Annotated in this window: 98 protein-coding genes and 1 riboswitch (1 of these 99 running past the window's edge); of the genes, 14 read left to right on the top strand and 84 right to left on the bottom strand. The window is 54.2% G+C overall.

The annotated features are described in order from the left end of the window. The 28 genes from DW724_RS15905 to DW724_RS00355 form a co-directional block, all read right to left on the bottom strand. On the bottom strand, positions 1–416 hold the 5' portion of the coding sequence (locus DW724_RS15905; RefSeq protein WP_227595908.1) for an ABC transporter permease. Its footprint begins 373 nt before the window's first position; only the first 416 of its 789 coding nucleotides appear in the window; it begins with the start codon at positions 414–416; its stop codon lies off the left edge, out of view. Next, the gene (locus tag DW724_RS00485; protein ID WP_227595910.1) at positions 401–2,284 is read right to left on the bottom strand and encodes an ABC transporter permease; all 1,884 of its coding nucleotides are present in this window, start codon (positions 2,282–2,284) and stop codon (positions 401–403) included. Before DW724_RS00485 ends, DW724_RS15905 begins: the two co-directional genes overlap by 16 nt. Positions 2,285–2,393: 109 nt before the next feature. Next, entirely contained in the window at positions 2,394–4,814 is a 2,421-nt protein-coding gene (locus DW724_RS00480) for an ABC transporter permease (protein ID WP_118555901.1), read from the bottom strand. A 101-nt stretch (positions 4,815–4,915) separates the two neighbouring features. Beyond that, a complete protein-coding gene (locus tag DW724_RS00475) occupies positions 4,916–5,176 on the bottom strand; it encodes a hypothetical protein (RefSeq protein ID WP_003501938.1) in 261 nt (86 codons plus the stop codon). A gap of 128 nt (positions 5,177–5,304) precedes the next feature. Continuing rightward, positions 5,305–6,336, bottom strand: coding sequence for a sensor histidine kinase (locus DW724_RS00470; protein ID WP_118560414.1), 1,032 nt, complete (start codon positions 6,334–6,336; stop codon positions 5,305–5,307). After that, entirely contained in the window at positions 6,333–7,022 is a 690-nt protein-coding gene (locus tag DW724_RS00465; protein WP_039959333.1) for a response regulator transcription factor, read from the bottom strand. Before DW724_RS00465 ends, DW724_RS00470 begins: the two co-directional genes overlap by 4 nt. 271 nt (positions 7,023–7,293) lie before the next feature. Next, on the bottom strand, positions 7,294–7,728 hold the full coding sequence (locus tag DW724_RS00460) for a winged helix-turn-helix domain-containing protein (RefSeq protein ID WP_080908641.1): 435 nt from the start codon (positions 7,726–7,728) through the stop codon (positions 7,294–7,296). A 59-nt stretch (positions 7,729–7,787) separates the two neighbouring features. After that, positions 7,788–8,249 carry a hypothetical protein gene (locus DW724_RS00455; protein WP_118560416.1) on the bottom strand — a complete coding sequence of 154 codons (462 nt, stop codon included), beginning with the start codon at positions 8,247–8,249 and terminating at the stop codon, positions 7,788–7,790. A gap of 5 nt (positions 8,250–8,254) precedes the next feature. Next, positions 8,255–9,070 carry an ABC transporter permease gene (locus DW724_RS00450; RefSeq protein WP_118760320.1) on the bottom strand — a complete coding sequence of 272 codons (816 nt, stop codon included), beginning with the start codon at positions 9,068–9,070 and terminating at the stop codon, positions 8,255–8,257. A gap of 12 nt (positions 9,071–9,082) precedes the next feature. Next, a complete protein-coding gene (locus tag DW724_RS00445) occupies positions 9,083–9,877 on the bottom strand; it encodes an ABC transporter permease (RefSeq protein WP_118760319.1) in 795 nt (264 codons plus the stop codon). Further along, positions 9,870–10,796 (bottom strand): ABC transporter ATP-binding protein, encoded by a 927-nt coding sequence (locus tag DW724_RS00440; RefSeq protein WP_118560418.1) that lies wholly within the window; start codon positions 10,794–10,796, stop codon positions 9,870–9,872. The genes DW724_RS00445 and DW724_RS00440 overlap by 8 nt, the downstream gene beginning before the upstream one ends. Positions 10,797–10,930: 134 nt before the next feature. Then, positions 10,931–11,848, bottom strand: coding sequence for a sensor histidine kinase (locus DW724_RS00435; protein ID WP_118560424.1), 918 nt, complete (start codon positions 11,846–11,848; stop codon positions 10,931–10,933). Between the two features lie 5 nt (positions 11,849–11,853). Then, the gene (locus tag DW724_RS00430) at positions 11,854–12,546 is read right to left on the bottom strand and encodes a response regulator transcription factor (RefSeq protein ID WP_118560426.1); all 693 of its coding nucleotides are present in this window, start codon (positions 12,544–12,546) and stop codon (positions 11,854–11,856) included. Further along, on the bottom strand, positions 12,539–12,727 hold the full coding sequence (locus DW724_RS00425) for a helix-turn-helix domain-containing protein (protein WP_118560428.1): 189 nt from the start codon (positions 12,725–12,727) through the stop codon (positions 12,539–12,541). Before DW724_RS00425 ends, DW724_RS00430 begins: the two co-directional genes overlap by 8 nt. Before the next feature lie 126 nt (positions 12,728–12,853). Beyond that, the gene (locus DW724_RS00420; protein WP_118668491.1) at positions 12,854–13,483 is read right to left on the bottom strand and encodes a hypothetical protein; all 630 of its coding nucleotides are present in this window, start codon (positions 13,481–13,483) and stop codon (positions 12,854–12,856) included. Continuing rightward, positions 13,476–15,950, bottom strand: a complete 2,475-nt coding sequence (locus tag DW724_RS00415; protein WP_118760318.1) for a hypothetical protein — start codon at positions 15,948–15,950, stop codon at positions 13,476–13,478. The genes DW724_RS00420 and DW724_RS00415 overlap by 8 nt, the downstream gene beginning before the upstream one ends. Continuing rightward, positions 15,947–18,064 (bottom strand): hypothetical protein, encoded by a 2,118-nt coding sequence (locus tag DW724_RS00410; protein ID WP_118668489.1) that lies wholly within the window; start codon positions 18,062–18,064, stop codon positions 15,947–15,949. The genes DW724_RS00415 and DW724_RS00410 overlap by 4 nt, the downstream gene beginning before the upstream one ends. Before the next feature lie 110 nt (positions 18,065–18,174). Continuing rightward, positions 18,175–20,199 (bottom strand): NAD-dependent DNA ligase LigA, encoded by a 2,025-nt coding sequence (ligA, locus tag DW724_RS00405; protein WP_003501932.1) that lies wholly within the window; start codon positions 20,197–20,199, stop codon positions 18,175–18,177. Continuing rightward, positions 20,199–20,522 carry a hypothetical protein gene (locus tag DW724_RS00400; protein WP_003501931.1) on the bottom strand — a complete coding sequence of 108 codons (324 nt, stop codon included), beginning with the start codon at positions 20,520–20,522 and terminating at the stop codon, positions 20,199–20,201. The genes ligA and DW724_RS00400 overlap by 1 nt, the downstream gene beginning before the upstream one ends. Beyond that, a complete protein-coding gene (locus DW724_RS00395) occupies positions 20,519–20,776 on the bottom strand; it encodes a hypothetical protein (RefSeq protein ID WP_025529721.1) in 258 nt (85 codons plus the stop codon). Before DW724_RS00395 ends, DW724_RS00400 begins: the two co-directional genes overlap by 4 nt. A gap of 66 nt (positions 20,777–20,842) precedes the next feature. After that, positions 20,843–23,029 (bottom strand): PcfJ domain-containing protein, encoded by a 2,187-nt coding sequence (locus DW724_RS00390; protein ID WP_118668488.1) that lies wholly within the window; start codon positions 23,027–23,029, stop codon positions 20,843–20,845. A 1-nt stretch (position 23,030) separates the two neighbouring features. Then, positions 23,031–23,573: a DUF7666 domain-containing protein gene (locus DW724_RS00385; RefSeq protein WP_050624134.1), complete on the bottom strand. Its 543-nt coding sequence runs from the start codon at positions 23,571–23,573 to the stop codon at positions 23,031–23,033. Between the two features lie 25 nt (positions 23,574–23,598). Beyond that, positions 23,599–24,519: a PcfK-like family protein gene (locus DW724_RS00380; protein ID WP_182439116.1), complete on the bottom strand. Its 921-nt coding sequence runs from the start codon at positions 24,517–24,519 to the stop codon at positions 23,599–23,601. A 72-nt stretch (positions 24,520–24,591) separates the two neighbouring features. Beyond that, positions 24,592–24,840, bottom strand: coding sequence for a hypothetical protein (locus DW724_RS00375; RefSeq protein ID WP_025529719.1), 249 nt, complete (start codon positions 24,838–24,840; stop codon positions 24,592–24,594). Between the two features lie 15 nt (positions 24,841–24,855). After that, the gene (locus tag DW724_RS00370) at positions 24,856–26,649 is read right to left on the bottom strand and encodes a YodL domain-containing protein (RefSeq protein ID WP_118668487.1); all 1,794 of its coding nucleotides are present in this window, start codon (positions 26,647–26,649) and stop codon (positions 24,856–24,858) included. Positions 26,650–26,691: 42 nt separating this feature from the next. Continuing rightward, positions 26,692–27,849, bottom strand: a complete 1,158-nt coding sequence (locus tag DW724_RS00365; RefSeq protein WP_118668486.1) for a hypothetical protein — start codon at positions 27,847–27,849, stop codon at positions 26,692–26,694. Between the two features lie 69 nt (positions 27,850–27,918). Continuing rightward, positions 27,919–30,192, bottom strand: a complete 2,274-nt coding sequence (recD2, locus tag DW724_RS00360; protein WP_118668485.1) for an SF1B family DNA helicase RecD2 — start codon at positions 30,190–30,192, stop codon at positions 27,919–27,921. 14 nt (positions 30,193–30,206) lie between these two features. Next, entirely contained in the window at positions 30,207–31,274 is a 1,068-nt protein-coding gene (locus DW724_RS00355; RefSeq protein WP_118668484.1) for a YqaJ viral recombinase family nuclease, read from the bottom strand. A 915-nt stretch (positions 31,275–32,189) separates the two neighbouring features. On the opposite strand from DW724_RS00355, the gene DW724_RS00350 reads away from it, so the two are divergent. Both DW724_RS00350 and DW724_RS00345 read left to right on the top strand, forming a co-directional pair. Then, on the top strand, positions 32,190–32,390 hold the full coding sequence (locus tag DW724_RS00350; protein ID WP_003501914.1) for a hypothetical protein: 201 nt from the start codon (positions 32,190–32,192) through the stop codon (positions 32,388–32,390). Positions 32,391–32,442: 52 nt separating this feature from the next. Continuing rightward, positions 32,443–33,675, top strand: a complete 1,233-nt coding sequence (locus DW724_RS00345) for a site-specific integrase (protein WP_006874387.1) — start codon at positions 32,443–32,445, stop codon at positions 33,673–33,675. 128 nt (positions 33,676–33,803) lie between these two features. Here DW724_RS00345 and lysS read toward each other — a convergent pair whose 3' ends face one another. The 36 genes from lysS to DW724_RS00165 form a co-directional block, all read right to left on the bottom strand. Next, positions 33,804–35,768 (bottom strand): lysine--tRNA ligase, encoded by a 1,965-nt coding sequence (gene lysS, locus DW724_RS00340; protein WP_118760317.1) that lies wholly within the window; start codon positions 35,766–35,768, stop codon positions 33,804–33,806. Positions 35,769–35,823: 55 nt separating this feature from the next. Continuing rightward, positions 35,824–36,297, bottom strand: a complete 474-nt coding sequence (gene greA / locus DW724_RS00335; protein ID WP_117489347.1) for a transcription elongation factor GreA — start codon at positions 36,295–36,297, stop codon at positions 35,824–35,826. A 130-nt stretch (positions 36,298–36,427) separates the two neighbouring features. Further along, positions 36,428–37,591, bottom strand: coding sequence for a S41 family peptidase (locus DW724_RS00330; RefSeq protein WP_118760316.1), 1,164 nt, complete (start codon positions 37,589–37,591; stop codon positions 36,428–36,430). 61 nt (positions 37,592–37,652) lie between these two features. Then, the gene (locus DW724_RS00325) at positions 37,653–38,894 is read right to left on the bottom strand and encodes a murein hydrolase activator EnvC family protein (RefSeq protein ID WP_118760315.1); all 1,242 of its coding nucleotides are present in this window, start codon (positions 38,892–38,894) and stop codon (positions 37,653–37,655) included. 29 nt (positions 38,895–38,923) lie between these two features. Continuing rightward, positions 38,924–39,811, bottom strand: coding sequence for a permease-like cell division protein FtsX (ftsX, locus tag DW724_RS00320; protein WP_118760314.1), 888 nt, complete (start codon positions 39,809–39,811; stop codon positions 38,924–38,926). Next, positions 39,808–40,488 (bottom strand): cell division ATP-binding protein FtsE, encoded by a 681-nt coding sequence (gene ftsE / locus DW724_RS00315; protein ID WP_110436343.1) that lies wholly within the window; start codon positions 40,486–40,488, stop codon positions 39,808–39,810. Before ftsE ends, ftsX begins: the two co-directional genes overlap by 4 nt. A gap of 208 nt (positions 40,489–40,696) precedes the next feature. Then, the gene (locus DW724_RS00310; protein ID WP_117554966.1) at positions 40,697–41,788 is read right to left on the bottom strand and encodes a PucR family transcriptional regulator; all 1,092 of its coding nucleotides are present in this window, start codon (positions 41,786–41,788) and stop codon (positions 40,697–40,699) included. Between the two features lie 224 nt (positions 41,789–42,012). Continuing rightward, the gene (locus DW724_RS00305; RefSeq protein WP_118760313.1) at positions 42,013–42,732 is read right to left on the bottom strand and encodes a pseudouridine synthase; all 720 of its coding nucleotides are present in this window, start codon (positions 42,730–42,732) and stop codon (positions 42,013–42,015) included. A 181-nt stretch (positions 42,733–42,913) separates the two neighbouring features. Next, a complete protein-coding gene (locus tag DW724_RS00300; RefSeq protein ID WP_118728977.1) occupies positions 42,914–43,402 on the bottom strand; it encodes a DUF4830 domain-containing protein in 489 nt (162 codons plus the stop codon). 89 nt (positions 43,403–43,491) lie between these two features. Next, positions 43,492–44,433 (bottom strand): magnesium transporter CorA family protein, encoded by a 942-nt coding sequence (locus tag DW724_RS00295; RefSeq protein ID WP_110436341.1) that lies wholly within the window; start codon positions 44,431–44,433, stop codon positions 43,492–43,494. A gap of 350 nt (positions 44,434–44,783) precedes the next feature. Then, positions 44,784–45,938, bottom strand: a complete 1,155-nt coding sequence (gene ftsZ, locus DW724_RS00290) for a cell division protein FtsZ (protein WP_118360333.1) — start codon at positions 45,936–45,938, stop codon at positions 44,784–44,786. A gap of 257 nt (positions 45,939–46,195) precedes the next feature. Next, positions 46,196–47,269 carry a cell division protein FtsQ/DivIB gene (locus DW724_RS00285; RefSeq protein ID WP_118760312.1) on the bottom strand — a complete coding sequence of 358 codons (1,074 nt, stop codon included), beginning with the start codon at positions 47,267–47,269 and terminating at the stop codon, positions 46,196–46,198. A gap of 18 nt (positions 47,270–47,287) precedes the next feature. Then, positions 47,288–48,427 carry an undecaprenyldiphospho-muramoylpentapeptide beta-N-acetylglucosaminyltransferase gene (murG, locus tag DW724_RS00280; RefSeq protein WP_118760311.1) on the bottom strand — a complete coding sequence of 380 codons (1,140 nt, stop codon included), beginning with the start codon at positions 48,425–48,427 and terminating at the stop codon, positions 47,288–47,290. Positions 48,428–48,988: 561 nt separating this feature from the next. Then, positions 48,989–50,257 carry an FtsW/RodA/SpoVE family cell cycle protein gene (locus DW724_RS00275; protein WP_118760310.1) on the bottom strand — a complete coding sequence of 423 codons (1,269 nt, stop codon included), beginning with the start codon at positions 50,255–50,257 and terminating at the stop codon, positions 48,989–48,991. Between the two features lie 22 nt (positions 50,258–50,279). Continuing rightward, positions 50,280–51,263 carry a phospho-N-acetylmuramoyl-pentapeptide-transferase gene (gene mraY, locus DW724_RS00270; RefSeq protein ID WP_118760309.1) on the bottom strand — a complete coding sequence of 328 codons (984 nt, stop codon included), beginning with the start codon at positions 51,261–51,263 and terminating at the stop codon, positions 50,280–50,282. After that, positions 51,260–52,642 (bottom strand): UDP-N-acetylmuramoyl-tripeptide--D-alanyl-D-alanine ligase, encoded by a 1,383-nt coding sequence (locus tag DW724_RS00265; RefSeq protein ID WP_118760308.1) that lies wholly within the window; start codon positions 52,640–52,642, stop codon positions 51,260–51,262. The genes mraY and DW724_RS00265 overlap by 4 nt, the downstream gene beginning before the upstream one ends. A 74-nt stretch (positions 52,643–52,716) precedes the next feature. Then, entirely contained in the window at positions 52,717–54,153 is a 1,437-nt protein-coding gene (locus DW724_RS00260) for a UDP-N-acetylmuramoyl-L-alanyl-D-glutamate--2,6-diaminopimelate ligase (protein WP_118760307.1), read from the bottom strand. 9 nt (positions 54,154–54,162) lie between these two features. Then, positions 54,163–56,562 (bottom strand): penicillin-binding transpeptidase domain-containing protein, encoded by a 2,400-nt coding sequence (locus DW724_RS00255; protein ID WP_118760306.1) that lies wholly within the window; start codon positions 56,560–56,562, stop codon positions 54,163–54,165. Between the two features lie 89 nt (positions 56,563–56,651). Next, positions 56,652–57,149: a cell division protein FtsL gene (locus tag DW724_RS00250; RefSeq protein ID WP_118360326.1), complete on the bottom strand. Its 498-nt coding sequence runs from the start codon at positions 57,147–57,149 to the stop codon at positions 56,652–56,654. Between the two features lie 37 nt (positions 57,150–57,186). Continuing rightward, positions 57,187–58,122, bottom strand: coding sequence for a 16S rRNA (cytosine(1402)-N(4))-methyltransferase RsmH (gene rsmH / locus DW724_RS00245; RefSeq protein WP_118760305.1), 936 nt, complete (start codon positions 58,120–58,122; stop codon positions 57,187–57,189). 17 nt (positions 58,123–58,139) lie between these two features. Then, complete coding sequence (gene mraZ, locus DW724_RS00240) at positions 58,140–58,559, bottom strand: division/cell wall cluster transcriptional repressor MraZ (RefSeq protein ID WP_227600590.1); 420 nt, start codon at positions 58,557–58,559, stop codon at positions 58,140–58,142. Between the two features lie 779 nt (positions 58,560–59,338). Further along, positions 59,339–59,794, bottom strand: a complete 456-nt coding sequence (locus DW724_RS00235; RefSeq protein ID WP_110436330.1) for a hypothetical protein — start codon at positions 59,792–59,794, stop codon at positions 59,339–59,341. A gap of 1 nt (position 59,795) precedes the next feature. Then, the gene (coaD, locus tag DW724_RS00230) at positions 59,796–60,281 is read right to left on the bottom strand and encodes a pantetheine-phosphate adenylyltransferase (RefSeq protein WP_118760304.1); all 486 of its coding nucleotides are present in this window, start codon (positions 60,279–60,281) and stop codon (positions 59,796–59,798) included. Positions 60,282–60,286: 5 nt separating this feature from the next. Beyond that, positions 60,287–60,838 carry a 16S rRNA (guanine(966)-N(2))-methyltransferase RsmD gene (gene rsmD / locus DW724_RS00225; protein WP_118760303.1) on the bottom strand — a complete coding sequence of 184 codons (552 nt, stop codon included), beginning with the start codon at positions 60,836–60,838 and terminating at the stop codon, positions 60,287–60,289. A 110-nt stretch (positions 60,839–60,948) separates the two neighbouring features. After that, positions 60,949–62,772 (bottom strand): excinuclease ABC subunit UvrC, encoded by a 1,824-nt coding sequence (gene uvrC, locus DW724_RS00220; protein ID WP_118760302.1) that lies wholly within the window; start codon positions 62,770–62,772, stop codon positions 60,949–60,951. An 89-nt stretch (positions 62,773–62,861) separates the two neighbouring features. Beyond that, on the bottom strand, positions 62,862–63,125 hold the full coding sequence (locus tag DW724_RS00215; protein ID WP_107632189.1) for an HPr family phosphocarrier protein: 264 nt from the start codon (positions 63,123–63,125) through the stop codon (positions 62,862–62,864). Positions 63,126–63,364: 239 nt separating this feature from the next. Continuing rightward, positions 63,365–65,758 carry an endonuclease MutS2 gene (locus DW724_RS00210; RefSeq protein ID WP_118760301.1) on the bottom strand — a complete coding sequence of 798 codons (2,394 nt, stop codon included), beginning with the start codon at positions 65,756–65,758 and terminating at the stop codon, positions 63,365–63,367. A gap of 102 nt (positions 65,759–65,860) precedes the next feature. Continuing rightward, a complete protein-coding gene (locus tag DW724_RS00205) occupies positions 65,861–66,247 on the bottom strand; it encodes a hypothetical protein (RefSeq protein WP_118760300.1) in 387 nt (128 codons plus the stop codon). A 147-nt stretch (positions 66,248–66,394) separates the two neighbouring features. Then, the gene (gene recO / locus DW724_RS00200) at positions 66,395–67,150 is read right to left on the bottom strand and encodes a DNA repair protein RecO (protein WP_118760299.1); all 756 of its coding nucleotides are present in this window, start codon (positions 67,148–67,150) and stop codon (positions 66,395–66,397) included. Further along, positions 67,151–68,047, bottom strand: coding sequence for a GTPase Era (gene era, locus DW724_RS00195; RefSeq protein ID WP_118760298.1), 897 nt, complete (start codon positions 68,045–68,047; stop codon positions 67,151–67,153). A gap of 159 nt (positions 68,048–68,206) precedes the next feature. Further along, positions 68,207–68,674 carry a diacylglycerol kinase family protein gene (locus DW724_RS00190; protein WP_118760297.1) on the bottom strand — a complete coding sequence of 156 codons (468 nt, stop codon included), beginning with the start codon at positions 68,672–68,674 and terminating at the stop codon, positions 68,207–68,209. A gap of 3 nt (positions 68,675–68,677) precedes the next feature. Next, a complete protein-coding gene (ybeY, locus tag DW724_RS00185) occupies positions 68,678–69,169 on the bottom strand; it encodes an rRNA maturation RNase YbeY (RefSeq protein WP_118760296.1) in 492 nt (163 codons plus the stop codon). After that, positions 69,169–70,176: a PhoH family protein gene (locus tag DW724_RS00180; protein ID WP_118760295.1), complete on the bottom strand. Its 1,008-nt coding sequence runs from the start codon at positions 70,174–70,176 to the stop codon at positions 69,169–69,171. The genes ybeY and DW724_RS00180 overlap by 1 nt, the downstream gene beginning before the upstream one ends. A 391-nt stretch (positions 70,177–70,567) precedes the next feature. Continuing rightward, a complete protein-coding gene (locus DW724_RS00175; protein WP_118760294.1) occupies positions 70,568–70,990 on the bottom strand; it encodes a hypothetical protein in 423 nt (140 codons plus the stop codon). 20 nt (positions 70,991–71,010) lie between these two features. After that, on the bottom strand, positions 71,011–72,234 hold the full coding sequence (locus DW724_RS00170; protein WP_118760293.1) for a sporulation protein YqfD: 1,224 nt from the start codon (positions 72,232–72,234) through the stop codon (positions 71,011–71,013). A 16-nt stretch (positions 72,235–72,250) separates the two neighbouring features. Further along, complete coding sequence (locus DW724_RS00165; protein WP_116705406.1) at positions 72,251–72,511, bottom strand: YabP/YqfC family sporulation protein; 261 nt, start codon at positions 72,509–72,511, stop codon at positions 72,251–72,253. Positions 72,512–72,628: 117 nt separating this feature from the next. Here DW724_RS00165 and DW724_RS00160 point away from each other — a divergent pair, with 117 nt between their 5' ends. The 5 genes from DW724_RS00160 (at position 72,629) to DW724_RS00140 (ending at position 77,250) form a co-directional block, all read left to right on the top strand. Next, positions 72,629–73,651, top strand: a complete 1,023-nt coding sequence (locus DW724_RS00160; RefSeq protein ID WP_118760292.1) for a sporulation protein — start codon at positions 72,629–72,631, stop codon at positions 73,649–73,651. Between the two features lie 92 nt (positions 73,652–73,743). Continuing rightward, complete coding sequence (locus DW724_RS00155; RefSeq protein WP_118760291.1) at positions 73,744–73,986, top strand: hypothetical protein; 243 nt, start codon at positions 73,744–73,746, stop codon at positions 73,984–73,986. Beyond that, positions 73,973–75,478: a D-alanyl-D-alanine carboxypeptidase family protein gene (locus DW724_RS00150; RefSeq protein ID WP_118760290.1), complete on the top strand. Its 1,506-nt coding sequence runs from the start codon at positions 73,973–73,975 to the stop codon at positions 75,476–75,478. Before DW724_RS00155 ends, DW724_RS00150 begins: the two co-directional genes overlap by 14 nt. Positions 75,479–75,586: 108 nt before the next feature. Further along, positions 75,587–76,327, top strand: coding sequence for a phosphatase (locus DW724_RS00145; protein WP_118760289.1), 741 nt, complete (start codon positions 75,587–75,589; stop codon positions 76,325–76,327). Beyond that, the gene (locus DW724_RS00140; RefSeq protein ID WP_158580174.1) at positions 76,324–77,250 is read left to right on the top strand and encodes an ROK family protein; all 927 of its coding nucleotides are present in this window, start codon (positions 76,324–76,326) and stop codon (positions 77,248–77,250) included. The genes DW724_RS00145 and DW724_RS00140 overlap by 4 nt, the downstream gene beginning before the upstream one ends. A gap of 209 nt (positions 77,251–77,459) precedes the next feature. Here DW724_RS00140 and DW724_RS00135 read toward each other — a convergent pair whose 3' ends face one another. The 14 genes from DW724_RS00135 to DW724_RS00070 form a co-directional block, all read right to left on the bottom strand. Next, a complete protein-coding gene (locus DW724_RS00135; protein ID WP_118729000.1) occupies positions 77,460–79,544 on the bottom strand; it encodes an elongation factor G in 2,085 nt (694 codons plus the stop codon). A 614-nt stretch (positions 79,545–80,158) separates the two neighbouring features. Continuing rightward, positions 80,159–81,397 carry an RNA polymerase sigma factor RpoD gene (gene rpoD, locus DW724_RS00130; RefSeq protein WP_118760287.1) on the bottom strand — a complete coding sequence of 413 codons (1,239 nt, stop codon included), beginning with the start codon at positions 81,395–81,397 and terminating at the stop codon, positions 80,159–80,161. Beyond that, complete coding sequence (gene dnaG, locus DW724_RS00125; RefSeq protein ID WP_118285635.1) at positions 81,394–83,160, bottom strand: DNA primase; 1,767 nt, start codon at positions 83,158–83,160, stop codon at positions 81,394–81,396. The genes rpoD and dnaG overlap by 4 nt, the downstream gene beginning before the upstream one ends. Positions 83,161–83,218: 58 nt before the next feature. Further along, entirely contained in the window at positions 83,219–84,220 is a 1,002-nt protein-coding gene (locus DW724_RS00120; RefSeq protein WP_118760286.1) for a deoxyguanosinetriphosphate triphosphohydrolase, read from the bottom strand. A gap of 120 nt (positions 84,221–84,340) precedes the next feature. After that, entirely contained in the window at positions 84,341–84,976 is a 636-nt protein-coding gene (locus DW724_RS00115; protein ID WP_118760285.1) for a YigZ family protein, read from the bottom strand. A 32-nt stretch (positions 84,977–85,008) separates the two neighbouring features. Beyond that, on the bottom strand, positions 85,009–86,289 hold the full coding sequence (gene hflX, locus DW724_RS00110; protein ID WP_118360304.1) for a GTPase HflX: 1,281 nt from the start codon (positions 86,287–86,289) through the stop codon (positions 85,009–85,011). A 928-nt stretch (positions 86,290–87,217) separates the two neighbouring features. Then, the gene (gene rpmE, locus DW724_RS00105) at positions 87,218–87,421 is read right to left on the bottom strand and encodes a 50S ribosomal protein L31 (protein ID WP_016147979.1); all 204 of its coding nucleotides are present in this window, start codon (positions 87,419–87,421) and stop codon (positions 87,218–87,220) included. A gap of 87 nt (positions 87,422–87,508) precedes the next feature. After that, entirely contained in the window at positions 87,509–87,967 is a 459-nt protein-coding gene (locus tag DW724_RS00100) for an S-ribosylhomocysteine lyase (protein ID WP_110436301.1), read from the bottom strand. Continuing rightward, positions 87,964–89,352 carry an MATE family efflux transporter gene (locus DW724_RS00095; RefSeq protein WP_118760284.1) on the bottom strand — a complete coding sequence of 463 codons (1,389 nt, stop codon included), beginning with the start codon at positions 89,350–89,352 and terminating at the stop codon, positions 87,964–87,966. Before DW724_RS00095 ends, DW724_RS00100 begins: the two co-directional genes overlap by 4 nt. 110 nt (positions 89,353–89,462) lie before the next feature. Next, entirely contained in the window at positions 89,463–90,119 is a 657-nt protein-coding gene (locus DW724_RS00090; RefSeq protein ID WP_118760283.1) for an HAD family hydrolase, read from the bottom strand. Between the two features lie 120 nt (positions 90,120–90,239). Next, positions 90,240–91,532, bottom strand: coding sequence for a chloride channel protein (locus tag DW724_RS00085; protein WP_118760282.1), 1,293 nt, complete (start codon positions 91,530–91,532; stop codon positions 90,240–90,242). A gap of 88 nt (positions 91,533–91,620) precedes the next feature. Then, positions 91,621–93,126, bottom strand: coding sequence for an IMP dehydrogenase (locus DW724_RS00080; protein WP_117491317.1), 1,506 nt, complete (start codon positions 93,124–93,126; stop codon positions 91,621–91,623). A 378-nt stretch (positions 93,127–93,504) separates the two neighbouring features. Next, entirely contained in the window at positions 93,505–97,080 is a 3,576-nt protein-coding gene (addA, locus tag DW724_RS00075) for a helicase-exonuclease AddAB subunit AddA (RefSeq protein ID WP_118760281.1), read from the bottom strand. Next, positions 97,061–100,441, bottom strand: coding sequence for a PD-(D/E)XK nuclease family protein (locus DW724_RS00070; protein ID WP_118760280.1), 3,381 nt, complete (start codon positions 100,439–100,441; stop codon positions 97,061–97,063). Before DW724_RS00070 ends, addA begins: the two co-directional genes overlap by 20 nt. Positions 100,442–100,729: 288 nt before the next feature. Continuing rightward, positions 100,730–100,856, top strand: a riboswitch (FMN riboswitch). Positions 100,857–101,028: 172 nt separating this feature from the next. Here DW724_RS00070 and ribD point away from each other — a divergent pair. The 4 genes from ribD (at position 101,029) to ribH (ending at position 104,515) form a co-directional block, all read left to right on the top strand. Next, positions 101,029–102,114: a bifunctional diaminohydroxyphosphoribosylaminopyrimidine deaminase/5-amino-6-(5-phosphoribosylamino)uracil reductase RibD gene (gene ribD, locus DW724_RS00065; RefSeq protein WP_118760279.1), complete on the top strand. Its 1,086-nt coding sequence runs from the start codon at positions 101,029–101,031 to the stop codon at positions 102,112–102,114. After that, positions 102,114–102,749, top strand: a complete 636-nt coding sequence (locus tag DW724_RS00060; protein ID WP_118760278.1) for a riboflavin synthase — start codon at positions 102,114–102,116, stop codon at positions 102,747–102,749. The genes ribD and DW724_RS00060 overlap by 1 nt, the downstream gene beginning before the upstream one ends. 15 nt (positions 102,750–102,764) lie before the next feature. Next, positions 102,765–103,973 carry a bifunctional 3,4-dihydroxy-2-butanone-4-phosphate synthase/GTP cyclohydrolase II gene (locus DW724_RS00055; protein ID WP_117491331.1) on the top strand — a complete coding sequence of 403 codons (1,209 nt, stop codon included), beginning with the start codon at positions 102,765–102,767 and terminating at the stop codon, positions 103,971–103,973. 80 nt (positions 103,974–104,053) lie between these two features. Next, entirely contained in the window at positions 104,054–104,515 is a 462-nt protein-coding gene (gene ribH, locus DW724_RS00050) for a 6,7-dimethyl-8-ribityllumazine synthase (protein WP_118760277.1), read from the top strand. 593 nt (positions 104,516–105,108) lie between these two features. Here ribH and DW724_RS00045 read toward each other — a convergent pair. The 5 genes from DW724_RS00045 to hrcA form a co-directional block, all read right to left on the bottom strand. Then, on the bottom strand, positions 105,109–105,285 hold the full coding sequence (locus DW724_RS00045) for an RNHCP domain-containing protein (protein ID WP_442861245.1): 177 nt from the start codon (positions 105,283–105,285) through the stop codon (positions 105,109–105,111). 216 nt (positions 105,286–105,501) lie between these two features. Beyond that, positions 105,502–106,653 (bottom strand): molecular chaperone DnaJ, encoded by a 1,152-nt coding sequence (dnaJ, locus tag DW724_RS00040; protein WP_118760276.1) that lies wholly within the window; start codon positions 106,651–106,653, stop codon positions 105,502–105,504. A gap of 166 nt (positions 106,654–106,819) precedes the next feature. Then, positions 106,820–108,667, bottom strand: coding sequence for a molecular chaperone DnaK (gene dnaK / locus DW724_RS00035; RefSeq protein ID WP_118479120.1), 1,848 nt, complete (start codon positions 108,665–108,667; stop codon positions 106,820–106,822). A 56-nt stretch (positions 108,668–108,723) separates the two neighbouring features. Next, complete coding sequence (gene grpE, locus DW724_RS00030) at positions 108,724–109,251, bottom strand: nucleotide exchange factor GrpE (protein WP_110436287.1); 528 nt, start codon at positions 109,249–109,251, stop codon at positions 108,724–108,726. Between the two features lie 28 nt (positions 109,252–109,279). After that, positions 109,280–110,326: a heat-inducible transcriptional repressor HrcA gene (gene hrcA, locus DW724_RS00025; RefSeq protein WP_158557228.1), complete on the bottom strand. Its 1,047-nt coding sequence runs from the start codon at positions 110,324–110,326 to the stop codon at positions 109,280–109,282. 305 nt (positions 110,327–110,631) lie between these two features. Between hrcA and DW724_RS00020 the strand changes: the two genes are divergently transcribed. Continuing rightward, positions 110,632–111,651, top strand: coding sequence for a Gfo/Idh/MocA family protein (locus DW724_RS00020; protein ID WP_110436285.1), 1,020 nt, complete (start codon positions 110,632–110,634; stop codon positions 111,649–111,651). 98 nt (positions 111,652–111,749) lie between these two features. Beyond that, the gene (locus DW724_RS00015) at positions 111,750–112,337 is read left to right on the top strand and encodes a hypothetical protein (protein ID WP_118760275.1); all 588 of its coding nucleotides are present in this window, start codon (positions 111,750–111,752) and stop codon (positions 112,335–112,337) included. Between the two features lie 56 nt (positions 112,338–112,393). Here the strand turns inward: DW724_RS00015 and DW724_RS00010 are convergent, their stop codons facing one another. Then, positions 112,394–113,401 (bottom strand): Gfo/Idh/MocA family protein, encoded by a 1,008-nt coding sequence (locus DW724_RS00010; protein WP_118667784.1) that lies wholly within the window; start codon positions 113,399–113,401, stop codon positions 112,394–112,396. A gap of 299 nt (positions 113,402–113,700) precedes the next feature. Between DW724_RS00010 and DW724_RS00005 the strand changes: the two genes are divergently transcribed. Beyond that, positions 113,701–114,717, top strand: coding sequence for a LacI family DNA-binding transcriptional regulator (locus tag DW724_RS00005; RefSeq protein WP_118760274.1), 1,017 nt, complete (start codon positions 113,701–113,703; stop codon positions 114,715–114,717). Positions 114,718–115,343 lie beyond the last annotated feature (626 nt).

Here is a 115,343-nt window from a genome sequence, read left to right as displayed (position 1 = left end):
AGTGCAGTCAGACTGTAAACGATCAGCATGGTCGCATCGGTCAGCCGTTCTCTGTCCAAAGCGCGCTGTGTCTTGCTGGAGGTATAGAAATCACTCGTCCCCAGATAAGTACCACAGATCTGCTCTGCCTGCGCCTGTACTTCGGCATCCAGCCCATCTTCCACGAGAAGATTCATGTAAGTCCTGTAATTGTAAACTGCACGATCTTCTCCGAAATTCTGGATAATCTCATAGTATTGATCCATCGGCACCAGAATGGGCAATGTATAAAAGGCCATATTACGCCCAATCTCCGGCATTTCAGAAAGTGCAGATGATACCGTCACATCAAAACGGTAATCCCCCTGAATGGAGTCCAGAAACTTCTCTGTTACTTCTAAAGATTGACCTTCTTTGAGTTTTAGATATGGAACCATATCTTTTTTGGCTTCATAACCTCTGGAGTCAGGATTTTCACAACAGAATTGACAATGAGCGCAGCACCCTGTTCAGAATAAGTCACCCCTGACTGCATGAGATAATCTTCATAGGCATCCTGTTCCAAACCGATCAATACACATGGGATACGGTAACAGCCATCGCGCTTTGCTACATACTCGCCAGCCGCTTTTGTGTCAAATCCTCCAGAGGAAAGAAATTCTTCCGACAGCTCACTTTCTGAAACCCAGAGCGCACAGTTCGCCATTGTATAGGTGGCCTGTTCCTCTATGTGAGGCAGCTGCTTCAATTCCTCCATAAGCGCTGGCTCTATTTTCTGACCAGACTCCATTGTAAGATTGACATTAAAGTGGCTGTCCTGTTCTGCTTTTGTATTGTTAATATCTGAAACGGAAAAAACAGCCAGAAAACTGAACATCAAAAGCATACACAGACTCAGCGTTACCGTACAGGTACGAAACAGCCTCTTATTAGCCGTCATGGAGTTTGCAGAAATATTTCCAAGAAATCCAAAGCACTTTTTCAGGATCGGATGCTTTGCTGATTTTTTCAAAGAAGGATTGCTCCAACTTTCTTTGACCGCTTCAATCGGGCGAAGTTTTCCCATCTGCCGGGCAGGACCAGATGCAGCCAGGCAAACCGTCAGGAACGAAAGAATCATGGAAACCACTGCGACCCACGGGGAAAAGGAAGCGGTTATCCGGCTCCCTGTCACTTCCTGCGTCAGGTCAGAGTATGCTGCCAATACGCCATAGGAAAAAAGGTATCCAAGTCCCACGGAAACCAGAATGGGAAGCACAGACAACCAGCGCGCCTCATATACGATCATCATGTGGATCTGCCTTGGAGTCATTCCAATGGATTTTAAGATTCCCAGCTCCTTTACCTTGCGTTTCGCAGAAATAGAAAAAGCGCCCCGAATGATATAGGCAAATACCGCCATAGATGCTGCCATGACCAAACCGAGCGCAAGCGCAAGTTTGGGAAGGTCACTGCTTAGGAAATGTCCCGGCGCATAAATTCCATACATCCCAAGCAGGGCTGTGTGGTAACGGAAGGGATAGTCACCAAATTCATCCGGCTGCAAGCCAATGTCCTCTGCTATCTGCGGGATGATTTCATAGACTTTTCGCGGCTGCGTCACTTGAAGATAAGCAACGATCCCCGTGTCCTCCGATAATGCGGTCGTGTCCAGCCACCCATACGCAGGGTAGCCATTGTATGCGCTGGAAACAGTCATATCAATCTCACCAACGATGGTGTACTGCACTTTTCCTGTTTTCACAAATTCTTCCCCGCTTTGAATGGGGGAAAGAAAATCCACAGTTGTATTTCCTTTCCTGCGTTCGCCCAAATCCAGGTTCAGCCGGTCTCCAATCTCAACAGATGGATTCTGCTCAAAAAAGCTTTTTCCAACCACAATCTCTCCCGGCGCCTGGGGAACCCGTCCGCGCAGGATCAGATTCTTTTCCCGCATACCGCCCCAATAGGCTCCATCACAGTTTTGGATCAAAAGATAGGGCAGGCCGGATGCAGCTGGCAATAAGGCGGTCTGATTATCTCCTTTTACCATGATGGTCTGGACATTTTCGTTATTCTGAATCAAATCCAGCTGGCCGGCATGAATCTCCAAAAGCTGTGCATCCCAATCACCGTAGGCTGCGATCTCCTGCTGCACACTTTGATTCCAATAGCTTTGGACGAATGTGCATAACGAACACAAAAAAGTTGATGCGATCAATATGGCTACCATGATAGAAATGGATGTACGCCGGTTTGCTTTCATATTCTGTTTCGCCAGCCGCTTTACAATCCGGCTGGTATCATTTTCAAATGGTAATGTCATAGTCCTTCACTCCTTTCACTATCATCCTAACCCCCAAATGTTGCAGAAACATCCCAAAAGCTCAACAGTTTAAGGGTGAATTGCTTCCACTTTAGGATATTTCTATTGCTTAATCTATCTCTCTCAACTGCTGCACAATAGACTTTTTCTCCAAAAGATGGATCAGAGCGGCAGCAATTAAAACAGGAAGCAAAATTGCCACTATCATATATCCAGCAAAATGTACTGCTGGGAAATGCCACACCCAAGTATCGTCGCCAACATAATTCAGATAGCGAACAATTCCATAACCGACCGCAGTTCCAATTAGGACAGCGATACAAATGTTCCAAAAAGCCAGCAAAATGCCTTCACACTGTACTGTCTGCCGTAACTGCTTTTTCGCCATACCAACAGAGCGCAGAACAGAAAATTCGTGTTTGCGGGAGAGTGTCGTAGCAATCAGTGTATTTACCAGATTGATAACTGCAAACAGCATGATGAATCCACACAGCCCCCATATCACAAGGCTGGTGCGTTGATACATAGCCTCGCTGTCTTGATAGTAGTCATAGAGAGATTCCATTGTTACCATCGGTGTGGTATCAAGCAGATCATTCATAGTTTTCCGAAGGGCTGGCTCTTGTAAAAGGTCATCCATACGAACCAGCAACTGACTGTTGAAGTTAAAGCCAGATGGCATCATTTGATTCATTAGTTCTTCTGGCAGTAGGAAAAATCCTGTTTTTCCAAAAAGTTTACCTCCACCATCATCTTCAAAGATACCATCGCTGATTTCTCCAGCAATTCTAAACTCTGTCTCCTGCTCCCGTATCCCATCAAACCAGCGGAACTTCACCGTATCTCCAACATGAAATGTCCAGTCGTAGATGTAGTCTGCATATTCATTTCGCAACACCAGAATCTCATGGTTTTCAGACATAGTTGAATAATCAGCCGTGCCAGTCACCAAATATTTTTCCAAGAGGGCCTGCTGATCTGGTGTGAATGGGGTAATATTTTCTTTTTTAGTCACTCCGTTGTATTCAAATTTTGCCTCTAATGTTTTATATTCCGAAACTTCTGCAACCCCCTCCATCTGCGCAATGGTCTGTATCAAATCTTCATTCAAAGGATTCTTTAACTGGACTCCAGTTTGTCCATGCGGGTCATTCTTGATCGCATTTCGGGAAAGCTCAACTTCAAATTCTCCATATTCTAAAAGCCCATGTCTTGCAAGGCGCTCCATATCCAGAGAAGAAAGGAGTGTTGTTCCGCCCATAAACATGATTCCTGCAATACCTAACGAAAGAACAGTTACAATCCACTTTTTCCGGTTGCGGGAACTTCCCATAATAGCCAGTGAAAAAGGGGTGATTTTCCGATGTAGTTTCTTTGAAACAGCAGGAAAACTCTCATATCCGGTGTTTTTTGCTGCCTCGATCGGTGAAATGCTGCCTGCAATTTTTGCAGGCTTGCTCATAGCCAGCCATATCATGCCATAGACAAGAAGGAAAATTACAATACTGGTTATTGCGGTATTACCCCAGCTCCATCCGTTTGGCTTGAACAGAAAAGCTGCAATCCCACCGATTACCAGCCCTAAAGCTGTACCATAAACACAGAAAATCCTACCTTGTACCCGAAGAATTTTCTTAATCTGTTTTGCAGTTGTTCCCATTGTACGCAACTGCCCAAATTCCCGCACCTGATTATGCACATAAATATAGAAAATACTGTAAATCACCAAATAACTAACAAAAAGTACAGCAAAAGAAAAGATCATAACAATCTGAATATCTTCCCAATTCGGCTCCAGAGAGGAAAGAAAACCATCGTTCGGATCAGAATTTTGCGCTGGAATACCATAGTCAGCTTCAATCTGCTTGGTCATGGCTTCAAATACCTGCTTGGACATTTCATCCGCATGAGCAAATTGAACAGCCAGCGCTGTTACAGAATGCTGGAATTGGCTTCCCGCTTCTGTATATTGTTTGGAACAGAAAAGGGAGTAGACCCGTTCTGTGGAACCACTGTCTGTAAGGCCTACCACAGTAAAGTTTTCCGTATTTCCATCATAAAACGGGATTGTGATTGTTACCCCCAACTCCACCGGAAGCCCCAGTTGCTCCAAATATGCCTTATCCACAGCTACATCATAAAGGTCTATGGGATACTGTCCTTCCACAATTTCATCCATAACGATTTGGCTGTTATTTTGCTCGATATAGACAGGGATCACCAGATAGTTTTCAATCTGCGTATTGGCCGCCTGCATATATATCTTTGAATCCGAAATTCTTTCATCATGCCGCAGGGTCTGCATCTGTTCATCGTTCAGATTGTGATATAACATCTGACTTGACACAAGCAATTCTCGTTTTGCTTCGGTTTCCATCCCAATCACAGACAAAGCAAAGCCAGACAGCAAGGCAACTGCCAACGCGATGGTCAAAACAGATAAAAATGTTTTAACCCGGCTTTGACTGATACTGTGCTTGGCATACTTTTTGACAATCCGGCTAGTATCATTTTCAAATGGTAATGTCATAGTCATCCACTCCTTTCACTGTCATCCTAACCCCCAAATGTTGCAGAAATATCCCAAAGGCTCAACAGTTTAAGGGTGAATTGCTTCAATTTTAGGACAATTCATTTTCGTGTGTCTTTTTTATAAAGCCAGATAGATATAAGCAAAACCATTGCTAACTGAATTACAACAAAAAACAGCGTCAGCCAAACGCTCTCATAATAAAAAATATCTGTCCAGAAGATCACCAGATCTACCAGAGCCACCACACCAGCCGACCATCTAATTTTTCTTGGAAAGAAGTGCCGGAGCAGCAGCACAACAACAACCGGCGGGATCAGCAAGCAAGCTGCATTGATGAGTAATGTCTTTGTGATTTCCATAAGGCCACCTCCAAATTCATGATGTTGCTGTCAGCATAAATCCCAAATGTTGCAGAATTGTCCTAAAATCCATTGTCCTCTAAAAATTTTTCAAAAAAGGCAGCCTGCCAAAACAGACTGCCTCAGAATTATTTTATGGGCAGGAACACGGAAAAAGTTGATCCTTCCCCAACTTTAGACTCGACGGTAATATAGCCCCCCTGCATGGTAATGATCTCACGGGCAAGGTATAAGCCGATTCCGACCCCATCTATATCATGCACCGCTTCATCCCGATAGAAGCGTTTGAAGATCGTGCCCTGAGAATGCTCCGGGATGCCTCTGCCTGTATCCGTCACATCTATCCTCAAATACATTTCCCAATCCCGTACCCTCACCTGGATGCTGCCACCGGCAGAGGTGTACTTTACCGCATTATCCAGAATGTTAAACAATGCTTCGGAAGTCCAACGGCTGTCATGAGATATTGTCAGATCAGATGGGCAGTCCACCGACAGACTGATCTCTTTTTGTTCCATTGGCGCCAGAACACCATTGATGGCGCTCACCAGCGTATCCCCGATCACAGCATCCTGTTTCTCCAGCGTAATGACACCCGTTTCCAGACGGGAAGTTTTCACCATTCCCTGAATAAGAAAATCCAGTTTATCCAGCTGTGTGCCTGTGGCCTGCAAAAACTCCTTGCGCTTTTCTTCTGTCAATGGCCGTGTCAGCATGGTGTCGTTGAGCAGCTTCAAATTAGCGATGGGAGTTTTGGTCTGGTGGGAAATATCTGATACCAGGGATTGCAGTTCTTCCTTTTCTCCCTCTGCCGTATGTCTGGTTTTCTGCATCACATTATAGAGCCGTTCCAGACGGTGGCTGATCCGGGACAACAGTGTTTCCGCTTCATAATCTACCTGGGGCCGGTCTGTACTGTCCATCATGTGATCCAATGTCTGGCACAAACCATCGGTGAACAGAGAAAGTTTCTTTTGAAAATAGTGCAGAAAAACCATGCCCCAAATGTAAAATGCAGCTGTCAAAATAATGCCGCAGATGACAACACGCACATCTTTCGTCAACAGGAAAAAAATCAACAGCAGCAAAGCGGCAGTGAGCAGAGTCCCCGCCACAATTTTTCTCAAAAATGCCCTGACAGATAAATTTTGCAGTTTCATCGAGGCTCACCGCCGATCCACTGATAGCCCATTCCATAAGCTGTCTTAATATATTTCCTCTCGTCTGTTTCGATTTTTTTGCGGATACGGCTGATGATCGTCGTTAGAGTATGCTCATCCACAAAGTCTCCATCAATGTCCCACAGCTTCTCTAAAATCTGCCGCTTGGTCAGAATAATCCGGGGGTTCTTTACGAACAGGAACAGGGTGCGGTATTCCTTCGGTGTAAAGTCCAGGGATTCTCCGGCAAGGGACGCACTTTGTTCGGAGAAGTCGATTTTCAGAAAGCCATCATCAAACAGATCATGCCGGGGTGTCCGCAGTTCCAGATTTGCAAAAACCGCCGCTACTTTTTTGCAAAGCACCGTCACAGAAAATGGTTTGGTCACATAATCCGCGCCGCCGACTTCATAGCCCTTGAGCATATCGCTCTCCTTATCATTGGCTGTGATAAAGATGATATAGGTATGCTGACCACGATTCCGGATTTCTTCACACAGATCCAGTCCGCTGCCATCGGGGAGGTTAATATCCAACAGTGCCACATCAAATTCATTTTCCCGCAGCTTCCTTACCGCACTGTCAAAATTAAAAACCGAAATGACCTCATATCCATCAGAGGTCAGATTGTATGCCAATGTCCGATTCAAAAGCTGATCGTCCTCTACAATTAAAATCTTCTTCAAAGCCTTCACTTCCTTTCCCAATTTTCCGATCATACTGATATTCTAAACATTAAATGTTACAGAAATGTCCCAGCCAAATATTTTTCTTTTTTAATTATAGGATAGCCTACTTTTCTGCACAAGAATAAAAATACAAATACATACAATGGCTTTTTGCCATGTTGAACACATTAAAAACACCGCCGCAAACTATACGATTGCGGCGGTGCTGACTATATATTAAATCTTTTTGTAGTTACATAGGTATGTGCAGTTGAATTAAAAAATCCCACTATTCTGCCATACCCTGCGGAACTTCAAATTTGTATCCACTCCCCAGAACAGTACGAATATAGCCCGCTTTCGGCATATCCGGAGTTAGTTTTCTGCGAATCTGACCAATGACGCTGGCAACGGCTGTTCCGCAGTTTTCACCATCCGCATTCCACACAGCCTCATAGATCTGGCTGGCAGAAAATACCCAGGATGGGTGGTTTGCCAAATATACCAATGTTGCAAATTCCCGATGGGTCATAGAAATCAACTCACCGTTTCGATGTACCGTTCTCTCCTTCAGGCGAAGCTCCAAGCCTGGAAAAACAAGAATATTACGAGGGTGGGATGACACAATATGGTCAAATTCTGGCTCAGCCGCAATAATCTCCATAATTCTGCTAAGTATATATTCTTCATGGTCTGTTACCGACAGTACAAAAATTTTTCCCATATATCCCTCCCTTGAACATACATAATATACAATGACTTAATTTTCCTATTGCCTGAATGCTATTCAACATTCAATTCAATACTTCCCGTGAAATCCTCACATTCAATGCCGATATAGTTTCCGCCTTCAGGGAGTGTAATTGTATCGCTATATGTTCCGGTTGTTTCAAGCAAAGTGACTGCTTCATCAGATCCAGAAATCCAAAATACTTTTGCAGTTCCCTCCGTAACCTCCAAAGTGCAATCAATAGACAACTCCTTACCAGCTTCTCGCTTTATAGAAGTTCCCCCAAACAAATACTCTGTATCTGAAAAATTCTCATAGTCGGCTGTATAGCATCCGGTATAATCATCAATCCCTTTTTCTTTCGTGCCTTGTAAGGACGAATTTCCGGTAAGCGCTATGGAACCAGCAGACTGCACAATATTATTATACTGATCGAGAACTTCATCTTTTGTACAACCGGAAAGTATAGAGACACCACACAGTATCAGGCATAGTGATAGAACTATTTTCTTCACAGGTATCACCTTCCTTTCCTGCGTACAGCACGCTTTCCTCTTCCCTTGGCCTTTGTCTGTTTACGGGCTTTCATTTCTTTTTTGTTGCTGGACATCACTAATAAAAGCACAGCCCAGAGAACCATGATGCCAACCCCAATGACCGCCAGCAAAGGGTTCGGGGCTGTGGTTGTTCCGGCATATTCACTCATGTCAAAGCCCACTAAAATCAGTGCAGCAGAAAACGGATAGATGCTGGCAAGAATGCCGCCTTTGAAAAACAACATGCTGTATCCAAGGAAGAACGCCAGAATGGAACCTCCCAGATATGCCCCTCGGATCTGTCCAAAAATCAGGATTAGGGGCATACAGACCATATAGGTCGTCAGACCCGCTAACACGATCTGTGTACCGCCATGAAAAAATACTTCCGCTGTCAGTCCCGATAATCCAACCGCCAGTCCAGTGATTAGGGTAACGCCAACACTGTAAATTCCCAACAGAACCGTAAGAATACCAACCCAGAAGAGCTTGGCCCCTAACACGTCCGGCATAGAAACAGGAATTGTCATGATGTTTTTCAGCGTATCATGGGTGGATTCTCTGTCAATCAGCCAGCTGCCGATCATCACCAGTGAAATCGGGAAAAACATCTGGGTATTGCCCCATACAACATTCGCAAAAAGCATGGGAAAATCATAGTTTGGATTTCGATACTCCGGCTCAACAATCAACTGGCTTCCATATTGCACCAACGGACAGAGTGCAAGCGCCACCACCCCCACCCAAAGGATCTGACACCGGCGCAGTTTCAGTAATTCCGATTTTAATAAATTCCACATAATCACACCCCCTTAAATCTCACGACGCCGGTAAACCATCGCTATCAGCGCAAGAAATACAGCGGCTTCCGCAAATGCCACGCCGAACACCTGTATATCATTCAAAAAATACGGGCTTATCCGTTCCAGCAGCTCTGCCAGCTCTTCGCTGATGCTGCCATAATCATAAAACTGGAATGTCCAGCGAAACGCCAACGGCCCCGGAAGCAGTGTTCCTGCGTTCAGACCAAAGGGCTGTGTCAGAAAAGCATCGTTGTTGGTGAGAAGATAATTCAAAATAGTATAGAAAAAGGTTATCACGACCGACATGATATAGTTTTTATCAAGAAGGACAACTATCAAAATACAGGGGAGCGCGCCGACCCACATAATCACTCCCTCTCCTATCCCTACCTGAAACAATTTCCAGAATCCCACCGGATTCCATCCCTGGATCAGCAAAACAGCAAGATTTACCAACGCTCCAACCGCCATAAAACCAATGGCAAATATCAGTAAAACCATCATCTTAGAAAGTACCAGCTTGGTTCTATTTACCGGTATGGTAACAAGATTTTTCAAAGTATCATTGTCCAGCTCCTCAAATAACAGATTGGAAGCCAGTATCACAAGAAGCGGCATCAAAAGAAGATATGCGCTGAGCTGAAACAGACCGGACATCATATTGTTCGTAGCATCCACATCCGTGTTCGCATCTGCCAGAAAAATAGCATAAGCCAATGGAAGCAAGGTGGAAAGGAACACAGAAATAAATACCAGCGGCTTGCGTTTCAATTTCAAAAATTCACATTTAATCAGTTTAAGCAATTCCCTCGCCTCCCGTCACACGCTTGAAGTAATCTTCAAGGCTTTCTTCTGAAGTTGCAGCCTCCGATACCTCCAACCCGTTTTCCACAAAGGCAGTTACAATTTTCCCTACGGGCAGCTCCAGGTTGTGCAGGCGCAGATTGTGATCGTCCTGTATGGAGAAATGGCTTTCATGGAAATTGCGTTCCAAAATTCTTGCCGCCTGTGCCGTATCAGAGAGCGTAAAACGGATATGCTTACTGCTTTTTTGCTCCAACTCAGCAAGGCTTTCTTCTTCCAGCAACGCGCCGTGGTCGATAATTCCAATATCATCAGCCAGCAGGGAAATCTCCGAAAGAATGTGACTGGAAATCAGAATCGTTTTTCCTCTTGCGTCGCAAAGCTCCCGAATAAAGGAGCGTACCTCTGCAATGCCGATGGGATCAAGGCCGTTGATCGGCTCATCCAAAATCAAAAGCTCCGGATCGTGCATCACGGCAAGGGCGATGGCAAGCCGCTGTTTCATACCAAGGGAATACTGGGAAAAGAGCTTTTTATCTTTGTAGGGCAGTCCTACCAAATCCAGAGCGTCTTTGACGGCATGATTGTTTGGCACACCCCGCAGGGTGGCAAAGATACGCAAGTTTTCTGTGCCGGTCAGATTGGGATAAAAGCCGGGGGACTCGATCAGACTGCCAATACGGGGCAGTAACTTCTTTTCGTTTCCCTGCAAGGACTTTCCCCAGATTTTGACCTCCCCGGAAGTCGGATTTGTTAAGCCCAACAGCATCTTCATGGTCGTGGTTTTTCCGGCTCCGTTTCTCCCCAGCAGACCATAAATTCTCCCACGCTTCACATGGATATTTAAGTCAGCCACACTCTTTTGTGAGCCGTATTGCTTCGTCAGATTTTTTGTTTCAATGATGTAATTTGTGTTCATATTCAAACCTCCTGTTCTACAAGGTATTCTATCACGCCAACCTTGCATTAACCTTGCCGCAACCTTGCATTAACCTTGCAATTTAGAATCCGGCTAAAATGACAAGGGTTCCCGCCGCAAGGACGGGAACCCGCTTAAATCTCCAAAGGAAAAAGCAACATAAATTCAGTTCCTTTTCCCGGTACACTTTCAACTGTTATATTTCCACCCATCTTTTCTACTAACTGATGGACAATAGAAAGACCAAGACCGCTGCCTTTTTCAGACCGCCCCTTATCACACTTATAAAGCCGTTCAAAAATGTGTTTCAAATCTTCTTTTTCAATCCCCACACCATTATCCGCCAGCAGCAGCTCCATGTGATTTTCCTGCTTTGACAGGGCAATTTTAATTTTGCCCGCATGGCTGTGAGCAATTACATTTTGAATGAGATTATTGATGATCCTCATATAGCTGTCCATATCCAATCTTACCCGGACAGGCTGTTCGGGAATATCAATGTCATAATCGACCTGTTTATCCTCAAAAATAGGTATCCAGTCGATCAGGATATTTCTTGTCAGCTCTGCGGCCTCAACAGGCTGGATTTCCAAAGCGAACTCGTCGGAATTTAACTTGAACCAGTCAAAAAGCACATCAATATATTCTTTCAGATCGTGAGCTTTCCGGCGGGCGGTTTCGATATAATCATCCCGATCTTTCCCTGTAACAAGCCCTTTATGTGCAGCGTCAAGATACCCAATAAGGGTTGTAAGGGGCGTCCGAACATCGTGGGAAAGGCTCGTCATAAGCTGGCGATTGGTTTCTTCTGTCTGCCGGACAATCGAAAGTCTGCTTTCATAGGACACAACGATCTCATTGATTTCATAGGCAAGAGGCGCTGTCAGTTCATTTGTTGCAGACAAAATACGCCGGTTGCCATTTCCGTTTTTCACATCAACCAGTGCATCGGTCATTTCTGCGATTTGCTTTTTTACGCGCCGAACGAGAAAGATGGAGGTCAGCACAGCCAAAACAGCAATCCCAATGGACAAGAAAACGATGATTTCCATGCTGGCTACACCTCCTTATTAAACCGGTAGCCAATCCCTTTGACCGTTTGGATATACTTTGGACTGGAAGGATTGACTTCTAATTTTTTACGAAGCCGGCTGATGATCGCCATAATGTTACTGTCATCATAGAAATATTCTTCGCCCCATACTTCCTCATAAATCTGCTGTTTTGTTAAAATCTTTCCTTGATGCTTTGCACAGTACAGGAGCAGATCAAATTCCTTTGGTGGAAGTTCAAAAGTGCCGTTTTCCGTCGTAACAGAACGATTTTCAAGGTCAATCTGCAATCCATCAAAATCCAGTTTTTGCGCAGCTCCGATTTGCTGATTAAAGCGGGTGTAGCGGCGAATGAGGGACGCAATACGGGCAATCAGTTCGTCCATGTCAAACGGCTTTGTCAGATAATCGTCCGCACCGGCCCGTAACCCTCGCACTTTAGAAGCACTGTCATTTTTGGATGTGAACATCAAAATCGGCAGGCTGTTTTCTTTGCGGATTTCTTCCAGCGTTTCAAAGCCATCCATACCAGGCATCATCACATCCAGCACCACAAGCTGGTATTCCTGCTCTTTTAATTTCTGCAAGCCCTCTTTTCCAGTATTACAAAAATCAGCTTCTATATGTTCCGATTGCACACTGCGTTTAATCAAAGCACACAGTTCTCTGTCATCATCTATAATTAAAATTTTATTCATGGCTCAGCTCCTTCCCTTGTTTTGTCCGGCCATCAATCGGCTTCTCTGCAGTTTTGGGGATCAGCCAAACACCGGCCATTTTCACAGCGCCGTGGATACGCCCACCCGCACAATAATAATTTACCCTGCGAGGTGTCACGCCCCACTGTTCGGCGGCATCTTTTAGTGTCATATAGTCCATTTTGCACCTCCATAGGACATATTATAGTTCCTTATCTCGAATAATACAAGCTGACTATTGTGATTATGCTTACATAAAGAGCCGCAGATCATCTCTGACCTGCGGCTCCGTTCTCCTATTAACCTGTTAAGTATGTATCCCGTATTTCGCCGTTTGGATGTTCTCTTCGCCATGCAGGATTACCCCGCCGCAGGTCTTGGCACCCTGTACCATGTAGCCCTCAAAAAAGAAGCTGTAAGGCAGGTAATCATCCGTCAGGACGATGCGTTCGTAGTTGTACCAATTAAAATGCTGATCCAGAAACTTTCCCAGCTTGTGCCGCAAGATAGGATTCCCCACTACGGCCTTGAGATTCTTCCTGCTGTGAAACTCCAGCTTTGGCCTGTTCTGTTCCGGAATGGACAGCAGCCGCCACCGTGTTCCATCGGCGACTTCTTCCTCACCTGCCGCATATGAGCGAAACGGCTCATATGGCAGCCTGACCCGCTCGGTATAACCGGAAACGTTGTCTCTGCCAGCATCCTTCAGCCATGTGAAGGAAAGCTCCAGCACTTTGGCACCGCCTACTGCATCACACAGCCGCAGTTCTGCATAGGAATGGATATCTTTGGTGATCAAATACTTTTTCTCCTCCAACCGCTGCAATTCCTTTTTCAAAATAATAAAGCGCTGCGGTGAGCAACCTTTTCTGGAACAGGTCTTGACGGAAATGCTATCTTGATTCACATAAACTGTTGCCATTGTCCTATTATTCATAATACACCTCATTTCTGCTATTTGCCTCTGCTTGATGCATGGCAGTCTGCATGACCAGGAAGGGGTGCTCTACATACTCCTCTTTTGCTGAGGTATATGCCGCTCCACCCAAAGAGTCCAGATACTGCCATCCGTTTTTGGATTTTGAGATGTACACATAGAACGGTGCAAGCACATACTCATCCCGTTCATAGCAGCCCAGATACCGTCTTGCAAGTACTGCCACAACACCCAGCTCTGCCGCTTTCTGTGTTGTCAGGGAAACTGCCAGTTTCATTACTTCCTCTTTTTCAATATCATTGAGTCCGAAAGTATAGATACTCTCCAGGAACAGCACAGGCTTCTCACTGGTGACAGGCTTTCCGATATCCATGTTCTCCTGCGACAGATCAGCAAAAGAAAAATCGACGGCAGGCGGTTTTTGAAATGCACCTTTTGTCAAGCGGAGACAGGCACGAGCCACCACCGCTTCATCCTTTTTCACAAGGACAATCTTCTTATTAGAGTCAAAGGCAGCTAACAGGCACTCCCTCTGGCTTCCAGTACGGTAAGACAAGCAGGTACTATGAGGAAGTTCACCAAGCCGCAGAGTGTGGTAAAAATCATCCACCTCTTCTGCCCAAAATGCACCTCGCGCCAACGAAAGATTTTTCTTCCAGAGGCTCTCCTGCATCTCGCTGACAGGGTAGCGAATCTCACGCTGCAGGTCACCAGCAAAATATTTGAGTTTATAGAACTGGCCCATCAATTCAGCCTGTACGATCCGTCGCAGCGCTTCAACAGCCAGCTCCTGCCCGTCCAGTTCCCCATAGAGAGCGCATACCATAGCCGCGCCACCCTGCAGTAAAAATTCCGTGACAGTCTCCCGGTTCTGCTCCACAAAATCGTCCGAAAATGCCAGTTTTTCTTTTAGATCCAGCCAGTCTGCATCTGTTGTCAGAATATCTTTCCGCACCTGCTTCCAATCCGTCATTTCCAAAAGAGCCTTCATATTATTGAGGGCAAATACCGCATCCGACTCTGTAGTGAAATCCGGTATGAATGCCTGCAGCTGCGTATAGTGTTGTAGCAGCCCCATGGCAATCCGCCGGGTCAGCCCACAGATATGTCCAAATGAACCCCGATACCATTCGCTAAACGGCCTTTCCAACAGACATTTTCCAAGCTGCTCCAACTCTGCATCTCCTGTATATTGGCTGACCAGATCCCGTTTTATCAGCTGCCGCAGTGTCAGCAAACGCTGATCTATGGAAAGAGGTGTCAGCATAGTGTATAACCGGACATAAACCTCTTTCTGATGCCAAAGCTGATACATTTCCTCAAAGGTGTACTGCTGCCCTTCTTCCAGAAGCGTAAAAAAGCTGTCGCTGCGGTTCACAGAATCGCTGGCTTTCAAATTCTTCAGCGTCAGGGAATTGATGTTACAGTGCTCACAAAAGCCCGGCTCAAACAATAGAGAGTATCGCCCCAAGGACAGGAACACTTCACTGTTCTGATTCACCAATTCCAAAAAATGCTTTTTTCTATGCTCCACCGCATAAATGAGAATTGAAAACTGGAATTGCCGGACAGCATTAAAATCCAGATGGAGCCTGCCGGCATACAGAGCATTCAGATAACTCAGTTGGTTGCATAAAATTTCTTCCCTCTGTTCCTTGCTCAAAGGATGTGGCTGGGAGATAAACCAGTTGAGGTCATATTGTCCGGCATGGTTGTCCAGCCAGAGGTCAAAAAAAGCAGACAAATCCTCTGCGTCATATTCAAATACAGCCAACAGCCGGCGGAATTTTCCTACATCGGTCATTTTCATCCACCGGAGAGCTTTCAGGCGTTCTACTGACAGAAACAGCCGCACACCATACCGATAAAGCAAGATGCAGACTCTCTGGAGCGGACGATTCTGTTCCAACAGTTCCAGAGCTTTCCGTTCATTTTGATGCCAGAAAAACAGATACGAACCAAGAAACGGCTGCCGCATCATATCCCGCTGGTGCTCCGTCAGCATGGAAAGTCCCTTCCACTCCGCAATGGGAAAAGTCTGCAGGTTATCCAATATGACCTGCTCCTCTTCTTCATACATCACAAAGGGAAAATAGTATTTCAGGTATTCAAACCTCAGGGAAGGCAACAGTTCCAATTTCATGACTGCCAGCACCTGCTCTTGGGAATACGCTGTCAGTCTCTCTCCATACCCGTCTGCCGACTCTAAGGCTGAAGCAATTTCTTCATCGCCAATCTCCTGCCTGCACAACGTACCATAGAGCGCTGCAAAGTCCGGCACCCGAACCAGTTCTTCCTGTATCCGCTTTGTCTTTCGGATGTGCAGCCGTTCCTGTAATTGAAGTGTCTCCACCTGTCCACATGCCTGCGCTATGGCATCCTCTGAAAAGCTGCCTGTAAGCGTCGGAAGCAATCCGTCATCTTTCATTCTGGTCAATAGGGTCAGATGTTTTAATGTATTTCTCATGCTGCTTCACCTCCGATCATTGTCAGTACCATATTCAAAATCTCATGCCTTGGCCGGGGTTCAGACTCTACCAGTTCACCACACAGCTCAAAAAAGGCGTGTGCATCTTTGGCATCCATTGTCTGCACACAACCGGCGGGCCATTCCACCAACTTATCAAATGCCATATCCAGTACCTCTTTCTTCTCATCCCTGTAATAATATCCCCCTATGAATTTCACAAGAGATTCGGCGCTGCCGTTATAAAGTTGCTGCAGCTTTTCCCGTTTCTGTATGGTCCGTTTTTCCTGCTCCAGTCGTTTTTCCTGCTCCTTTCTCTCAGCTTCGGCTCTGTGCTCATCCTCCAACTCTTCCTTGGAATAGAATGTTTCCTTCAGCCGGTTGATTTCATAGCCGTTATACTCCCTGTGGAGCAAAAACTGCCGCAACACCGCTGCCAGCGCTTTTTTATCATAAAGGCGTTGGATCTCCGGTGCTTTTAAGGCACTTAAAACGAAGTCCTCATATTTTTCCGGCTCAGTCTGGAAAACTGAACGCTCCACCCAGTCATAGAGCTGTCGATGCTGCTCTGCAGATAGGAATGGACGGCTGATGTATGTTTTATATTCCCTTCTGCTGTAATACCCCTCACTCCTGACAAAGCATTCGTGAAAGTAAAACCGCTTGCCAAATATCGTTTGAAGTTGGGAAAAAGTGTACTCAGCCAGTAGCCTCTCTACAAACCGGAAACACCTCCAACTTGAAATTCTCAGGGCATACTCCCGCAGCAGTTTCAGTTGTGGCGCATCTTCACCATCTTGCCGATGCTGCTTGAAAAACTCCCATAGATTGATTTCCTTCTTTTCCACCAGAAAGGCAAATGCCCGCCTACCGTTCGTATGCCAACTTCTGAAATATTCTCCATAGTCAGCTCCGGTCAGTTCCTGATATCTGGAAAGCCACTGTTTCAAAGGGATCGTCTGCCTGGAATGCAGCATCTGCAGGGTAAACAACTCCATGTAGTTATCCCGCTCCAGTTCCTTCGCCAGATTATCGTACTGAGGATCAAACACATCAAATCGGTACGGAAAATCCTTCTGTATCGTTTGATTCATCCATAACAGTGTTTTCGGTGCTGTGGGGTTCAAACCATATTGAACCGCTTCCCAGAGTCCCTGAAATCCTTCGTACTTGACCGTAAAGCTGTTATAGAACTGAAACAGCCAGCCAAGATACTCGTAAAATTCTTCCGAAAAATCCTTTGGAGCATTCAGAAGCATCCGCCCACACGCTGTTGCGATTTTCTCGGCAGTGATACTCTTGGAACTCAACCGGTCCGGCAGCCTGTCCGCCCATACAGCGAGAGAGTTTGCCAAAATGATTTCATCGCAGCGATACCCTGCTTTAGTCAAAACCGAAAATTCGCGGCTGTCGGGCTTCATATTCATATACGGCAGTTTCATCAGCGTGCGCAGCACCAGGTCGGCTTTCCCGCGGTACCTCTTTGCCTGCTCTGCATAGAACCGGATGAACCATTCCAGCACACCAAAATCATATACCAGTGAAAGTGTCAGATTTTGTGTGAATAGATGACTGAGTTGGGTATGCATCACCTCATAGCCGCGTTCCCTATCATCAAATAACGACAGTACAAACAGGGCTTCTTCCGTTCTCGTACACTCCCTTTCTGCCAGTTTCTCCAACAGGGCATGGCGCTGTGCCGCATCTGTTTCCAGAAGATACAGAGCGCCCTGCAGGTACACATCTTCTCCGGCAGACCGCCGCAATTTCTGGAGGAATGCTCCCCGCTGATTGCCCACAAACATATTGTCAGACTGGATCGCACAGGTATTTCCCAGCGCCAGGGCCAGAGCGCGGAGAACCCGGACATCATTGCCCAGTTTTTCCTCAAACCGCTCCAACACCTCGCCAGGATAACGCAGATGATATGGTTCAAAATAGCCGGACACATCCGTTTCCACCTGCCATATCTGCATCGCCCTTGTTTGTCGGTAAGTCCTTCTCGCCGTATCGTCCTGAGAAGTCTGTACTACCAATTCGGCAAAGGCATGGTAAAGCTCCAAATCAATAGCCCTCTGATATACCCGGTAAACCGGTATCCTGTCGATATGCATTAAAATCCCTCCTACTTGAAATCTTCCATAAAAGATATGGGGAGAGAGCCGCAACATGGCTCTCTCCCCATTGATCAACTGACAGCATACCGATAGTATGCTATATTTTCTTACTCAGCGCCGGCCATGCTGAAGAACTCCGCAGGTGACAGCACCGTAACGCCCAAATCCCTGGCCTTGGATAACTTGCTGCCGGCATTTTCGCCACAGACCAGATAATCCGTCTTCTTGGACACCGAGCTGCCGGCATGGGCGCCCAGTGATTCAATCAGGTCATTGATTCCGTCCCGGGTGTAGGGTTCCACCTTGCCGGTAACTACGATAGTCTTTCCCACAAAGGGATTATCCTGCTCCCTGTCTTCGCTGTGTTCTACCACAGCAGGCTTTTGAATATTCATCATAGTCTGTAACTCCTCCCAAATACAAAAATTATCTTCTACACAGAACCAGTCGTGGATATTGTTATGCAATGTCTCCCCGAAATCCGGAAGCTGCCGGAAATCATAGCCGCCATAGACCGCATCCCGAAACTCATCCAAATCATAGTGGAACACACGACCCAATACCTTGCTGGCAGTGTTGCCGATCATAGGAATATCCATAGAAATCAGATACCGCTCAAAGGTGGTGTTTCGGCTCTGTTGGATAGCGTCCCAAAGGCGCTGCCAGGACTTTTCACCAAACCCATCCATGCGGACGATTTCAGCCCGGTAACGATCCAGACGGTAAATATCCAGATAACTATGGATAAATCCCTGACCGATGAATTTTTCCAATGCAGCCTCCGACAGCCCTTCAATGTCCATTGCCTTCTGGCTGACAAAATGGACGAACTTTTTCAGCCGACGTGTCTCGCAGTCAGGGTTATCACAGTACAGCGTCTTGATGATGCGATCCTCGCCATTTTCGCCCTTTCCACTTGATTCATGGATGCGGGTAGGCTGTCCACAGCAGGGACAAACACGGGGAATCGTATCCACCATAGAGAAGCCGCCTCTGTCCAGATTTTCTTCCACGTGGGGAATGATCATGTTTCGTTTGCTTACCAGAATCCGATTTCCAGCCATCAGTTCCAGATCCTCAATAAAGGACAGGTTGTGCAGACTGGCCCTGCTGACCTCACAGCCATCGATTTCCACCGGCGTAAACACTGCTACCGGAGCAATCTCTCCAGTTCTGCCCGGCGTCCATTCGATGTACTGCAGCAGGCTCTCATGCAGGTCATCTTCAAACTTATAGGCCAGACCGTCCTTATAGTGATGTCCGGTGCGGCCGCAGCTCTGGGCATAGGCGATGTCGTTAAACGAAACCACGATACCGTCAATGGGGATATCTTTGTCAGTGGCATATTGCCGCAGCTGATAGATACCGGCTTCCACATTTTCCAGCGTCAGTTTCTGCTTTGTGACCAGATACTTACAGGGCTGGAACCCCAACGCGCGCAGTTCCCGTAGCTTATCTGATTTCCGGGTCAGGTGCGGAAAGCCCTCCAGCACACCAAACGGCATGAAAACCAGCCGACGCTCCTGGCATATCTTGGCATCCATCAGACGGATGGAACCGGCAGCCAGATTGCGGCCGTTTTTATAGGGCTTACCGCTGCTGTCCTGTAGGCTGGTCTTCAGTTCCTCAAAATCACTGGGTCTGATAAAGCCCTCGCCCGTCACAACCAGTCTCTCTTTGTAGGTGATGTGGGAAGGGATACCGCTGATGGCTCGGGTGTTATGGGTAATGATCTCCCCTTCGTCACCATCGCCACGGGTAGCCGCCTCCAGAAGTTCTCCATTCTCATAGGTCAGCTTTACAGTCAAGCCATCCAGTTTGAGCATCAGCATCACCTGCTGCTCACCCATGAAATTCAGAAGATCCATACTGCTCTTAGTCTTATCCAAAGACAGCAGCGGGATCTCATGTCTGGTTTTCTCCAGCCTGCTCACCGCAGGATAGCCTACTGTCTGGGTTGGCGAATTTGCCATTTGGATTCCCGTTTCCTGTTCCAGCTCTTTCAACTCGTCAAAGAGTCTGTCATAGACCTCATCTGACACACTGGGAGCGTTGCGGTTATAATACTCATCCCGATAACGGTTGAGCCGGTCATTCAAGTCTCTCTGCTTTTCAAAAATATTCCGTTCCATTATGCTGCCTCCTTTTCAAGTACCCGGAAGGACATAACCAGTTCTTCTTCCGTATGCTTCTGTTCACTGTCGAAAACACTGCAAACACCGTCTGCAAACTGCCAGTGGGCGGCTCTGCCCCACCAAAGGATCGGGCCGCGGCCGCCGTTGCCTCTGTTGGCAGACGCATCTGGCTGATTCGCTACGGTACTATAAAAGCCCTGCGTGTTTACCAGCGTAATGTTCCGTATCTGCCCAATACATTCCGGCCGACAGTGATCCAATATCTCCAACTGCGTCCCTTCCCGAAGTGTCCTGCGCAGCTGATTCAGGTTTTTGATCATGCAATTTTCTCCTTTCCCCGCCCCACAGGGCAATCCTGCTGTGCGGTATGCAGCCCATTTCTGCCGGCTGCATATCTGCCAAAATTCAATTCATGGACAATACGCTGAATGGCGTCATCATCGTCCCACGCTGCGTGAAGCGTATTCCGCTCTGGCCCGGCTCCCACATGGACACATACCTTTTCACTGCCAACCTGCAGCAGCACATCCTGTCGCCTGGCGCAAACCACTGCCAGATTTCCAATTTGTTTCATGCTCTGCTCCTTCCTTCTTCATCAATGACCGGACGCCCTCAAGGACGCCCGGCCATTCTCATTTTGTCACGCTGCAGCAGCCAATGCCGGAGACTGGATGCTATCCGTGTTTTCCATCAGGTCAGCCATCAGCACATCCGCCAAAAGCCTTCCTGCCAAATGGCCGGTATGAATGATGACCCGATCCTTCTTCAACTGGATAAACTCCTTCTCACGAAGAATCCTGCTTTCCGCAGCCAGCGCCTTGTCGCTTTCTGTCAGCCTGGCAGTAATCACCCGCTGCCACTTCTGCAGAAACTCGGTCGCCTGCTCAATGTCCTTCTTCTGCCGGTCATATTCCGTCCGTTTCTGCCGCACTGTTCCATCTGGCTCCACTTCCAGCGTGTAATAGGCATGGAAAGGATCAGCCGTTTTACGCAGAAACATCACAAAGCTTTCTCGCCGCTCAATCCGGTCCCAGTAGCGGTCACTGCTGCCTGCACAGTGATGGAGCGCACGCCCCTCGGTAATAATGTCCAGAATACCGTCTGGCACCACTACCATGTAATCCGCATCGGCGTACTCATATTTCGCTTTGATTTCCTGACAGATAGCATTAACATGGGGGAATTTCTCCTCCATCTCCTCGGCCTGCAGTTCAATATCCTTCTCCTGGCATTTGAGCACCAGATCATCGTGGCGCCGCCGCAGTTTTCTGGTGCGATATACGATCTCATCATATACATCCATGTGCAATTTCTTTGCCATGGAAAGATAATCCTCCCAGGTACGCAATACCTCATGGCTGTTTCTCCGGAAGGATGGCATCTGACGCCGTACATAGTTATAGACCTGCACCATGCTCATGCGGTCAGCAATGAACTGGACATCCCTGGGGCTAATGTTCTGCTGACACATCCACAAAAGGACATTATCTGGGATTTCCCTGTCGGTGCCCTTTTCATATTGCAGCCACCGCAGCAGATCACAGCCTCCATTATGGAGCCGAAGTCGCTGAAACCTCCTGCTGTCAAGGCCCAGAGCTTTAATCAGACTCCCGGCACTATGGTTTTTGATTAGTTCACTGACTGTTCCGCAGGAACTGAAACATTCCTTGGTAAGCTTCGGCAGGTTCACCTTGCTGATCTGCTCCATTTGCGGTATCCGTTCAAGCACTGCCAGATATTTTTCCGGGTCAACACTTTTCTGCTTCCGAATCCAGTTGACCAGCCCTGTGCATCGAAGTTCCTTCTGTTCCAGAGTTGGCAGCGTTTTTCCATAGACCCGTCCATCATGTGAACCAGACCAACTATAAGAACAGGGGCTTCCGGAAATCCAGCGCATATTTCGCTGTTTATACAGACCCCAATAGTAGGTTCTTGGTTTTCTTTCCCGGTCATAAATCGTGCGCCGGATTTCCTGACAATAAAGCTTGGAGTTTGGAAGGCTTTCTTTCCCATATGTCCGGTCAGCCTGAAATTCACGAACTACAAAACCGTCTTTGCATCGCTGGATTAGGTAGGCAAAATGTTTTTCTGTCTGCATATACCCCGCTCGTCCATAGGCTTTGAATACCACCGGATGTCGGCAGCAGCTACAGCGGCCTTGTTGATTGTGATGGGGATGCACCTTGATCGGCACTTCCTTTTCGCAGTAGGTACAGTAACCTGTTTTGGCGCCGCCCTTTTTGTAGTGGTAGTAAATGTAATTTTGCCGGATGGCAACCTTATCCACCCAGCGGTTCCAGTCCTTGGGAAGCTCCGGCACCTGTTCCATATCCTTATCCCATGGATCAGTTTCCCGCCGGTGCCGCTGTTCGAGCTGTTCCTCACGCACATTCCGCTGAAACTGCCGGATTGCCTCTACCGCTTTTTTATTGATGTTCAGATATGCCTGTATAGATGTCTCATCTTCCTCGCTGACCCAGTAGGCTTTGGTATACCAGTATCGGCGCTTCCAGTCCAATCTGTCCAGTTTGGCCTCACACCATTTCTGGTTCAGGCTATTATAAGTAATAAATTGCCGCTTTTCTTTATCCAGATACACTTCGTAAGCTGGGCTATTCCCGTCTATGCGAAGATGCTCTGGGAAAAAGAAAGCCACCTTCAATATCCCATCCTGCGTGATGCATCTCAGGTAAACATAATACTCACAAACCTCCTGAACATATCCGTAGGCGATTTTTTCTTTTCTTGGCAAGTCTGACGCCGCGATCTGCTTCATCTCATCCGTCGCTGTCAGCTTGGGAAGTGCCATCAGGGCTCTTTTTTTCATCTCAATTCACCGTCCTTCTTGTCAAATCCACGCCATACCACACATCCGGCAGTAATGTGACACCATCAATTTGTCCTACAGCAACCTGTACGATACTTTCCGAATCCGGCGCTTCCTTCGCAAAAGCAAGGATGTCTCCCAGTCTGCCGGTGGCAACGGGGTCTTTCCCCCGTACCACCGCATAACCGCAGTTCGCCATTGCCCGGTTGGCTGCCACATGGGAACTCCACACCCTGCGCGGGTGATCTACCATGTAGGCCAAACCATGTAAAAACAGCTCCTCTTTGGTTAGCCGCTTAATCACAGTCAACTCCGTACAGGCGATTTTGGAGTCATGCTCATCTTCATCGATGTCGCCGCCGGCGTTGACAATATAATATTCCGAATGCTCCAGGCTGGAATAATAGCTAAGGCAGTCGAGCGGATTTTCCGCACAGTGAAATCCATTTTCCCTGCAATTTGCTTTTTCAGTCGTATTGAGCCCCATCACAAACTGATAGCCACGGCATATCAGCCCGGGGCGAAAACCCTTATAAGCAATCATTCTGCATTTTTCCTCCTTTGCCGGCTCAGCCTGCCTTTGCCATCCCAAAATCCAGCAGCGACATCTGCCCATCCTGAGAAGGCTTTTTTTCCTCCTGCTTGGGTGCCGCCTTGGGTTCCGTCTTTTTCTTCTCTGCCGCCTTCTTGGGTTTGCTCTTTGCAGAGGACTTCCCAGCATACGGCTTGGGAACAAACTTCTCCTCATCCTCATGGTCTTCCTTGGCATCAGGGTCACGGAAATAATCTTCCGCCCACTGATAGCACATATCATCCGGCACATCGCAGCCATATGTCTGCTGTCCGGGACCAGGGCGGGTTCCGCTTGCTTTTAGTTCATCCTGCACATAATCCCATGCCTTTCGGTTGATGTACTGGAAACAGCGGATCATGTTCTTTTTCGGATGCATCGTCAGACGGGCAAACGCCGTATCTTCCATACAGAGCATCTGGATATGCTCGGACACACATTCCTTCATATTTCGCCGTGTCAGTTTTTCTACATCGGTACTCACCCTCTGGGTAGAGGCCGCGATTACTTCTTCATCACTCATCGCTTCCAGACGGGCGATTTGCTCCTGCTCCGCGGCTTTCTTCGCCTGCTGTTTGGCGTCAAATTCCGCTTTGCGCTGGGCTTCAGCCGCCTCATGCTCCGCACGCTTTTTTTCTTCATCTTCTGCGGCGGGCGGTTGTGCCGAATTCCCCTCCTCAGCAGACTTCTCTTCCCCAGCAGGCGCTACTTCATCCGCAGGTTCCTCCTCTGCATCAGCCAAAGCAGTCTCACCGGCAGAAACCGAAGCCGCCGATACTGGGACAGTGTCTGTACCTACAGGCGGCACAGGCAAAGATTCCATCTCCTCCAGCTCAAAGGCTTCATCATCCTCAAAGGCTGCAGACGAATCGAACATACTGTTTTGCTGCTCCATTGCTATTTCTGAAAAAACACCCATTGTAAAATCTCCTTTCGCAAAAAATGGCATGGAGTAGGCCGTTATGACCCTTTCCATGCCATTGTGTGTTGCTCACAGCACATATAAAAGTGTGCTGAAGCTGTCAAAACAGTAGCAGACCACGCCAGTATACTGCCTTGACCATTCCTTGATTTTGTCCTGCACCTCCTGCGCAGTCTTTTGATTGCTCATGTTCCAGGGTGGAGGTACCGTTACGGTAAAGTAGCCATTCTCCAGACAACTTCTGACATCTGCCGGAAGATTGGAGCACTGCTCATACAGTGCTGTAATCTGGCTTTTCTTCTTTTCTGCAATACGCATCTGACCCCTATCCCTTCATTCCTGTTTTTGAGCAGGCTCCGGAAGTCTTTTACACAAGAATGGGGAGAAGCGTACCGGCGCAAAATCCCGGCAGTCATTCACATAGAAGTATGTGCGTTTGCCTTGGCAGTCCAGTTCCACCACATCAGATGGAGCCAACGGACGGCCTCTGTAATCTTCCGGCAAATGCTCATTAAAGTCCAGGAACAGGCGCCCCAGCACTTCCATGTCATTCTGCCCCTTTGGGCAACAGACCTCTGCGCTCCATACCGTCTGATAGGCGGCAGCAGGCGGCTGTTCATATCCAGCCTTACGCAGTGCATCCAGTTGCTTGAACGCGAAAGGTACCGTCTGTGTCTCACCCAGGCAAAGCTGGTAAATGCAAAACCTCCGGAAAACTCTCTGGCTGTCCAGAAGATCCTTCAGCACCTGATTGCCCTGAGCAAGAAATATCTGATACTCTTCCTTTGTCAGCCCCAGATACTCTGTCAGGTCCAAATCTTTCTCCGCTCTGGTGTGCCAAAGCTCGACGCAGCCATCTATATAAGTAAAATCACACTTACCGCACAGATATTGCTGCTTAAAATTCATTCTCTGCACCTCCTTTTCCCTCTGTTCTTTCTCCCGAAGGGCAAGCTGCCAATCATCAAACCCTTTATAATTCGGATTCCAGGTCAGCCGACGACATGCCATTCCATTTTTTCGGGCCATCAGATAGATCTTAGATGCCCCATTAGAGGTCATTTGGTTACTGTACTTATCCATATCATGAGCCTCAATGATCTCCTCAGTGCCATTCTGTGCCAACAGTGCAAACAGCGTATCCAACTGGCTGGTGTTGTTTGCGCCGGCAATCGCCGCAAAAGTCCGGTTTGTCAGGCAGTGTGAGATGTCTGCTTTCAGCAGTCCCTCAATGACATAGACCACCCGAGCAGATGGATTGCCGATAAAATGTACCGGGCTCCCGGATGTGACACCCATATTTTTGGACGAGGACGAAAACCAGATGTATTTGGCTCCTGACTTATCCGGTGGATCATCTTTTTGCTTGAGCGGACTATCCAAAAGTATCTGCAGGCCATGTATCATACCGTCGTATCCCACAGCTGGAATCAAAATCCCTGCGTTTTTTCGGTAGAAGTTCATGGTCCAGCGCCCGCTGTCATCCAGATAAAAGCCGGGCACCCCCTCCACCTTGCATCCCTGTTTCATCAGCCGCTCGGTAATGGAGCGGCAAAGGAAAGGGGGTGGAGTGCTCTTGAACCCAATCCGGTCGATCTGTTCATCCGACAGTCCCCGTTTTGGGGAGTGCAGATGGTTGCGGTGGGCAGGCTGAAGAGGCAGCATAGCGAGCAGCAGCGAAAGCGTTTGATGAATTTCCTGTCCGCTGGCCCGTTCTGCTTGCTGCACTGTTTTTAGTTCGCCCCTCCTCTCATATCCGGCAAGGTCGGTCTGAGTCCCCGAAACCGGGGACCCAGTGCCAGCCTGCTGGTTTCCTGCCATCTCATATCCAGAGTTCGGCCGTTCCCTGTGAAAATCGTTGCACAGGGCTTCTCCTATCTCCCAATACGCATCGGATGTAGTCGTATTGTTTAGCCGCGCATAAAGCGCAAGCATACCGCCATGCTCATCACAATAATTGCACCGCCAGACATTTTTGACGAAATTCACATTCATCTTGCCGCGGCGGTCACCACAAAACGGGCAATCCACATATACACTGTTTGCCTGTCGGCGTCTGATTCGTAGATGTAGAAGTTCCACTACATCCATAATACCGAACGGAAAATCTCCTGGATATGAGTCCATCTGTTCTCCCTCCCTTCTTGGCCCCATAGATGGGGCTGCTTATCATCCGGCTTTCTGTGCGGCCATACCATCGAGCATGATCTGCGCCGCAGCACGAACGATATTGTTGGTGCTCTTGTTGCCTGGGGTGAGGTAGAATTTCAGACTCACCGGACGCTCCTTGGCAACTGTTGCCATGGTCTTTCCTTTGCTCAGACCGCTATCCACCACCACATTCTGCGCTTCTTCAAAGGTCATTACCTTCAAGATGTCTTCTACCGGAGTGCTCTCCGTATAAGAAGGCGCCACAGGCTGATCGGGTGCTTCCTGTTGGACAACAGGCGCCACAGGCAGTTCTTCCGGTTCATCCGATTGGAATACGGAGGCGGCCGGCTGCTCAGACGCATCATCCTGTTTTGGACTGCTATCCAATGTAACCTCGCGGCTCGGTACCGGCAGCTCCATATTGGGAGCATTCTCCTCTACCTTGCCGGCAGGCAGTGTATCCATATTCTCCTTCTCTTCTGCAGCCATCTGCTGGACAGTGGGCTGTACCGGAGAAACCGGGGACTGTTCATTCTGAACCGGCTTTGCCGCAGGTTTCTGAATAGGCGCCGGACGAGCAGGCGCATTACGGCGCTCTACGGCGTTCTGAGGCGTTCTCTCCAGCTGGGCATGAACTTCCCCACCAGATTGCCGCAGCGCCGCTCCAGGGGCTTCTACGGGCCTCTGCGCCGCATTTGGCATCGGTTGCTGGATATGAGCTGTCCCGGAAAGCGGAATACTGCTTCCAAACACCTTGCCCGTACTGTCAACAGCAACATCGGCAAACTGCAGACCAAAACCGGCATCCGACAGCGCAGCACTCAATGCCTCATCCTGGGCAGCCTGCACATAGTCGGTACCTTCTTCCGCACTGTGCTGCGAGATGTAACTGCTAATGGGCTCTGCATCACTGCGGTCCAGATAGACTCTGGCCTCCATAATCGCAAGCTGTTCCGTGATCCGCAGGGTAGTCAGTTTCATGCGGCCCTGGGGGTGGCGCAGACGGAACCACAGTTTCTGATAAGGCAATTCCAACTGCAGCATTTCCTCATTTGTCTTTCTGGACACCTTATGGCGCAGAAATTTGAGCGGGTCAAAGCCCGGCACCTTGTTCAGTTCTGCCACTGCCGGAATTGTTTTGTACATCATAGGCATCGGATTACTTTTTTCGTTCATGTTGGAAACTCCTTTCTGACATAAAAATAGGAGACGCCAAGTGCTATTTCTGCATCTGACCTCTCTTTTTTAACTTGCGTTCTTCAATTGTTCTTCCAATGCAGCTGGAATGGGGATACCGGCTTTCTTTGCGTAGGCTTTGAAATACATCTGGATACGCATACCCAGCAGCGTATTTCGCTTTCCAATCTCATTACGATGGATTGCCATAAACAATACCTGTTTCTGCCCAATCAGCACCACCCGCTTTTTAGCGCGCGTGATTCCAGTGTAGAGCAGATTACGATACATCATGATAGTGTGCGCTTTGAGCAGCGGCATAATGACTGTTTCATACTCAGAGCCCATAGCCTTGTGGATCGTAGTAGCATAAGCCAGATCCACATTGCTCAAATCATCTACGCCATATTCCAGCGTCCTGCCAGCACCAAAATCCATGCCGATCTTTTTGCCCTGGTCAGTGTCCTTAATATACCGGATGAAACCCAAATCACCATTAGATACCTTTTCTGTGTTCTTGGTCTGCATGATGCGGTCATTGATCCGGAATATCTTGGGGCCAAACTTGATTTCCTCCTCCGCAGAGCGGAATGGGTTGACCAATTCACGAATGGTCTCATTCAGCTGTTCCGACGACGCGGCGCCTTCTGAACGGAAAGGTGAAAGAATCTGCACATTCTCAATGCCACTCTCCTGTATCTCCAAACAATACCGTTCTGTAATCTTTTCAGCGGTGTCTTCCTGACTATCACCAGACACGAAAACAAAGTCCGGTCCGTAAAACAGTTTGGTATTGCCCTCGTTGATAAATTTGGCATTATAGGCAATCAGACTATCCTTCGACTGACGGAAAATCTGATCCAGCACCGTTACTGGGACGATTTTGGTTTCGATGATTTCACGAAACACATTTCCGGCTCCTACGCTCGGAAGCTGATCTGGGTCGCCTACCAGCACGATTCTGGCATTTATCTTCATGCGTTCAAAAAATTTCTCAGCAAGCCACATATCCACCATGGAAAACTCATCCACAATGATTAAATCGGCCGACAGTGGCTCTGACTTTCTGTTCCGGCTACCCTCATCCTCTTCACTGGTCAGTCCCAGACCACTGTGTAATGTTCGGGCATCCTCAAAGCCGGTACTCTCCGACATCCTGCGGCTTGCCCGACCGGTAGGTGCCATAAGAGCAATTTTGCCATCAGGGTACAGCCGCCGGTAAACCTCAAGTATCGTCCGCAGCACTGTTGTTTTACCAGTACCAGGAGAACCCGTAATCACTGACAAGCCATGCCTAAATGCTGCATAGACCGCAGCCTCCTGCTGTGCAGACAAGCGCAGTCCCATTTCAACCTTGACCTGTTCCAGTACCGGCGCAATATGCTCTACTGGCATCTGGGCGACCAGACGCTGGGCGATCCGGCGCGCCGTTTCGTCCTCTTGGGCAAACACTCTGGGAAGATAGATATTATCCTTCACGGAAACGATTGCTCCATTCAGGATCATTTCCTGCATCATATCCCTGACTTCCTGCTGATGCAGGCGAAGCTCCGGTACAGGTATCTTCTCATTGAGCAGTTTCAGCGCTGATTTCTCCAGTTCTTCAGAACTGATGTACAGATGGCCTCGTTTACTCTTGCCCTCATCCAGCGCACAAAAGACAGCCCCTTTGATACGCATAGGGTCATGGAGATTGCCCCCGCTCTTTTGTACGATTGCATCTACCCGCCGAAATCCAAAGCCGGAGATCTGGCAAAGCTCAAATGGGCTCTTTTCCAAAATCTCTACGCTGGTCGGGCCGAAATATTGATATATTTTCAATGCCGTCTTGGGAGTAATCTTAAACGGTGCCAGCAAGGTCATAATTCCTTGGAGCATACGGTTTTCTGCATAAGAAGCTTTGATGTCCTCCAATTTATTTTCCGTAATGCCCCGGATCTCCAACAGCCGCTCCGGCTGGTGTTCCAGAATATCCAGTGTGTCCACACCGAACCGCTCCACAATGTCTGCGGCGGTTTTGGGACCAATCCCTTTGATAAGCCCGGAGGCAAGATAGCCCTCTACGCCGTTTTTTGTTCTGGGCACAATTTCACGCCACTGCTCCACCTGGAGCTGGACACCATACTTGCCTTTTGCCCATTCCCCATCCAGTTCCAACTCTACCGCATCTGTCCGTGGAATCTCATACCCCACAGCTGTAAAGCGGATCAAATGGTCTTTGTACCGCCTGTTTGACCTGGCCTCAGCTGGCACGCTCTGGTCTGCGGTTTTTACACTGACGATACAAAACTTATTGGCAGGATTATAAAAAATCGTCCCGTCGTAGGTACCAATACAATTCATCCTTTTTCACCTCACTAAGCGGCCTCCATAATCGAGGCTCTAACACTGAACCGTCTGGATTCGGATACTGTAACAAACTGTTCGTAAATATCCGGATGCTCCAGTTTCAACCGAAGCAGGTTATCCTTGTCGATGATGGACTTGCGAACAGGGGTATAGGTAACCGTATAGTTCACTCCCTCCTGCTCACAGACTGCAGTACAGCTGGTACCCATTTCCGCAATCAACAGCGCCTTCAGACGCTGAATATCCTTGTCGATTTCTTTGGAGTACACCTCTGCATTTTTCTTTTCATCCAGAAGCCGCAAATACTGCATGAGTTTTGCAGTCATATCCAGGTCGAGTGCAACGGCCGGGGCATTTTTATCTGCCGGGCCAAAGTGTTTGCGTGCGCTCTCAATAATCAAGGCCCCACTTTCTGTATAGGGCGGCGGCACATGGCGCTGCACATGGTTTTCCCAGAAATACTGCTCCAAAAAGACCATCTCAGCCTCATACTCGAAATCACGCTTGACCTCCCGGATAATAACTTCCTCCTCGTTGTTACCATACAGGCAGCAAAAGAAACATCGGTCAAGATCCGTTACTGCCATATAATGACGCCCCTGAGATTCATAGTAGACTGGAACAGTCTCCTTCCCATTCATCCACCAGTTATCTCTGGCATTATAGTTTGTGGTCTTGATCTCAAGGATCGCTGTGGTGCCATCCGGCAGTTCCACAAAGTAGTCCACATCAGCCAGCATCCAAGGATACTGTGGGTGCTGGAACATCTTTTTGATTTGGTAGACCCGATATCCGGTTTTCCGCTCGAATATCTTTGCTACCAGAGGCTCCAGCAAATGCCCCATTTCCATGGCAACCCAGTTGCCCTCATCATCTTCCACTGACGCTATGTTCAGTTTGTCGTAGTACAGATCCCTGGCTGTCCGGAATGGAGAAGTGCCAAAGATCGCCGATACATCGCTGCCGCCGATTCCACGGCGCCGGTAATCCAGCCAGTCTTCTTCTGAAATATCTGCCGTTTCTACCAGCACCAGCGGTTCATGCCGCTTTCGTTCAGCACTATTGCTGCCGGACATATCAAATCCCCCTTCGTGATCTTCGGGGCAAAATAACTGCCCTCGCCATTGGTGCAACATTTCGGGGCCGGAGCGAAGATACTGCCTGTCTCTTCATCTTCCAGTCCGTGGAATGTGCCGGCTTGACCCGCCGACCATTCTGCTTTCTTTTCTGCTTCACATTCATGTACATGACCTGCCTTTCTCAGTTTTGATTTATCCTTAAAGCCCTTTCAGGCTTACAGGCAATAAAAAAGCGAGAATGACAGACGGCATAAAGCCTGGCGCCCATAGTTGCCTATGAACCGATGTCATTCTCGCAATGGTGGGTAAATCCCATAAAATAAAAAAAGCCAGCAATATACCGGCCTGAAAAGGCGCAGTGATACTACTGACACAAGTACAAAATTAACAGCGTGTGCAATGCAGTCATTACTCCGCAACACAAGCCCTAAAGCCTGTGTACCCTGACGGGCAACGCACAAAAATCAATTACATTGCAATTCTAACACAATATATAGTGCTTGTCAATTCAAATATTCTATATATTGATTTTTGGATTTTCTTTAAATTTTCTTTCCTCTTTGCAGAAGTTCTTTCTTCCCTGCCTATTTATAGGATGTATCGGATCATTTGGTAATACCGGATGATCCCTACACTCTTTTAGTACCTTGACAAGTTCATAACCTCTATGGGGAGTTATACAGGAATTCTGGACAGTGTGCGATGACCACAGAAGCGCGCCCATAATCGAAGTGCTGCACAGCAGCAGCCTGAAATACACGGCAGAACCGTTCTGGCGTAGGAAATGGCCCCATTAGAGTTCTTTTGTTATTTCAATACCTCCTGACCTCAAGACCGTTTTCATTGTTTTTGTTGAAAACCTTCTTCTACAAATCGTAAGGGATCATTGTAATCGAAAAAAGGAGGACGATTATGGAGAAAAGAAAACCGAATGACCTACCGCCGGAGCAGTGCTTGGCTGTTGATACCGATACCCTTTGCAAACTGTTGTGCTGTGGAAGGCACACTGCAGTACAGATTGGGGATCTTGCCAATGCACGCATTACCATGAACACCCGTGTCCTATGGAGTGTCCAGCGTATCAAAGAATATCTTTATGATATTTCCGGCTAAATAACCATGCCAGTAAGGCGCACTACACTTTTATAATCAGGAGGTACCAGTAATGGCAAAAGTGAGAAAAGACAACAAAGGACGAAATCTTCGGCCTGGAGAAACACAACGGGCAGATGGCAGCTATATGTATGTCTACAAATTAGGCACTAAAAAGAAATATCTTTACGACTCCGATCTCGCAAGTCTTCGTGTCAAAGAAAAGCAGATCAACAAAGATAAGGATGATGGCATCCGTACTCAGGAAGCCATGAAGCTTACCCTGAATGATATGTTCAAGGTCTACATGAATAACAACATCAAACTGAAGCCCTCTACCAGAGCAAATTATCTTTACCTGTGGGACTTCTATGTGAAAGAAGAGCCTTTCGCTAACATGCCTCTGCCACAAATCCACAGAAGTGATATTCTCGCGTTTTATACCAAACTGCTGAAACACGGCTTTGCTATCAACTCACTGGAGAGCATCAACACCATTGTTCACCCTACGCTTGAAATGGCCGTGGACGACGATTACATCCGCAAAAATCCCAGCAAGGGCATTTACCGCAAGCTCAAGACGGATGGCAGCGCTCCAAAGCCTAAACGGCGGATCGCACTCACTAAAACGCAACAGCAGAATTTCCTGCGTTTTATTGCCAAGTCCCCTACATACAGCCATTGGCTCCCCATCATGACTGTGCTCCTTGGAACAGGAATGCGTGTAGCAGAATGTACCGGCATTACCAAAAGCGATATTAACTTGAGCGAAAACACAATCTCGGTCAACCACAACTTAATCTACCGGGTCATTGACGGAAAAGCCGGATTTCACATTACCACTCCCAAAACTGAGAGCGGTACACGAATTATCCCTATCCTCTATCCAGAGGTGGCCGAGCAGCTTCGCCTCCAGATTGAAACCATCGACGCATTGTATCCAGACGATCAACTGGTGTTAGGAGGAGTTCACGGTTTTGTTTTCCGCAACCGAACCGGCTCATTCATGAGCGCCCACAATATCAATCGGGCGATTGAGAGAATCAGCGTAACTTACAACATGGAGGAAATGGATCAGGCTGAACTGGAAGACCGTGAACCGGATCTGCTCCCTCATTTTAGTGTTCACAACTTGCGGCACACCTTCTGTACCCGGCTCTGCGAAAGCACCAACGATGTTAAATTCATTCAGCAAGTCATGGGGCATGCCGATTTCTCTACTACAATGGACATCTACACCCATATTACACAAGAGAATATGCAGGAGAAGGCAAAAAACATTAGTGTGAACATGAAGCTGATGTAAAAAGAAAGGCGAATCTGCATTTTATAAGCAGATCCGCCTTTCATATTGCTTCATCCGGTTTCGTAGGGTCTCGCGCAAAAGTTGTAGAAAAGTTGTAGTAACGCGATTTTTTGTAGTAAATGACCTCTTTAGTACAGCTTTGCTCCTGCCGGAATACTGTCATCCAGCATCAAAAGATTTAAGCCTTCCCGTCCGTCATACTCGTACACTGCGGAAATCAGCATACCCTCGGAATCAATACCCATCATCTTTCTCGGCGGCAGGTTTGTGATTGCCACACAGGTCTTACCAACCAGCTCTTCCGGCTCGTAATACTCGTGAATACCGCTTAAAATGGTGCGTTTCCGGTCTGTTCCGTCATTCAGTGTGAATTTCAGGAGCTTCTTGGACTTCGGCACTGCCTCACAGGCTTCGATCTTAACCACTCTGAAATCAGACTTGCTGAATGTCTCAAAGTCTACATCATCTGCAAACAACGGCTCGATTTTCACCTTGGAAAGATCAATCTGTACGCTTGGCGCGGACACGGTTGCATCCTCTGCAGAACCATTTACCGCTGCTTTTTCGGCTTTGTTTTCAGCCTTCTTTGGGTCCAGGGTCTTCATTGTCGGGAACAACAGCACATCACGAATGGATGCAGCGTCGGTCAGGAACATAACCAGACGGTCGATGCCCATGCCCATGCCGCCCGTGGGAGGCATACCGTATTCCAGAGCGTTGATGAAATCCTCGTCCATCATGCCGGCTTCCTCGTCGCCTGCGGCGCGCAGAGCAACCTGACGCTCGAAGCGCTCCTTCTGGTCGATCGGGTCGTTCAGCTCGGAGAATGCGTTGCACAGCTCGCGGCCGTAAATGAAGCACTCGAAGCGCTCGGTCAGACGCGGATCGGACGGCTTGCGCTTTGCCAGCGGAGAGATCTCGACCGGATAATCGGTGATAAAGGTCGGCTGCATGAGGTTTGCCTCGACGTACTCGTCGTAGCACAGTGCCATCAGGTCGCCCCAGCTCTCCTTGCCCTTTTCGATCTCGAGGCCCTTGGCCTTAACGGCCTCCAGTGCCTCTTCCGGCGACAGCGCCATAAAGTTGATGCCGGCGTACTCCTTGACAGCCTCAGCCATCGTCATGCGCTTCCAGCCCTTGGTGAAGTCGATCTCGGTGCCCTGGTACATCACCTTGGTGCCGCCCAGAACCTTTTCGCAGACGTGGATTACCATGTCCTCGGTAATATCCATCATGCCGTGGTAATCGGTGTAAGCCTGATACAGCTCGATGGTGGTGAACTCCGGATTGTGCTTGGTATCCATGCCCTCGTTGCGGAAAATACGGCCGATCTCGTATACGCGCTCCAGACCGCCTACGATCAGGCGCTTGAGGTGCAGCTCGGTCGCAATACGCAGATACATATCAATATCCAGCGCGTTGTGATGGGTGATGAACGGACGAGCCGCAGCACCGCCCGGAATGGTGTTCAGACACGGGGTCTCAACCTCCATAAAGCCGCGGGAATCCATAAAGTTGCGGATCTCGCGCACGATAGCGGAGCGCTTCTCAAAGGTATCGCGTACCTCCGGGTTGACGATCAGGTCAACATAGCGCTGACGGTAACGCATATCGGTATCCTTCAGACCGTGCCACTTCTCCGGCAACGGTGCAAGGTTTTTGGAAAGCAGCGTCAGCTCGGTTACGGAAACCGAAATCTCACCCTTCTGGGTACGGAATACCTCGCCCTCGATACCGATGATATCGCCGATATCGAACTTCTTGTAGCCCTTGTATACGTCCTCGCCTACGTTGTCGCGCTTGATGTAAAGCTGCAGACGGCCGTAGCGGTCGCGCATATCCGAGAAGGAAGCCTTGCCCATGATGCGCTTGGACATCATGCGGCCTGCCAGACGAACGGTCTTGCCTTCCAGCTCATCAAAATGCTCATGAATATCGGTGGTATAATGATCGCGCTCAAAGCGCACCTGCTGGAACGGGTCCTTGCCCGCAGCCTGCAGCTCTGCCAGCTTTTCGCGGCGAATGCGCTTCAGCTCGTGCAGTTCCTCCGCGGTCTGCTCGTGCTGATCCTGCGCCTGATGCTGTTCTGCCATATCTTCCCCATCTTTCATATAGATTTACATTTAACGTCCGTTAGGACGAATCGAATTACTTCTCGATCTTGATGATCTCGTACTTTACGATGCCGATCGGTGCCTCGACCTCAACAACATCGCCGACCTTCTTACCCAGCATAGCCTTGCCGAACGGAGACTCATCGGAGATCTTACCGTCCATCGGATCGGCCTCCTGAGAGCCGACGAAGTGGTACTCCTCTTCCTCGTCCTCCTCGAGATCCTTAACAATAAAGCGGCAGCCGGGAGAAACTTCGTCTGCAGCGTAGCTGTCGCCGGTTACAACGACTGCGTGCTTGATGATCTCCTCAAGCTCGGCAATGCGGGAATACAGCTTGCCCTGCTCGTTCTTGGCTTCATCATACTCGGCGTTCTCGGACAGATCGCCGAAGGAGCGTGCTTCCTTCAGCTGCTCTGCAACCTCATCCGCACGGGTAGTTTTCAGATATTCCAGTTCGTCCTTATATGCGTCCAGACTTTCCTGTGTCAGTTTAATTTCTTTTGCCATGTTTGCAAACCCTTCTTACTCAGTGTCATCGGCTTTCGAGCCGTACAGTACACTATATTATAAATTAAGCACCAATGCCATGTCAAGCGATTCGACCATTTTCTGTCCGATTTTCTGCCGGAGTGCTCGATTATCCCACAATTTCTATCGCTTTTTGAAGCTGCGGATCGGTTTCCGGCGTCAGGAAGAAAAAGTTCTGCGTCTGCTCATCGGTCAGCTTCACCTCAATGTCCGGCGCAATGCCGACATCCGCAAGGCTTTTGCCCTTGGGCGTAAAGTATTCTTCGACAGACAGATTGACCGCCGAGCCGTCGCTCAGCTGGTAGGTGCGCTGAGCGCGTCCCTTGCCGGTGGTGTGCGTGCCGACGAGCGTTGCGCGGTCGTACTCCTGCAGGGCTGCCGCGAAGAATTCCGCCGCCGAAATGCTCTGGTCATCAATGAGCACCGCAATCGGCAGGTCGATGCAGTCCGCATCCGAGGTATAAACGGTCTCCGAGCCGTTTTTCATGCGCAGCGTCATAATGGTGCCCTCGCCGAGCAGCGGGTCGAGTGCCGCGCTCATCTCCTTGACACGGCCGCCGCCGTTGTGGCGCACGTCAATGACAAGCGACTGTGCGCCGCTGTCGGTCAGCGACTGCAGCGCCGTCTTGAACTGATCGGCGCAGCCGTCATGGAAATTCTCGATGCGGATGTAGCCGATTTTATCATTCAGCATTTTGCCCCATGCCATCTTCTGCGTGACAACGGCACGCTGCATGGTCAGCTCCTTGGCGGAGCCGTCCGCCTTCTTGACCGTGACGGTCACATCGGTCCCCTCTTTGCCGGAAATCGCACTGATAACCGCACTCGAACCGTCCTTTTCGGTCGTCAGATCTCCCGTACCGAGAATGTAATCGCCCTTTTCGATGCCGGCCTTCGCCGCAGGCGAATCATCGTACACGAGCGTAACGCGAATACTCGTCTCGGTGCTCGTCACCGAAACGCCGATGCCGCAGCCCTTGCCCTCACCGCTCATGCGGTAGGCTTCGTAGTTTTCCGCCGGAATATACGACGACCACTTGTCTCCCAGACCGGTAATGTAGCCTGCCGCAGCATAATCCGCAACATTGTCCGCGTCCAGTTCACCAACGTACTTGTCCGACACCAACCGGTCGATCTCACGCAGCTTTTTCCCGACCTCGTTGGTGTTCCAGCCGGTGGAAATCAGGCAGATGACTGCCGTTATCGCGCCTGCCGCAGCACACATGGTCAGCGCTATCCGCAGAGAGACCTGTCTCTCCCGCAGTTTTTTCATGGTTTGTCCTCCTCCACGAGAAAAGGGAGAGCGTTACACTCTCCCCTTTTATGTAATTGCGTTAGTTGAAGTAACTCATCGGGTTCTGCGTCGAACCGTTTACATACACCTCAAAGTGCAGATGCGGACCGGTCGAGTTGCCGGTAGAGCCTACCAGACCGATGGTCTGACCGGCGGTTACCGTCTGGCCAACCGAAACATGGATGGCAGACTGATGGCCGTAAGCCGTCATGACGCCGCCGCCGTGATTGATAACGGTATAGTTGCCGTAGCCGGAAACCCAGCCTGCGGTAGTAACCGTGCCGGATGCGGCTGCTACGATCGGTGTGCCGGTCGGTGCCGGAATATCCTCGCCCTTGTGGAACTTGCGGGTACCGAAGATTGGATGTACACGCCAGCCATAGGCACTCGAATTATTGGTGTAACCCGGCAGCGGCCAGGTGAACGTGCCGCTGTAACGGGTCGCGCCGCTGCTGGTCGTGGTGGTCGTGCTCGAGGACGAACTGCCGCCCTTCTTCTTAGCAGCCGCTGCTGCCGCCGCAGCTTCCTTGCGGGACTGCTCTGCGATCTGGTTACTTACGGTGTCCATCTCGCTGGTGATGCGCTCGTACTCCGCCTTCTGCTCCTTCTGGTAGGATTTCAGACTTTCTTGCAGCGCCTTCTGCTGCTCCTCGCTGGATTTCAGCTCCTCAGCCTTGTACTTCAGGTTTTCCTGATACTGTACCTGCTCGTCCTGCGTCTGCTGCAGGTCGTCGCGCTTCTGCTGAATATCCTCCTTCGCGGCGGTGTACTCCGCTACGATCTTCTTATTATCGTCCATAATCGCAGAAACGATCTCCAGACGGCTGAGCAGATCAGAGAAGTTGGACGCGTTCAGCAGGACCTCCAGATAGCTGGTCTCGCCCTGCTCATACGTCGTGCGGACAGTCTCAGAAAAACGCTCCTTCTTGCTGTCAAGCGCCTTGATCGCAGCATCCAGTTCGGTCGTCTTGACGTCGATCTGGTCCTGCAGGCGGTCGATGTACACCGTTACGGTCGTAATCTCCTCCTTGGTGAGCTTGATCTCCTTCTGCAGTGCGGCGCGGGTCTTTTCGACCTCGTTCACCTGACCTGCCAGACTGTCAAGCTCCGCCTTGACCGATGCCTTTTGATCCTCCAGATCGGACAGCTTGCTTTTCAGTTCCTTACTGCTCACCGCACCGGCATAAACCAGACCGGAGGCAATCATCGAGAACACCATCGCTGCGACCAGGATGCCCGCAATAATGCAGGAAATCAGGCGCACGGTTTTCTTTTTCATCATATTGAAACATTCGCTCCTTTATGCAGTCGTTATACATCCATAAACTTGCGGATACTCGTTACCGAGCCGCCGATTCCGAACAGTGCGGCTGCACCTGCGTACACGCCCAGCACCCACCAGCGCAGCACGTCGAACGAGAGCAGATGGAACGAGGACAGAGAAACCGTACCTGCCACGTTGTACAGCTCGGTGTACAGACCCCATTCCGCGAGGAAGGCCAGTCCGCCGGCAACCAGACCGAGCACCATGCCTTCGATGACAAACGGCCAGCGGATAAACCAGTTGGTTGCGCCGACCATCTTCTGGATGGAGATCTCCTCACGGCGGGCAAACATAGCCAGTTTTACCGTGTTGGAGATAATGAAGATCGAGATAACGGCCAGACCGACGATCATCGCCGCCGCGATCATGTTGAACACGCGCTGAATCTGAATCAGCTTGCGGATAACATCCTCATCCGCGCGTACGCTTGCAACCCCGTCAACCGCTTCGATTTCTTTGATCGTTGCGTCCGCCTGCGTGGAATCATTCAGGGTAAACACATAGCTGTTACGCAGCGGATTGTTGTCCGCGTTGTAATCCTCGAGGATGTCTGCGTCGTCGCCCAGTTCCTTGCGGTACTGTTCAAGCGCGACATCGCGGTCCTCGAAGGTGATCGACGCAATGTTGTCGATCTTTTCGAACTGCGTCTGCAGCGTTTTCGCCTCACGCGTGGTGAGCGAATCGTCAATCCAGACTACGATCTGGTTGGACTGCTGCAGTCTCGTAATGTTATTCGTAATGTTGTAGGCCACCAGCGTAACCGTGCCCGTCAGCAGCAGGCTTACGACCATGATTACCACGGCCGCCACGGACATGAAGCCGTGCTTAAAAATGTTGCGCAGGCCTTCCTTCCAATAGTAAGCGATTGATCTCATATCTGATAATACCCACCTGTCTGATCACTGATGACTTCACCGTTGTCGATCACAACAACGCGCTTTTCAAATTCGTCTACCAGACCCTTTTCGTGCGTTACGATCAGCACGGTCGTACCAAGCTCGTTGATCTTTTCAAACAGGGTCATCAGCTCCAGCGAACGCGCTGGATCAAGGTTGCCGGTCGGCTCGTCCGCGATGATGAGGCGCGGGTTGTTGACCAGCGCACGCGCGATTGCGACACGCTGCTGCTCACCGCCGGAAAGATTCATCGGCTTCTCGTGCGCCTTGTCGGCCAGACCGACCAGATCGAGCACATACGGCACGCGCTGCTTGATGGCCTTGCCCTTGGCGCCAATGGCGCGCATGGCAAATGCGACGTTCTCGTAAACGGTTTTGGTGTTGATCAGGCGAAAATCCTGATAGACAACGCCCAATGTACGGCGCAGATACGGAATCTGCCGCTTTTTCATTCTGCCGATATCGTAGTTGTTGACGATAACGCGGCCTTCGCTCGGCCGAACCTCACCGGTCAGCAGCTTGATGATCGTGGTTTTACCCGAGCCGGACGCGCCGACCAGAAAGACAAATTCTCCCTCGTCTACACGCAGACTCGCCTTGTTCACCGCCCGGGTCCCGTTTTCGTAAACCACGGTGGCTTCACTCATTCGTATCACAGGCAATCCTCCTCGGTGCCAACGCAGAAGGCGTGCGAATGCCCCGGATTGGGCATTTTCGCCTTCCAGCAAACAAAAAAGACAAAGGTGTAAACATATACACCTTTGTCTATTATAACAGATATCATGTTTATGTGCAAGCCGACAAACTGTGGCATTATTGCACAATTTACGCTTTTTCTGTGTAGATTTTATGAACAGACAGCGATTATCTGGTACCTTCTTCGCGGCTTGCAAGGTATTTTCGAACCATGAGCGCTACCTTAAATACGATCGCGTGATCGAACTCACGCAGGTCCAGACCGGTCAGCTTTTTGATCTTCTCAAGGCGGTACACCAGCGTATTGCGGTGTACGAACAGCTTGCGCGACGTCTCGGATACGTTCAGGTTGTTCTCGAAGAACTTCTGAATGGTGAACAGCGTCTCCTGATCGAGCGAGTCGATCGAGCCCTTGCGGAATACTTCGGACAGGAACATCTCACACAGCGTGATCGGCAGCTGATAGATCAGACGGCCAATGCCCAGATTCTCGAAGCTGATGATGTTCTTCTCGGTGTCAAATACCGCACCGACCTCGATTGCGGTCGTAGCCTCCTTGAAAGACTTTGCGATATCCTTCATCTGAGAGGATACCGAGCCGATGCCGATCAGGCACTTGACCGACAGCTCGCTGAGCAGCGTCTCCTCGATAGAGCCTGCCAGCTTGACCAGATCCTTGATCTCACTGCCTGCCTTGACCTCCTTGACAACAACGATGTCCGTCTCGGAGATATGCAGCACGAAATCCTTCTGCTTGTCCGGGAACATGCCGTTTACCACGTCGATCGCGGCAACATCAGCCGGCGCCTGCTGGCGCACGAGGAATACCACGCGCGGCACATCGTTGCCGAAGTGCAGCTCGCGGGACTTGATATAAATATCGCCCGGCAGGATATTATCCAGAATGATATTCTTTACGAAGGTAGCCTTGTCGTGCTTTTCGTCATACAGCGTCTTGATATTGTTGATCGAAACCGCAACCAGCGAACAGATACTGCGCGCCAGTTCGTCCTCGCCCTGTACGAATACAGCGTATTCCAGACGCGACGCACGGTCGCCCGTTGTATGATAAGTATAACCGCCGAAACGAACGATCTCGCCGGCGAAGCCCAGCTCAGTGATTGCTTCCTCCCGCATTTCACCGATACGAGGCAGATCGGTACATGCTACGACCGCACCGCTTGCGTCAACAATGCCGATCGTACGATCCACCGTATCCTTCATCTGCAAAACAATCGACTGGAACAATCTCGAAGCCATTTCCATCACCTTTCCCGTCTTTTTCACGCGCCCCGGCGCTTTACTCCGCATCCGTTCGCCGAAACGCTTACTCTTTATGGTGTTCTCACCGTTAATGGTGATTCTGCCTATGACATTCTTCACAAGAACGCCAAAAGTTCCCTATACATTTTAAGTCATTATATCACATGTCCGCGCATTTTTGTACAAAAAACTCAAAAAAATTTGTAGATTTTTTAAGTTTTTCAAGTTTGCGAGGTAAGTTTTTCCAATTCCTCCTGTGTCAGTTCCCGAAATTCGCCGGGCGCGAGTGTTTTATCCAGCCAGAGACCACCCAGCCGCAGGCGTTTGAGCGCCGTTACCGTACCGCCGACTGCCGCGATCATGCGCTTGACCTGATGGTATTTGCCCTCTTTGAGCGTCACACGCACGCGCAGCTCCGGCTCGGTCTCGAGGATTTCCAGCTTCGCCGACTTGCATTCCGTGCCGTCCCGCAGGGTCATGCCCTGCTCGAAGCGTGAGACTGCATCCGCTGCCAGCGCGCCGTCCACGACCGCCTCGTACTCTTTTTCGACATGGCGATTCGGACTCATCAGCGCATGGCTGAGCGCGCCGTCGTCCGTGATGAGCAGCAGTCCCTCGGTGTCCTTGTCCAGCCTTCCCACCGCAAACAGGCCGCGCCGCAGCTCGGCCGGAAACAGCTCAAGCACGGTATCGTGACGCTCATCGCGGCTTGCCGTGATAACACCCATCGGCTTGTTGAGCATATAGTACCGCTGTGCGCGGTAGCGCTGCACGGTGCCATCCACCGCCGTCTGCGACCGGTCGGGATCGACCTTAAACGCCGGATCCTTCTGCACGGTGCCGTCCACCGAGACGCGTCCCGCACGAATGAGTGCCTGCACTTCCTTGCGGCTGCCGCAGTTCAGGTGGGACAGCAATTTGTCCAATCGCATCTGTGGCATTTTGTCCCCTCCGCCAATACATTTCTTTTATAAGGATAACACTTTTTCGCAAATTGCACAATAGCTAAATGCAAAAAAAGTGCAATCCCCCGAAAGTTACCAATAGATACCATAAACCTATGATAACTTTTTCGTTGAATTGCACAGTTATGCATTTTCCGAAAGTCATTGTCAACCACTGTCAGGTCTGCGGCATATCCAGCAGGCCATGCACAAATCCATCCGTCTGTGCGGATGTGATATCCGCTGCGATCAGGCGGTTGCTGCGCACCAAAAGGTTGGCGGTCACGCCCTGCTCTCCGGTAGGATAGGCGGTCAGCGCATAGGTATACAGCGTGGCGCGTTTGCCCTGATACGGCGTAAGATCCAGTCCCTGCGCCTGCTGAATAGCATTGTACTGCTCATATACCTCGTCGAAGGTGTCGGGTATCTGCACCTCCTGTGTGCCGACCGGTTCGTTCTCCACCGACCATCCGCAGGCGGTCAGCAGAGCTACCCGGTCCTCGTTCGTTTTCAGCTTTGCACTGAGCGCTGCACCTTCAGCGCTGACCGCGGTATCCGCCTCTGCCGTTTTCGGCAGCAGTGCTGCCGCGCCGACCAGCACCAGGCCGACCGCCAGCACGCCCACTACAATTTTCCTCACCGATACCTTTGCCGCAAAAACGATCATGGCATTGTCCCTCCTGCTTTTACTTTATCCTATGTGTACAGAAGGCAAAAAAGAACGCCTCCGAGTATTTCTCGGAAGCGCAGCTTGTATCAGTCCAGATTTTTCTTCTTCAGCATCCACCATGCAAAGAAGCAGCCGACCACTGTAATGGCCAGCGGCATCCACCAGACCCAGTCGCCCGGTATCTGTCCTTCGCCGATATTCATACCGAAGAAGCCGAACACGATATTCGGAATCGTCATGATGATGGTCAGGATGGTCAAAACCTTCATGATGATATTCAGATTGTTGGAAACGACGGAAGCATAAGCATCCATCGTACCCGCCATAATGTTGGAATAGATATTCGCCATCTCGATGGCCTGACGGACCTCGATCAGCGCGTCCTCCAGAATGTCGCGGTCGTCCTCATACAGCTTGAGCACGCGGCCGCGCAGCACCTTTTCCATCGTAACCTCGTTGCCCTTGAGGGACGAGGAGAAGTAAACCAGCGATTTACTCAGTCCGAGCAGCTGGATCAGCTCCTCGTTTTTGAGGGAGTCGTACAGGCGCTTCTCGATGCGGGTAAAGTCGCGCTCGATCATACGCAGATTTTTCAGGAATCGACCTGCAATGCGGAGCAGAATCTGGAACACAAAGCGCGTCTTGAGCGAGGTATGCACGCCCTTTACCGCACCTTCCGCGATGGAGCGCAGGATGATGCTGTCCTCCAGACAAACCGTGATGACCGCATTCTGCGCCACGACAATACCCATAGGAATGGTGGTGAACATCTGTCCGCCGTCCTCAACCGAGCTTTTCTCCACCATCGGGATATCGACGATCATGAGAAGCTGCTCGTCCTCGGTATCGACACGCGAGCTTTCCTCCGGGTCGAGCGCCGCGCGAACAAACTCTTCCTCAACCTGAGCCGCCTGCGCGATCTGCTCCAGCTCGTCCGAGCTGGGATGCACCATGTTGACCCAGCAGCCCTCGGTGAACTCGCTCACTTCTGTGATGCGGCCGTCCACCGTTTTGAAAAATTCAACCATATTATACCGCCTTTCAGCAGCGGCACTCCTCGAAAATGCCACCGCGAGTAATATTCATCTGTCTACTTCCAGGGTCCGTACTCACGGTGATCACTCTCCTTTAATATGGATTTCATTTAAGGCAATACCGCATAATTGAACAAGAGCGATTTGCGAATAAATTTTGCGTACTGATGAGGCGCGGTTTCGCAGCAATACTTGCCGTATTGCAAGAAATCGCAACAAAATCAGAATACAAAATTTCCGCAAAGCGCCGCTGCTTTAATTGTGCGGTGTTGCCTTAAAATTAACCTTCCCATACCTGACAAAACAGCCCTGTTACGGGCTGTTTTGAATAGCTATCAGTTAGATTATCGGTTGTCCTTATCGAAGATGCGCATCAGAACATCAAATGCAGCATCGTCAGAGCCAACATCGGACGACGGCTTGGAAGCGGTTGCGCGAGCCGGCTTCTTGTCAGCCGCTGCGGTAGCAGCCTCGGTGAACAGGCCGGTGGAGCCGGAAGCCTTGTCCTTATTGCCGTCCATGCTCATCTTTGCGGAGTTCGGAACATTGTCGAAACCGGTTGCGATTACAACAACGCGGATCTCGTCGTCCATGTTCTCGTCGATGAATGCACCGAAGATGATGTGTGCATCCGGATGAGCCGCCTGCTGAACCATAGTAGCTGCGGTCTCAACCTCGTCGAGACCGATATCGTCAGAGCCGATAACGGAAACGATAACGCCGTGTGCCATGTCGATCGAGGTCTCGAGCAGCGGGCTGGAAATTGCCTCGCGTGCAGCCTCTGCAGCCTTGTCCTTGCCTGCAGCGGAGCCGGTGCCGATGTGAGCAAAGCCTGCGTCCTTCATGACGGAGGTAACGTCCGCGAAGTCCAGGTTGATGAAGCCCGGAACGGTGATCAGCTCGGAAATGTTCTTAACTGCCTGACGCAGAACGCCGTCAGCAATCTCGAATGCGTTCTTGAAGGTGATCTTCTGCTCGGATACATACTTCAGACGCTCGTTCGGGATGATAACGAGGGAGTCTACATTCTTGTTCAGCTCTTCGATGCCGCTCAGCGCCTGCTCGAGACGCTTCTTGCCCTCGAATGCGAACGGACGGGTAACAACGCCGACCGTCAGGATGCCCAGCTCACGAGCGATCTGTGCAACAACCGGAGCTGCGCCGGTGCCGGTGCCGCCGCCCATGCCGGCAGTGATAAATACCATATTGGTGTTAGCGAGAGCCGCTGCGATCTGATCCTTGCTCTCCTCAGCAGCCTTGCGGCCGATCTCCGGATTTGCGCCTGCGCCCTGACCCTTGGTCAGCTTCTCGCCGATCTGGATCTTCGTGCTGGCCTGCGAATAATTCAGAGCCTGCATATCCGTGTTGATGGAAACGAACTCAACACCCTGTACACCGTTCTCGACCATGCGGTTTACAGCGTTGCCGCCGCCGCCGCCGACACCGATGACCTTAATGTTTACTACGTTATCCAAGCCCTGTTCAAACTCAAAACCCATTGTCGTTGTCCTCCGTTTTATGATAAAGAATCGTTCTTTGATTATCAATTACCGCGTTTGAGGGCACTTCGCCCCTATTGTTTTAATTTTACCTCGATTTATTCTATTTTGCAACAGGAATTAGCGAATTCCTCAAAAAAAACTTAATCTTTTCCGTGTCTTTCCCGCAAACCGGCGGCCGATACGGAAAAAGGCTGTATTTTTTCGCGTTTTCCCTTGTGTTTTCGGTTATTTTCGCCAGTATAGGCAGAAAAAACTCAGCCTTCGCCATCGTAGCTGTCGTCATAATAGCTGTCATCGTAATACGATTCGTCGTAGGAATCGTCGTAGCTGCCGTCATCGTAGGAATCGTCATAGGACGAATCGTCCGAGTAATCCGAATCATCGGAATCATCCGAGTTATCCGAACTATCCGAGCTGTCACTGCTCGAATCGGTCGAATCATCGCCGTTCGTATTGTCGGTCGTGCCGACTTCGCCGTCCGGATTGGTGTACGCCGGCGAGGTCACCGGATTGTCACCTGCCTGGTCGGTACCGGAGCGTGCTACATCCTCCGCCGTCTCCGGCACAAAGTGCAGACGGTTCTGCGCATCCCAGTACAGCCGCCCGATATCCGATGCCGAAAGGCGATCGCTGATAACGGTCTGTGCAAACCGAATACGGTACGTCAGATCGTCCAGTGCGCCTGCACGAATGTCGAACCGCTTGTCATAGCCGATGCGCACATCGGTCAGGTCGTTCAGATTGAGGAAGCTCATCTTTTCGAGCAGACCGGCAGCATCCATGTTCTCCAGCACGTTCAGCATGGCGTCAACGTGTGCATCCGTGCCGGTAGCAAGGAAATCCCCCATCTGCGCATTCAGCGTAACGCCGAGCACGATCGGCAGACCGCCGTCTGCGGCGTTGTTCTCGAGCACCTTGCCGCCCGCACTGATATAAGTGAACGTGTTATCCTCATTCCTCACGGCAGCCGCCGCTGTGCATTCGGTGACAGTCAGCACCAGTCCATCCGGCAGCCTGCGGCGCAGCTGTGCGCTTTCCAGATACGGGAAGCTGTGCATCAGGTCGGACAATACGCGGTTTTTGTTCCACAGATAGAGATTATCGCCCTTTTGAACATCCATACCGGCGATCAGCTCCTCCGAGCCGTACTGCTTGGCGCCTTCCACCGAAATGGTCTTAACCTTGAAGAACACGGTCATCGCCACCACGGCAGCCGCCAGAACAATACCGGTCAGCAGCACGCGTCCCAGCACACGAAAGATTTTCCTGCCGCGGCGCTGCTGCTCCATCCGGTCGGGCGTGTGCTTTTTTCGCCTTCTGCGTCTCATCACAGCATCCCTTCTTTGTTACTTCTTGCCATGGTTTTCGATTGCCCAGAGGATCTCCTGATAGATCTTCTCGCTTGCATCGTGCGCCGCCAGCTTTGTCGCGTCGCGCCCCATCCGGTGCAGACGGTCGCGGTCGCTCAGCAGATTCTGAATCTCGTCGTACAGCACCTGCGGGTTGGCATCCTTCTCGAGCAGAACACGGCAGCCGCCCTCCTTTTCGAGCGCGCGCGCGTTCTTCTCCTGGTGGTTCTCCGCCACATACGGAGACGGCACCAGCAGTGCCGGACGGCCGAGCATGCACAGCTCACCGAGGGTAGCCGCACCTGCGCGGCACACGATCAGGTCAGCCGCCGCCATGCGGTCGGCCATGTCGTAGATGTACTCGGTCACTTCGATGTTCGGGTGCGCGTCAAAGTCGGCGCCCTGCTCCTTCGCCATCCTGGGCAGCCACTCACGGGCCGCCGCACCGGTTGCGTGAACATGATGATAGGACACGCCGTTTTTGCATTCGAGCGCCAGCTCACCCGCCATGTGCTCGTTCATGTACTTTGCACCCATCGAGCCCCAGAAGGATACGACCAGCTGGTCATCATCGGTCAGACCGAACTTCTCGCGTGCCTTTGCGCGGTCTGCCGCCAGAATCTCACCGCGCACCGGCGCACCGGTCAGAATGATCTTATCTCCGCCGCCGAGCAGCTCCTTTGCCTGTTCAAAGCAAACGAGTACGCGGTCCGCGTCCTTTGCGAGCATCTGCGTTACCTTGCCGGGCAGCGCATTGACCTCGAGCAGAACAGTCGGAATGCCGAGCTGCTGTGCCGCGCGTACCACCGCGAACGACGCGTAGCCGCCGCAGCCGATCACGCAGTCCGGCTTGGCCTGTTTCAGCAGCTTCTTCGCCTTGCTGACCGCCGAGACAGCCAGCTTTGCCGCCTTCAGATTGTGCAGAATGCCCTTCGGGCTCATCGAGCGCGACATGCCGATGATCTCGATGGTGTCCAGCGGGTATCCCTCACGCGGGACCAGCTTATTTTCAATGCCGCGTGCCGAACCGGCAAAACGCACCGTCGTCTGCGGCTGCTTTTTTTCAAAATAACGTGCAATGGCAAGACCCGGTGTAACGTGACCGCCCGTGCCGCCTCCCGTAATGTACAGTTTCAAAACTGAGTTCCCCTCTCCTGTCTGTTACTTTTCAAATGCAAGGTAGGATCACATGGTCCGGCAAAGCCTGTTTACCGGATCATGTGGTACTGCCTGACAGTTTGCTGTCGCGAAACTACAGTTTCGCCGACAAGCAGGAACGGACCGCAGGCCGTTCCAAAGTCGTCCGAAAGTTCCCATACGGAAACTTTCTCCCTCCCAAAGTCAAAAAATCCTGCGCTATCCTTGCGCGGCTTCTCGGCCGCGCTGCGCCGATACATGCTCCCGCTTTTTTGGCATTTGCTATGCAAATGCTATTAAATACGCGCTATTGCGCGAAAAGAGCCAAATTGTTATTTTCTGCTTTTGAACAAACCGAAGGCTGTTTGTATGCTGCAAACAGCCTTGAGGCAACACCACACAATTAAACTGCGGCGCTTTACGGAAATTTTGCGTCCTGATGTCGTTGCATTTTTTTGCAATACATCAAGTATTGCTGCAAAACCGCGCCTAATCAGCACGCAAAATTTACTCGCAAATCGCTCTTGTTCAATTATGTGGTATTGCCTCCATCGGCATAACTTAATCCTGATTTCTTCCGTCAATCCGCATATACCGCGATATATTGAGCAGGATGCCCATCTCGCCGAGCTGCAGCAGCAACGCTGTGCCGCCATAGCTGAAAAACGGCAGAGCCGCGCCGGTTACCGGCATGATGCCGGTGACAACGAACAGGTTCATCAGCGTCTGGATCGCCAGCTTGGCGGTGATGCCGGTCGCCAGAAGACTGCCGAATTTATCCGGTGCATAGCGCGCCACACGGAATCCGCGGTAAATAAGGTACGCGAACAGCAGAATAACCAGCAGAGCGCCGATCAGACCCATCTCCTCGCACCAGGTGGCGAAGATGAAGTCGTTATGCGGCTCCGGCAGGTACAGCTGCTTCTGCAGTCCGTTGCCGAGTCCGCGGCCGAGCAGGCCGCCCGAGCCGATGGCGATCTGGCTCATCGAGCCTTGCAGACCTTTGTTCGCCATATCCGAAAACGGATTGAGCCAGACCTCAAAACGGTCTCGTACATGCTTAAACGCAACATAGAATGCCGCAACTACGCCTGCACCCAGTCCCAGAATCGGCGCAAAGTACCACAGGCGCATGCCGCCTGCCAGCAGGATGATAATGCCGATGCCGCAGATGATGATCATCGCCGAGGTATGTGGCTCCAGGTACAGCAGACCGATGTACAGCGCCAGCAGCAGACCGTACGGCTGCACCATGGTCTTGACGCTGCGCACGCTCTTCGGGTCACGCGCCACCCAGTAGGAAAAGCAGATGATGACGGTCAGCTTTGCGATCTCAGACGGCTGAAAGCCGAACAGCCAGCGTTGTGCATTATTAACCGTTGTACCGATGCCCGGTATCACAACCAGAATCAGCAGCGCGACCGATATCCACATGATGATGTTGTGAATGCCCGCGTACATGCGGTACGGAATCTTGGAAAGAACGATCATCGCCGCAAGACCGATCGCGGCGAAAATGCCCTGACGCATGATAAAGTATGTCGCGCTGCCCTTGTAGAACATCGCGTTGGTATAGCTTGCCGAGAACAGCGCGATCAGACCGGTGATCAGCAGCAGCAGCACCGAGAAGAACACACCGGTATCCCAGATGTGCGCCTTCATGCTGCGCATGCGTCTGCGCTTCGGCTTTGCGGTGCCGGTATGGTAACGCTCCTTCGGCACCGGCTCCCGCGAAGGACGCGCCGGTTTGCCGCTCGGCGCATTCCGCGGCATGGGACGGCGCGATGCCGGCCGGTGCTGCGGATTCGTCTTTCCAGTTGTCGAAGCCATAGGGTTACCTCCGAATTACGAATTAAAACAGCGGTGCGAGCGCCACATGGTAGGCCAGCAGGCACAGCACAACCGTGATGCCGGTGAATACCAGCACGATTTTCTTCTCGCACCAGCCGCACATTTCAAAGTGGTGGTGGATCGGCGCCATCTTGAACAGGCGCTTGCCGTGGGTCGCCTTGAAGTAGGTGACCTGCAGGATAACGGACAGCGTTTCGATGATGTAGATCAAGCCGACCAGCAGCAGGATGAGCGGCATTTCACACGCAAATGCCAGACCGGCAACCGCACCGCCGAGGAACAGCGAGCCGGTATCGCCCATGAACACCTTGGCCGGATTGAAGTTATAGCGCAGGAAGCCCAGCAGCGCACCCGCGAGTGCCGCCGAGAAGATCACAACGCCCATATCTCCGCGACGGAAGCCGACGAACACGAAGAAGATGGCAACCGGAAGTGTAACGCTTGCCGCCAGACCGTCGATGCCGTCGGTCAGATTGACGGCGTTGTCCGCGCCGACGATAACGAAGGCCGCGAACACGATGTACAGCGGCCACGGCCAGCTGAACGAAATGCCCGTGAACGGAATCCACAGCTGCGGCAGACCGCTCGACCCCAGGAACAGTACGAGGATGAACACGCCGGCAACCAGAATCTGGAGCACCAGCTTCTGCTTCGGGGTCAGACCCGCGTTTTCCTTTTTCTTGATCTTAGCGTAGTCATCGACCAGACCGACCGCACCGTACGCCACGGCAAGGCCAAGCACCGCAAGCGACGAGACCGAAATCTCACCCATCACGATATTGCCGATAATGACTGCCGCCGCGATACCGATAATGAACATAAATCCGCCCATTGTCGGAATATTCTGTTTGTTCATGTGCCATTTCGGTCCGATTTCGAGAATCTTCTGACCGAATTTCATTTTTCGCAGATAATTGATGACCGCCGGACCGATAGCCAGCGTAATCACCAGTGCGATCGCGAAAACAAGCACAGCCTGTTTCATGCTTCAACTTCCTCCCCTAAAAACATTGCAAGTGCGCGTTCCATGCGCATGCCGCGGCTGCCCTTGAACAGCAGCGCGTCTCCTTTTTTCGCGTCCTCGCGCAGTGCCGCGACAAGTGCGGTCTGGTCGTCGAACGCATACGCATGCTCCATGCCCTTCTCCCTGGCACCGGCTACCATGGCCGCTGCGTCCGGACCGTAGGCGTACAGGGCGTCCGCGTACTGCGCCGCCGCACGACCGGCACGGCGATGACCTTCCTCGGCGTAATCGCCAAGCTCGAGCATCGAGCCGAGAACCGCAAACCGGCGGCCGTCCCCGGCCATGCCGCCGAGCACGGACAGCGTAGCCTCCATCGCATCCGGACTTGCGTTGTAGCAGTCCGCATAGATGTGATAGCCATCCTGCTCATAGATGTTCTGGCGCATGCCGCTTGCCTGATAGCTGACAAGTCCCTGCGCGATCAGCGCGGGTGTTTCACCGAGCAGCAGACCGACGGCTGCCGCCGCCAGTGCATTGAGCACGTTATGCTTGCCCGGAATACTCAGCTTCGCGGTGAATTTCTCTCCGACCGGCAGGTGCGCCGCAGCAAGACCGTTATTTACTATATCAAATGTACCGTCGCTGTGCAAGTGTGCAATGAGGTCGCAGGCGGAATTTTCGATGCCATAAGTTACCACCTTGTAGCCGAGGCTGCCGCGTTTGTCCCACAGAAGCGGCTCATCGCCGCAGAGAACAGCCGTGCCGCCCTCCTGCAGACCCTCGAGAATCTCCAGCTTGGCCTTGCAGATGCCCTCACGCGAGCCGAGGAACTCGATATGCGAGGTGCCGATATTGGTGATAACCGCCAGATTCGGTCTGGCAGCCGCCGTCATGCGGGAAAGCTCACCGAAATGGTTCATGCCCATCTCGGCTACCAGCACTTCAGTATCCCTGGTCATACGCATGAGCGTCAGCGGCAGACCGATCTCATTATTCAGGTTGCCTTCTGTCTTCTGTGCGTGGAAACCCTGCGAGAGAACAGCATACAGCAGCTCCTTGGTGGTGGTCTTGCCGACCGAGCCGGTCACGCCGACGACTTTGCCACCGCACATCGTGCGGTAGCCGCCCGCGAGGTCAAGCAGCGCCTGCGAGGTGTTCTCAACGTACAGCGTCGGCACCGGATACTCCTCATTCTCGCGGTGGCTCATCACGGCGGCCGCTCCGTTCTCGATGGCCTTGCCGATGAAATCGTGCGCGTCAAACCGTTCGCCCTTAATCGGCAGGAACAGCGCCTCCGGCGGAATCTGCCGCGAATCGGTCGTGACCGCCGTCAGAGCCGCCTCACCCTTCGCTTCGCCGTGTGTCCATGCCGCCGCCTGCGCTAATGTAAATCGTTCCATGCCGTTTCCCCCAGTTGGTTTTACTTTTGCTTTATTGAGCGTAGGGGCGCACAGTGTGCGCCCGTCTGCCGCTCTTACTTATTGAAAAAATCCGCTACGATCTCGCGTTCATCCATGTGGTGCTTCACATGGTTTACTTCCTGATAGGTCTCATGTCCCTTGCCCATCAGCACGATGATATCGTCCTTCTGTGCGTGTGCAAGTGCCCAGTGGATCGCCTCCGGACGATCGACAATGACCTGCATCGGCGTATCCGAATCCTTCATGCCCTCGAGAATGTCATCAATGATGGCCTTCGGCTCCTCGGTGCGCGGATTATCGCTCGTTACAACGCAGAAGTCCGCGAGATCCGCCGCAATTTTACCCATCTTCGGGCGCTTGGTGCGGTCACGGTCGCCGCCGCAGCCGAACAGAGCAACAACACGGCCCTTTGCAAAGCCGCGAACGGCCTTGAGCACGTTCTCCACGCCGTCCGGTGAATGTGCGTAGTCGATGAGCACGGTGTAATCCGTATCGGTCGGCACGACCTCAACACGGCCCTTAACGCCGGTTGCGGTTGCCATGGACTTCGCCGCAGCCGCAAGCGGCATGCCGAGCTGCAGCACGATGCCGAGTGCGGTCAGTGCATTCTCGACCGAGAAATGACCCGGAATCGGCAGCTTGACATCTGCCTTTTCACCCTGATACTGCGCGGTAAACTCCACGCCATCCGCATGCATCTGCAGGTCTGTGGCTTCGAGATCGGCCTCCGGCTTGCCGCAGGAGAAGGTCATGCACGGGCACTTTGCGTCCGCGAGCATCTTCTCCGCCGCAGCGTCATCCAGATTGATAACACCCTTCTTACTGATGGAGAACAGCAGCGCCTTTGCCTTGCGGTACTCCTCCATGGTCTTGTGGAAATCGAGGTGATCCTGCGTCAGATTGGTAAACGCGCCAACCGCAAACGGAATGCCGTGCACGCGGTCAAGCACCAGAGAGTGCGAGGAAACCTCCATGATCACATGCGTGCAGCCTGCGTCTCTCATGCGGGCAAACAGCGCGTGCAGCTCGTAGGATTCCGGCGTGGTGCGCTCGGTTTCGATCACTTCATCACCGATGAGGTTCTGGTTGGTGCCGATCAGACCCACCTTGTGGCCTGCGTCCTCAAGCATGTGCTTGACGAGGTAGGTCGTGGTGGTCTTGCCGTTGGTGCCGGTCACGCCGAGCATGACCATGCTCTCCGCCGGATGACCGAAGCGGTTTTCCGCGATCTCAGCCAGCGCAATACGGGAATTCTCCACAACGACTGCGGGAACGCCCTCCGGCGCCTCCTCGCAGACAACGGCTGCCGCGCCCTGCTCCATCGCCTTGGCGATGTACTTGTGGCCATCGGTCGCGTAGCCGCGGATGGCTACAAACAGGTCGCCCGGCTGTACCGCGCGGGAGTCGTAACGCACTTCCTTGATGTCAACATCCTGTGCGGCAGTGCTGTTTTTCACTGCTACATCCTTCAAAAGTTCCTGTAATTTCATAATTTCCTCCTATCGGTCGTTGACCGTCGTTGTATCGGAAAATTCTACCGTGACAACCGCACCGAGGCTTACCTTGGTACCGGCCTCCGGACTCTGCTTGGTCGCGGTAGTGTCGCCTGTGATCTGCGCGGACGAAACACCCTTCTGCTTGAGGTACAGACCGTACTCCTCCAGCGTATCGCGGCACTCATCCGGCGACATGCCGGACAGATTGGGCACTTCAACGGCCTCAGTCGGCTTTTCCTCGCCCATGTAGACGATAACCTTGCCGCTGGCCGCAATGCGCATGCCTGCATTCGGCACCTGATCGGTGACGGTATCGCCGTCGCCCTTGATGATGCAGTCAAAGCCTGCGTCGGACAGCGTGGAAATCGCATCGTCGCGCGTCTTGCCGGATACACTCGGCACGGTCAGCTCACGGCGGTCGCTCTCGCTGTCGTCATAGACCGGCGTAATGCCGATATACGGCAGCACATCCTCCATGATGCGGCCGACAACCGGAGCGGCGATCGTACCGCCGGTATGCGTTGCGGATTCCGGCAGGTCGTTGATGGAGACCAGAACCGCGATCTGCGGGTCGTCCATCGGCGCTACGCCGATGAAGGAGGCCGTGTAGCGGTCCTCGGTATCGAGCACCTTGCCGTCACTGTCGTATTCGGGCTGAATCTCGGAGGTCGCAGTCTTGCCGCCGACGCGGTAGCCGGGCACATACGCGTTCTTGCCGGTGCCGTTTGCGACAACCTGCTCCATCGCCCCGCGCATGTAAGCGGAGGTATCCTCGGAAATGACCTGACGGACCACCTCGGTCTCATTCGTGGACTTGACCGAGCCGTCTCCGCTCAGCACTTCCTTGACGACGTACGGCTTTTTCAGCTTGCCGTCGTCCACAATCGCGCAGACCATGTTCAGCATCTGAATCGGCGTTACCGTGAAGCGCTGACCGAACGATGCGGTCGCCAGTGCGACTTCGTTCCAGTCACTGGCAACATCCAGCTTGTGGAACTGACCCTTGCCCTCACCCGGCAGGTCGATGCCGGTCGGCTCGGTCAGGCCGAACGCCTTGTAAAAGTTATAAAACCGATCCATGCCGACGCTCTGGGCAATCTGCATCATCGCTACGTTGCAGGAATTCATCAAGGCTTCGGTCAGCGTCTGCATGCCGTGGCCGCTTGTGTTTGCACACTTGATCTCCCAGTTCTCCACCTGCAGGGAGCCACCGCAGTAGTAGGTGTCCTCGGCATGGGTAGCACCCAGATCATACGCGGTGGAGACCGTCATCAGCTTGAAGGTGGAGCCCGGCTCGTAGTTATCCGCGATAACCGGATTGCGCCAGGTTTTCATCAGGATATTGACGCGGGCGCTGCCCAGCTCATCCACCAGATCAGAATTGTCATGAATCGCCTCCGGCAGATTGTCCAGACCGCCCTTCTCATACCAGGCATCCGGAATTTCGACCTTTACGTTCTCTTCCTTGAGAATTTTCGCAACATTTTCCTTGAGTTCGTTGATATACTTGTCGCTCGTCAGCTTGTAGGCATCGTTCGGGTCAAAGTCCGGCAGGTTCGCCATGGCGAGCACCTCACCGGTCTTGACGTCCATGACGATGCCGGAAACGCCGTCTCGCGCCTCCGGATTGTCGGCAAGTGCGGTCTCGAGGTGCTTTTCCAGATAGTTCTGGATATCGCTGTCGATGGTCAGCACCAGCGAGTTGCCGTCGGTTGCCGGAATGTACTGCTGGGTTTCCGGCATAATGTCCTTGTTCTGCTGGTTCTGCACGCGCACCAGACGGCCCGCCGTGCCGGAAAGCTCGTCGTTATACTCGGATTCCAGGCCGTACGCGCCGTTGTTGTCGCTGCCGACGTATCCCAGAACCGCAGACAGGAAGGCGCCATGCTGATAGTACCGCTTGGTATCCGGCTCAGAGTAGACGCCGGTGCAGTCTGCCGCTTCGAGCTTCTCATCCAGTTCCTTGGATACGTCCTTATCGACCTTCTGCGCGATAATTTCGTACTGCGAGTTCGTCTTCCGGAGCTTCTCCATCACGGTATCGTAATCCACATCCAGCGTTTCGGACAGGATGGTCGCAAGCGTCTGCTGCTGACTTTCCGCCGTGATGCCCTTCTTGACCTTGCTCTCGTCCACAACGGCCTTCGGATCGACCGTAATGCGCTCTACAGCGGCGGATTCAGCCAGAACCTGCATGTTCGCGTCGTAGATCTTGCCGCGGTTGGGCGTGATGAATGTGTCGCGCGTCTGCAGCGCTGTCGCCTGCTGCACATAGAAATCGTGATTGAATACCTGCATATACAGCAGCCGCACGCCTACCAGCCCGAAACCGATCAGTGCAAACAGCACGGTCAGTCCGCGGATACGCGTGCGCATTTGATGGTTGGGTCCCTTAACTGCCATTTAGTCAGCCTCCATATTGTTCCTGAAAAAGCGTAAGGAGTCAGAAGTTATCCACCTCTCACTCCCCTGTACGCATTGTATTCAACTGCTTATCGGATATATTCCACAAGTGCGGAAAAGCGCGCTGCCAGTGCGCTCCACAGACCGTGCAGCGTCATGCTGTCGTCTGCAACGGTGACAAGATCCGGATTGGTCAGCTCCACATATTCGATCTGCGAATTGTCCATCTTGACCATTCCGAGTGTGTCCGTGGCGTACTGCTCTACCTCATCCATGTTCATGCTGTTCATCTGCTTGGTCGTCAGAGAGACATTCTCCGACTGCAGCTCGCTGAGCAGGTCGCTCTGCTCACTCGCTTCCGCGGTAAGCTGGGTCAGCTGCATCTGGCAGAACAGGATAAACGCCGCCGTGATCGCCACCAGAAAAATGCACGGGTACACGCCCTGCATCACAGCAGGCTTGCGGCGGTGCTTCTTTTTCTTGACCGGTGCTGCCGCTACCTGCAGATGGCGTTTCGGCTGTACCTCACGCTGCGCAGGAACCTGATCTTCATATTTTCTTGCCGCGTTGTTCCTGCCAGAAGCCATCTTGCGCTTTCCTTTCTTTTGAATTTGCTTTTTCGGTTTAGATTTTTTCACAAACCCGGAGCTTCGCGCTTCGGGCGCGCGGATTCTCCTCAATTTCCCTTTCGTCCGGCAGAATCGGCTTGCGCGGCGTCAGCCGAACCTTCGGCTTTTTGCCGCAGATGCATACCGGAAAGTCCTTCGGACAGGTGCAGCCCTGTGCCGCCTGATGAAAAGCCGCCTTGACGATGCGGTCCTCCAGGCTGTGGAAGGTGATGACCGCCAGTCTGCCGCCCGGATTGAGACAGTCGATGGCTTTTTCCATCGCTTCCCGCACGGCACCCAGCTCATCGTTTACCGCAATGCGGATCGCCTGAAAGCTGCGCTTCGCCGGATGCTGCTTTTCGCGCAGTGCTTTCGCGGGCATGGCGCCCTTGATCACACGGACAAGCTCCAGCGTGGTCTCAATCGGCTTGTCTGCGCGTTCGCGCTCGATCGCCGCTGCGATCAGCGGTGCGTAGCGCTCCTCGCCGTACTCAAACAGAATGCGGCGGATCTCCTCGCGGCTCCAGCCGTTCACCACATCATACGCGGTCAGCTTCTGCTGCCGGTCCATGCGCATATCGAGCGGCGCATCCTGCATATAGGAAAAGCCGCGCTCGGCATGATCCAGCTGCGGAGAGGAAACGCCGAGGTCGAACAGAATGCCGTCCGCACCTGCCAGTCCCTGTCCCTCGAGCACCTTGTCGATATCGCGGAAGTCGCTCTTGACCGGTGTGACACGCTGCCATACATCCTTGAGGCGGTCCTTCGCGTTTTCGAGTGCTTCGTCATCTCTGTCAATGCAAATCAAACGACCGGTATCATGCAAACGCTCCGCAATGCGGAGCGAGTGACCGGCGCCGCCGGTCGTGGCGTCCACATAAACGCCGTCCGGCTTGATCTGCAGAGCCTCAAGGCAAGGCTCAAGCAAAATGGATACATGATGAAATTCCATAGTTCCCTGCCCTTTTGTTAAAAATCAATATCTTCTACGTCCGCGGCAACAACTTCCGCGTCGATCTCGTCATTGTAAGCGCGCCACTTGTCGCTGTTCCAGATTTCCGCGTGGTCGAGCTGACCGATCACGGTAACATCCTTCTGCAGCTCCGCAAAGGTACGCAGGTTTGCGGGAATGAGGATGCGGCCCTGTGCGTCGAGCTGTGCATCGAACGCATTGGCGAAGTAGTAGCGCTTGACGCGTCTTGCCTTTTCGCCGTTGCCGAGCGTGCGGATCTTGTCCTCCAGACGCTTCCATTCCGCTTCCGGATAAACGGACAGACAGCCATCGAGGCCCTTGGTGACCGTGAAGTGCTCGCCGAGCTCCTCGCGCAGCTTGGCCGGCATTGCCAGACGACCCTTAGCGTCTATGGAATGCTTGTATTCGCCCTTCACTCATTCACACCTGCCCTTCCGCTTTGGTGGAATTTGTGACACTTTACCCCACAACTCTCCACCTTGATTTTATTATAGCGGTACGGAGAATAGATTGCAAGATATTTTTTGCATTATTGCACGAAAAATTCGGGCGTTTTTCTTGCAAATTTTATAGTTTTCGCAATTTTTACGAACAGTTGTTCGATTGTGTTCGTATGCGGTATTTTCCTGCATTTTACTGCGAAGTGGAGAGTTATCCCAAAGTTTATCCACAGAGTGTGTATTTTTGTGCAATTTCAGCCGGACATTTTTCAGGTTGGTGGCGCAAAGTGGGTGTGAGGTTCTCTTTTTCGGCGCCGGTGGTGAGGAGTGGGTGATGGCGTGGTGCAGACAAGGTAACGGTCGTTATCAAATAAAATTCGCAGGTGCCGTCCGCAACAACGCGTAAGCGAATTGTGCGGCACTGTCATGCCGCACCCAGCGTAGAGTTGCCGATATGTGTAGTAGTACGGTATCTGACACTGCAAACAGGTCTCGACATGGGAGCACACTGTGCTCCCCTACGGCAGAAAAAATCCTCTGCCGTTCCCCCATAGTCTCAGTTCTCTGGCAGGCAGACGCTAAGAGGAAACGGGGTGATTCACAAGAGGGGTGGAAACCTTAGGTGTCCATCCCTCTTGTGCCCCTGCCGGGCAGGCAAGTTCCGTTCGCTTCGCAAGCGACAAATTCCCGTTGTGCCGGTACCGCAAAGAACACGAAAAAGCAGCCACCCGAAGGTGACTGCCTGCATTTCGGTTTTACTTTGCGATGCTCTTGAAGCGCTGGCGTGCCTTGCGGACCTCCTCCAGACCGAGAGCCACTGCCTCCTCGGTACGCTTGAGGGTATCCTCGCAGTACTCATTTGCCACACGGCGCAGCTCACGAGCCTGAATCTCGGCGTTGCCCTGTACTTCCTTGGCCTTGCGGCGTGCCGCTACGACGATCTCGGTCTCGGAGACCATCTGACGTGCATCCTCCTCAGCCTGACGGCGGATCGCCTCAGCCTCGCGCTTGCCGGATGCCAGCATCTCACTGCGCTTTGCAACAATTTCCTGTGCCTGCTGCAGATCGTTCGGCAGAGCCTCACGCAGCTCGTCCAGCATATCCAGCATGTGGTCACGCTCTACGATGCACTTCTCGCCTGCCAGCGGAATGCCCTTTGCGTCCTGCACCATATCATACATGCGGTTAATGAGTTCCTCTAAAGTTGCCATTTTACTCTCCCTTTCTAATTCGGCGCACAATGTCCTGCATAATCCCCTCGGGAACAAAATCGGCGACACCGCCGCCGTGTACCGCAATATCCTTCACGATCGAGGAAGAGAGGTACATATATTCCGCACTTGTCATCAAAAACACGGTATCCAGCTCAGGATTGAGCTTGCGGTTGGCAAGTGCCATTTGGAATTCGTATTCAAAATCCGAAACCGCACGCAGACCCTTTACGATGACGCATGCGTTTTTCTGCTTGGCGTAGTCTGCCAGCAGGCCGCCGAAGGATTCCACCTCGACGTTCGGCAGGTCAGCCGTTGTCCGCTTTAAGAATCCCACACGTTCCTCGGCGGAAAAAGCGGGTTTTTTGTTCTGGTTGTGCATTACCGCAACGATCAGCCGGTCAAACATGACCGACGCACGGCGGATGATATCCAGATGTCCCAGTGTGACAGGGTCAAAGCTGCCCGGATAAATCGCAATTTTCATTTATTTCATTCCGTTTCGCCACTCTGCCGCTGCAGAATGGTAATCATGGTAGCGCCGTAGCGGCGTTCCCGCACGACTGCGAAGCCGTGGGAGAATCTGTCCTCTACTGCACTTTCGCATATTATTATACCATTTACAGAGAGAATGTCAAACGTTTCTATCTGTTTCAGCGCATTTTCTAAGATCACGCCGCCGTACGGAGGATCGAGGAAGATCACGTCGTACCGTTCCCTGCCTGCTTTGGAAACAAATTCCGCTGCCTCCGTGCGGTGGAGCGCCGCCTTATCCTTCACACGCGCACTTTCGACGTTTTTGCTCACGATGCCGTAAGCTGCCTTGTTGTGCTCGACAAAATCGCAGTGAGCAGCGCCGCGCGAAAGCGCCTCAATGCCAAGCTGACCGGTGCCCGCAAACATGTCGAGCACCTCGGCACCGCGCACATGATCCTGTATCAGATTGAATACGTTTTCTTTTACCCGATCGGTGGTCGGGCGGGTGTTCATGCCGGGCACCGGCTGCAGCTTGCAGCCGCGTGCAGTTCCGGATACAACTCTCATGGTAGCCTCCTGCTGAAATTTTTTAACAATAACATCACTCTATCGTGTAGGGCGGGATGAGAGCACCCCGCCCTATGGAAACCCAGATACATCATGCGGTTTCGTAATATTTATGAATCCTGATGAAAAAATTCGTAAACGCTCTGCGCGGCATTCCTCGGCAGAATCCTTGCCAGCTCCTGCTCGGACGCCTGCCGGATATTCTCAATGCTGCCGAAGTGCTTGAGCAGGTCGGTTCTGCGCTTATCGCCCACGCCCGGGATTTTATCCAGTGTGGAGCCGCGCACCTTTTTGCCGCCCAGCTTGCGGTTATACTCGATGGCGAACCGGTGGACCTCCTCCTGCATGCGGCCGATGAGCGCAAACAGCGCCGGAGTCGCCGAGATGCCGAACTCACGGCCGTCCGGTGCAACGAGAGCACGGGTACGGTGGCGGTCGTCCTTGACCATGCCGAAGCACGGGACAGACAGCCCGAACGAATCGAGCACCTCCTTACAGACATGCACATGACCCAGACCGCCGTCGATCATGAACGCGTTCGGCAGCGGCGCAAACTTCTCGTCGCCGTCCACATAGCGCTGCACGCGGCGCGTGAGCATTTCACGCATGGAGGCATAGTCGTCCTGTCCGTTGGCGGCACACGCGATCTTAAACTTGCGGTAGTCGCTCTTTTTCGGCTGACCCTCGACAAACACGATCATCGAGCCGACCGTATCCTGTCCGGCGAAGTTGGAAATGTCGTAGGCTTCCAGCCGGAGCGGCAGTGCCGCCATACCGGTGACATTCTGCAGCAGCTCAAGCGATTTATGCCGTCTCTCGGACTGCTTCTCTCTGCGTTCGATCTCCTCGAAGGCGTTTTTCTCCGCGAGGCGGGTCAGCACCCGGCGTTCGCCGCGCTGCGGCACGGCAAGCTCCACCTTGCGCTCTGCGATGGATGAAAGGTACTCGCCCACGGCGTCCTGCTCCTCGATTTCATGCGAGAGCAGAACGGTTTTCGCCACCGCATTGCGCTGCGCGTAATACTGCTTGATGAACGAGGAAAGCACCTCGGCAGGGTCGCTCTCGGTGACGTGGAAGAACGTGTATTCCTTATCCTGCAGCGTGCCGCCGCTGTAATGCAGCACGCAGACGCACGCGCGGGTCTGTCCCTGCACAAAGGCGATAACGTCCAGCTCTGCAAACGCACCGGCAACCACATGCTGCTTGGTGCCCAGCTTCTGGATCGCACGCAGACGGTCACGCAGGACGGCGGCACGCTCAAACTGCAGTTCCTCGGCGGCTTCGTTCATCTTCTCGGTGAGTTCACGCTCGAGCTTTTTTGCATCGCCCTCGAACAGCGAGATCGCCTGTTCGATCAGCGCGTGATACTCCTCCGGACTGACCTTGCCGGTGCATGGCGCACAGCAGCGGCCGAGGTGCAGATTCAGGCACGGCCGGTCCTTGCCGATGTCCCGCGGGAAGGAACGCGCACAGCTTTTGAGGTGCAGTGCTTCTCCGATCGTATCAATCGCTCGTCTTGCGGCGCCGCGTCCCATGTACGGACCAAAGTACCGCGCTCCGTCATGTGCAGGCTTGGAGACAATTTTGAAATCCGGGTAGGGCAGCGTGGTGTCCAGCCGCACATAGGGATAGCCTTTGTCGTCCTTGAGCAGAATGTTGTACTTCGGCTTATACTTCTTTATCATCGAGTTCTCGAGCACGAGCGCTTCAAACTCGCTGTCCGTGACGATGATATCGAAGTCGTCGATATGGCTGACCAGCTGGCGCGTCTTGGCGTTCAGCCGTTCGGGCGGCTGAAAGTAGTTGGACACGCGGTTGCGGAGCAGCTTGGCCTTGCCGACGTAAATCACCTTGCCGGTCTTATCCTTGTGCATATAAACGCCGGGCTGCATGGGCAGCTTGCGCACGCGCTCCTTCAGCTGTTCTCTTGTCATGCAAACTGCCCTCCTTCCCTCAATCGTCATTTGCAAAAATAAAAGCGCCGATCAAAACAACCGGCGCTTTTCCCTCAGGACGCGATAACTTAGTCAGTAAAATTGGATGTGATAAGCTCAACCAGTGCGGAAACAGCCTCTTCCTCATCCGGGCCATCAGCGATCAGGTTGATGGTAGTGCCCTTGGTGATACCCAGGGACAGAATGCCGAGCAGGCTCTTCGCGTTTACGCGGCGTTCTTCCTTTTCTACCAGGATGGTAGACTTGAACTCATTTGCCTTCTGAATGAAAAAAGTTGCCGGGCGGGCATATAAGCCTACCTGATTGGTAACCTGTACCTCTTTTGAATACATATCTGCATCGCTCCTATTTCTTCAAATCCGTTGTATATAGTCTATCGCTTTTTTGCATTTTCGTCAAGGACTATTTCCAGATGTGCCCTTTGCTTTTTAAATGAATTTTTCAAAAAACGTACTGATTTATAGGGCATTATGCCCTATTCGCCGGTTTCCGATTCCTAAAACAGGTATTTTTAGGGCAATACCACATAATTCATTAAAAGAAATCTATGCGTAAACTGTGCAGGATTGCCTCAGCGCAATTCGACGATTGTTACGCCCTGCTCTCCTTCGCCGTAAACACCGCTGCGGACGCTCTTGACGCGCTTGTTTTTCCGCAGATGCTGCTGCACAGCCGTGCGGAGCACGCCGGTTCCCTTGCCGTGGATGACCGTGACAGACGGCAGTCCGGCCATGATGGCGCGCGACAGGAAGTTGTCCACCTCAAAGAGAGCCTCCTCGGCGCTCATGCCGCGCACATCGACTTCGCTTTCCGCCGAGCGGATGTTAAGTTCTCTGCGCGGAGCGTCACGCCGCGGCTGCGGCTTGGGCTTGGGCGCGTTCTTCTTTTCCTCCACGAGACGCAATTCGTTCTCCTTGACCGTCATCTTCATCGGGCCTGCCTGCACCTGCACGCTGCCGTCCCTGTCCGCCGGAGCGAGCACGGTCGCAATGACGCCGCCGACGTTGAGCAGGCGCACGCGGTCGCCCTTCTGCACCGAACGAACCTCGTCAGCCTCGACAACGCGCTTCTGAATGCCGCGGCGCTGTTCGTTCTCGGTCTGGGTGATGGCACCGCGCAGCGCCGCCTTGGCTGCCGCAAGGTTCTGGTCGGCGTTCTTCTTCTGCGCCTTCTTTTTGAGCGTTTCCAGCTCGTCAAACACGGTTTCCGCCGTCATGCGGGCATTTTTGAGGATGTTGTCTGCCTGTCCGCGGGCGCTCTCCATCATCTTGTCCACACGATCCTCGGCGGCATCGCGCTCGGCGCGCATCTTGTCGCGCTCGGACTGCGCGGCAGAGCGCATGCGCTGTGCTTCTTCCTTCATCTGCTCGACACGGCGGCGTTCGCGCTCAAGCTCCGCCAGAACGTCCTCAAAACGGGCGTCCTCAGTGGAAACCTGCTCTTTCGCCCGCTCGATGATAGTCGGCTGGAGGCCGAGCCGCGCCGCGATGGCGAATGCATTCGACTTGCCGGGGATGCCGGTCAGCAGGCGGTAGGTCGGCTGGAGCGACTTGACATCGAACTCACAGGAGGCGTTCTCTACGCCGTCAGTGGTCAGCGCGAACGTTTTCAGCTCGGCATAGTGGGTCGTAGCGGCTACGCAGGCGCCCATCTGGCGGGCATAGCCGATGACGGCAACCGCCAGGGCCGCGCCCTCGACCGGGTCGGTACCCGCACCCAATTCGTCGAACAGCACGAGGTCGCCCTGCCCGCAGCAGTCCATAATAGACACGATGGTCTTCATGTGCGCGGAGAACGTGGACAGGCTCTGCTCGATGCTCTGCTCGTCACCGATATCGGCGTAAACATGCTCAAACAGGCCGATTTCCGACTGCTCGTTCGCCGGAATATGCAGGCCGCTTGCCGCCATGAGCGACAGCAGGCCGAGCGTTTTGAGCGAAACCGTCTTGCCGCCGGTGTTCGGACCGGTGATAACGAGGGTGTCGTAATCGTAGCCGATGGCGATGTCAATCGGCACCGCCTTGTCCTTGTCGAGCAGCGGATGGCGCGCGCGAAGCAGCTTGCAGCGGCTGCCGTCCTCGACCAGTACGGGCGCACAGGCGTTCATATCGAACGACAGCTTGGCACGCGCAAAGATGAAGTCCAGCGTGGTCAGCGCATCGTAGTCCTGCTCGATGGCGCCCTTGTACATGGACACGCGCGACGACAGTTCCGCGAGAATGCGCTCGATCTCGTTTTCCTCGCGGCCTTCGAGCACCTTGATCTGGTTGTTGATTTCCACGACCTGCTGCGGCTCGACGAACACAGTCGCACCGGTGGACGAGGTATCATGCACCAGACCGGGCACATCGCCGCGGTGCTCCACCTTGACCGGCACAACGAAGCGGCCGTTTCTCTGGGTGATAATATTCTCCTGCAGGTACTTGGAGCGCTCACCGGAAATCATACGGTTGAGCGTTTCGCGCACCTTGCCGGACACGCGGCGCAGCTCACGGCGGATGCTCAGCAGCTCGGGAGATGCGCCGTCTGCGATCTCCTCCTCGGAGATGATAGCGGTCGTGATGGATTCCTCCAGATCGCGGTTGCCGGAGAGCAGACCGAAAATCGGCGTGAGCGTGGTCTTGGTTTCGTGCTCGGCATCGTACAGCAGAGCACGGCGCGCGGTCTGCAGCAGGCTTGCCACCGCCAGCAGCTCGCGCGGGTTGAGCGTGCCGCCACGGTCCGCGCGGGACAGGATAGCGCCTACCTCTCGGATGCCGCCAAAGGCAGGACTGCCCTGACGAACCATCAGGTCCTTCGCGTCCGTGGTCTGCTGCAGCCACAGCTCGGCCTGCTCGTGGTCGTCCAGCGGACGAAGTGCACGGCATTTCTCCTTTGCCGCCTGGGATGCCGCCTGTCCGGCCAGTTTTTCCAGTATTTCGTAGTATTCCAGTGTTTTAAGGGATTTTTCGCCTAATTTGTTCATTTCAAACTCCCGTAAAATCTTCTTGTTGTTTATTCGCTTTCGCAGGGTGCACCGAGGTCGTCGCACCCTGCGATATAGCTGTGCATTATCTTATAACTGCGTTTACCCCATCCAAACCAGCACCGCCATGACCGCCAGCGACACGATGACAAGCACCATATTGCCGCGCCAGATGCGCAGCAGTGCTGCACCGGTCTCGCCGCTTTCCTCGGCAACGTACTGCCACTGTTTTCTCCGACCGGGGTTCCAGAACCAGATAAAGCCGAACTCGGCAGCAATGCGCTGATAGTCCTCACCCGGCAGATTGGCCTTGCAGTCGTTCAGAAAGCACCGTCCCAGCCACAGCATATATCCGATGGCGCACAGTACACCGAGCAGCAGCGCAAGCATTTTTACGCTCGGTATGAGCCAGAACAAGGCAATCACACAGACGTCTGTAAGAATCAGATTTCTCGTTACCTTCCACATGGAGACTGCTTTGCGATCCATACTGCTGCTCCTTTCTGTCGCCCGTTTATCGGGATAGATGAGTATTCGTGCAGAAATGCGTAGAATGTCGTAGAAGAATACACTATTATTCTAAATATTGTATATTTCTCTACGCGTTTCTACGACTCTCTACGCGTTTATATACCATCACTTTATCGGCGCCTGCAGCGACCGATAAAACTGCAAACTCTCAAACCCGCGTCCGAGGTGATACTTCACATACTCCTCGGCCATGCCGCAGAACTGCTCTCTGGCGGGTCCGTTGAGCGCGAACGCATAGATCTTGTTCGGCTCGGCTGTCAGCACATGAAGCATCGCCCGCAGGGTACTGTCCACAAGCTGTGCATAACCACCGACTCTCCCCGCGCACTTTGCGTCCGCGGCTGTGCCCGCCCGAACAGAAAAGCACACCGGCGGGTTCTCTATCACCTCGCCGCACACGCCGCATGAGGTTAAATCCGGCGCATAGCCGCTCTCGGCCATAATGCGCCACTCGAACGCCGCCTTGACCAGCTCCGGGTCGCGTTTGCCGCCCTCGAGCGCATACAGCGCGTACAGCAGCAGACGGCACAGTGCCGGATTGTCGAAATCCGGCACTGTCAGAGCGGTTGTCAGCTCGTTTAAGTAGCACGACAGCGCGTACTTCTCGATATCGCCTGCCAGCGCGAAAAACGAGTGTACCAGATCGGCGTCCCGCAGGGTGTACCTGCCGCCTCTGTCCGACAGAATGAACTCCGAGTAGCACAGCTGCCGTGCCGCCGGATTTTGCTTTTTTCCGCGCCGCGCGTTCTTGCACAGGATTTCAATCCTGCGGCCGTCCTCGGTCAGTGCGGTCAGATAGCGGTCAAAGTCACCGAAATCCACCTCACGCAGACCGAGTGCCCGCAGCTTGACCTCGGCCATTTACTGATCCTCGTAGCCGAAGTTGCGCATCTGGTACTGGTTGTTGCGCCAGCCCTCCTTGACCTTGACCCACAGCTCGAGGAATACCTTGGCATCCAGCATGCGCTCAATGTCCGCGCGCGCCTGCTGGCCGATTTCTTTCAGCATCGCGCCGCGCTTGCCGATGATAATGCCCTTGTGGCTGGCCTTCTCGCAGTAGATAACCGCGTTGATCTCCACCAGACCGTCCTCACGCTCGTTCCAACGCTCAATGCCGACGGCTACACCGTGCGGAACCTCGCGGTCGAGCAGGCGCAGCATCTTCTCGCGGATAATCTCGGCTACAAGCTGACGCTCCGGCTGATCGGATACCATGTCCTCCGGGAACAGCTGCGGGCCTTCGATGGCATACTTGTCGATTTCGGTGAGCAGCTCCTCTACGCCCTCGCCCGTGCGTGCCGAGATCGGCACAACCGCGTCGAACTCATGCGCTGCCGCGTAGGTCGCAATGACAGCGAGCAGCTCTTCCTTCTTGACGGTGTCGATCTTATTGATAACGAGGATTGCCGGCATGTGATGCTGCTTGATCTGTGCGATCAGGGTTTCCTCGGCAGGACCGATGTTCGGGATCGGCTCTACCACCAGAACGGCAACGTCCACCTCGGAAACCGTGTCCGTCACCACCTTGCACATGTAGTCGCCTAGACGCGAGCGCGGCTTGTGCAGACCCGGGGTGTCCAGCAGAACATACTGCGTTTCACCGCGGCTGAGTACGCCCGTGATGCGCGTGCGCGTGGTCTGCGGCTTGCTGGATACGATGGCCACCTTCTGACCGACCAGCTTGTTTGTCAGCGTGGATTTGCCCACGTTCGGCCGTCCTACAACGGATACGACCGCAGTTTTTGTAATTTTGCTCATTTATTTATCTCCAGTACAGTAATTGAGAATTGAGAATGGAAAATTGAAAATGTCGCTATTCTTGCGCGAGTTCCGTCCGCGCTGCGACGAGCTATCCTTGCGCGAGTTCCGTCCGCGCTGCGACGAGCTATCCTTGTGCGAATTCTCCATTCTCCATTATTATTGAATTCTTCCAAAGTGGAACACGAACCAGACAGCAATCGGCACGGTGACCACAACCGCCATGCCGAGCCACAGCCTATACCACAAGAATTTGATGGCTGCCGCAAGCACGCCGTTTCCGATAAAGATACACGCGCCGACCGCGACGCACGCTGCCGCGCACACAAACACGCCTGCCGCCGCGATATCCTTCGCGTTGCGTACCATGCCGTCATACCCGCTCGCCTGCTTGTCGCACAGGCGCTCGATGGCGGTATTCAGCAGTTCCGCGCCCATGGTAAGGCCGAAGCAGATACACAGGATGGCCGCTTCGGTCATGCTCACGCCGCCGAACACGCCGAACAGGATGACGTAGAACGCCGCCGTCATGTGCACGCGGAAGTTGCGCTCGTCATGGATGCACAGCCGCAGACCGCGGAAGGCGTGCAAAAAGCTCTCGCTCAGTTTTCGGATACTCTTTTTCATGGCTCAGTCCCGCGTCAGTCCGAGGAACGCAAGGTTGTCCTCTTCCTTGCTGCGCATCAGGCGGGTGTCCTCGTCATTGCGCTCGTGGTCGTAGCCGAGCAGGTGCAGCACGGAATGCGTGGTCAGGTAGCCGCACTCTCTTGCAGGCGAGTGCCCGAACTGCTCCGCCTGCTCGCAGGCGCGCGTGTAGCACAGGATCATATCACCGAGCATGACACAGCCGGAATCCGGCTCGGCCTCCAACTCCTCCTGCGGCTCGCCGTTGAGAAACTCGTACATCGGGAACGAAAGAACGTCGGTCACGGCATCCTTATTTCGGTATTCGGCGTTCATTTCGCGGATGGCGTCAGCATCGACAACGGTAACGTCGATTTCGGCGTCAAAGTCCACCTGCTCACTCTTCAGCACACGCTCGGCGCAGGTGCGGATCAGCTCACGCACGCTGTTTTCGTCTGCTACCTCGGTCTCAAAGCCGATATTGATCTGATGATTCATCATTTTCCCTCCTTGCGGCGGGTCGGAAGGCGCTTTCCTGCCGGTTTTGCGGCAGGCTTGCCCTTGCCCTTTTTGTTTTCGTACTCTGCATACGCCTTGACGATGCGCTGCACCAGCTCATGGCGCACAACGTCCTTTTCGGTCAGGAAGCACTGGGCGATGCCCTCCACGCCATCCAGCACGCGCAGCGCCTCGCGCAGACCGGACTGCTTGCCGTCCGGCAGGTCGATCTGGGTAATATCGCCCGTAATGACTGCCTTGGAGCCGAATCCCAGTCGGGTGAGGAACATTTTCATCTGCTCGGGCGTGGTGTTCTGCGCCTCATCGAGAATGATGAAGCTGTCGTCGAGCGTGCGTCCGCGCATGTACGCAAGCGGGGCAACCTCGATGGAGCCGCGCTCCTGATACTTGGTGAAATTGTCCGCGCCGAGCATGTCAAACAGACCGTCGTACAGCGGGCGCAGATACGGGTCTACCTTACTCTGCAGGTCGCCGGGCAGAAAGCCGAGCTTCTCGCCCGCTTCGACCGCCGGACGGGTCAGGATGATGCGGGAGACCTGCTTGTCCCGAAAGGCCGCAACCGCCGCCGCAACCGCAAGATAGGTCTTGCCGGTACCGGCAGGGCCAACGCCCATGACGATGGTGTTATTGCGGATGGCCTCCATGTATTTCTTCTGGCCGAGCGTTTTCGCCTTGACCGGCTTGCCCTTTGCCGTGATGCACAGCACATCGCGGCTCATCGTGTGGACCTCGCTTTCGCGGCCGTCCTTCGCCAGACCGATGACGTACTGCACGGTCTGTGTGCCGATGGATTCTCCTCGGCCTGCCATCGCCAGCAGCGCCGTAATCGCGCGTGCAGCGATGGACACGCCTTCGTCCTCACCGGTGATTTTCAGCTCGGTTCCGCGGCTGATGACCGAGACGTTCAGTTCGCGCTCGATCTGCTTGATGTTTTCGTCAAATGCACCGAATACTGCCATCAGCAGTTCGGTTTGTTCAATCTGCATTACCTGTTCTATGGTTACACCCTCTTATGTTTAATTAGTAATTAGAGTTAGGAATTAAATGTTAGTTTTCATCCGTGCAAGGCAGGAGGCAGGCGTTTTTCCTGTCGTTACCTGCTCTCCTGCGGATAGTGTTTATCTATCAAATAAACTGTATGCAAGTGTATGTATCTGTTGCAATAACTCGTTCAACATACAGTTGCATACGGTTACATACAGTTAATTTTCATATATCTGCAGCAATACATGATGTTTTACCGTAGGGGGCGGCAAGGTGAATTGCGGCAACGCCGCAAGAGAAGGTGCCCTGGGGTACGACTCGGCGCACCGTTGTAAACGATCTGCACATTGCCTAACCGTAGGGGCGAACATTGTTCGCCCACACAACGTAAAATCATACGTTTTTCCAATTGTGAATCCAGTTTCCAACCGCGACAATCAGCCACACCACCGAAACCGCCGTCGGCAGAAGCATTGCGGCAAATGCGGAAGCCATGAAGTTCGTCACACCGAAAAACGGCACGAGGAACACACTAAACGGCAGCAGCACCGAATTTGCCGGAAGGATATCCGTCGTCATAAGCAAACCGGCTGCCGCACCAATCGCAATCAGCGCCGATGCAATCGTCAGCAGGCACATTGCAGTATTGCTTTTCCGCCATTCGTACACCAGCAGCGATATCAGCACGATAAACACCGCGCTGACGCAGAATTTGCCTGCGCTCGCGGAACCGCCGTGAAGCCAGTCCGAGCCGTTAGCAGCAAATGCCGCTGCGGTGCTCAGTCCTGCGAGAATCGTCGCGGGTTTACGGTTCATAGGCGTCTCCTTTTCTGTCTCTACGGCACCTGCTCCATCTCCGCATTTTCCTCCGGAACGGTACTGTCATCCACGGCCTCGGTGCCGATCTGCTCCTCGGCGTGGACGGTGAGGTACAGCACTGCCGCGCCGTTCTGCTCGGTGAGCGTTTCGCTGTGGCTCGTCACCATGCCGTCGATATCCGCGGCTGTCTCGCCCAGTGCGCGCGACAGCATATCCACCCGCACGTCCTCGGCGGTGCGCGTCGTCGGCTCCCGCTCGTAGAATGTATACGTTTGTGTGACCAGCGCCACCGGCAGCACCACGCTGTCCGACAGCCAAAAATGTCTGGTCGTTATTATTTTATCACAAGTGCCCCCTGCAATTCCACTGCCAATATAGAAATTTAACCGTTTATTTCCCATCACCAGTGCATATTGATGACGAATTTTACCCGTATATCGCTTGCTCTGCTCGGTGAGCGGCCGCGCCGCCTGAACCGTATGCGTGGTGTACGCCTGCACGGTGCCGTGCGCATGCGCTGTACGGTACTTTCCGCCTTCGCGTGTCGGCTCCACCAGGCCGCTGATGAGCGTATCACCGGTCTGCACGGCATCTCCTGCCTGCACCATTGGCTGTCCCTCGAGCGCACGCACCTGCGTTACCACGCCGTCCCGCGTGGCTACCACCTTGGTGACCGCGTGCTCGTCCAGTACCTCCGGCGGGTCGGTACTGCCGTAGGCGACCACGGTCAGGCTGTTGCCCCGCAGATTGAGCGAAAAAAACGTGATATTCGGCTGCAGCTGCATCATCTTCCACCGTATCTGACGGGTGTTCAGGTCCTTGATGGGCATGCCGATATGCACCCCCATTTCGCTCAGCTGCTGCATGACAGCCATCTCATCTATCGCCGGTGCGATCTCGGTCTGTATCGCCCATACATGCGTGCCGAGCAGCCAGCACAGCGTTGCTGCCGCTATAGCTCCGCCCCAGAGCGCCGTGCGCGGACGCAGACGCGCCGCAAGGAACGGCAGACCGCGTTTCCGGAGAATATGCACGCGGCAGCCGGTGCGGCCCATGTGCCGCCTGAGCATCCGGAAATCCCGGATAGACAGGGTTGCGTGCAGCTCATTCCATGCCGTGCGGTCCATCTGCCGCAGCGTGATACCCTGCGCTGCGCACAGGTTGAGAAACCGCGTCAGGCTTGCGCCTGTCACGCGCACGCGCACCTGCCCGCAAGCCAGCAGCCACAGCCGCCCGATCATTCGCGCCCCTCCTTCCTCACTCGGTCGTGATGTATTCCACCGACGAGATCACGCCGATCACCGCCAGTTCGTCCATGGAAAGCGCCGTCAGCTCCAGGTCTGCACCCAGAATGCGTACCTCGCACCCGCGGCATCTGACGCGCAGGATGCTGTCGTCGTATTCCTGTATGCCGCAGTGGTTCTCCACGATCACCCGGCTGTCTCCGAGGATTTCCACGCGCGGGCGGTTTGGGTGGAGGTCCTCCATGAGTTCGGCGTATAAGTTATCTTTCAGCATATCGCGCCACCTTCATATCGCATTTTACCTTCTCCGTAGGGCAGGTATAACGGTATATGTTATGTATCAGCGTACTGAAACTTTCCTGCTTCTCATACACTGTTCCGAGGTGACGCTATGAAGCTATTCTTATCGCTGGCTCTTTTTGCCGCGTTTTTGCTTTGCCCGACCGCCTGCGCGGATGGTGTCCGCGAGGGACTTTCCCTTGCTGCCGCGCAGGCTTTACCGGCTTTATTTCCGTTTTTCGTTATCAGCGGACTGCTTGTCCGCTGTGATACCACGCGGCTGTCGCCGCTGCTGGCGAAGCCGCTCAGGCGATTATACGGCCTGCCGCCCGAGGCTGCGCCTGCTCTGGTGCTCGGACTCATCGGCGGGTATCCGGTCGGCGCCGCGACCGCATGTGCGCTGCTCTCCGAGAGTGTGCTATCCCGCGAAGCGGCAGAGCGCGTGAACCGCTTCTGCAACTGCGCCAGTCCTGGCTTCTGCATCGGACTGGTAGGGCTCGGCGTGTTCGGCTCCGCGCGGGCAGGCGCGATGCTGTACGGGATACATATCGTTTCGGCTTTGCTCGTCGGATTGTTTTTCGCGCGTACCCCGTTATCTGCCGTGTCGCAGCGTATCCATAACCGGAACCGCACCTCATTCCCCTCTATTTTCTGCGCATCCGTGCAGCAGGCAGCTTCCACGGCGCTGACGGTAACGGCATTTCTGACCATGTTTTCCATCCTGCTGCGGCTGCTTTCGCCGGTTTTTGCACTTTTGCCGTACGGAAACGTACTGGACGGCATGATCGAGCTGACCAACGGCTTAGACGAGCTGACGGTGCTGACGCTGCCGCGCAGAGCGCGGCTGACGCTTGCGTCCTTCCTGCTGGGATTTGGCGGACTGGCTGTGCAGTTTCAGGTGCGCGCCCTCGCGGAAGCACACGATTTGCCGGTTCGCGGCCTGTTTGCCGCAAAGCTGCTGCACGGTACGCTCGCAGCTGTGCTGACAGCTTTCCTGTTTTCCCTCTCGCCTGCCGTGCTGACGGTTTCCTCACCGGAGCTGACACCGTTATCGGTACGGTTCCGGTACACGCTTGCTGTGCTGTTCGTTTCTGCTTTGTATCCAATTTGGGGGTGGAAAAAGCGCAGGAAATGATATATAATATTTTATATACGTCCTGTATTGACCGACACCACTCGACAGGACACTTTTACCACTGATTTTAACCGATTGGAGTGACCCTACGCATGAGGCTCAAAAAGCTGCTGCGAAAAAATATAGAACCGCGCTGTACCTACTGCGCGCACGGCTCTCCGCTGGCGGACGGCGAACGCATTGCCTGCCGCAAACGCGGTGTGGTAAACGGCACCGATCACTGCCGTTCCTTCCGCTACGATCCGCTGCGGCGCACACCGCCCAAGCCGGCGGTTCTGCGCGGGCACTTCACCGATGCCGATTTTTCTTTAGGAGATACCGATGAAGATCAATAATTTCAAAAACCGTCTTACCGCACTGGCGCTGTGCTTTACGCTGCTGCTCGGTGCGGCGCCAATCACCCGCGCTTATGCCGTGAATGACGAGAGCGATACCTCATCGAGCCAGTCGGATTCCGACAGCTCGGACACCTCGTCCACCGATTCGGGCAGCAAGGATTCCAAGGACACCAAGGACATGACCGCTGACAATGACAAGGATGTTATCGCAGCGGCAAGCGAAGCGCCGGCCGTAACGGCTACCGCTGCCCTGCTCATCAGCCCGGATTCCGACATGGTGCTGTATGAGAAAAATGCGGACAAAAAGCGTTATCCGGCGTCCACGACCAAAATTATGACCGCGCTGCTGACGCTTGAGAATGTCAAGGATCTGAACGAGACCGTCACGGCCGAACAGGGCGACTTCGCCAAGGTTACAGCAGACAGCTCGAACGCAGACATCAAGGTCGGTGAGACCGTGCGCGTCATCGACCTGCTGTATGCGCTTATGCTGCCCTCCGCAAACGAGGCAGCGTACATGCTCGCCCGCCATGTCGGCGGCACGAGCGAGCACTTTGTGGACATGATGAACACCCGCGCCGAGGAGCTCGGCTGCACCGGAACGCATTTCAGCAACCCGTGCGGCCTGCACGAGGAAGATCACTACACCACTGCCCGTGATCTGTACCTCATTGCCCGCGAGACCATGAAGAACGACACATTCACCAACATTATCGACACCGTGCAGTACCGCATGCCCAAGACTAATATGCACGAGGAGCGCATCATCTTCACCACCAACCAGCTCATCTTCAGCTCGTTCAACCCGTGGTCATACCCGTACAACAAGGGCATCAAAACCGGACACACCTCGCAGGCGGGCAACTGCTTTGTCGGCTACGCGGAGTACGGCGATGCCAAGCTGTATTCGGTCGTGCTCGGCAGTGCCACCTCGTCCAAGGAGTACCCGACGGTAGCGGCCAGCTTCACGGATACCAAATCGCTGTATCAGTGGGGCTTCACCCATTTTAAGACCAAGACCGTTGCGAAAAAGGGCGACACGCTCGCCCATGTCAAGGTAGACCTGTCCACGCAGACCGATCAGCTGGTGTTGACCGCGAAAACCGATCTGATGGCGCTGCTCCCTGCCGATGTAGAAACCGATTCGCTGGAAGCGACCCCCAATCTGCCGGAAGCCGTTGACGCACCCATCAAGGCCGGCGATGTGATCGGCAGCATGACATACAGCTGCAACGGCACGTCCTACGGCACGGTCGAGCTGGTCGCGCTCAGCGATGTGGAAATGAGCCGCGTGCTCTATTACTCGGACAAGCTGAGCCATTTCTTTCAGAGCACCGTATTCAAGATCGTGCTGATCGCAGCCGCAATCTTCATCGTGCTGTACATTCTGTTCAACATCACATTCGGCGGAATCCGGCGCCGCCGTCGCCGCAAGGCGATGCGCAAGCGCTACGATAACGATGATTATCCTCGCAGACACCGCCGATAAACAATCGCATACCGGCGGTTCAGCGAACTGCAAATACAGAGGCGGACCCATGTGTCCGCCTTTCATCTTCCCCCCCAAAAAATCATACGTCAAAAGGAGCCTTTTTCCATGCAAATCATCGCAGACCTGCATACCCACACCAATGTAACCGACCACGCGTTCAGCACGCTCACCGAAATGGTGCAGGCGGCCGAGGACCGCAGTCTTGCGGCTATCGCCATCACCAACCACGGCCCCACCAATCCGGACGGCCCGCACGAGTGGCATTTCTCCAACCTGGACCTCATTCCGCGCAAGATCGGCAAGGTAACGGTCATTCGCGGCATCGAATTCGACATCACCGCTCCGGCAGGCGGCATCAACGTCATTTCCAACAAGAGTCTCAAGCCCATTGAGTTTGCGCTTGCCTCCTTCCACGAGTGCATGTTCCCGCCGGTGGACAGCAGTGTGCACACGGCGGCGCTCGAGGCCATCCTGTACAACCCGTATGTCAACGCATTCGGCCACCTCGGCAACTCCAACTTCCCGTTCGATCACGAGTACATCATCAGCCGCTGCAACGACCACGGCAAGATTGTCGAGATCAACAACGCGTCTCTGTCCATCCGTAAGGGCAGCCATGACAACTGCATGGACATCGCCCGCCTGTGCATGAAGTATGAGGTGCCTATCTCGGTGGACAGCGACAGCCATATCTGCTACCGCGTCGGTCATGTGGAGGGCGCACTGGAAATGCTCGAGGAAATTGGTTTCCCAGAGGAGCTGATCATCAACAGCAGTGTGGAGCGGCTGAACAACTATTTCAAGGGCCGCGGCCTGCATCTGTTCGACGAGGAGGATTTGCTGTGAGAATCGGTATTGATCTGGGCGGCACGACCGTTAAGGCGGCGCTCTGCACCGAGGATGGCACGCTGCTGTGCAAGGACAGCCTTCCGACCCGGACCGGCAACGCAGCCGGCCTGAAAGCAGACATGAAAACGCTGGCACTCTCGCTGTGCCGGGCGCACAGCTGTGCGGTAGAGGACGTAACGGCGATCGGCATCGGTGTGCCCGGCTCGTTTGACAAGGCGACCTGCACCCTGCGGTTCGGCACCAATCTGGGACTGAATAACGTCAGCTTTGCGGATGCGTTTTTGCCGGAGTTCGGCTGCTCGGTGCATCTGGATAACGACGCCAACTGCGCCGCGCTCGGCGAAGCGACTGCCGGTGCGGCCAAGGGCACGCGCAACATGCTGATGGTAACGCTCGGCACCGGCGTTGGCGGCGGCATCATCATTAACGGCCAGCTGTACACCGGCTGCAACGGCATTGCCGGTGAGATCGGGCACATGGTCATCAAGAAGGACGGCGAGCCGTGCAACTGCGGACGGCGCGGCTGTCTGGAGGCATACTGCTCGGCGGCTTCGCTCGTGCGGTTTGCCGAGCGTGCGCTCGAGGACGGACGAAAGAGCGTGCTTGCCGTACACAAAGGTCAGCTGAACGCCAAGCAGATCTGCGATGCGGTAGACGCGGGTGACGCGCTCGCGCAGGAGCTGTTCGACGAATACTGCGGCAATCTGGCGAACGGTCTGGCGAGCTTTGTCAACCTGTTCCAGCCGGAGAGTATCGTGCTCGGCGGCGGACTGGCGGGCTACGGCGAAAAGCTGCTCGAGCCTCTGCGCATGCTTACTTTCCCGCAGACCTTCCGCGGTGAGGACCGAAATACCGAGATCGTCTGTGCGTCGCTCGGCAATGACGCAGGTCTGGTGGGCGCAGCGATGCTTGTAGAGTAATCGCTTGCGAAGCGAACGAATCTTGCCTGCCCGGCAGGGGCACAAGAGGGTAGACACCAAGGTGTCTACCCTCTTGCCCACCGCCGCGGGCGCGGCGAACCTCCCCGTCAAAGGTTGGCGCCTATTCGCACCTCTCCAGTGGAAAGTTAAACCAAAGAAAAACCGGCCGCTCACGCAGCCGGTTTCAATTTCACAAAATGCAGGGAATGTTATTCCTTGTTCAGTGCCTCCAGACGAGCCTTATTCGCTGCGATAACCTTTTCCTGTACCGGAACCGGTGCCTCATCGTAGCGCTCGAACTGGGAAACAAACGAGCCTCTGCCCTGCGTCATGGAGCGCAGCTTGATCGCGTAATCGCCAAGCTCTGCCATCGGGCACTCGGCTACGATCTCCTGCTTGCCGCCGTCGAGCGGATTCATGCCCATGATGCGGCCGCGGCGCTTGTTCAGATCGCCGATAACATCGCCCATGTAGGAATCCGGGATAACGACCTTGAGCGAGCATACCGGCTCGAGCAGTACCGGATTTGCCTCCGGGATACCGGCCTTGTATGCCAAGCGTGCTGCCATCTTGAAGGACAGCTCGTTGGAGTCTACATCGTGGTAGGAGCCATCGAGCAGGGTTGCACGCAGGCCAACCATCGGGTAGCCGGCCAGAACGCCATGCTCCATCGCCTCGCGGATGCCCTTGTCAACTGCCGGATGGAAGTTCTTCGGCACGGAACCGCCGAAAATCTTCTCCTGGAACAGATAATCGCCCTCGGCATACGGTGCAAATTCCATCTTAACGTGGCCGTACTGACCATGACCGCCGGACTGCTTCTTATGCTTGCCTTCTACCGTAACAGCCTTGCGGATCTTCTCGCGGTACGGAACGATCGGATCGGTCAGCGTAACCTCTACGCCAAACTTATCCTTCAGCTTGGAGCACAGAACGTCCAGATGAATATCGCCGGCACCGGAGATCAGGTGCTGCTTGGTTTCCGGGTTAAACTCGGTATCGAAGGACGGATCCTCGTCACGCAGACGAGCCAGACCGGTGGAGATCTTCTCCTCAACGCCCTTTACCTTAGGCGCGATTGCCTGCGTGTAGCACGGCGGCGCAATCTCGATCGACTCAAGCTCAACCTTGCGAACGCTCATCGAAAGCGTATCGCCGGTCTTGGTGGTAACCAGCTTGGAAACCGCGCCGATGTCGCCGCAGCCGATCACCGGAACCTCGGTCGTCTTTTTGCCGCATACGGTGAAGATGTGACCCATCTTCTCGTTTGCATCGGCACGCTTGTTGACCAGCGTCATATCCTGCTTAACCTCGCCGGACATAACCTTAAAGTAGGAGAAGCGGCCATACTGGTCAGCGACCGTCTTAAATACAAATGCACAAGCAGAGCCGTTCGGGGTGCAGTTGATCTCGATCAGCTCGCCCTTTTCGTCCTCGCAGATCTCAACCGGCTTTTCGTCGGGAGACGGCATGTAGTCCGCAATGCCCTTGAGCAGTGCGTAGGAGCCGATACCGGTTGCAGCGGTGCCGCAGAATACCGGCGCGAGAACCAGATCCTTCACACCCTGACGGATGCCAGCGATCAGTTCTTCATCCGAGAACTCCTCACCTGCGAAGTAACGCTCCATCAGGTCCTCAGACAGCTCGGCGATGTTCTCGCACAGTGCTGCACGGTGCTGGTCGACACGGTCCTTCATATTGTCCGGAATCGGGATCTCGACACGCTTGTTGCCTTCCATGCGGTACGCCTTGCGGATAACGCAGTCCACAATACCAACGGTATCGCGGTTGCCTTCAAAAATCGGGACAACAATCGGTGCTACCGATACGCCGAACTGCTTCTGCAGCTTGTGCAGAGAGTTATAGTAATCCGAGTTTTCCTCATCAATCTTGGAGATGTAGAACATACGCGGCATTGCGTGCTCCTCACAGTGAGCCCAAGCCTTTTCGGTGCCGACGCCCGGGCCGGACTTGCCGGTTGCGACGATCAGCGCGGACTCCGCAACGCGCAGTGCGCACTGCACTTCACTTTCAAAATCAAAGAAACCCGGGGTATCGAGCAGATTGATCTTGCAGCCGTTCCACTCTACCGGCGCTACAGCCGTGGAAATGGAAAACTTGCGCTTGATCTCTTCGGGATCAAAGTCACAAACCGTGTTGCCGTCCGCGATCTTGCCAACGCGGTCGGTTACACCGGCGATATTGAGCAGGCTCTCGACCAGCGAGGTCTTGCCGTCGCCGCCGTGACCCATCAGACATACATTACGGATCTTGTTAACCGGATAATTCGCCATAGTTTATATTACACTCCCCTGCCCTAACCTGTTATCGTGCCCTGCCGGCACGTTATACTCCTGGGCGCTTTGTTTCGCGGGAGCGATCCTCTCTTTGCGGGATCGTTTCCCTTCTTCGTTATTATACACCACACAAGCCAGGTATGCAAGCTGTTTTTTGTGCAATTTTCATGTAGCATTTTTCACAACGCCGTCGAATAACAGCAGCGGCCACTTAGTGTACGTTTCGCACACATTCTGATAAAAAATCCGAATTTTCCTTTGTTTTTTGCATTTCCGGAAGATTTTCAGCAAAATCGCTCACTTTTGTTTACTTCTTACAAATAAAATGATGTAATTTTAGTGCTACTTCACAAAGGAAGAAAAAACGCCTTCGCATAATCTGACAAAGGGAAGCCTGTGACGGCATTTTGCACAGCTGTCCGTTCTGTCGATCTCAGGCAAATTCTGCCGCAGTTTTACAACACGATAGAAACCTTTGCCGCCGGTCAAGCATTTTATACGGTATCTCGAATATCGCAGTAATTGAGAATGGAGAATTAGCGCAACGGTTTCATGCTCCATTTTCCATAAAAAAGCCGCTTACCATTGGTAAGCGGCTTTTCATATCTTGCTTAGTTCAGAAAATCCTTCAGCTTCTTGGAGCGCGACGGATGACGCAGCTTACGCAGCGCCTTTGCCTCGATCTGGCGGATACGCTCACGAGTTACGTTGAATTCCTTGCCGACTTCCTCAAGGGTGCGGGTATGGCCGTCCTCGATGCCGAAGCGCAGGCGCAGAACCTTTTCCTCACGCGGCGTCAGAGTTTTGAGCACCTCGACGAGCTGCTCCTTGAGCAGCATGAAGGAGGCCGCCTCTGCCGGTTCCGGCGCGTCGTCGTCCGGGATGAAGTCGCCGAGGTGAGAATCCTCCTCCTCGCCGATCGGCGTCTCGAGCGATACCGGCTCCTGCGCGATCTTCAGGATGTCGCGCACACGGTCAACCGGCATGTTCATCTCCTTGGCGATCTCCTCCGGGCTGGGATCGTGGCCCAGCTCCTGCAGCAGCTGGCGGGAAACGCGGATAACCTTGTTGATGGTCTCAACCATGTGTACCGGAATACGGATCGTACGCGCCTGATCCGCAATCGCACGGGTGATCGCCTGACGGATCCACCACGTTGCGTAGGTAGAGAACTTAAAGCCCTTAGTGCTGTCGAACTTCTCGACCGCCTTGATCAGACCGAGGTTGCCCTCCTGGATCAGATCGAGGAACAGCATGCCGCGGCCGACATAGCGCTTTGCGATGGAGACAACCAGTCGCAGGTTAGCCTCAGCCAGACGCTTCTTGGCACGGTCGCCAAGCTTGATATCCTTCTCAAGCTGTGCGCGCTCCTCCGCCGGAATGGCATCGCCTTCGTTTGCGATGCGTTCTGTGGCCTCGTTGCCCTTCTGCATACGCTCTGCGAGCGTTACCTCCTCCTCAGGAGACAGCAGATCGACCTTGCCGATCTCCTTCAGATACATGCGGACCGGATCATCAATGGCGAACGTCTCAGCCATGGCAGAGGTATCGACCAGTTCTTCCTCCGGAACCTCTTCCACTTCCTCCGGCTCAAAGGAGTCGTCATCGTCACCGATGACCTTCTCCAGCACACCATTCGTCTCGACCTCGATGCCCATGGTTTCGAGCGTCTCGTACACCTTGTCGATGTCCTCACTCGACAGCTCCAGATGGCTCAGTGCATCCGAAATCTCCTTGAGCGTCAGGCGGCCGTTCTTCTTGCCAAGCGCGAGCAGGTCGCGCAGGATCTGCTGCTGTGCTGCCTGCTGCTCCTGTGCGTTTGCGGCTGCATTTGCGTTTGCTTTCGTCATATCGTTTGTCCTCCCGCGTTTTGTTTTTTGATGCGTCCGAATGTAAGCAGCGGGTCCTCTCCCGCCTGCGTAATGGTTCCATCCTTGACGCGCTGCATTCGTATGGTGTTTATGTATTCCTGCAGTTCCCCTCGATGCTCTCCGGCCGGAATGCCGGGCTCGAGTATCGCGGACAGCAGGCTCATTTCGTTAGGCTCCAGCCATCCCTCAAAGGACAGCACATCGACCATCTGGTCGTTTCGGTTCAACTCGAGCACGCGCTCGTATATCTTACGCAGCACCGGTGCGGAAAACCACGCCGGCTGCAAGTCCTTTTCGGCAACAGCAATCAATTTCTGGTCCGAGAACAGAAGTCTAAGCACATTCTCCTCGGCCTTAGCGGATTTCATGTCGGTATACGCCAGCGACCTGTCCTTCGGCTGCGCCAGTCCGACCGGAGAGCGTATCTCACGCCGTTCGGCGGCCTTTCGCCGCTTGCGCTGAATTCCGAGTTCACGCCGAACCTCAACGTTCATGGCTTCGGCGGTCACGCCTGCCATCTTGGCGGCACGTCCGGCGTAGACCTCACGTTCGATGGTGCTCTCGATGCCGGCGAGCATCCGCGCTGCATCTCTGAGGAACAGCACGCGTGCTTCATCGTCCTCAAGGTCGTACTTCGCGGCAATCTGCTCAATGCGGAACGCATTGTGATCCTCACTGCGTTCAATCAGATTGCGGAACGCATCCGCGCCGCGTGCCTTGATGAATTCATCCGGGTCCTTGGCCCCCGGAATACGCAGCACCTTGACCTGCAGATCGCATTTTTTCAGGATATCGATCGCGCGCTGTGCCGCCGCCTGACCGGCTCCGTCCGCGTCATACGAGATGACAATGCGGTCGGTGTGCCGCGCGATAATGCGTGCCTGCTCCTCGGTCAGCGAGGTGCCAAGCGATGCAACCGCGGAATCAAATCCCGCCTGATGCAGCGCGATGACATCCATATAGCCCTCGGCTAAGATAAAATAATCGTTCTTCGTGCTTTTTGACAGGTTGAGCGCAAACAGATTGCGGCTCTTGTGGAAGATCGGCGTTTCCGGCGAGTTCAGGTACTTCGGCTTGGAATCATCCAGCACACGGCCGCCGAATGCGATCACATGACCGCGCACGTCGATGATCGGGAACATGACACGGTTGCGGAACCGGTCGTAAATATGTCCCTTTTCGCTGCGGCTGACCAGACCGGCATCCATGAGTTCCTCGCGCGTGTAGCCTTTGGCCGTCATCGCGTCAATGAGCGCGTGGAAGGAATCCGGTGCATAGCCGAGTCCGAAGCGGTTCATCGTCCTTCGGGACAGACCTCGGTTGATAAAATACTGCTGTGCGGTTCGGTTTTCCGGCCGCCAGAGTGTGTCATAATAATAGCGTCCGGCATCCCTGCAGAGCGCGTACAGACGCTCTCTGTGGCGCGCCGCTTTGCGCTCGGCTTCGCCCTGTTCGGGTATCTGCATGCCCGCCCGCTCGGCGAGATAGCGTACCGCATCCGGGAAGGTCAGACCTTCCGCCTTCATAATAAAGGTGATGACACCGCCGCCTGCGCCGCAGCCGAAGCAGTGAAAAATCTGCTTGTCCGGCGAGACCGAAAACGAACCGGTTTTCTCGTTGTGGAAGGGGCACAGACCGAAATAGTTCGCGCCGCTCTTTTTCAGCTGCACATATTGCGAAACGATCTCTACAATGTCGTTCCGCGCGGACAGCTCGTCCAGAAATATACGGTCAAACGGCATTTCGTGTCCCTCCTTCCCTATTTATCGAACGAAAACGAATATATGATACCCATTTTCGTTAATCCTCAATCTTATTCCAGCTTTTCGGAATAAACAAATTCTTATAGACCGCTATCGAGTAGCGGTCGGTCATGCCTGCAACATAGTCGCACGCAATCCGCTCGAGCGCCTCCCCCCGGGCCTGCAGCACGAAGTAATCGTCCGGCAGCTCGTCAGGATGCTCGATAAAATATTCGTACAAACTGCGCAGCATGGATTTTGCGCGTTTTTCCTCACGCTGTGCGGCCGTGCCGTGGTACACATGATCGAACATGAACTGCCGCAACTCCATCATGTCCTCGTGCATCTGCTCGTCCATGCCGATCTCCAGATACCGCTGACCGTACTCGATCATCGCCGTCACCAGTGTATCAATGCGCTTGCCGTGCGTCCCACCCAGGCGTTTTCTCAAATGCTGCGGAATATCGCTCTCGCGGATAATGCCCGCGCGTACCGCGTCGTCAATATCGTGGTTGATATAGGCAATGCGGTCGGCAAAATGGATAATTCGGCCTTCCGGCGTACTCGCCTTGCGCCTGCCGGTATGGCAGACAATGCCGTTGCGCACCTCACGCGTGAGATTCAAATCCTCGAGCACATCCACCACGCGCAGACTCTGCTCGTTGTGCCGAAACCCGAACGGACAAACCGCATCGAGTGCCGCCTCTCCGGCGTGACCGAACGGCGTGTGCCCGAGATCATGTCCGAGCGCAATCGCTTCGGTCAAATCCTCGTTGAGTCCGAGCGCCCGCGCGATTGTCCGCGCAATCTGCGCGACCTCGAGCGTGTGCGTCAGCCGAGCACGGTAGTGGTCGCCCTCCGGCGAGATAAATACCTGCGTCTTGTTGCCCAGCCGCCGGAACGCCTTCGAGTGGATAATGCGGTCCCGGTCGCGCTGAAAGCAGGTGCGGTACGGACACGGTTCCATCGGGCGCAGCCTGCCTGCGGAGCTGTCCGCAAAGGTCGCCCACGGCTCAAGCACCGTGTGCTCACGCTGTTCGTTCTGCTCTCGAATGGTCATATGTACCGCCTCCTCAGCCTCGGAGAATCCGTCACATAATAGTTATACGAAACGAAATCTGAAAATCCTCTTTTTTCACAAAAATTTTTTCAGAATTTTGTGAGCCTTGCAAGCCGGTATTTACTTGACACGCCGACCCATGAATCGGGTCTCCATGACCTCGGCGTAAACCTGCCCTGCCGTGGCTTCGGCGAGCGCCTGATTCAGCTTGTCCTCCCGACCGGCGGGCAGCGTCACGGTCAGCGTTACATCCGCGCCGTAGTCGGTCTCCTCGACCGCGCAGTCGTGGTCCGGCAGCAGGTGCAGAATAATCTCGTACAGATTGTACGGGCACGCGATGAGCGCCACCGTGTACAGGCTCATTCTCTGCACACCGGCCGCCGCGACAGCCACCTGCGCGCCCTGCGTGTACGCGCGGACCAGTCCACCGGTGCCGAGCAGAATGCCGCCGAAATAGCGCGTGACAACGCAAACGCAGTCGGTCAGGTTCTCGTGGCGCAGAACCTCGAGGATTGGCATGCCTGCCGTGCCCTGCGGTTCTCCGTCATCCGAGTAGCGCATCACATTGCCCTCACGGAGAATGTAGGCGTAGCAGTTGTGTGTCGCGTCCCAGTAGGTCTCGCGCATTTCCTTTATCTTCGCTACCGCCTCCTCGGCGGTTTCAACATGCCACAGCCGTCCGGTGAACTTGGAGCGTTTTTCTTCAAATTTGTCCTCGCCGTAGCTGGCGAAAGGCACAAAGTAATCTTTTTCCATCAGCAAATCCTTAAATAATTAGGAATTAGTAATTACTCATTACCCATAATGTATGTCGAAACTCTGCCGTAGGTCTTATCATCCACAACCGCCTCAACAATCGTGCCTTCCGCGGCATAGTCGGTCGAGTCGATCTGTGCTTCGCGGTGCAGCATATCGAGCACGGCGCCGTCGCTGTACGGAATGCACAGCTTCACCTTATGCTTGCCCTTGCCGAGCGCCTTTTCGATGGCGGTCAGCAGGTCGTCAACGCCCTCGCCGCTCTTTGCGGAAATCTTCACGCCCTCATCCGGCCGAATGAACGGAATGACGTCCGGGTCGCACTTATCCGCCTTGTTGTACACCATTACGCGCGGAATATCCTGTGCACCGAGCTGTGCCACAACCTTATCCACAGTCTGTGCATGAATCTGCCAGTTTTCGTCCGAAACGTCCACGACGTGCAGCAGCAGATCGGCATACGCCAGCTCCTCGAGCGTGGCCTTGAACGCCGATACGAGATGATGCGGCAGCTTGCGAATAAAGCCTACGGTATCGGACAGGAGGATTTCCTGCGTGTCCGAAATGCGCTTTTTGCGCGTAGTCGGGTCGAGTGTATCGAACAGACGGTCGTTCGCCTCGATGCCCGCACCGGTCAGGGTGTTCAGCAGTGTGGACTTGCCCGCGTTCGTATAGCCGACAATGGCAACCAGCGGCAGCTCGGCCTTTTTGCGCTGACGGCGCTGCACAGAGCGCACCTGCCGCACCTGCTCCAAATCACGGCGCAGCTTGTCGATGCGGCTGCGGATGTGACGGCGGTCGCTCTCCAGCTTGCTCTCACCGGGTCCGCGCGTGCCGATGCCGCCGCCGAGACGGCTCATCGCCTTGCCCATACCCGCCAGCCGCGGCAGAATATACTGGTACTGCGCCAGTTCGACCTGCAGCTTGCCTTCGCCGGTGCGCGCACGCTGCGCGAAAATATCGAGGATGAGCGCCGAGCGGTCGAGTACCGTGCGGCCGGTCAGCTCTTCCAGATTGCTCATCTGCGACGGCGACAGCTCGTTGTCGAACAGGATCAGACTTGCGTCGTTCATCTCGGCAAGCTGCTTGACCTCTTCTGCCTTGCCCTCGCCGATAAACGTGCGGGCATCCGGTGCCGGACGGCGCTGCAGCGTCATCGCAACAGCTTCCGCACCGGCAGTCTCCGCCAGCGCGCGCAGCTCGTCCATCGTGCGCTCGTCCGCATCCTGATCGGCGTTGAAGCTCGGACACGACAGACCAACCAGAACCGCCCGTTCGATCTGCTTTTCTTCTGTTTGATTGGTAAACGGCATGGAAAATTCCTCCTTGCTGTTAAGGCAACACCGCATAATTAAAGCGGCGGCTCCTCGCGCAGGCTCCGGTCGCGCTGCCGCGGTGCTTTGCGGAAATTTTGTGCCCTGACTTTGGCTTCGGTTCCTTGCGCGAGTTCCGTCCGCGCTGCCGAAGTTTCACGGTAATACATCAAGTATTACCGCAAAACTGCGCCTCGTCAGTACGCAAAATTTACTCGCAAATCACTCTTGTTCAATTATGCGGTATTGCCTTAAATTGTCCTCTATATTTATTACACCCAAACGCAAAACCGTACAAGACTTGATTTTTCGTCTGTTTTGTGGTAATATAAGGGTAGAAAAAGTGAATATTTTTCCGTCACGGCAAACCGTGGCGGATTTTTTGTTATATAGAAAATGCCCTATCGTTGTAAGTCGGCGCACCCTGCGGTAACATTCGTTATCAAATAAAACCCGCAGGCGCCGTCCATAGCCACCAGACCAACGAGTTGCGCGGCACAGATATGCCGCGCCTGCGCAGAGTAAACCGTCTGTGTAGCAGTATGGTATCCGGTACTGCGAATCGGTCGAGTAATGGACGCGCAATGCGCGCCCCTACAGACGGGTAACCCGACTGCCGTTCCCCTATTTCGGAGCGGTCGCCGGTCTCTGGTCTGCGCCAAGCTAAGAAACAAAGGGAAACGGGAGTTAAGAGGGTAGAAACCGCAGGTGTCTACCCTCTTGCCCGCCGCCGTGGGTACGGCGAATCCCCTGCCGTCCGCAGACGGCAACTCTCCGCTGAGGTTCAGCGAAAAACTTTCCGCCCGGACAGAGTGAACCGCCTGCGCGGTTCAAGCGCACCAGACCGCCTGTACCGCAAACACCCTTCCGCAATCTGAAAACAGATAACGAAAAAGCCACCGAAAACACGTTTCGATGGCTTTTCACATTACTTGTCCAGATTGAAACGCTTCTTGAAGCGATCAACACGTCCGCCGGTGTCTACCAGCTTCTGCTTACCCGTGAAGAAGGGGTGGCACTTGGAGCAAACGTCAACGACGATGTTCTCCTTGGTGGAGCCGGTCTCAATGACATTGCCGCAGGCACAGCGGATCGTGGTCTGCTTGTAGTCGGGATGGATGCCCTGTTTCATGTTGTTTCACCTCTTTCCACGGATATGTTTACATATCTCCAACAGTCGTAAAATTATCTTACCACATGTTTTCCGAAAATGCAAGCATTATTTTTCATAAATCAGATTTTCTTCTTTCCAGCCCTCGAGCACGGGAATCATGGAAGCGGCAAGCTGCTTTGCGCCTGCCAGATCGTGCAGCAGATAATTACCGCACTCAATGCGGCTCGCACCCGGAATCTCGCCCTCGTAAGCGGCGATAAACGCCATGCTCTCCTGCACGAGCGCAATCGCGTCCGACGGCTTCATATCGCGCACAAGGAAGTAGAAGCCGGTCTGACAGCCCATCGGACCGCAGTAGATGATCTGATCAGCAAACTTCGAGTTGCGTGCATACGTTGCAAACAGGTGCTCGAACGTATGCCCCGCCGCCGGCTGGATGTAAGTACCCGCATTCGGGTACACCATTCTGATATCATAGGTGGTGATGTCGCCGTCGATACGCGAGGTATACATACCCGGCTTCAGTTTATCATGGTTTACTTCAAAGCTGGCAATTCGTTTCATGCCTTTGCCTCCTTTTCTACATCAAGGAACCGCAGTTCCGAGCGGTATTCGCGCCAGAGCAGAATATACGAGATAAAGAATGCTGCGATTTCTGCAATCGGGAATGCATACCATACCGCATTCAGGCCAAACTGCTGACCCAGCAGCCATGCCGCCGGAAGGATAACGACCAGCTGACGGCAGACAGACACGATCAGGCTGTTCATGCCGCGTGCGGTTGCCTGAAACATTGTGGAATTAATGATACCAAACGCTGCACCGAGGAAGGACAGGCTGATGGTCTTGAGCGCCGGAACGCCGACCTCAATCATCTCCTGTGCTGCCGCCGCATCGGACTTGTCCACAAACAGCATGAGCATCTGCTCGGGCAGCAGCTGGAACAGCACCAGACCAAGCGCCATAATGACGACAGCCGCCGTCAGCGTGATCTTGTATGCCCCCATCAGACGCTTGCGGTTGCGTGCGCCGTAGTTGTAGCCCATAACCGGCAGCGCACCCTGATTGAGTCCGAATACCGGCATAAAGACGAAGGTCTGCAGCTTGAAATACACACCGAGTACGTTGACCGCCGTCTGAGAGAAGGCGATCAAAATGCCGTTCATACCGGCCGTCATAACGGAAACGACGCTCTGCATGACAATACCCGGCAGGCCGACACGGTAAATGTCCTTGATCGTCTGTCCGCGCCACTTGAACTCGCGCATGTTAACATTCAGCACCTTCTGACGACGGAACACGCCCCACAGACCAAGCGCCATGCCGAAGATCTGGCCGATAACGGTCGCGAGAGCCGCGCCGCGAATACCCATCTCCGGGAACGGACCGATGCCGAAGATCATCAGCGGGTCAAGGATGATGTTGATGATCGCACCGGTCAGGCCCTGACACATCGGGATGATCATGTTGCCGCCGGACTGCTGGATCTTCTCGCACATCATCGAGATCATAACAAAAATACTCATGCCGACCGCAAGGTGCGAATACTGGATAGCATAAACCGAAACCGCCTCGCTCGCACCGAATGCGCCGACGAATACACCCGAAAATCCCCAGCCGAGGATGAAGAATGCGATGCCGCCAACAACCGCCAGCGCAACGCCGTGCTCTGCCGCCGAGTCCGCGTGCTTCTGGCGCTTTTCGCCCAGACGGCGTGCGATCAGTGAGTTTACGCCGACACCGGTGCCGACACCGATCGCCACGACCAGCATCTGCAGCGGATATACGAGCGAAACCGCCGCCAGCGCATCCTGCGAATACTTGGCCACGAAGATACTGTCCACGATATTGTACAGCGCGTTGATGATCATGGAGATCATCGCCGGCAGTGCCATCGAAAAGATCAGCGGACCCATTTTCGCGGTGCCCATTTTATTCTGTTGTTCCAAAAATTCCAGCCTCCCAACGTAAAAGGAAGCCGCGTTAGGATTCCTAACGCAGCTCCATACTCTCTTTCCTATATATAATAGGATATGATGCGTTATATTGCAAGTGTTTTTTACAGTTTTCCGGCAAGTTCGGCAAAGGAATGCTCGACGAACATATCGCTGACCTGCCGGAGCGTGTCTTCGCCCTCCGCGTAGGCGGGTTCGGCCATGCCGCAGAGCGCAAAACCGGCTTTTTTCGCCGTTACGCCCGCATACGGCGCGTCCTCAAACACCATGCACTCGCCTGCTGTCAGACCGAGGCGCTTTGCTGCTTCGAGATAAATGTCCGGCTCGTACTTGGGCACGCCCACATCCTCGATGGTGAGCATGAACTCGAAATACTTCATCATGTCGCGGTCGATGAGCGCCTTCTCCGCGTGGCGGCGTGCCGTCAGCGTAGCGATCGCCATTTTGACGCCGCGTGCGCGCAGGCTTTCGAGGAAGTCGATCACGCCGTCCTTGGGCTTGGCGATGCTCTCGTAGCGCGAGGTGATCATCTCGTCCATGCCGTCGAGCATCTGCTGCTGGGTCAGCGGCAGGTTCGGATAGCGTTTCAGAAAATACTCCGCGACCTGCGGCTGGGAAAAGCCCTCGCATACCGCGTAGTCCGCGTCTGTGATGTGAACGTCGAACTGCGCAAGGTAGCGCTGTGTCAGTCGTTTCCAGACCGGCATGGAGTCCAAAAGTGTGCCGTCCATGTCGAAAATTGCACCTTTGAAATTCTGCATTGGCTTTGTTCCTTTCGAGAACGTATATCGTAGGGCGTGACGACCTCGGCACGCCGCCTTTTCAGCAACTGCACATGATTTACACGGCGCGCCGAGTCGTCGCGCCCTACGGATGGTTGGTTATTTGGTTTTTCGGTCGATATATCTCGGCTGGAGCTTGGAATAGATGATCTTCTGCTCACTGTACAGGCCGTAGTAGCCGGAGAGCATGTACGCGATGGCGATGACCAGTGCAAACAGCGCAAGGCTCTGACCGCCGAACAGCTCATACGCCAGCAGGATGGATGTAAGCGGCGAATTTGTCACGCCGCAGAACACGGCCGTCATACCGAGACCGGCCGCAAAGGATGGAGCCAGACCGAAAAATCCGCCGTAGGCGGCGCCGAAGGTCGCGCCGATGAACAGCACGGGCACGATCTCACCGCCCTTATAGCCGACGCCGATGGTAATCGCCGTCAGCACCAGCTTGAGGAAAAACGCCTCGTATGCCGCGTGACCGGCAATCGCGCGTTCAATGACCTGCATACCTGCACCGTTGTAGTCGCGCGTGCCGAGCAGCAGGCTGATGAGCACCACGACCGCGCCGCCAACCGCAATGCAGGCGTACTGGTTCGGCAGAAAATGCTTGAACAGATGACCGATTTTATGGAAGATGATGCACACGAGCGCACTCAGTCCGGCGCAGACCACGCCGAACGCCACCAGCTTTACAATGAGCAGCACATCCGTATTTTCCGGCACACCGGAGAGCGTAAACGCGGTCGTGCCGCCGCCAAGCTGCAGCGCTACCTGATGCGCGATCACGCTCGCAAGGATGGACGGAAACAGCGCCGCATAGTACATCACGCCCACGCTGATAACCTCCATTGCGAACACGCTCGCCGCAAGCGGTGTGCCGAACAGCGCCGAAAAGCACGCTGCCATGCCGCACATGGTGATCGTGCGGGAATCCTTGTCGTCCAGGTGCATCAGATGTCCGATATTGCCCGAAATCGCACCGCCGAGCTGCAGCGCCGCACCTTCTCGTCCGGCAGAGCCGCCGCACAGGTGGGTCAGCACCGAGGTGATGAAGATGCTCGGAGCAAGCCGCAGCCGCACCGGATGATCCTGCCGCACCGAGGTCAGGATGAAGTTGGTGCCGCGTTCAAGCGGCATATCCATTTTACTGTACCAGAACGCGATAAACAGACCGACCAGCGGCAGAAAATACAGCGTCCAGCTGTATTCCTGACGAGTTTCGGTCGCCCATTCGAGTGCGTGCTCAAACGCCGCGCCGACTGCGCCCACCACCACGCCGATAATGACTGCAAACAGGCACCACCGCGCAAACGCGCTGATATTGCGCCGCACGCGGTACCACGAACCGTACAGCCGCCGCAGCAGACGGCGTCCCGGCTTGTTATTCTGAGGCATAGCGCCCCTCCCCCTTCATGCAATCTCATTTCCGATAAGAATTGCCCCGCAGAGATAACCTGTGGGGCAATTTGTGAGTAAACTATGCTTATTTGCTCGTAGATGCGGTTTCCTTGAGCACAACATCGTGTGCGCCGCCCTCGACGATCGAGGTTGCGGATACCAGCGTGATCTTTGCCTTCTTCTGGAACTCCGGAATGGACAGAGAGCCGCAGTTGCACATGGTGGAACGGACCTTGCTCAGGGTCAGACCGAGGTTGTCCTTCAGCGAGCCTGCGTACGGAACGTAGGAGTCAACGCCTTCCTCGAAGGACAGCTTCTTGTCGCCGCCCATGTCGTAGCGCTGCCAGTTGCGGGCACGGGCAGAACCCTCGCCCCAGTACTCCTTCATGTAGCTGCCGTTGATGTTGACCTTGTTCGTCGGGGACTCGTCAAAACGAGAGAAGTAACGGCCGAGCATGAGGAAGTCGGCGCCCATAGCCAGCGCCAGCGTGCAGTGATAATCGTGAACGATACCGCCGTCCGAGCAGATCGGAATGTAGATGCCGGTCTCCTCGAAATACTCGTCACGAGCGGCTGCAACCTCGATCAGAGCGGTAGCCTGACCACGGCCGATGCCCTTCTGCTCACGAGTGATGCAGATGGAGCCGCCGCCAATGCCGACCTTGATGAAGTCCGCGCCGGCCTCAGCAAGGAAGCGGAAACCCTCGCGGTCAACAACGTTGCCCGCGCCGACCTTTACACTGTCGCCGTACTTTGCGCGTACCCAGGACAGAGTGCGGCTCTGCCACTCGGAGAAACCCTCGGAGGAGTCGATGCAGAGAACGTCTGCGCCCGCCTCAACCAGTGCCGGAACACGCTCTGCGTAGTCGCGGGTGTTGATGCCTGCGCCGACTACATAACGCTTGTGCTCATCGAGCAGCTCAAGAGAGTTTGCCTTGTGGCTGTCGTAGTCCTTGCGGAATACCATATAAACCAGATGCTGCTTGTCGTCTACCAGCGGCAGAGAGTTCAGCTTGTTGTCCCAGATGATGTCGTTTGCGATCTTGAGGCTGGTATCTGCCGGAGCGGTGATCAGCTTGTCAAACGGCGTCATGAACTCCTCAACCTTAACGCTGCGCTCCATGCGGGAAACACGGTAGTCGCGGCTGGTGACAATACCGAGCAGCTTGCCGTTCGCGGTGCCGTCATCGGTAACAGCCATGGTGGAGTGACCGGTGCGCTCCTTCAGCTTGAGGACTTCCTCAAGGGTGGTGTCCGGCTTTACGTTGGAGTCGGATACGATGAAGCCTGCCTTGTAGCTCTTTACGCGGGAAACCATGGCAGCCTCACTCTCGATCGACTGCGAACCGAAGATAAAGGAGATACCGCCCTCCTGCGCCAGTGCGATCGCCATACGATCATCCGATACCGCCTGCATGATTGCGGAAACCATCGGAATGTTGGCATACAGCGCGGATTCCTCGCCCTTTTTGTACTTAACGATTGGTGTGCGCAGGCTTACGTTCGCCGGCATGCACTCCGCAGAGGAATACCCCGGTACCAGCAGATATTCGTTAAAGGTATGCGAAGGTTCACTGAAATAATACGCCATTTCGTCGTTCTCCTTTTCTCCAAATAGGTCATTTTTGATAGTTAAGTTTATTATATCCTTTTTGCCCTGTAAAGTAAAGCGGGCATATGACGGTTTTTCACGATTTTTGCCGCATGCGTGTTATGCAATCCGTGCAAACGGCTGTCGCGAAACCAGCCTCTGACAGATAGAAAAATCCGCAGACGTTCCCGTCTGCGGATTTTTCATTTGGAAATGAGGAATGAATGATGGTGGCATATTGAGGTTCTGCGGAGCCGTCCGGTATTTTTCCGGTGCCCCTTTGCTTTTGTTGTACTCAATTTACCATCGTGCGGCCGCAATGTCAATGCGTGCAAATGAATCTTAACACGCTCTTAACTGCTGTGCGGTCGAATGCCGTCAGGTCTCGTCGAGCGACACCCATTCGGTATCGCCGGTGTGGAAAAAGTACAGCACACATGCGCGGACCGGTCTGCCGTAAATCTCATGCACGGCACGCGCGTAGGCGGCCAACTGCGGACGGTACTGCTCGGCTCTCTCGACCGCACCGCCCTTCTTGATGCGGTCGGTCTTGAAGTCAAGGATAACAAAGCCGTCCCCGGTTTCGATCAGGCAGTCGATAACGCCCTGCAGGAGCACGTTTTCCTCGGGTGCATCCGCCGCAACCGGAAAATACGCTTGCGCCGGAACGAGCACGGAGAACTTGAACTCACGCCGCACCTTGTTTTCCGCCATAAAGGTTTTGTACAGGTCGGAGGCGAAAAACCGTTCGATCTTGTGTTTATCCACAGCATGTGCCTGTTCTGTGGACAAAATCTTCTTTTCCGCCAGACGGTTCAGCTCGTTTTCCACGCCATCCGGCGCACAGGCGGCGTCAAAGTCGCAGAACTGCATGAACAGGTGGTGCGCTGTGCCGATCTCGGCAGGCGTCAGCTTCTTTTCTCCCTGCTCGAACAGCGGTGCGCGCAGCTGCACTTCTTTCCGCGGCGGCGGTGTCTGCTCGGCGGCCTCGTCTGCACGGTAGCCGCGGCCTACACCGGTGGCGGTCAGCTTGCTCGGCAGCTCCGCGAGGTAAGCATGCGGGTAGTCGAAGTGCGGCTGCACGGTGCAGTCGCCGGTCTCCCTGTCCTCGAAACGCAAGATTTCAGTTTCCTGCGGCTGCAGGTCGCTCGGATAATACACCTTGAGCATAAACGCATCATTGTCCGTGCCGTGCTCGGGCACCTCGGGCGCATACTCCTCGCGGAAGGCACGCGCGCATGGATGCCGCAGCAGCGGTGTCAGAATCCACGCAAGCGGCGTGCGTGCCGCACCCATGGCGTACTGCGGCAGCTCATCGAGCGACGCCAGCAGCGACCATTTTTTCAGCGAATTCCGCAGACTGCCGGTTGCTGCCGTCAGAATCAGTTTTTCCTTGGCGCGCGTCATCGCTACATATAATACGCGCAGCTCTTCGGATATCATCTCGCGGCGCATCTGCACCGAGACCGCAATGCGCTCGGCGGTGTCGTACTGCACACCGCGGTCACGGTCGCGGCACTTACTGCCGAAGCCGAGGTTCTGGTGCACGAGCACCGGCTCCTTGAGGTCGCTGTCGTTGAACTGCTTGGCGCAGTCTGCCACGATAACGACCGGAAATTCCAGTCCCTTAGACTTGTGGATGGACAGAATGCGGACCGCACCGCCGGTGGCCTCGGCACCGACCGTCTGGAAATCCTCGCCCTGTTCGAGCATGCCGCGCAGCAGGCGCACAAAGTCAAACAGGCCGCGGAAGCCCTGTCCCTCAAACGAGCGCGCCCGCTCGAAGAACGTCAGCAGGTTGCTCTGGCGCTGTGCGCCGTTCGGCAGAGCGCCGTACAGACCGAGCGCGCCGGTCTGGTCGTAAATCTCCCACAGCAGGCGGTACACCGGCTGATCGCACGCAAAGGTGCGCAGAAAGTCCAGCCGCTGCAGGAAGGTTTCCACCTTGGGAAAATCCGTTCTCGCCTGCAGCAGCGCGTCATAATAGCTGATCCTGCGGTCCACAAGGCGAATATCCGCCAGTTCCTGCTCGGTGAATCCGAACAGCGGCGAACGCATCACGCCGATAAGGTCAACATCCTGCCGCGGGTTGTCAATGACGCTGAGCAGCGACACCATCGTGCCGACCTCGGCAGTCTCGAGCAGGCCGCCGCGCTGTTCGGCGCTGGCTGTTACGCCGATGCGCTCCAGCTCCGCAATGTAGGTCGGCGCCTTGCTTCTGGGCGAGCGCAGCAGGATTACGATGTCGCTCGGCGTGACCGGCCGTAGCTTTCCGGTCTGCTTATCCGTCACCGGAAAGCCTTCGTCGAGCAGCGCACGAATCCGCTTCGCGGCAAGCCGTGCTTCGAGTTCGGTCTTATCCGGCGCATCATCGTCCTCGCCGAGTCCGTCCGCATCCACGAGCAGGACTTCGGTCTTGTACCGCGCATTTCCGGCCTCCGGATAGTAGTCCGCACCGAGGTGCAGCGCCTCCTTGTCCGTGTACACGAGATCGCCCACGGTCTCGCCCATGACGGCGGCAAACAGATAGTTGCACGCGTCCAGCACGGCCGCTCGTGAACGGAAATTCTGCCCGAGCACGACACGGCGCGGCTGCCCGTCAGCGGCGTCTGCCACCTCACCGAAGCTGCGGTATTTCTCAAGGAAAATGGACGGGTCAGCCAGTCGAAAGCCGTAAATGCTCTGCTTGACGTCACCGACCATGAACAGGTTGGTCTCGTTTCTGGAGAGTGCACGGAAGATGGCATCCTGCACGGCGTTGGTGTCCTGATACTCGTCCACCGCAATTTCGGTGAACTGCTCGGACATGGTTTTCGCCAGTGCGGACGGCTTGCCGTCTGTATACAGCAGACGCACGGCAAAGTGCTCCAAATCGTTGAAATCCGCAGCATTTCTCGCACGTTTCGCTGCCGTAAAGGCATCGTCAAAGGCGTTTACCATGTCAATGAGCGCGAACAGCGCGGGGGCTGTCAGGCCGCGGTCGTACTCCGCTTCTTCTGCGGTGACGGTCAGCCATTTCTCCCGAATATTATTGGCAACGCCCTTCCACTCCTCGCGCATGGCCTTGATCTGCTCGAGGAACGCCTTGTCCTCAAATTTCCTCGCGGCCTTCAGTCGGTCAAACGAAATCGACCGGGCAGCCTTCACGCAGTCATCCCAGCTGCCGCCAAACAGTGCGTCCAGCAGACGCTTGGCCTGATTTAAGTCGCTCGTCAGCGCGGGCAGATAGTTGTCCGCCAGCTCATCAATGCCGGTCAATTCATCCACAGCCATGTGCAGAAATGCCGCACCGTGCTGTGCCGCCGACTTCGCCTGCTCGCGCAGAACACGGCCGTGCGGCGTGTCCATGCCGCGCGTGTACAATCCCGCGCGCACATCCTCGAGGAACGCCCGCGGATCAGGATGTGCCTGAATCTTCTCGTAGGTGCCGAGAATGACCTCGCCCAGCTTTTGGTCGTCGCGCCCCGCCGTCAGCAGATCACAGAGCGCAAAAAACTTCTCGTCTGCCTGCTCGTAGGCCGTGTCGAGCACTTCTTCGAGCACCTCGGCGCGCAGCAGCTTGCCCTCGTTTTCGTCCATCAGGCGAAAGTCGGGTGCAATACCGAGCACCGCCGCCTGCTCGCGCGCGAGCGACAGACACAGCGCGTGCACGGTCGTGATTTTCGCGCGGTGCACGAGGAACAGCTGCCGCCGCAGACGGGTATCCCGCGGGTTTGCGGCTACAGCCGCACCGAGTGCCGCACCGATTCGCTCACGCATTTCGGCTGCCGCCGCGTTGGTAAACGTAACCAACAGCAGGCGGTCGATATCGACCGGATCCTTCTCGTCCGTCAGCCGACGGAGTACGCGCTCGGTCAGTACGGCGGTCTTGCCCGAGCCAGCTGCCGCCGAAACCAGCAATGCGCCGCCGCGATCGTCGATCGCGGTCTGCTGATCAGGTGTCCACTTCGGCATTGTCGTTCCCTCCTAACTGCTCCCAGAATTCCTTGTCCTTGATGTTTTTCAGCCAGCGTACCTTATCTCCGGCGGTCTCGTCGAACCGGCAGGCTGCCCGGAAATCGCACCATTCGCAGTAGCTGCGGTCGGTCTTGCGCGGATCGGCTTCAATGCTGCCGTTTCGCAGAGCCTGTCCCATTTCGAGCAGCTTTTTCTGCGTGTAGCGTGCCAGTCTGCCGAATTTCGCCAAATCAGCTACCGCGGACTTGGCGGCAAGCGTCGGCTCATCCTCGCCCTTCCCGGTCTTGATAGAGACCGGAATAAACCGTCCGTCACCCTCCAGACCGTGCTCCATCGCCTCGAGCAGCGACATATCGTCGCTCAGCAGACCCGAACGCCGCAGCGCCTTGTCGCGCAGAATGCGCAGTCCGTCCTCGTCCGTGTCGCGCGCCGCATCCGGCAGCTCATCGCGCACCGGAACGTACAGCACGCCCGCCGGTACGATTTCGTTCAGCTCGGCGGTCAGGCGGGCACGATAGCGGTCCAGACCCTCCTGCTGCAGCGCGTACAGATAGATGATAAGCTGCATGTTGAGTCCATACCAAATGTCGGACAGCGAAAATGACTTTTTTCCGCTTTTATAGTCCATAACGCGCAGATAGAGACGACCGTTTTTGATGTAGCCGTCCACGCGGTCCACCTTGCCGGAGAGTGAAACCGACACATCGCCGTCCTCACACTGCACGGGCGGCAGGTCGCCGCTGCGCGAGAAGTCCAGCTCATAGTCGATCGGCGCAAAGTCGGATACGCGCAGTTCTTCGATCACGTTGTCGAGGATCTGCTCCACGGCGCGCACCAGTCGGCGGAACAGGTACTGGAAACGCGCGGTTTTGTTCTCCAGGCCGCCCAGTTCCTCCGCGACATACTGCCGTACCACTTCACGACAGGCTTTGCGCACGGTCGGCTGATCGGCATGGGCGGCGCCGCCCTCGCACTTTCCAAGAGCATCCAGCGCATGCTCGAGCACATAGTGGATGAACGTGCCGGTCGAGAGCGCATCAAACTTCGCCACGCGGCGCGGCTTGGCCTTCAAACCATACTGCATAAAGAATGCAAACCGGCAGGAATAGAACGTATCCACACGCGAAGCGGTCAGATTGAGGCTTTTCCCGTACAATCCGTCAATCGTGTGCGGACTGCTCAGCGGTCCTCTTCCGCGCCGCTGCGCCTGCGCGTTTTTGACGCGCTCATCATCCTTATAGTAGTCATAGGCAGCCCGCACGGCGGCTGTCCGGTCGCCCGAAAGATACGCGCACGCGAGTTCGACCGCCGGTCGTTCCGCCTGCAGGCGGTCACGCACGGTCTCCGTCCGGTGGGTGGAAAACGGCACATCCGGCAGCAGCTCCCGCACTGTGTTCACGAAGTAGGACGGCCGCGTTTCACCGCCGCCTGCGTCGATGGTGTGATACGTCAGCAGCAGCTCGTCTGTCGGGCACGCGAGTGCCCGATAGAGCGTTTCCTGCTCCATCAGCAGGCGTTCCTCGCCGTAGGCTTTGAGTTCCACGCCGAGCGCATCCATTTTGTCGCGGTCCATGTCACTCAGCAGCGAAGTCGAGGACGGGGTTTTCGGTATCAGGCCGTCGTTAACGCCCAGCAGGATAACATATTTCGCATTTTCCGTACACGCACGCTCGATGTTGCCGCAGGTCACGCGGTCGAGCGAAACCGGAATCGTACCCACATCGTACTCGCCGAGCACCAGCCGGAACAGCTGCGCGAAACGGTCGAGCGTCAGCGGCATATCCCCGCACACCCACGCGAACTGCTCCATCGCAGAGACCAGGATTTCCCACAGCTGGCGGTATTCGTCGGCCAGCTGCAGACGGCCCGCCTGCTCGTGTCCGGCGGCGCGGTCAGTCATGCGCTGCGGCGCATCCACCGCGAGAAGAAATGCATAGAGCGCACGCACGCAGTCGCCTGCAGGCTGCTCACCTGCAAGTGCCCCGCGCAGTGCGGAGAACGGCGCGATTGCTCGTTTGCGGAGTATGTTCAGCTCGGCAAGCTGTGCCTTCGCGTTCTCGTCGATGGACAGACCATAGCCGTCCGGATGCTCGGTCCACTCGCGTTCCCATGCTCCGCCGCGGATGTTCCAGGTGAGCACATAATTCTCTAATTTGTCAATTTCATCCCAATCCAAGCCCGCAAGTCCGGTCTTGAGACAGGAGAACAGATCTTCATATCGGAAGTGATTTCGCACCGCTTCCAGTGCATTCGTAACCAGCGCCATCGGCGGACGAGACAGCAGATCCGGCTTTTCCGCGAGGAACACCGGAATGTCGTACCGCGCCATCGCCATTGCGAGAAACGCGCTGTACGGCTCGATATCGCGTGCCGCAACCACAAAATCGCGGCAGCGCGCGCCTTCGTCCCGCACCTTGCGCCGAATGTAAGCCGCCGCGTGCTCGCACTCGTCAAACGGCGAAGCCGCCTCGTACAGCCGAACGCCGTCCGCACTCTCCTGTGGGGTGCGCACCGGCAGCAGGCTTTCGCGTTCGAGCGCAGCCAGTCCCGCCGGTCGGGCCACCTTGCTTTCGCCCAGTTCGATGCGCTCGACCGTCTGGTTATGATGTTTTGCCATCCGGGTTAATTTCTGCACTGTTTTACAGCCGGTAAGGAAAATCTCCGGGTAATCCGTATCACAGGTTACCGCCGCAGAGAGCGGCACACCCGCTGCCAGCATGGCATCAACCACTGCACTTTCCTGCACAGTAAAGCCGAGAAAACCATCCAGATAGACCGCTGCGCCGTCCAGCGTGTGACTTTCTGCCAGACGGTCGCGCAGATGTGTCAGACGGTCTCTCGGGTCGGGCAGGGACGCCTCGCACAGACGCTCGTAGGCTGTTAAAATCTGTGCAAGATCGGACAATTTTTCTGCAAGTACCGCGTCCTCACTTTCTTCGGCAGCCGCAAACAGCGTCTCCGGTGCGACTGCACAGGTTTTGCACTCGTCGATCAGCCGCAGCGCCTCCTGCAGCAGCTCCGGCTTGTCTGCCAGACCCTTCCATGCACGCAGCCCCCCCTGCACACGGCGTGCCGCCTCCTGCAAGGTCAAAAGCTGACCTGCCGGCGTCAGCATCTGCTGTGCCAGTCCGCCGACCTCAGAGAACACACGGTCAGCCAATCGTGAGAACGTCAGCACCTCGGCCGTGCGTGCGCCGTGGTTGTGCGTGGCCGCGGCAAGCCGCCGCTCCATCAGGTGCGAGTTCAGCTCGGGCACGAGCAGAATCTGCCGTCCCTCTCCCTTTTCACTCAGCGCCGCGATCTCCCGCAGGATGGCCGTTGTCTTGCCGCTCCCCGCTCGTCCGGTCCAGATCCGCATGGCACACTCTCCTTTCGTTTCATAGCTATTTGATTATAGCACAACCGGAGCAAATTGAAAATTGATAATGGAAAACGGAAAATTATCAATAACAACCGTATGGTCATTTTATATTTTTTGTGCGTTATCAGCGTATTTTCCAGTCTTTTTCGAACTTTTATGGCGTTTTGTTTGCATTCACATATTCTGTAAAATTATTTTTTCAAAAAACTCTTGCATTTTTCTCCGCTTGGGACTATACTTTCCTCAGGCGGAACGATAAAGGCTCTGCCCCGCAAAACCAAATATTTGATTCTTCAGGGCAGGGTGCAATTCCCTACCGGCGGTACAGCCCGCGAGCGGATGCCATTCGGCGGAAGCATGATTCGGTGAAATTCCGAGGCCGACAGTATAGTCTGGATAAAAGAAGAATGCACGGAAAGATTTTCCGTTTGTTTGCTGTTCTGAAATGCCGATTCGGTGTTTCAGACTTTTTATTTTCACAATGCTTTTTTCAGCGTCCCGAAGATTCTGTCTTTGGGACGTTTTTTTGGCTGTCGCCAAACTATCGTGAAATTTTCTACAGAATTATTATATCAGGTGATTCTATGCAGGAGCAAAAACAGGAATATATGCGTCAGGCGTTGGCGCTGGCCCAGCGCGGAGCCGGTCACGTCAATCCGAATCCGATGGTCGGCTGCGTCATCGTCAAGGACGGAAAAATCATCGGTGAAGGCTGGCACGAGCACATCGGCGGCCTGCATGCCGAGCGCAACGCGTTCGCGCACTGCACCGAGGACTGCACGGGCGCAGACCTTTACGTCACGCTCGAGCCGTGCTGCCACTGGGGACGCACGCCGCCGTGCACAGACGCAGTCATCGAGCACAAGATCGGCCGCGTGTTCGTCGGCTGCCTCGACCCGAACCCGCTGGTAGCCGGCAAAGGCGCACAGATCCTGCGCGACGCAGGCATTGAAGTCGAGACCGGCGTGTGCGAGGACGAATGCCGCCGCGTGAATGAAGTTTTCTTTCACTACATCACGCACAAAACGCCGTTTGTGACGCTCAAGTACGCGATGACGCTGGACGGCAAAATTGCCGCGCACACCGGCGACAGCCGCTGGGTTACCGGCGAGACCGCCCGCCGTCATGTACACGAAACGCGCAATCGGCTGCCCGCCATCATGGTCGGCATCGGCACCGTGCTTGAGGACGATCCGCTGCTCACCTGCCGCATTGACGGCGGGCGCGATCCGATCCGCATAATCTGCGACAGCCGCGCACGCACGCCGATCGACAGCAAAATCGTACAGACGGCGAACAAAATCCCGACCTATATCGCGGTCGTCGGTCGAAATGAGCGCACCGCTGAACTGGAACAGCACGGTGTACACATTCTCGAATGCAAAACGAAAGACGAGCGCGTAGACCTTGCCGACCTGATGCGCCAGCTCGGTGCACTCGGCATCGACGGCATATTGCTTGAAGGCGGCTCGGCACTTGCGTTCTCCGCGCTGGAGGCCGGTGTGGTGCACCGCGTGCAGGCGTACATCGCCCCGAAAATCATCGGCGGTGCAGGCGCGAAAAGTCCGGTCGGAGGTCTGGGGTTTGACAAGATGGTGCAGGCGCTTCCGCTGAAGGACGTGACTTGCACGCCGATGGACGAAGATTTCCTGATTGAAGGGAGATTGTAATGTTTACTGGACTTATCGAAGAAATCGGTACGGTGCGGCGCATCGAGCTCGGTGCAAAGGGCGCTCGGCTGACGATTGCGGCAGATACCGTGCTCGAAAATACAAAAATCGGCGACAGCATTGCCACGAACGGCGTGTGTCTGACCGTGGTCGCGCTGACGGACGACAGCTTCAGCGCCGACGTGATGGCGGAAAGCCTGCGGCGTTCCGCGCTCGGCAGTCTGCAGAGCGGCTCGCCGGTCAATCTGGAGCGCGCGATGCCTGCCGACGGACGGTTCGGCGGTCATATCGTATCCGGCCATATCGACGGCACCGGCTCGGTTCTCTCGCAGCGGCGCGAGGACAACGCCGTGTGGGTGACGATCAAAACACCGGCTCCCCTGCTCCGGTACATCGTCGAAAAAGGCTCGATCGCCATTGATGGCGTCAGCCTTACCGTGGCGGCTGTGACGGACACCGACTTTTCGGTCTCCATCATCCCGCACACCGGGGCACAGACTATTCTGCTCGGCAAAAAGCCGGGCGAGCCGGTCAACCTCGAATGCGATGTGATCGGCAAATACGTTGAAAAAATGCTCACGCCGCACAAATCCAGCGGTATTACAATGGATTTTCTTGCACAACACGGATTTTAACGGAGGTTTTCTTTTATGGAATATCAGTTCAATACAGTTGAAGAAGCGCTCGAAGAACTTCGCGCCGGACACCTCATCCTCACCATTGATGACCCGGACCGCGAAAACGAGGGCGACCTCATCTGCGCGGCACAGTTTGCCACGACCGAGAACGTCAACTTCATGGCAACTCACGCCAAGGGCCTGATCTGCACACCGATGAGTGAGCAGGTTGCACTCCGTCTCGGTCTGGAGCAGATGGTAAAGGTCAACACCGACAACCACCACACCGCGTTCACGGTCTCCATCGACCATGTGGACACCACGACCGGCATTTCCGCTGAGGAACGCGGCTTTACCTGCCGCAAATGCGCGGATATCCACACCAAGCCGGAGGAACTCCGCCGTCCGGGACACGTTTTCCCGCTTGTTGCACGCCGCGGCGGTGTGCTGACCCGCAACGGCCACACCGAGGCGACTGTCGATCTGTGCCGTCTGGCCGGACTCGAGCAGTGCGGTCTGTGCTGTGAGATCATGCGCGATGACGGCACGATGATGCGCACGCCCGAGCTGATGGAGAAGGCCAAGGAATGGGGTCTCAAGATCATCACCATCAAGGACCTGCAGGACTACTGCCGCCGTCATGATAAGCACGTTGTCCGTGAAGCCTGTGCGAAAATGCCCACCCGTTTCGGTGAGTTCCGCATCTACGGCTACGTCAACGACCTGACCGGCGAGCACCACGTTGCGCTCGTCAAGGGCGAAATCGGCGATGGCAAGAACCTGCTCTGCCGCGTGCACTCCGAGTGTCTGACCGGCGATGTGTTCGGTTCCCGCCGGTGCGACTGCGGTCAGCAGCTTGCGGCAGCCATGCAGCAGATTGACAAGGAAGGACGCGGCGTGCTGCTCTATATGCGCCAGGAAGGCCGCGGAATCGGTCTGATCAACAAGCTGAAGGCGTATGAACTGCAGGAAAAGGGCTTCGATACAGTCGAGGCAAACGTAAAGCTCGGCTTTGCGCCCGACCTGCGTGAATACTGGATCGGCGCTCAGATTCTGCAGGACCTCGGCGCAAAGGAGCTGCGCCTGCTGACCAATAATCCGGAGAAGATTTACGGTCTGGACGGTTTTGGTGTAGAGATCACCGAGCGCGTGCCGATCGAGATTGCACCGCAGAAGGACGACGCGTTCTACCTCAGAACCAAGAAAATTAAGATGGGTCACCTCTTTAGTGAAACATTGTAATCAATCTATCCCGCAGGGCGGGATGACCTCACCTCGCCCTGCAATATATCTGTTCACCATATTGAAAGGAAGATTTTAAGATGAAGGTACTCGAAGGCAAGTTAGTAGCAACCAAGGGCAAGTTTGCAATCGTTGGTGCACGTTTCAACGAATTTATCGTTTCCAAGCTGATCTCCGGCGCGGAGGACACGCTGGTTCGTCACGGTGTGGACACGGATGACATCACGCTCGTATGGGTTCCGGGTGCATTTGAGATTCCGCTGGCGGCGCAGAAGCTGGCGCAGAGCGGCAAGTATGATGCAGTTATCTGCCTCGGCGCGGTTATCCGCGGCTCGACCAGCCACTACGACCTCGTGTGCAACGAGGCTGCCAAGGGCATTGCACAGGTCAACCTGCAGACCGGTGTGCCGGTGACCTTCGGCGTGGTTACCACCGAGAACATCGAGCAGGCCATCGAGCGCGCAGGCACCAAGGCCGGCAACAAGGGCGCCGATGCAGCGATTGCCGCTCTCGAGCTGGCAAACCTGCTGCCGCAGATCTAAAATCGTACAAAAAATGCCGGTCAGCTGGTCAAGCAGCTGTTCGGCATTCTTTATTTTGTAGCTTCGATTGTCCAACAGAAGCTGTCCGTTTTCTGTGATTTGGATAGAATGCAGCAGTGAATCATCATGATAGACGTAGAGCGCCGCTGTTTTTCCGCCGATATCGGACAGCGATGTCTGCGGCAGCAATGTGCGCAGAGAACGTGTATATGTGCAATTTTCCAGCAAAGACGTTATACTTTTCTGCTGTTCCGTCGTGATATCGTTATAATCTGCCGTGTCGATGCCTGCTTCTCCGTTGGGAACGCTTAACGTGCTGATGGATAGCACAATTCGATCATCTGCGCCTATGCAATCGGATAGCGACATCGGACGAAAATATACCACACAGCAAATCAGCAATACTGCGATGCCGACAGCAGCCCACATTGTTTTCTTTCTCATACCGTACCTCCTGTTTTTTAATATAGCAGAATCCGTTAGAGAAATCCAGCACGGTTTTGTAAATTTTGCTGCTCCATCTCCATCCTCCATTTTCAATTTTTATCCCGCAAAAGAAAACCACCCGAGAAAATCCCGGGTGGTTTTCTTTATTATACCGAGCCTTCTCCGCCCATGAGCGCGGTCAGCTTCTCAATCCGCTCCAACGGGAACGGCGGGAACGCCACCGGCTTCATGGCGATGGACATCAGCTTCATCGGGTTATCGTCCGCCGCTGCGCGGTTAGAGTGCAGTACACCGCACCTGCGGGCACGACCGGACGGCCGCACACCCTGCAGGTGAAACTGTCGTCACATGCATGCGTTTTGTAATAACCCTTTTGCTATTGCTTGCGTTTATTCTCCCGATTCATGGGAATTCCTCCTGAAAAGTCGATATTTTTCGTCCTTTGGGGAGGTGGTTCACGGATTCCTGTACAGCCGACCTCCCGGTCAGCGCACAAGCTCCAGTTTACCGAATTTGTTCAAAAAGCAATGCTTCTTTAATTATTTATCCTTGAGTGCGTCCTTTACCTTATCCCAGAAGCTCTTGCGCTTTACCTGATTCTCGTCGGTAGACGTTTCCTCGAACTCGCGCAGCAGCTTTTTCTGCTTGTCGGACAGGTTCTTCGGCACCTCGATGTTTACGCGGACATACTGGTCGCCGCGACCGCGTCCGTTGACATTCTGAATGCCCTTGCCGCGCATGCGGAACGTCGTGCCGGTCTGCGTGCCTTCCGGAATCTTGTACTCGATGCGGCCGTCGATGGTCGGCACCTGCAGCGTATCACCGAGTGCGGCCTGTGCGAACGAAATCGGAATATCGACATGTACATCCGAGCCGTTGCGGGTAAAGATCGGATGCGGACGGATGGCAACCGTTACGAACAGATCGCCTGCGGGACCGCCGTTCACGCCTGCATTGCCCTGACCGCGCTGCTGGATGGACTGACCATCGTCGATACCGGCCGGAATGTTGACCTTGAACTTGCGGGTCTTGCGGACACGGCCCTGACCGCCGCACTTCGGACACGGCTTCTTGATGATCTTGCCGGTGCCGCGGCAGTTCGGGCAGGCGCCCTGCGTCTGGAACATGCCGAGCGGCGTGCGCTGGGTCTGCGTAACAACGCCGGTGCCACGGCAGTTCGGACAGGTCTCCGCCGTGGTGCCCTTTGCGGCACCTGTGCCGCCGCAGTCATCACAGGATTCGATGCGCTCGACCGTAATCTCCTTCTCACAGCCGAATGCAGCTTCCTCGAAGGACAGGATCACCGTCTGACGGATGGATTCGCCGCGCTGCGGTGCATTGCGGCGGGATGACCGTCCGCCGCCAAAGCCGCCGCCGAAGAACGAACCGAACAGGTCGCCCAGATCGCCCATGTCAAAGCCGCCGCCGTAGCCGCCTGCACCGGCACCGCCGCCGTAGCTCGGGTCAACACCGGCAAAGCCGAACTGGTCGTACTTGGCGCGCTTCTCCTTGTCGGACAGCACTTCGTACGCTTCGTTTGCTTCCTTGAACTTATCCGCAGCCTCCGGATTATCCTTGTTGAGGTCCGGGTGGTACTTGCGCGCCAGCTTGCGGTATGCCTTTTTCAGCTCATCATCACTTGCGCCCTTCTGTACGCCGAGCACTTCATAATAATCTCTTTTATCAGCCATAAAAAATCATCCTATACACAGGGATAGGCGCACCGAAGCGCGCCTTCTCTTAGTGAGGAGATAGGAGTGAGGAGACAGGAGTTTTGATACCGTGCAATCTCGCTGCACTCTGCCGAAAACCGGCAGCCATAACTCCTAACTCCTACTTCCTAACTCCTATCTGTTATTACTTGTTGTCGTCGTCCTTGACCTCGGTGAAGTCAGCGTCTACGAAGTCGCCCTGCTGACCGCCCTGTGCGCCTGCACCCTGAGCGCCGCCCATGTTCGGGTCACCCTGCGGTGCCTGCTGCTGATAGATCTTGCCGGCCAGATCGGAGAACTTCTTAGACAGGCCCTCGGTTGCAGCCTTGATCATATCGGTATCGGTGCCCTTGAGCGCTTCCTTAACCTTTTCGATCTCAGCCTGAACGCCTGCCTTCTCATCTGCGGACAGCTTGTCGCCCAGATCGGTCAGTGCCTTCTCGGACTGGAATACCAACTGCTCAGCGTTATTGCGAACCTCAACTGCTTCCTTGTTCTTCTTATCCTGCTCAGCGTACTGCTCAGCCTCGTGCATAGCCTTGTCGATCTCATCCTGAGACAGATTGGTGGATGCAGTGATAGTGATCTTCTGCTCCTTGCCGGTGCCGAGGTCCTTAGCGGATACGTTTACGATGCCGTTTGCGTCGATATCGAAGGTAACTTCGATCTGAGGAATACCGCGCGGAGCCGGAGCGATGCCGTCGAGGGTGAAGCGGCCGAGGGTCTTATTGCCTGCAGCCATCTCGCGCTCGCCCTGCAGAACATGGATCTCAACCGACGGCTGGTTGTCAGCTGCGGTGGAGAAGATCTGGCTCTTCTTGGTCGGGATGGTGGTGTTGCGGTCGATCAGCTTGGTGCATACACCGCCGAGGGTCTCAATGCCGAGGGACAGCGGAGTTACGTCGAGCAGCAGCACGTCCTTGACCTCGCCGCCAAGTACGCCGCCCTGAATGGATGCGCCGATTGCTACGCACTCGTCCGGGTTTATGCCCTTGAAGCCTTCCTTGCCGGTGATGCCCTTAACAGCCTCCTGTACAGCCGGGATACGGGTGGAACCGCCGACCAGCAGGACCTTGGACAGATCGGAAGCGGACAGACCAGCGTCGCTCATTGCCTGACGAACCGGACCCATGGTGCGCTCAACGAGGTCTGCGGTCAGCTCATTGAACTTTGCGCGGGTCAGGGTCAGCTCGAGGTGCTTCGGGCCGGTAGCGTCAGCGGTGATATACGGCTGGTTGATGGAGGTCTGGCTCATACCGGACAGCTCGATCTTCGCCTTCTCAGCAGCTTCCTTCAGGCGCTGCATAGCCATACGGTCGTTCGACAGGTCAATGCCGTTGGACTTCTTGAACTCGTCAACCATCCAGTCGATGATGCGCTGGTCGAAGTCATCGCCGCCGAGGTGGGTATCACCTGCGGTGGACAGAACCTCCAGAACGCCCTCGCCGATATCCAGGATGGATACATCGAACGTACCGCCGCCGAGGTCGTAAACCATGATCTTCTGCTCGGATTCCTTATCTACGCCGTAAGCCAGCGCAGCAGCGGTCGGCTCGTTGATGATACGCAGAACTTCCAGACCTGCGATCTTGCCGGCATCCTTGGTAGCCTGACGCTGCGAGTCGGAGAAGTAAGCCGGAACAGTGATGACCGCCTGATTTACCGGCTGGCCGAGGTATGCTTCTGCGTCAGCCTTCAGCTTCTGCAGGATCATAGCGGAAATCTCCTGCGGGGAGTACGGCTTGCCGTCGATGTTTACGCGGTAGTCGGTGCCCATGTGACGCTTGATAGAAATAATGGTACGGTCAGCGTTGGTTACAGCCTGGCGCTTAGCGACCTGACCGATCATACGCTCGCCGTCCTTAGAAAATGCAACAACAGACGGAGTGGTGCGCGCACCCTCAGCGTTAGGGATGACTACGGCTTCGCCGCCCTCCATAACAGATACACAAGAGTTCGTCGTACCAAGGTCAATACCAATGATCTTACCCATAATAAATACACTCCTTAATAGTTAGGATTTAGTTTACTTTAATTAGTAGTTAGTAATCAGTTTGCAACCTTCACCATCGCATGGCGAATAACCTTATCGCCGATCTGGAAGCCCTGCTGGAAGGTTTCCGCGATGACATTTTCACCGAGGTTTTCATCCTCAACGTGCATAACCGCGTTGTGGAAGTTCGGATCGAATGCGGTGCCTGCAGCAGCGTCGATGACGGTGACGTTAATGCCCTTGAGGCTTTCGGTCAGTTGCGTCATGGTCAGCTCGACACCCTTTTTATATTCGGTGTCGGCAGTCTCTGCCTTGAGCGCCCGCTCGAGGTTATCGTAGGTCGGCAGCAGTGCGGTTACGGCGCGGCTGACTGCATCGGTGTACGCCTGCTCGCGCTCGCGCTGGCTGCGCTTGCGGAAGTTGTCGTACTCCGCCGCCATGCGGAGATAACGATCGTTCAAGTCGTTATACTTGGCTTCCCAGTCCGTCGCGGGCTTTGCATCAGCCTTGGCGGTCTCCTCTGCGGGAGCCTCGGTCTTTACCTGCTCCTGCTCTTCCGCCTCCGGCTTTGTCTTTTTGCTCATGTCGTTTTGTGCCTCCGTTTACAGGAAATCAATGATTTCCGTCTTTTTCATCTAAAAATGTCTCGGCAATCAGCTTGTTCAGCCCTTTTGCGAAGCGGCTGAGCTGTGCGGACAGCTTGGCGTAATCCATGCGGGTCGGACCCACGATGCCGATCGCACCCTGACCGATCTTGCCGATATCGTATTTTGCGTAGATCGCCGAGGTTTCACTCAGCGGGTTTTCGCCGTTTTCCGGTCCGATGAAGAACTGGATGCCGTCGATCTTGCGGGTGGCCGGCAGCAGGTGCTTGCGGTCGTCCTCCATGTAATCGAGCAGCGTCTGTGCCTTTTTCGTATCGCGGTACTCCGGAAAACGAAGCAGCTTGCTGGCACCGTCGAGGTAAACCTTCTGGTCGCTCAGCTCGGTGATCAGCTCTGCGATGTACTCGGCTACCGGAGCGAGCAGCGCGGTCAATCCCGCGGCGCGGCGCACAATGTCGAATCGCTCGGCGGTGATGCTCGAGAGCGGCAGTCCGGTCAGCGTCTGGTTGAGTACATAGGTGAGCAGCTCGGCCTCATCCTTGGAGACCTCAGCCACCGTGCGGACCATTTTATTCTTGACCGTACCCGAATCCGTAACTACTACGATTACGAAATTCATCTTATCGACTGCAATGATCTCAAACTGCCGGATGGCGATCTGCGTCATGGCCGGTGTGATAGCAACCGACGCGTAATTCGTCAGACTGGTGAGCAGCTTGCCGGCCTCCTGAATGAGGTGGTCAAGCTCGCGTACCTTGGTAAGCACGCTGTTCTGCAGTGCGTTTCCGTCCTCCGCATTGTCGGCCGGACGCTCCATCAGTTCATCCACATACAGTCGATAACCCTGCGGTGAGGGGATTCGCCCCGCAGAGGTGTGCGGCTTTTCGAGGTAGCCCATGTCCTCCAGTTCACTCATCTCATTGCGGATGGTGGCGGACGAGAACGGCAGCTCGTGTCCCTCGGTCAATGCCTTGGAGCCAACCGGTTCAGCCGTGCGGATGTAATCGCCGATGATGGCTTTGAGTATTTGCTTTTTACGTTCCGAAAGCTCCACCGAAGCAGACTCCTTTCTTTCGGTTGTTAGCACTCCATCTCCCCGAGTGCTAAACTTAATTTACCACCACATACGGGCAAAGTCAAGTGCTGTTTGTGAACAATTTATGAAATGATCATCGGAATTTTATCACACCCGCCTGCCGAGTGCTGAAATGCCAGTTTTCACCGTATAAAAAACGCTCTGATTTGGTCGTTTTTCCTTGCGTTCGCGTCCACGCAGTGATAGAATTAGTATGAGAGAGAGACAGGCAATCGTTCGATTGCCGTAGAGAGAAAATCCGCTCTATAAAAAGGAGAAAAAACATGAAGGAAATCAAAGTTGGCATCGTCGGTTTGGGCCGTCTCGGTTCGGTACACGCGCAGAATCTCGCGTTCAAGATTCCCGGCTGCAAGCTGGTCGCTGCCTGCTCGCTCGAGCAGAAGGAGCTGGACTGGGCGAAGGACTACCTCAAGGTAGAGTACACCACCACGGACTACAAGAAAATGGTTGACGAGGCAGACATCGAAGCTGTCGTTATCGTCTCCTCCTCTCCGGAGCACTGCTGGATGATCGAGTACGCGCTCGATGCAGGCAAGCACGTTTTCACCGACAAGCCGCTCGGCTGCTCGCTCGAGGAGTGCAAGCGCGCTGAGGCTGCTGTTGAACGTCACCCGGACAAGATCTTCTTCCTTGGCTTTATGCGCCGCTACGATCCGTCCTATGCGGATGCAAAGGCACAGATCAACGCAGGCCGCATCGGCAAGCCGTATCTGGTAAAGGCTACCGGCCTGGACCCGGAAGCACTGGTCGAGAGCTGCATCAAGTTCTCCAAGACCTCGGGCGGCATCTTCATTGACGCGGCTTCGCACGACATTGACCTGATGCGCTGGTTCCTCGGCGGTGAGGTTACCGAGGTTTACGCCGCGGGCACCAACTTCAAGCACCCCGAGTTTGCCGAGAACGGTGACACCGAGACCGGCATGGCAATGCTCAAGTTTGACAATGGCACGGTCGCTTTCCTGCACGTTGGCCGCACTGCACCGCACGGCTACCACACCGAGACCGAAATCGTCGGCACCGAGGCGCATATCCGCGTAGCCGGTGTACCGTGGAAGGACCGTGTAATGGTTTACGATCAGTACGGTGCCCGTCAGGAGATCGTCGAGAACTTCCCGCAGCGTTTCGCAGAGGCGTACCTGCTCGAAATGGTGGACTTTATCGACTGCATCCAGAAGGACCGCAAGCCCGAGCTGACCGTTTACGACGGCACCAAGGCAACCCTCGTTACCTACGCGATTACGGATTCGTTCCACTCCGGCAAGCCGGTTCAGGTACAGTATTAATATATTGTAAAATCGCACAAAAGCAGAGCCGAAAGGCTCTGCTTTTTCTTGCATATTTTCATCTTCTCTGCTATTATAATGGCAAGGAGGTAGAGATTATGAACAACAACATTCCCATTGCCCGCTGGCTTTCCATGTTCTGGCTGTGCAGCGCCGTTTCACTGGTGCTTGGACAATTCAGCGGCTCCGTCACTTTGAACGGCACAAACGGTGCAGCACTCACCGTTACCGGCATTCTCGGTATATTCTGCACCCTCGTGCAGTTTTATCCGTTTTACCGGTTCAGCCGCGTGTCCGAGCGCCTGCAGCGTGCGTTCACAGCCACTGTGCTCAGCGTGGCGGCAACCGTTGTCGGCCTGCTGGCCATGACACTCGTTCCGAGCGACACGCCGCCGTATACACCCAGCACGTTTTATCTGCTGTTCAGCCTGATCGCACTTGCCGGTGTGATCGCAGCCTATGTCTCGCAGTTCTGGCTGTACACCGGACTGGACGATATCTGTACAGAGCGCGGCTACGACTTTCCGCCCAAGCGTATTCGCTGGTGCTTTTATCTTTCCCTTATCAACATTTTGCTGCGCATGCTGCCAACTTCCATTCCGATTTTTCTCTCGCAGATTGCCAGCCTTGTGCTGCTTGCCCTGTTTATCCGCGCTGCATATCAAGCGGAAAAACTGACCGTATAACCCAATATAAAAGAAAAAGGACCGCTGGGGCGGTCCTTTTTCTTTTATATGAGAGATTATTTGTAGAGAGCAGGTTTATCCATCATCTCGATCGGCAGGAACTGATTCGTGCCGCGGGAACGGTTGAGCGTGTCTGCTGCAACGCAGGCAGCGTAGCCGTCCCATGCGGACGGACCATCCGGCTCCCCCTTCTCCTCGAGGGTCTTGACCCAATGGGTCAGCTCAATGTCATAGGCTTCAATAAAGCGGTCCTTCCAGTCGGTCAGGATCGGGAACGAACGGGTTGCGTTCGAGCGCTTGACAACCGCATACGGATCAGGCAGGTTGACTGTGCCCTTCTCGCAGACGACCTGACACTGGATGTCGTAACCGTAAGCGTCCGCAACCTGAACCTCTACGTCGATGCGCGCACCGGACTGGGTTTCCAGCAGCACGATCTGCGGGTTGTCATAACCCTTGGTAGAGCACGCGGACTGGCGCACCTTGAGCACCTGACCGTTCTTATACTCGTCACCGAGCAGCCAACGACAGATATCCAGCTCGTGGATTGCAACGTTGGAAACGCCCATCTCGGTCTGGAAGCCGTCCGGCTGAGATACGTTGCGGTGGCACGCGTGAATCATCAGCGGCGCACCCAGCTCGCCGGAGTCGATGATGCGCTTCATCTCGGCATAGCCGCGGTCATAATGGCGCATAAAGCCCACCTGCAACAGACGTTTGCCGTGCGCGGTTTCTGCGGCGATGATCTTCTCGCAGTCCTCTGCGTTCTGCGCCAGCGGCTTCTCGCAGAAAACGTACTTGCCGGCCTTGAGCGCCTCGAGCACATAGCCTGCGTGGCTCGGGTCGGACGAGGTGATAACGACCGCCTGCACCTCCGGTGCTGCGATCAGCTCCTCGCCGGTCTTGTATGCCTTCATGCCTTCATACTGCGCTGCAACCTTAATCGCAGCTTCTTCAAAATAGTCTGCACAGGCAACGACCTGACAGCCCGGAACAATGTCTGTCAGGCGTCGAATATGATCGCGGCCAATTGCGCCGCAGCCAATAACACCAATATTCAGCATGCTGATCCTCTCCTTTTAACAGCAAGAATAATCACTTAAAATCTCGTTAATACTCGCGGATTCCCGCGTTTTTTCACACTTTTTTCTTCATTGCATACATTGTACCGCAATCCCGCCGTCACGGTCAACCGTCCCACCAAAACATTGGTAGCCTGCCTAAAAAAGCACCGCAAATTTATGGCAAAATGAAGTCTCAAAAGCAGATGACAGCGCATTTTTGATTGTGCACTGTGCGCATTTATACTTGACTGCGGTACTGCCCTCCCCTATACTTTGAAGTAGAAAAGGAGAATGTGTCAATGGCAGTTACTATACAAAAAATCTCAGAGCTGTCCGGTGTGTCGCGCGGCACGGTGGACCGTGTGCTGCACGGACGCCCCAACGTCAATCCGATGATACGCGAAAAAGTTGTCCGTGCCGCAGAAAAACTCGGCTACCAGCCTCCAGTGCCGCCGAAATCGGCAGATTGCAGGCAAGCAGCTATTCTCATTCCGCAATGGACGGATGGGCACTTCAACCGGCAGATCGTCAGCGGCATTCGCAAGGCGCTGCGCTATATCGCCGATCCGGCGTTTATACTGACCGAGCAGCCGCTGCGCACCATGACCATGCAGGAGCTGCTCCGCGCGATGGACGAGCAGATTCGTTCCGGCGTGGACGGACTCATCATCCGTGCCGAGAATACGCCGGAGGTCCGCGCCGCCATCGAGCAGGCGGTGCAGCAGGGCGTGACCGTCATTACCTATGATGCCGATGTGCCGCACAGCGGCCGTCTGTGCCACGCCGGACAGGATCTTGTCCGCGCAGGCGCTATCGCCGCCGGTGTCATGGCGCGGCTCATCCGGCCGCCCGAGCACGTTCTCATTGTCACCGGAAATCTGCGTATGGAGGCCCACAAAGGCCGCGTGGACGGCTTTTGCCGCCGTCTGCTCGAGCTGGGTTTCTCCGAAGATGCCTACCGCGTGATCGAAACCAACGAAATGCCTGAACTCACCGGTGAACTCGTCGCGCAGGCGCTTCAGGCCGACAGCCGCCTGCACGCCGTCTATATGGCCTGCCAGCCGCTCTCCGGCTGCATCGCGGGCATCCGAAAAGCGCGGCGCACCACCCGGCCGCATATCGTCTGCAACGACCTCACGCCCACCGCGAAGCGGTATCTGCGCGAGGGAACGGTGGATTTCGTGATCGGTCAGTCATTCTCGCAGGAGTCGTTCCACGCCGTGCTGGCGATGTATCAAATGCTGCTGCGCGGCGTGCAGCCCAAACGGGAGCTGTATTATACCGATCTGCGGTTGATCACGCAGGAGATGTTGTAGCGAGAGATTGCATTTAGCGATTTGCAGTAATTGAGAATTGATAATGGAGAATGGAAAATTGACGTGACGGTTTACCGTTGTGTGGGTGGCCAATGGCCTCCCTACGGGATAGATTGTGCAGGTCGGATACAAGCGGTGCGCCGAGTCGTCACACCCTACGGTATAACGAGTGCAATTCGTAGGTGTCGTGCAAAATATCCAAGCCAACGAGTTGCGCGACACTGTTATCCCCCAGGGGACCTTCTCTTGCCCTTCGGGCAATTCACCTTGTGTCGCGCCTGTGAAGAATAACCCGCATGTGTAGCAGTACGCTATCTGTGAACTGCGAATAATTTGCGAAAGACACGCAATGGTAACCCGACTGCCGTTCCCCTTTCCGAAGCGGTCGCCGGTCTCTGATCTGCGCCAACCCAAGAAATAAAGGAAGATGGAGTCCCAAGAGGATAGAAACCTTGGTATCTATCCTTTTAGACCCCCAGCCAAAGGTTGGCTTCCATTCCCAATACTTTAGTAATAGATAACGATTTACACAACAAAAAAGAGCCGCTTTACAGCGACTCTTTTTTGTTTGATATGCGTGGACTGATTACTTAGCAGCCAGACGGCGAGCCTTAGCAGCCATGCGC

This window comes from Butyricicoccus sp. AM27-36 (assembly GCF_003480945.1).
Taxonomy (GTDB): Bacteria; Bacillota; Clostridia; order Oscillospirales; family Butyricicoccaceae; genus Agathobaculum; species Agathobaculum butyriciproducens.
This window is presented reverse-complemented; position numbering and strand designations above follow the sequence as displayed.

Bases quoted from the DNA above. Each gene is read 5' to 3' on its own strand.
- rpmE (WP_016147979.1), bottom strand. From the start codon at position 87,421: ATGAAACAGGGCATCCATCCCGACTACAAGCAGACCACGATCCGCTGT.
- rsmD (WP_118760303.1), bottom strand. From the start codon at position 60,838: ATGAGAGTTGTATCCGGAACTGCACGCGGCTGCAAGCTGCAGCCGGTG.
- DW724_RS00460 (WP_080908641.1), bottom strand. From the start codon at position 7,728: ATGGGAAAAATTTTTGTACTGTCGGTAACAGACCATGAAGAATATATA.
- DW724_RS00375 (WP_025529719.1), bottom strand. From the start codon at position 24,840: ATGCGTATTGCAGAAAAGAAGAAAAGCCAGATTACAGCACTGTATGAG.
- DW724_RS00330 (WP_118760316.1), bottom strand. From the start codon at position 37,591: ATGAAAAAACTGCGGGAGAGACAGGTCTCTCTGCGGATAGCGCTGACC.
- DW724_RS00235 (WP_110436330.1), bottom strand. From the start codon at position 59,794: ATGGCAACTTTAGAGGAACTCATTAACCGCATGTATGATATGGTGCAG.
- DW724_RS00100 (WP_110436301.1), bottom strand. From the start codon at position 87,967: ATGAAACGAATTGCCAGCTTTGAAGTAAACCATGATAAACTGAAGCCG.
- DW724_RS00015 (WP_118760275.1), top strand. From the start codon at position 111,750: ATGAACAACAACATTCCCATTGCCCGCTGGCTTTCCATGTTCTGGCTG.
- DW724_RS00485 (WP_227595910.1), bottom strand. From the start codon at position 2,284: ATGACATTACCATTTGAAAATGATACCAGCCGGATTGTAAAGCGGCTG.
- DW724_RS00070 (WP_118760280.1), bottom strand. From the start codon at position 100,441: ATGCGGATCTGGACCGGACGAGCGGGGAGCGGCAAGACAACGGCCATC.
- DW724_RS00450 (WP_118760320.1), bottom strand. From the start codon at position 9,070: ATGTGGAATTTATTAAAATCGGAATTACTGAAACTGCGCCGGTGTCAG.
- DW724_RS00390 (WP_118668488.1), bottom strand. From the start codon at position 23,029: ATGAAAAAAAGAGCCCTGATGGCACTTCCCAAGCTGACAGCGACGGAT.
- mraY (WP_118760309.1), bottom strand. From the start codon at position 51,263: ATGAAACAGGCTGTGCTTGTTTTCGCGATCGCACTGGTGATTACGCTG.
- DW724_RS00210 (WP_118760301.1), bottom strand. From the start codon at position 65,758: ATGAACAAATTAGGCGAAAAATCCCTTAAAACACTGGAATACTACGAA.
- greA (WP_117489347.1), bottom strand. From the start codon at position 36,297: ATGGCAAAAGAAATTAAACTGACACAGGAAAGTCTGGACGCATATAAG.
- DW724_RS00275 (WP_118760310.1), bottom strand. From the start codon at position 50,257: ATGGCTTCGACAACTGGAAAGACGAATCCGCAGCACCGGCCGGCATCG.
- DW724_RS00350 (WP_003501914.1), top strand. From the start codon at position 32,190: ATGGAGAAAAGAAAACCGAATGACCTACCGCCGGAGCAGTGCTTGGCT.
- DW724_RS00420 (WP_118668491.1), bottom strand. From the start codon at position 13,483: ATGAATAATAGGACAATGGCAACAGTTTATGTGAATCAAGATAGCATT.
- DW724_RS00190 (WP_118760297.1), bottom strand. From the start codon at position 68,674: ATGAAAAAGAGTATCCGAAAACTGAGCGAGAGCTTTTTGCACGCCTTC.
- ligA (WP_003501932.1), bottom strand. From the start codon at position 20,199: ATGGAACGGAATATTTTTGAAAAGCAGAGAGACTTGAATGACCGGCTC.
- dnaK (WP_118479120.1), bottom strand. From the start codon at position 108,667: ATGGGTAAGATCATTGGTATTGACCTTGGTACGACGAACTCTTGTGTA.
- grpE (WP_110436287.1), bottom strand. From the start codon at position 109,251: ATGAGCAAAAAGACAAAGCCGGAGGCGGAAGAGCAGGAGCAGGTAAAG.
- DW724_RS00205 (WP_118760300.1), bottom strand. From the start codon at position 66,247: ATGGATCGCAAAGCAGTCTCCATGTGGAAGGTAACGAGAAATCTGATT.
- DW724_RS00305 (WP_118760313.1), bottom strand. From the start codon at position 42,732: ATGCCACAGATGCGATTGGACAAATTGCTGTCCCACCTGAACTGCGGC.
- DW724_RS00480 (WP_118555901.1), bottom strand. From the start codon at position 4,814: ATGACATTACCATTTGAAAATGATACTAGCCGGATTGTCAAAAAGTAT.
- DW724_RS00170 (WP_118760293.1), bottom strand. From the start codon at position 72,234: ATGATCGGGCGGCTGTGGCTGCTGGCTTGCGGGCAGGTGCGCGTGCGC.
- DW724_RS00250 (WP_118360326.1), bottom strand. From the start codon at position 57,149: ATGGCTTCTGGCAGGAACAACGCGGCAAGAAAATATGAAGATCAGGTT.
- DW724_RS00180 (WP_118760295.1), bottom strand. From the start codon at position 70,176: ATGCAGATTGAACAAACCGAACTGCTGATGGCAGTATTCGGTGCATTT.
- ybeY (WP_118760296.1), bottom strand. From the start codon at position 69,169: ATGAATCATCAGATCAATATCGGCTTTGAGACCGAGGTAGCAGACGAA.
- DW724_RS00090 (WP_118760283.1), bottom strand. From the start codon at position 90,119: ATGCAGAATTTCAAAGGTGCAATTTTCGACATGGACGGCACACTTTTG.
- rsmH (WP_118760305.1), bottom strand. From the start codon at position 58,122: ATGGAATTTCATCATGTATCCATTTTGCTTGAGCCTTGCCTTGAGGCT.
- ftsZ (WP_118360333.1), bottom strand. From the start codon at position 45,938: ATGGGTTTTGAGTTTGAACAGGGCTTGGATAACGTAGTAAACATTAAG.
- DW724_RS00395 (WP_025529721.1), bottom strand. From the start codon at position 20,776: ATGAAACAAATTGGAAATCTGGCAGTGGTTTGCGCCAGGCGACAGGAT.
- recO (WP_118760299.1), bottom strand. From the start codon at position 67,150: ATGGCCGAGGTCAAGCTGCGGGCACTCGGTCTGCGTGAGGTGGATTTC.
- dnaG (WP_118285635.1), bottom strand. From the start codon at position 83,160: ATGCCGTTTGACCGTATATTTCTGGACGAGCTGTCCGCGCGGAACGAC.
- DW724_RS00145 (WP_118760289.1), top strand. From the start codon at position 75,587: ATGCAAATCATCGCAGACCTGCATACCCACACCAATGTAACCGACCAC.
- DW724_RS00080 (WP_117491317.1), bottom strand. From the start codon at position 93,126: ATGGCGTATTATTTCAGTGAACCTTCGCATACCTTTAACGAATATCTG.
- DW724_RS00475 (WP_003501938.1), bottom strand. From the start codon at position 5,176: ATGGAAATCACAAAGACATTACTCATCAATGCAGCTTGCTTGCTGATC.
- lysS (WP_118760317.1), bottom strand. From the start codon at position 35,768: ATGGCAGAACAGCATCAGGCGCAGGATCAGCACGAGCAGACCGCGGAG.
- DW724_RS00135 (WP_118729000.1), bottom strand. From the start codon at position 79,544: ATGGCGAATTATCCGGTTAACAAGATCCGTAATGTATGTCTGATGGGT.
- dnaJ (WP_118760276.1), bottom strand. From the start codon at position 106,653: ATGGCTGATAAAAGAGATTATTATGAAGTGCTCGGCGTACAGAAGGGC.
- DW724_RS00365 (WP_118668486.1), bottom strand. From the start codon at position 27,849: ATGAACGAAAAAAGTAATCCGATGCCTATGATGTACAAAACAATTCCG.
- DW724_RS00430 (WP_118560426.1), bottom strand. From the start codon at position 12,546: ATGAATAAAATTTTAATTATAGATGATGACAGAGAACTGTGTGCTTTG.
- DW724_RS00310 (WP_117554966.1), bottom strand. From the start codon at position 41,788: ATGGCTTCGAGATTGTTCCAGTCGATTGTTTTGCAGATGAAGGATACG.
- DW724_RS00325 (WP_118760315.1), bottom strand. From the start codon at position 38,894: ATGATGAAAAAGAAAACCGTGCGCCTGATTTCCTGCATTATTGCGGGC.
- addA (WP_118760281.1), bottom strand. From the start codon at position 97,080: ATGCCGAAGTGGACACCTGATCAGCAGACCGCGATCGACGATCGCGGC.
- DW724_RS00425 (WP_118560428.1), bottom strand. From the start codon at position 12,727: ATGGACTATATGACACTAAAAGATGCCGCCGAACAGTGGGGCGTGACA.
- DW724_RS00020 (WP_110436285.1), top strand. From the start codon at position 110,632: ATGAAGGAAATCAAAGTTGGCATCGTCGGTTTGGGCCGTCTCGGTTCG.
- DW724_RS00120 (WP_118760286.1), bottom strand. From the start codon at position 84,220: ATGACCATTCGAGAGCAGAACGAACAGCGTGAGCACACGGTGCTTGAG.
- DW724_RS00435 (WP_118560424.1), bottom strand. From the start codon at position 11,848: ATGGAAATCATCGTTTTCTTGTCCATTGGGATTGCTGTTTTGGCTGTG.
- DW724_RS00155 (WP_118760291.1), top strand. From the start codon at position 73,744: ATGAGGCTCAAAAAGCTGCTGCGAAAAAATATAGAACCGCGCTGTACC.
- DW724_RS00005 (WP_118760274.1), top strand. From the start codon at position 113,701: ATGGCAGTTACTATACAAAAAATCTCAGAGCTGTCCGGTGTGTCGCGC.
- DW724_RS00440 (WP_118560418.1), bottom strand. From the start codon at position 10,796: ATGAACACAAATTACATCATTGAAACAAAAAATCTGACGAAGCAATAC.
- DW724_RS00010 (WP_118667784.1), bottom strand. From the start codon at position 113,401: ATGCTGAATATTGGTGTTATTGGCTGCGGCGCAATTGGCCGCGATCAT.
- DW724_RS00470 (WP_118560414.1), bottom strand. From the start codon at position 6,336: ATGAAACTGCAAAATTTATCTGTCAGGGCATTTTTGAGAAAAATTGTG.
- DW724_RS00055 (WP_117491331.1), top strand. From the start codon at position 102,765: ATGGAATATCAGTTCAATACAGTTGAAGAAGCGCTCGAAGAACTTCGC.
- ftsX (WP_118760314.1), bottom strand. From the start codon at position 39,811: ATGAGATCAATCGCTTACTATTGGAAGGAAGGCCTGCGCAACATTTTT.
- DW724_RS00345 (WP_006874387.1), top strand. From the start codon at position 32,443: ATGGCAAAAGTGAGAAAAGACAACAAAGGACGAAATCTTCGGCCTGGA.
- DW724_RS00215 (WP_107632189.1), bottom strand. From the start codon at position 63,125: ATGTATTCAAAAGAGGTACAGGTTACCAATCAGGTAGGCTTATATGCC.
- DW724_RS00265 (WP_118760308.1), bottom strand. From the start codon at position 52,642: ATGGAACGATTTACATTAGCGCAGGCGGCGGCATGGACACACGGCGAA.
- DW724_RS00115 (WP_118760285.1), bottom strand. From the start codon at position 84,976: ATGGAAAAAGATTACTTTGTGCCTTTCGCCAGCTACGGCGAGGACAAA.
- era (WP_118760298.1), bottom strand. From the start codon at position 68,047: ATGAGCAAAATTACAAAAACTGCGGTCGTATCCGTTGTAGGACGGCCG.
- DW724_RS00175 (WP_118760294.1), bottom strand. From the start codon at position 70,990: ATGAACCGTAAACCCGCGACGATTCTCGCAGGACTGAGCACCGCAGCG.
- DW724_RS00060 (WP_118760278.1), top strand. From the start codon at position 102,114: ATGTTTACTGGACTTATCGAAGAAATCGGTACGGTGCGGCGCATCGAG.
- DW724_RS00260 (WP_118760307.1), bottom strand. From the start codon at position 54,153: ATGAAATTACAGGAACTTTTGAAGGATGTAGCAGTGAAAAACAGCACT.
- DW724_RS00370 (WP_118668487.1), bottom strand. From the start codon at position 26,649: ATGGACTCATATCCAGGAGATTTTCCGTTCGGTATTATGGATGTAGTG.
- DW724_RS00385 (WP_050624134.1), bottom strand. From the start codon at position 23,573: ATGATTGCTTATAAGGGTTTTCGCCCCGGGCTGATATGCCGTGGCTAT.
- DW724_RS00160 (WP_118760292.1), top strand. From the start codon at position 72,629: ATGAAGCTATTCTTATCGCTGGCTCTTTTTGCCGCGTTTTTGCTTTGC.
- DW724_RS00400 (WP_003501931.1), bottom strand. From the start codon at position 20,522: ATGATCAAAAACCTGAATCAGCTGCGCAGGACACTTCGGGAAGGGACG.
- DW724_RS00085 (WP_118760282.1), bottom strand. From the start codon at position 91,532: ATGCCTCAGAATAACAAGCCGGGACGCCGTCTGCTGCGGCGGCTGTAC.
- coaD (WP_118760304.1), bottom strand. From the start codon at position 60,281: ATGAAAATTGCGATTTATCCGGGCAGCTTTGACCCTGTCACACTGGGA.
- ribD (WP_118760279.1), top strand. From the start codon at position 101,029: ATGCAGGAGCAAAAACAGGAATATATGCGTCAGGCGTTGGCGCTGGCC.
- DW724_RS00300 (WP_118728977.1), bottom strand. From the start codon at position 43,402: ATGATCGTTTTTGCGGCAAAGGTATCGGTGAGGAAAATTGTAGTGGGC.
- DW724_RS00295 (WP_110436341.1), bottom strand. From the start codon at position 44,433: ATGGTTGAATTTTTCAAAACGGTGGACGGCCGCATCACAGAAGTGAGC.
- hflX (WP_118360304.1), bottom strand. From the start codon at position 86,289: ATGCCGTTTACCAATCAAACAGAAGAAAAGCAGATCGAACGGGCGGTT.
- ribH (WP_118760277.1), top strand. From the start codon at position 104,054: ATGAAGGTACTCGAAGGCAAGTTAGTAGCAACCAAGGGCAAGTTTGCA.
- DW724_RS00165 (WP_116705406.1), bottom strand. From the start codon at position 72,511: ATGCTGAAAGATAACTTATACGCCGAACTCATGGAGGACCTCCACCCA.
- DW724_RS00380 (WP_182439116.1), bottom strand. From the start codon at position 24,519: ATGGGTGTTTTTTCAGAAATAGCAATGGAGCAGCAAAACAGTATGTTC.
- uvrC (WP_118760302.1), bottom strand. From the start codon at position 62,772: ATGACAAGAGAACAGCTGAAGGAGCGCGTGCGCAAGCTGCCCATGCAG.
- DW724_RS00355 (WP_118668484.1), bottom strand. From the start codon at position 31,274: ATGTCCGGCAGCAATAGTGCTGAACGAAAGCGGCATGAACCGCTGGTG.
- DW724_RS00415 (WP_118760318.1), bottom strand. From the start codon at position 15,950: ATGAGAAATACATTAAAACATCTGACCCTATTGACCAGAATGAAAGAT.
- DW724_RS00410 (WP_118668489.1), bottom strand. From the start codon at position 18,064: ATGCATATCGACAGGATACCGGTTTACCGGGTATATCAGAGGGCTATT.
- DW724_RS00150 (WP_118760290.1), top strand. From the start codon at position 73,973: ATGAAGATCAATAATTTCAAAAACCGTCTTACCGCACTGGCGCTGTGC.
- recD2 (WP_118668485.1), bottom strand. From the start codon at position 30,192: ATGAATTGTATTGGTACCTACGACGGGACGATTTTTTATAATCCTGCC.
- DW724_RS00255 (WP_118760306.1), bottom strand. From the start codon at position 56,562: ATGGCAGTTAAGGGACCCAACCATCAAATGCGCACGCGTATCCGCGGA.
- DW724_RS00285 (WP_118760312.1), bottom strand. From the start codon at position 47,269: ATGAGACGCAGAAGGCGAAAAAAGCACACGCCCGACCGGATGGAGCAG.
- rpoD (WP_118760287.1), bottom strand. From the start codon at position 81,397: ATGACGAAAGCAAACGCAAATGCAGCCGCAAACGCACAGGAGCAGCAG.